General features: G+C 38.3%; 109 protein-coding genes and 1 tRNA gene (2 of these 110 only partly in view). 58 read left to right on the plus strand and 52 right to left on the minus strand.

The window, feature by feature from the left end:
- Both Q0874_RS02245 and Q0874_RS02250 read left to right on the plus strand, forming a co-directional pair.
- A protein-coding gene (locus Q0874_RS02245; RefSeq protein WP_299158836.1) for an OmpA family protein crosses the window boundary here: on the plus strand, positions 1-367 show its final stretch. Its footprint begins 977 nt before the window's first position; only the last 367 of its 1,344 coding nucleotides appear in the window; the start codon falls outside the window, past its left edge; it ends in the stop codon at positions 365-367.
- Positions 368-435: 68 nt separating this feature from the next.
- Positions 436-3,186 carry a PD-(D/E)XK nuclease family protein gene (locus Q0874_RS02250; protein WP_299158838.1) on the plus strand — a complete coding sequence of 917 codons (2,751 nt, stop codon included), beginning with the start codon at positions 436-438 and terminating at the stop codon, positions 3,184-3,186.
- A 3-nt stretch (positions 3,187-3,189) separates the two neighbouring features.
- Here Q0874_RS02250 and Q0874_RS02255 read toward each other — a convergent pair whose 3' ends face one another.
- The 3 genes from Q0874_RS02255 to Q0874_RS02265 form a co-directional block, all read right to left on the minus strand.
- Entirely contained in the window at positions 3,190-3,903 is a 714-nt protein-coding gene (locus Q0874_RS02255) for an SDR family oxidoreductase (RefSeq protein ID WP_299158841.1), read from the minus strand.
- Between the two features lie 107 nt (positions 3,904-4,010).
- Positions 4,011-4,084, minus strand: a tRNA-Ala gene (locus Q0874_RS02260).
- Positions 4,085-4,157: 73 nt separating this feature from the next.
- Positions 4,158-4,955, minus strand: a complete 798-nt coding sequence (locus Q0874_RS02265) for a universal stress protein (RefSeq protein ID WP_299158844.1) — start codon at positions 4,953-4,955, stop codon at positions 4,158-4,160.
- Between the two features lie 50 nt (positions 4,956-5,005).
- Between Q0874_RS02265 and Q0874_RS02270 the strand changes: the two genes are divergently transcribed.
- The 5 genes from Q0874_RS02270 (at position 5,006) to Q0874_RS02290 (ending at position 9,082) form a co-directional block, all read left to right on the plus strand.
- Complete coding sequence (locus Q0874_RS02270; RefSeq protein ID WP_299158846.1) at positions 5,006-5,506, plus strand: GNAT family N-acetyltransferase; 501 nt, start codon at positions 5,006-5,008, stop codon at positions 5,504-5,506.
- Positions 5,507-5,518: 12 nt separating this feature from the next.
- Positions 5,519-6,853: an MATE family efflux transporter gene (locus Q0874_RS02275; RefSeq protein WP_299158848.1), complete on the plus strand. Its 1,335-nt coding sequence runs from the start codon at positions 5,519-5,521 to the stop codon at positions 6,851-6,853.
- Between the two features lie 20 nt (positions 6,854-6,873).
- Complete coding sequence (locus Q0874_RS02280; protein ID WP_299158850.1) at positions 6,874-7,641, plus strand: enoyl-CoA hydratase/isomerase family protein; 768 nt, start codon at positions 6,874-6,876, stop codon at positions 7,639-7,641.
- Positions 7,642-7,842: 201 nt separating this feature from the next.
- Complete coding sequence (locus tag Q0874_RS02285; RefSeq protein WP_299158853.1) at positions 7,843-8,292, plus strand: 6-carboxytetrahydropterin synthase; 450 nt, start codon at positions 7,843-7,845, stop codon at positions 8,290-8,292.
- A 25-nt stretch (positions 8,293-8,317) separates the two neighbouring features.
- Entirely contained in the window at positions 8,318-9,082 is a 765-nt protein-coding gene (locus Q0874_RS02290; protein ID WP_299158856.1) for a UDP-2,3-diacylglucosamine diphosphatase, read from the plus strand.
- Positions 9,083-9,091: 9 nt separating this feature from the next.
- Here Q0874_RS02290 and recJ read toward each other — a convergent pair whose 3' ends face one another.
- Positions 9,092-10,780 (minus strand): single-stranded-DNA-specific exonuclease RecJ, encoded by a 1,689-nt coding sequence (recJ, locus tag Q0874_RS02295; protein WP_299158858.1) that lies wholly within the window; start codon positions 10,778-10,780, stop codon positions 9,092-9,094.
- Between the two features lie 112 nt (positions 10,781-10,892).
- Positions 10,893-11,321 (minus strand): OsmC family protein, encoded by a 429-nt coding sequence (locus tag Q0874_RS02300; RefSeq protein WP_299158861.1) that lies wholly within the window; start codon positions 11,319-11,321, stop codon positions 10,893-10,895.
- A gap of 39 nt (positions 11,322-11,360) precedes the next feature.
- Between Q0874_RS02300 and Q0874_RS02305 the strand changes: the two genes are divergently transcribed.
- Entirely contained in the window at positions 11,361-11,951 is a 591-nt protein-coding gene (locus Q0874_RS02305) for a carboxymuconolactone decarboxylase family protein (RefSeq protein WP_299158864.1), read from the plus strand.
- 59 nt (positions 11,952-12,010) lie between these two features.
- Here Q0874_RS02305 and rsmI read toward each other — a convergent pair whose 3' ends face one another.
- Both rsmI and Q0874_RS02315 read right to left on the minus strand, forming a co-directional pair.
- Positions 12,011-12,688, minus strand: a complete 678-nt coding sequence (gene rsmI, locus Q0874_RS02310) for a 16S rRNA (cytidine(1402)-2'-O)-methyltransferase (RefSeq protein ID WP_299158867.1) — start codon at positions 12,686-12,688, stop codon at positions 12,011-12,013.
- An 81-nt stretch (positions 12,689-12,769) separates the two neighbouring features.
- Positions 12,770-13,465: a hypothetical protein gene (locus Q0874_RS02315; protein ID WP_299158871.1), complete on the minus strand. Its 696-nt coding sequence runs from the start codon at positions 13,463-13,465 to the stop codon at positions 12,770-12,772.
- A 106-nt stretch (positions 13,466-13,571) separates the two neighbouring features.
- Here Q0874_RS02315 and Q0874_RS02320 point away from each other — a divergent pair, with 106 nt between their 5' ends.
- From Q0874_RS02320 to arfB, 7 genes are all read left to right on the plus strand, one after another.
- On the plus strand, positions 13,572-14,216 hold the full coding sequence (locus tag Q0874_RS02320; RefSeq protein WP_299158874.1) for a thymidine kinase: 645 nt from the start codon (positions 13,572-13,574) through the stop codon (positions 14,214-14,216).
- Complete coding sequence (gene alr / locus Q0874_RS02325; RefSeq protein WP_299158877.1) at positions 14,209-15,318, plus strand: alanine racemase; 1,110 nt, start codon at positions 14,209-14,211, stop codon at positions 15,316-15,318. The genes Q0874_RS02320 and alr overlap by 8 nt, the downstream gene beginning before the upstream one ends.
- A gap of 83 nt (positions 15,319-15,401) precedes the next feature.
- The gene (gene mscL, locus Q0874_RS02330; protein ID WP_299158879.1) at positions 15,402-15,803 is read left to right on the plus strand and encodes a large conductance mechanosensitive channel protein MscL; all 402 of its coding nucleotides are present in this window, start codon (positions 15,402-15,404) and stop codon (positions 15,801-15,803) included.
- 205 nt (positions 15,804-16,008) lie between these two features.
- A complete protein-coding gene (locus Q0874_RS02335) occupies positions 16,009-16,998 on the plus strand; it encodes an aspartate-semialdehyde dehydrogenase (RefSeq protein ID WP_299158881.1) in 990 nt (329 codons plus the stop codon).
- A gap of 89 nt (positions 16,999-17,087) precedes the next feature.
- On the plus strand, positions 17,088-19,244 hold the full coding sequence (locus Q0874_RS02340) for a prolyl oligopeptidase family serine peptidase (RefSeq protein ID WP_299158884.1): 2,157 nt from the start codon (positions 17,088-17,090) through the stop codon (positions 19,242-19,244).
- 74 nt (positions 19,245-19,318) lie between these two features.
- Positions 19,319-20,293, plus strand: a complete 975-nt coding sequence (locus Q0874_RS02345; protein ID WP_299158887.1) for an ABC transporter ATP-binding protein — start codon at positions 19,319-19,321, stop codon at positions 20,291-20,293.
- Positions 20,294-20,307: 14 nt separating this feature from the next.
- Entirely contained in the window at positions 20,308-20,712 is a 405-nt protein-coding gene (gene arfB, locus Q0874_RS02350) for an alternative ribosome rescue aminoacyl-tRNA hydrolase ArfB (RefSeq protein WP_299158889.1), read from the plus strand.
- A 5-nt stretch (positions 20,713-20,717) separates the two neighbouring features.
- Here arfB and Q0874_RS02355 read toward each other — a convergent pair whose 3' ends face one another.
- The 9 genes from Q0874_RS02355 to pdxA form a co-directional block, all read right to left on the minus strand.
- The gene (locus Q0874_RS02355) at positions 20,718-21,557 is read right to left on the minus strand and encodes a fumarylacetoacetate hydrolase family protein (RefSeq protein ID WP_299158891.1); all 840 of its coding nucleotides are present in this window, start codon (positions 21,555-21,557) and stop codon (positions 20,718-20,720) included.
- Positions 21,558-21,664: 107 nt separating this feature from the next.
- Entirely contained in the window at positions 21,665-22,126 is a 462-nt protein-coding gene (locus Q0874_RS02360) for a 3-oxoacyl-ACP synthase (protein WP_299158894.1), read from the minus strand.
- Between the two features lies 1 nt (position 22,127).
- Positions 22,128-23,240: an FAD-binding oxidoreductase gene (locus tag Q0874_RS02365; RefSeq protein ID WP_299158897.1), complete on the minus strand. Its 1,113-nt coding sequence runs from the start codon at positions 23,238-23,240 to the stop codon at positions 22,128-22,130.
- A gap of 40 nt (positions 23,241-23,280) precedes the next feature.
- Entirely contained in the window at positions 23,281-24,633 is a 1,353-nt protein-coding gene (gene accC, locus Q0874_RS02370; protein ID WP_299158899.1) for an acetyl-CoA carboxylase biotin carboxylase subunit, read from the minus strand.
- 79 nt (positions 24,634-24,712) lie between these two features.
- The gene (gene accB / locus Q0874_RS02375; RefSeq protein ID WP_299158902.1) at positions 24,713-25,210 is read right to left on the minus strand and encodes an acetyl-CoA carboxylase biotin carboxyl carrier protein; all 498 of its coding nucleotides are present in this window, start codon (positions 25,208-25,210) and stop codon (positions 24,713-24,715) included.
- 6 nt (positions 25,211-25,216) lie between these two features.
- The gene (locus tag Q0874_RS02380; protein ID WP_299158904.1) at positions 25,217-26,227 is read right to left on the minus strand and encodes a beta-ketoacyl-ACP synthase III; all 1,011 of its coding nucleotides are present in this window, start codon (positions 26,225-26,227) and stop codon (positions 25,217-25,219) included.
- Between the two features lie 170 nt (positions 26,228-26,397).
- On the minus strand, positions 26,398-26,595 hold the full coding sequence (gene rpmF / locus Q0874_RS02385) for a 50S ribosomal protein L32 (protein ID WP_299158906.1): 198 nt from the start codon (positions 26,593-26,595) through the stop codon (positions 26,398-26,400).
- Positions 26,596-26,603: 8 nt separating this feature from the next.
- Positions 26,604-27,134 (minus strand): DUF177 domain-containing protein, encoded by a 531-nt coding sequence (locus Q0874_RS02390; protein WP_299158908.1) that lies wholly within the window; start codon positions 27,132-27,134, stop codon positions 26,604-26,606.
- Between the two features lie 115 nt (positions 27,135-27,249).
- Positions 27,250-28,299, minus strand: a complete 1,050-nt coding sequence (gene pdxA / locus Q0874_RS02395; RefSeq protein ID WP_299160087.1) for a 4-hydroxythreonine-4-phosphate dehydrogenase PdxA — start codon at positions 28,297-28,299, stop codon at positions 27,250-27,252.
- A 58-nt stretch (positions 28,300-28,357) separates the two neighbouring features.
- On the opposite strand from pdxA, the gene Q0874_RS02400 reads away from it, so the two are divergent.
- On the plus strand, positions 28,358-28,948 hold the full coding sequence (locus Q0874_RS02400; protein WP_299158911.1) for a riboflavin synthase: 591 nt from the start codon (positions 28,358-28,360) through the stop codon (positions 28,946-28,948).
- A 52-nt stretch (positions 28,949-29,000) separates the two neighbouring features.
- Here the strand turns inward: Q0874_RS02400 and Q0874_RS02405 are convergent, their stop codons facing one another.
- Both Q0874_RS02405 and Q0874_RS02410 read right to left on the minus strand, forming a co-directional pair.
- Entirely contained in the window at positions 29,001-30,089 is a 1,089-nt protein-coding gene (locus tag Q0874_RS02405; RefSeq protein WP_299158913.1) for an acyltransferase family protein, read from the minus strand.
- A 4-nt stretch (positions 30,090-30,093) separates the two neighbouring features.
- Positions 30,094-31,905: a sodium:solute symporter family protein gene (locus Q0874_RS02410; protein ID WP_299158916.1), complete on the minus strand. Its 1,812-nt coding sequence runs from the start codon at positions 31,903-31,905 to the stop codon at positions 30,094-30,096.
- 92 nt (positions 31,906-31,997) lie between these two features.
- Here Q0874_RS02410 and Q0874_RS02415 point away from each other — a divergent pair, with 92 nt between their 5' ends.
- Positions 31,998-32,735, plus strand: a complete 738-nt coding sequence (locus Q0874_RS02415) for a sulfite exporter TauE/SafE family protein (protein ID WP_299158918.1) — start codon at positions 31,998-32,000, stop codon at positions 32,733-32,735.
- Here Q0874_RS02415 and Q0874_RS02420 read toward each other — a convergent pair.
- Positions 32,719-33,570 (minus strand): endonuclease/exonuclease/phosphatase family protein, encoded by an 852-nt coding sequence (locus Q0874_RS02420; protein ID WP_299158920.1) that lies wholly within the window; start codon positions 33,568-33,570, stop codon positions 32,719-32,721. The two genes, Q0874_RS02415 and Q0874_RS02420, sit on opposite strands and share 17 nt — an antisense overlap.
- Positions 33,571-33,917: 347 nt before the next feature.
- Between Q0874_RS02420 and Q0874_RS02425 the strand changes: the two genes are divergently transcribed.
- Complete coding sequence (locus Q0874_RS02425; RefSeq protein WP_299158922.1) at positions 33,918-34,250, plus strand: TerB family tellurite resistance protein; 333 nt, start codon at positions 33,918-33,920, stop codon at positions 34,248-34,250.
- Positions 34,251-34,385: 135 nt separating this feature from the next.
- On the opposite strand, the gene Q0874_RS02430 is transcribed toward Q0874_RS02425, so the two are convergent.
- Positions 34,386-34,889, minus strand: a complete 504-nt coding sequence (locus Q0874_RS02430; protein ID WP_299158925.1) for a hypothetical protein — start codon at positions 34,887-34,889, stop codon at positions 34,386-34,388.
- A 297-nt stretch (positions 34,890-35,186) separates the two neighbouring features.
- On the opposite strand from Q0874_RS02430, the gene Q0874_RS02435 reads away from it, so the two are divergent.
- Complete coding sequence (locus Q0874_RS02435) at positions 35,187-35,888, plus strand: DUF6090 family protein (protein WP_299158928.1); 702 nt, start codon at positions 35,187-35,189, stop codon at positions 35,886-35,888.
- Positions 35,889-35,967: 79 nt separating this feature from the next.
- Here the strand turns inward: Q0874_RS02435 and Q0874_RS02440 are convergent, their stop codons facing one another.
- Entirely contained in the window at positions 35,968-37,281 is a 1,314-nt protein-coding gene (locus Q0874_RS02440) for a DUF418 domain-containing protein (protein WP_299158930.1), read from the minus strand.
- Positions 37,282-37,424: 143 nt separating this feature from the next.
- Complete coding sequence (locus Q0874_RS02445) at positions 37,425-38,486, minus strand: hypothetical protein (protein WP_299158932.1); 1,062 nt, start codon at positions 38,484-38,486, stop codon at positions 37,425-37,427.
- 191 nt (positions 38,487-38,677) lie between these two features.
- Between Q0874_RS02445 and Q0874_RS02450 the strand changes: the two genes are divergently transcribed.
- Together Q0874_RS02450 and Q0874_RS02455 are read left to right on the plus strand one after the other, a co-directional pair.
- Positions 38,678-39,190, plus strand: a complete 513-nt coding sequence (locus tag Q0874_RS02450) for a hypothetical protein (RefSeq protein ID WP_299158935.1) — start codon at positions 38,678-38,680, stop codon at positions 39,188-39,190.
- A gap of 82 nt (positions 39,191-39,272) precedes the next feature.
- Positions 39,273-40,607, plus strand: a complete 1,335-nt coding sequence (locus tag Q0874_RS02455) for a Na+/H+ antiporter NhaC family protein (RefSeq protein WP_299158937.1) — start codon at positions 39,273-39,275, stop codon at positions 40,605-40,607.
- A gap of 31 nt (positions 40,608-40,638) precedes the next feature.
- Here the strand turns inward: Q0874_RS02455 and Q0874_RS02460 are convergent, their stop codons facing one another.
- From Q0874_RS02460 to Q0874_RS02490, 7 genes are all read right to left on the minus strand, one after another.
- Positions 40,639-42,795, minus strand: a complete 2,157-nt coding sequence (locus Q0874_RS02460) for a peptidase domain-containing ABC transporter (RefSeq protein ID WP_299158940.1) — start codon at positions 42,793-42,795, stop codon at positions 40,639-40,641.
- Between the two features lie 129 nt (positions 42,796-42,924).
- Positions 42,925-43,074 (minus strand): bacteriocin, encoded by a 150-nt coding sequence (locus tag Q0874_RS02465; RefSeq protein WP_299158941.1) that lies wholly within the window; start codon positions 43,072-43,074, stop codon positions 42,925-42,927.
- A 125-nt stretch (positions 43,075-43,199) separates the two neighbouring features.
- Positions 43,200-43,934: a CPBP family glutamic-type intramembrane protease gene (locus tag Q0874_RS02470; RefSeq protein ID WP_299158942.1), complete on the minus strand. Its 735-nt coding sequence runs from the start codon at positions 43,932-43,934 to the stop codon at positions 43,200-43,202.
- Positions 43,935-44,116: 182 nt separating this feature from the next.
- Positions 44,117-44,275 (minus strand): hypothetical protein, encoded by a 159-nt coding sequence (locus Q0874_RS02475; protein WP_299158944.1) that lies wholly within the window; start codon positions 44,273-44,275, stop codon positions 44,117-44,119.
- 42 nt (positions 44,276-44,317) lie between these two features.
- Positions 44,318-44,476: a hypothetical protein gene (locus tag Q0874_RS02480; RefSeq protein WP_299158946.1), complete on the minus strand. Its 159-nt coding sequence runs from the start codon at positions 44,474-44,476 to the stop codon at positions 44,318-44,320.
- Positions 44,477-44,497: 21 nt separating this feature from the next.
- Positions 44,498-44,650, minus strand: a complete 153-nt coding sequence (locus tag Q0874_RS02485) for a hypothetical protein (protein WP_299158947.1) — start codon at positions 44,648-44,650, stop codon at positions 44,498-44,500.
- 118 nt (positions 44,651-44,768) lie between these two features.
- Entirely contained in the window at positions 44,769-45,929 is a 1,161-nt protein-coding gene (locus tag Q0874_RS02490; protein ID WP_299158950.1) for an HlyD family efflux transporter periplasmic adaptor subunit, read from the minus strand.
- Between the two features lie 349 nt (positions 45,930-46,278).
- On the opposite strand from Q0874_RS02490, the gene Q0874_RS02495 reads away from it, so the two are divergent.
- The 9 genes from Q0874_RS02495 to Q0874_RS02535 all read left to right on the plus strand — a co-directional run bounded on the left by Q0874_RS02495 (position 46,279) and on the right by Q0874_RS02535 (position 56,343).
- The gene (locus Q0874_RS02495) at positions 46,279-47,949 is read left to right on the plus strand and encodes a mechanosensitive ion channel family protein (RefSeq protein WP_299158953.1); all 1,671 of its coding nucleotides are present in this window, start codon (positions 46,279-46,281) and stop codon (positions 47,947-47,949) included.
- 183 nt (positions 47,950-48,132) lie between these two features.
- Positions 48,133-49,089 carry a hypothetical protein gene (locus Q0874_RS02500; protein ID WP_299158956.1) on the plus strand — a complete coding sequence of 319 codons (957 nt, stop codon included), beginning with the start codon at positions 48,133-48,135 and terminating at the stop codon, positions 49,087-49,089.
- Positions 49,090-49,611: 522 nt separating this feature from the next.
- Positions 49,612-50,136 (plus strand): ester cyclase, encoded by a 525-nt coding sequence (locus Q0874_RS02505; protein ID WP_299158959.1) that lies wholly within the window; start codon positions 49,612-49,614, stop codon positions 50,134-50,136.
- A gap of 196 nt (positions 50,137-50,332) precedes the next feature.
- On the plus strand, positions 50,333-50,704 hold the full coding sequence (locus Q0874_RS02510) for a VOC family protein (protein WP_299158961.1): 372 nt from the start codon (positions 50,333-50,335) through the stop codon (positions 50,702-50,704).
- Positions 50,705-50,805: 101 nt separating this feature from the next.
- Complete coding sequence (locus Q0874_RS02515; RefSeq protein ID WP_299158964.1) at positions 50,806-51,855, plus strand: proline iminopeptidase-family hydrolase; 1,050 nt, start codon at positions 50,806-50,808, stop codon at positions 51,853-51,855.
- Between the two features lie 290 nt (positions 51,856-52,145).
- Positions 52,146-52,568, plus strand: a complete 423-nt coding sequence (locus Q0874_RS02520) for a VOC family protein (protein ID WP_299158967.1) — start codon at positions 52,146-52,148, stop codon at positions 52,566-52,568.
- Between the two features lies 1 nt (position 52,569).
- Entirely contained in the window at positions 52,570-54,804 is a 2,235-nt protein-coding gene (locus Q0874_RS02525) for a CehA/McbA family metallohydrolase (protein WP_299158970.1), read from the plus strand.
- Between the two features lie 63 nt (positions 54,805-54,867).
- The gene (locus Q0874_RS02530) at positions 54,868-55,251 is read left to right on the plus strand and encodes a group III truncated hemoglobin (protein WP_299158972.1); all 384 of its coding nucleotides are present in this window, start codon (positions 54,868-54,870) and stop codon (positions 55,249-55,251) included.
- Positions 55,252-55,347: 96 nt separating this feature from the next.
- Positions 55,348-56,343: a sterol desaturase family protein gene (locus tag Q0874_RS02535; protein ID WP_299158975.1), complete on the plus strand. Its 996-nt coding sequence runs from the start codon at positions 55,348-55,350 to the stop codon at positions 56,341-56,343.
- A gap of 94 nt (positions 56,344-56,437) precedes the next feature.
- On the opposite strand, the gene Q0874_RS02540 is transcribed toward Q0874_RS02535, so the two are convergent.
- Positions 56,438-57,406 carry an aldo/keto reductase gene (locus tag Q0874_RS02540; protein WP_299158978.1) on the minus strand — a complete coding sequence of 323 codons (969 nt, stop codon included), beginning with the start codon at positions 57,404-57,406 and terminating at the stop codon, positions 56,438-56,440.
- A gap of 233 nt (positions 57,407-57,639) precedes the next feature.
- Here Q0874_RS02540 and Q0874_RS02545 point away from each other — a divergent pair, with 233 nt between their 5' ends.
- From Q0874_RS02545 to Q0874_RS02575, 7 genes are all read left to right on the plus strand, one after another.
- A complete protein-coding gene (locus Q0874_RS02545; protein WP_299158981.1) occupies positions 57,640-58,353 on the plus strand; it encodes a DUF481 domain-containing protein in 714 nt (237 codons plus the stop codon).
- Between the two features lie 163 nt (positions 58,354-58,516).
- Positions 58,517-58,849, plus strand: a complete 333-nt coding sequence (locus Q0874_RS02550) for a YtxH domain-containing protein (protein ID WP_299158983.1) — start codon at positions 58,517-58,519, stop codon at positions 58,847-58,849.
- Positions 58,849-59,196, plus strand: coding sequence for a hypothetical protein (locus Q0874_RS02555; protein ID WP_299158984.1), 348 nt, complete (start codon positions 58,849-58,851; stop codon positions 59,194-59,196). The genes Q0874_RS02550 and Q0874_RS02555 overlap by 1 nt, the downstream gene beginning before the upstream one ends.
- Positions 59,197-59,406 carry a hypothetical protein gene (locus Q0874_RS02560; RefSeq protein WP_299158986.1) on the plus strand — a complete coding sequence of 70 codons (210 nt, stop codon included), beginning with the start codon at positions 59,197-59,199 and terminating at the stop codon, positions 59,404-59,406.
- A gap of 145 nt (positions 59,407-59,551) precedes the next feature.
- Positions 59,552-60,370: a DUF1080 domain-containing protein gene (locus Q0874_RS02565; RefSeq protein ID WP_299158988.1), complete on the plus strand. Its 819-nt coding sequence runs from the start codon at positions 59,552-59,554 to the stop codon at positions 60,368-60,370.
- Between the two features lie 63 nt (positions 60,371-60,433).
- Entirely contained in the window at positions 60,434-61,393 is a 960-nt protein-coding gene (locus Q0874_RS02570; protein ID WP_299158990.1) for a D-glycerate dehydrogenase, read from the plus strand.
- A gap of 91 nt (positions 61,394-61,484) precedes the next feature.
- A complete protein-coding gene (locus tag Q0874_RS02575) occupies positions 61,485-62,237 on the plus strand; it encodes an SDR family oxidoreductase (RefSeq protein ID WP_299158992.1) in 753 nt (250 codons plus the stop codon).
- A gap of 16 nt (positions 62,238-62,253) precedes the next feature.
- Here the strand turns inward: Q0874_RS02575 and Q0874_RS02580 are convergent, their stop codons facing one another.
- From Q0874_RS02580 to Q0874_RS02590, 3 genes are all read right to left on the minus strand, one after another.
- Positions 62,254-62,775 carry a cytochrome c gene (locus tag Q0874_RS02580; protein ID WP_299158994.1) on the minus strand — a complete coding sequence of 174 codons (522 nt, stop codon included), beginning with the start codon at positions 62,773-62,775 and terminating at the stop codon, positions 62,254-62,256.
- A 6-nt stretch (positions 62,776-62,781) separates the two neighbouring features.
- Positions 62,782-64,098: a PQQ-dependent sugar dehydrogenase gene (locus tag Q0874_RS02585; protein WP_299158997.1), complete on the minus strand. Its 1,317-nt coding sequence runs from the start codon at positions 64,096-64,098 to the stop codon at positions 62,782-62,784.
- A 105-nt stretch (positions 64,099-64,203) separates the two neighbouring features.
- Positions 64,204-65,313, minus strand: coding sequence for a Gfo/Idh/MocA family oxidoreductase (locus tag Q0874_RS02590; protein ID WP_299159000.1), 1,110 nt, complete (start codon positions 65,311-65,313; stop codon positions 64,204-64,206).
- A gap of 186 nt (positions 65,314-65,499) precedes the next feature.
- On the opposite strand from Q0874_RS02590, the gene Q0874_RS02595 reads away from it, so the two are divergent.
- A complete protein-coding gene (locus Q0874_RS02595) occupies positions 65,500-65,676 on the plus strand; it encodes a hypothetical protein (RefSeq protein WP_299159002.1) in 177 nt (58 codons plus the stop codon).
- Between the two features lie 148 nt (positions 65,677-65,824).
- Here the strand turns inward: Q0874_RS02595 and Q0874_RS02600 are convergent, their stop codons facing one another.
- Positions 65,825-66,586, minus strand: a complete 762-nt coding sequence (locus Q0874_RS02600; protein ID WP_299159004.1) for a hypothetical protein — start codon at positions 66,584-66,586, stop codon at positions 65,825-65,827.
- A gap of 406 nt (positions 66,587-66,992) precedes the next feature.
- Between Q0874_RS02600 and Q0874_RS02605 the strand changes: the two genes are divergently transcribed.
- Positions 66,993-67,703 carry a hypothetical protein gene (locus Q0874_RS02605; protein WP_299159006.1) on the plus strand — a complete coding sequence of 237 codons (711 nt, stop codon included), beginning with the start codon at positions 66,993-66,995 and terminating at the stop codon, positions 67,701-67,703.
- Positions 67,704-67,830: 127 nt separating this feature from the next.
- Positions 67,831-69,105 (plus strand): APC family permease, encoded by a 1,275-nt coding sequence (locus Q0874_RS02610; RefSeq protein ID WP_299160089.1) that lies wholly within the window; start codon positions 67,831-67,833, stop codon positions 69,103-69,105.
- Positions 69,106-69,112: 7 nt separating this feature from the next.
- Here the strand turns inward: Q0874_RS02610 and Q0874_RS02615 are convergent, their stop codons facing one another.
- Entirely contained in the window at positions 69,113-69,793 is a 681-nt protein-coding gene (locus tag Q0874_RS02615; protein ID WP_299159009.1) for a bifunctional 2-polyprenyl-6-hydroxyphenol methylase/3-demethylubiquinol 3-O-methyltransferase UbiG, read from the minus strand.
- 133 nt (positions 69,794-69,926) lie between these two features.
- Between Q0874_RS02615 and Q0874_RS02620 the strand changes: the two genes are divergently transcribed.
- From Q0874_RS02620 to Q0874_RS02645, 6 genes are all read left to right on the plus strand, one after another.
- Entirely contained in the window at positions 69,927-70,907 is a 981-nt protein-coding gene (locus tag Q0874_RS02620) for a sugar phosphate isomerase/epimerase (protein ID WP_299159011.1), read from the plus strand.
- 36 nt (positions 70,908-70,943) lie between these two features.
- Complete coding sequence (locus tag Q0874_RS02625) at positions 70,944-71,603, plus strand: DUF1080 domain-containing protein (RefSeq protein ID WP_299159013.1); 660 nt, start codon at positions 70,944-70,946, stop codon at positions 71,601-71,603.
- Positions 71,604-71,793: 190 nt separating this feature from the next.
- The gene (locus tag Q0874_RS02630) at positions 71,794-73,353 is read left to right on the plus strand and encodes an aryl-sulfate sulfotransferase (protein WP_299159015.1); all 1,560 of its coding nucleotides are present in this window, start codon (positions 71,794-71,796) and stop codon (positions 73,351-73,353) included.
- Positions 73,354-73,572: 219 nt separating this feature from the next.
- Positions 73,573-73,764, plus strand: a complete 192-nt coding sequence (locus Q0874_RS02635; protein WP_299159018.1) for a hypothetical protein — start codon at positions 73,573-73,575, stop codon at positions 73,762-73,764.
- A 79-nt stretch (positions 73,765-73,843) separates the two neighbouring features.
- Entirely contained in the window at positions 73,844-75,430 is a 1,587-nt protein-coding gene (locus tag Q0874_RS02640) for an aryl-sulfate sulfotransferase (protein ID WP_299159021.1), read from the plus strand.
- A gap of 263 nt (positions 75,431-75,693) precedes the next feature.
- A complete protein-coding gene (locus tag Q0874_RS02645; RefSeq protein WP_299159024.1) occupies positions 75,694-77,268 on the plus strand; it encodes an aryl-sulfate sulfotransferase in 1,575 nt (524 codons plus the stop codon).
- A 147-nt stretch (positions 77,269-77,415) separates the two neighbouring features.
- On the opposite strand, the gene Q0874_RS02650 is transcribed toward Q0874_RS02645, so the two are convergent.
- The 7 genes from Q0874_RS02650 to Q0874_RS02680 all read right to left on the minus strand — a co-directional run bounded on the left by Q0874_RS02650 (position 77,416) and on the right by Q0874_RS02680 (position 88,986).
- Positions 77,416-78,078 carry an ABC transporter ATP-binding protein gene (locus Q0874_RS02650; protein ID WP_299159027.1) on the minus strand — a complete coding sequence of 221 codons (663 nt, stop codon included), beginning with the start codon at positions 78,076-78,078 and terminating at the stop codon, positions 77,416-77,418.
- Between the two features lie 44 nt (positions 78,079-78,122).
- Positions 78,123-80,558, minus strand: coding sequence for an ABC transporter permease (locus Q0874_RS02655; RefSeq protein ID WP_299159030.1), 2,436 nt, complete (start codon positions 80,556-80,558; stop codon positions 78,123-78,125).
- A gap of 10 nt (positions 80,559-80,568) precedes the next feature.
- Positions 80,569-83,001 carry an FtsX-like permease family protein gene (locus Q0874_RS02660; protein WP_299159033.1) on the minus strand — a complete coding sequence of 811 codons (2,433 nt, stop codon included), beginning with the start codon at positions 82,999-83,001 and terminating at the stop codon, positions 80,569-80,571.
- A 70-nt stretch (positions 83,002-83,071) separates the two neighbouring features.
- Positions 83,072-85,471, minus strand: a complete 2,400-nt coding sequence (locus Q0874_RS02665) for an ABC transporter permease (RefSeq protein ID WP_299159035.1) — start codon at positions 85,469-85,471, stop codon at positions 83,072-83,074.
- A 46-nt stretch (positions 85,472-85,517) separates the two neighbouring features.
- Positions 85,518-86,213 (minus strand): ABC transporter ATP-binding protein, encoded by a 696-nt coding sequence (locus Q0874_RS02670; RefSeq protein ID WP_299159037.1) that lies wholly within the window; start codon positions 86,211-86,213, stop codon positions 85,518-85,520.
- A 157-nt stretch (positions 86,214-86,370) separates the two neighbouring features.
- On the minus strand, positions 86,371-87,621 hold the full coding sequence (locus Q0874_RS02675) for an efflux RND transporter periplasmic adaptor subunit (protein WP_299159041.1): 1,251 nt from the start codon (positions 87,619-87,621) through the stop codon (positions 86,371-86,373).
- Between the two features lie 6 nt (positions 87,622-87,627).
- Positions 87,628-88,986 (minus strand): TolC family protein, encoded by a 1,359-nt coding sequence (locus Q0874_RS02680; protein WP_299159044.1) that lies wholly within the window; start codon positions 88,984-88,986, stop codon positions 87,628-87,630.
- A 205-nt stretch (positions 88,987-89,191) separates the two neighbouring features.
- Between Q0874_RS02680 and Q0874_RS02685 the strand changes: the two genes are divergently transcribed.
- From Q0874_RS02685 to Q0874_RS02715, 7 genes are all read left to right on the plus strand, one after another.
- The gene (locus tag Q0874_RS02685) at positions 89,192-90,556 is read left to right on the plus strand and encodes a sigma-54 dependent transcriptional regulator (RefSeq protein WP_299159046.1); all 1,365 of its coding nucleotides are present in this window, start codon (positions 89,192-89,194) and stop codon (positions 90,554-90,556) included.
- A 29-nt stretch (positions 90,557-90,585) separates the two neighbouring features.
- A complete protein-coding gene (locus Q0874_RS02690; RefSeq protein ID WP_299159049.1) occupies positions 90,586-91,905 on the plus strand; it encodes an ATP-binding protein in 1,320 nt (439 codons plus the stop codon).
- A gap of 140 nt (positions 91,906-92,045) precedes the next feature.
- Complete coding sequence (locus Q0874_RS02695; protein WP_299159052.1) at positions 92,046-93,461, plus strand: transporter substrate-binding domain-containing protein; 1,416 nt, start codon at positions 92,046-92,048, stop codon at positions 93,459-93,461.
- Positions 93,462-93,470: 9 nt separating this feature from the next.
- Complete coding sequence (locus tag Q0874_RS02700) at positions 93,471-94,082, plus strand: alkaline phosphatase family protein (protein WP_299159055.1); 612 nt, start codon at positions 93,471-93,473, stop codon at positions 94,080-94,082.
- Positions 94,083-94,097: 15 nt separating this feature from the next.
- A complete protein-coding gene (locus tag Q0874_RS02705) occupies positions 94,098-95,150 on the plus strand; it encodes an alkaline phosphatase family protein (protein ID WP_299159058.1) in 1,053 nt (350 codons plus the stop codon).
- Between the two features lie 230 nt (positions 95,151-95,380).
- Positions 95,381-96,223, plus strand: coding sequence for a hypothetical protein (locus Q0874_RS02710; protein ID WP_299159061.1), 843 nt, complete (start codon positions 95,381-95,383; stop codon positions 96,221-96,223).
- Between the two features lie 115 nt (positions 96,224-96,338).
- On the plus strand, positions 96,339-97,394 hold the full coding sequence (locus Q0874_RS02715; RefSeq protein ID WP_299159063.1) for a hypothetical protein: 1,056 nt from the start codon (positions 96,339-96,341) through the stop codon (positions 97,392-97,394).
- 109 nt (positions 97,395-97,503) lie between these two features.
- On the opposite strand, the gene Q0874_RS02720 is transcribed toward Q0874_RS02715, so the two are convergent.
- The 6 genes from Q0874_RS02720 to Q0874_RS02745 all read right to left on the minus strand — a co-directional run bounded on the left by Q0874_RS02720 (position 97,504) and on the right by Q0874_RS02745 (position 103,417).
- A complete protein-coding gene (locus Q0874_RS02720) occupies positions 97,504-98,148 on the minus strand; it encodes a hypothetical protein (RefSeq protein WP_299159066.1) in 645 nt (214 codons plus the stop codon).
- 235 nt (positions 98,149-98,383) lie between these two features.
- Positions 98,384-100,252, minus strand: a complete 1,869-nt coding sequence (locus Q0874_RS02725; protein ID WP_299159069.1) for an adenylate/guanylate cyclase domain-containing protein — start codon at positions 100,250-100,252, stop codon at positions 98,384-98,386.
- A 24-nt stretch (positions 100,253-100,276) separates the two neighbouring features.
- Complete coding sequence (locus Q0874_RS02730; protein ID WP_299159071.1) at positions 100,277-100,768, minus strand: hypothetical protein; 492 nt, start codon at positions 100,766-100,768, stop codon at positions 100,277-100,279.
- Positions 100,769-101,058: 290 nt separating this feature from the next.
- Positions 101,059-101,892, minus strand: coding sequence for an MBL fold metallo-hydrolase (locus tag Q0874_RS02735; RefSeq protein ID WP_299159073.1), 834 nt, complete (start codon positions 101,890-101,892; stop codon positions 101,059-101,061).
- On the minus strand, positions 101,882-102,286 hold the full coding sequence (locus Q0874_RS02740; RefSeq protein WP_299159075.1) for a PAS domain-containing protein: 405 nt from the start codon (positions 102,284-102,286) through the stop codon (positions 101,882-101,884). Before Q0874_RS02740 ends, Q0874_RS02735 begins: the two co-directional genes overlap by 11 nt.
- Before the next feature lie 393 nt (positions 102,287-102,679).
- The gene (locus tag Q0874_RS02745) at positions 102,680-103,417 is read right to left on the minus strand and encodes a hypothetical protein (RefSeq protein ID WP_299159078.1); all 738 of its coding nucleotides are present in this window, start codon (positions 103,415-103,417) and stop codon (positions 102,680-102,682) included.
- A gap of 982 nt (positions 103,418-104,399) precedes the next feature.
- Between Q0874_RS02745 and Q0874_RS02750 the strand changes: the two genes are divergently transcribed.
- A complete protein-coding gene (locus Q0874_RS02750) occupies positions 104,400-106,631 on the plus strand; it encodes a M1 family metallopeptidase (RefSeq protein WP_299159080.1) in 2,232 nt (743 codons plus the stop codon).
- Positions 106,632-106,747: 116 nt separating this feature from the next.
- Here Q0874_RS02750 and Q0874_RS02755 read toward each other — a convergent pair whose 3' ends face one another.
- The 4 genes from Q0874_RS02755 to Q0874_RS02770 all read right to left on the minus strand — a co-directional run bounded on the left by Q0874_RS02755 (position 106,748) and on the right by Q0874_RS02770 (position 110,266).
- Entirely contained in the window at positions 106,748-107,077 is a 330-nt protein-coding gene (locus tag Q0874_RS02755; RefSeq protein ID WP_299159082.1) for a YegP family protein, read from the minus strand.
- Between the two features lie 173 nt (positions 107,078-107,250).
- On the minus strand, positions 107,251-109,089 hold the full coding sequence (locus Q0874_RS02760; RefSeq protein WP_299159084.1) for an adenylate/guanylate cyclase domain-containing protein: 1,839 nt from the start codon (positions 109,087-109,089) through the stop codon (positions 107,251-107,253).
- A 32-nt stretch (positions 109,090-109,121) separates the two neighbouring features.
- Entirely contained in the window at positions 109,122-109,574 is a 453-nt protein-coding gene (locus tag Q0874_RS02765; RefSeq protein ID WP_299159087.1) for a hypothetical protein, read from the minus strand.
- Positions 109,575-109,774: 200 nt separating this feature from the next.
- On the minus strand, positions 109,775-110,266 hold the full coding sequence (locus tag Q0874_RS02770) for a hypothetical protein (protein WP_299159089.1): 492 nt from the start codon (positions 110,264-110,266) through the stop codon (positions 109,775-109,777).
- A gap of 362 nt (positions 110,267-110,628) precedes the next feature.
- Between Q0874_RS02770 and Q0874_RS02775 the strand changes: the two genes are divergently transcribed.
- The 4 genes from Q0874_RS02775 to Q0874_RS02790 all read left to right on the plus strand — a co-directional run.
- Complete coding sequence (locus Q0874_RS02775; RefSeq protein ID WP_299159092.1) at positions 110,629-112,089, plus strand: YiiX/YebB-like N1pC/P60 family cysteine hydrolase; 1,461 nt, start codon at positions 110,629-110,631, stop codon at positions 112,087-112,089.
- Positions 112,090-112,359: 270 nt separating this feature from the next.
- On the plus strand, positions 112,360-114,051 hold the full coding sequence (locus tag Q0874_RS02780) for a GMC oxidoreductase (RefSeq protein WP_299159095.1): 1,692 nt from the start codon (positions 112,360-112,362) through the stop codon (positions 114,049-114,051).
- Positions 114,048-115,139 (plus strand): Gfo/Idh/MocA family oxidoreductase, encoded by a 1,092-nt coding sequence (locus Q0874_RS02785; protein ID WP_299159097.1) that lies wholly within the window; start codon positions 114,048-114,050, stop codon positions 115,137-115,139. The genes Q0874_RS02780 and Q0874_RS02785 overlap by 4 nt, the downstream gene beginning before the upstream one ends.
- On the plus strand, positions 115,127-115,343 hold the beginning of the coding sequence (locus Q0874_RS02790; RefSeq protein ID WP_299159100.1) for a gluconate 2-dehydrogenase subunit 3 family protein. Its footprint extends 314 nt past the window's final position; 217 of the gene's 531 nt are visible here — the first part of the coding sequence; its start codon is at positions 115,127-115,129; its stop codon lies off the right edge, out of view. Before Q0874_RS02785 ends, Q0874_RS02790 begins: the two co-directional genes overlap by 13 nt.

Raw genomic sequence — 115,343 nt, forward strand, 5'->3', positions numbered from 1 at the left:
AGTTACCGAAGCTGTTCGTAAAACATTAAACGATTATGCTAAGACTATTTTATTTGATACTGGTAAAGCATCTATAAAAGATCGCTCTGCAGAAGTCTTGAATAATATTGTAGCTATCTTAAATGAATATTCTTGGGCTAGGTTTACTATAGACGGACACACTGATAGTGTAGGAAGTGAAGCATTAAACCAAAAACTTTCTGAAGAAAGAGCCTATTCCGTTATGAATTACTTAATTGAAAACGGGGTTGCTTCCAGCAGATTAGAAGCTACAGGATATGGTGAATCCAAACCAATAGCTGACAACGGTACCGCTTCCGGAAGGAAAACGAATCGTAGAGTTGAAGTTAACTTGATTAGACAGTAAATAATTTATTAGAACTTAATATATTAGAAAAAGGCTCCGCAAATGCGGAGCTTTTTTTATTTTTAAAAATGCAAAGTTTTTTAAATCAGATTGCAGAAGAATTATGGGAAAAGAATGATTCTTTTGATAATCTTGTTTTTATCCTTCCTGGTAAACGTGCAGGAACTTTCCTTAAAAATAACATCTCCCAAGTTGTCCGTAAGACAATTTTTGCCCCGGAAATCTATAGCATTGAATCATTTATTGAAATGATTTCGGGTCTTTTCTATGCAACCAATACACAACAATTATTTGAATTATATAATGCCTATTTAAATATAGGGAGTGAAGAAAAGGAAAGTTTTTATTCCTTTTCAAAATGGGGTCAAATTCTATTGCAGGATTTCAATGAAATTGACAGGTACCTGGTGCCTCCTGATAAGCTTTTTTCATACTTATCAGTTATCCAGGAAATGAACCAATGGCATCTGAAACCCAATAAAACCAAATTAATAGAAGATTATCTCAGCTTTTGGAATAATCTTGAAGAATTACATACTGCCTTTAATAAAAATCTTTTAGAAAATGGTTCGGGCCATCAGGGATTGGTTTATAAAGAAGCATGTAATAACCTATCTGACTACATTAATACATCAAAAAATAAAAAGCACGTTTTTATTGGATTCAATGCTTTGAATACAGCAGAAGTATTTATTATTAAAGAATTTTTAAAAGAAGGTAACAGCGATATTTATTGGGATGTAGACAACTGTTTTCTGAAAGATAAAGTTCATGATGCGGGGTTTTTTATTCGTCAATACCAAAAGGAATGGGGCTATTTTAAAAACCACTCGCTAAAGGGATTAAGTGAATATTATAGCACCACAAAAAATATCCAAATTACCGGTGTGCCTAAAAATGTATCACAGGCAAAGTATGTTGGCGATTTGATATTACACCTGAATGAAAAGGACCCAAATCAAATTAAAAATACCGCTGTTATCCTGGGAGATGAAACACTACTGAATCCCATATTAAACTCGCTTCCGGCTGAAATAAATCAGGTAAATATCACCATGGGGTATCCCTTAGATAAAACCCCTGTTGCCGGCATGTTTACTCAACTCTTCGACCTTTATATCCAATTAGATTCACAGGGTTGGTTTTATAAAAACCTGCTATCATTTTTGGTTCATCCATATGTTCAGAAGATTCTTTCTTCAGAAGACAAAAATATAGTTAATGGCATAAAAGCGGAAGTAAATAAACGCAATTGGATTTATATAACTCCTTCTAAATTAAAATCAATCTTTCCTGAAACAACAGAAGGATTAATGCTCCTGTTTTCATACGAAAATGCAGAACCTTCCCATTTTCTAAACAATGTTATCGCACTTATTGAACTCTTAAAAAGCAAATTTCAACTACAGGAAAACCATTTGGAACTGGAATATTTATATCACTTTTATACTTTGTTTAATGAGCTAAAAATGCTTTCTGGCGAATATCCATTTTTAAATGACTTAAAGGCTTTACAGAGCATATTTAAGGAGTTGATATCTATAGAAAAAGTAAATTTTAGGGGCGAGCCTCTTGAAGGATTACAGATCATGGGGATGTTGGAAAGTAGAAATCTTGATTTTGAAACTGTAATAATTACATCGGTAAATGAAGGTATCCTTCCGGCAGGTAAGACCAATAACTCATTTATTCCTTTCGATATTAAAAGAGAATTTGGTTTACCTGCCTACAAAGAGAAAGATGCCGTCTATACCTATCATTTTTACAGATTGTTACAACGAGCCAAAAACATCTATCTTATCTACAATACTGAACCTGATGTTATTGAAGGAGGTGAAAAAAGCAGGTTTATTTCACAATTACTTACAGATGAACATCACATAGAAAACATAGTAACGAAAATTGCGGTTCCTCAGATAAATTCAATACTTAATACACCGGTTTCTATTGAAAAGGATACCGATATTATGAGTAAAATAAGCGCTGTTTTTAAAAAAGGACTTTCTCCCTCGTCACTGACAAACTATATTAAAAACCCTATTAATTTTTACAAGCAAAAGATTTTAAAATTAGAAGAAACTCTTGAAGTTGAGGAGACTATTGCTTCAAAAACCTTTGGGACTATTTTACACAAGGCTATGGAAATTTTATATGAGCCATTCCTTGGTGCTTATCTGACTGAAGGTAAGCTAAAGGAACAAAGACCTAAAATAAGAGGCGCAGTTAAACATGAACTTCTGAAAACTTATGCAGAAGAGGATATTTCAAGAGGAAAAAACCTTATTGCCTTTAATGTTATCGTCGCTTATATAGATGGTTTCATTTTAAAAGAAATAGAAAACATTAAACACCATACTATTAAAATAATAGCACTTGAAAAAGATCTGTCAGTTGATATAGATGTACCGGGGATAGATACTCCTGTTATATTAAAAGGAACATTAGACAGGATTGATGAAAAGGATGGCATACTAAGAATAATTGATTATAAGACCGGGAGTGTTCTTAGCTCTAATGTAGAAGTAGTTTTATGGGATGAAATCATCGAAAATTATGATCGTAGCAAAGCATTTCAGTTGCTCTGTTATTCTTTCATGTATCAAATTATTAATCCCATTGAAAAAATGAGTGCAGGAATTATTTCCTTCAAGAATTTGAGATCTGGCCCGTTTTATTTTTCAACAAAAAATAGCAGGAATACCTCAAAAAAGGATTTCAACATAACCAAAGATACCCTCGATCTATTTCAGGAACAGTTGGTTAAACTAATTCAGGAAATTGCAAATCCAGCAGTCCCATTTATTGCTAAAGAAGATTAGTCACTATTTTTTGTCTGGTCTGCTGGGTCTCACTTCTATTTTACTGGGTAGGGTTCTCGGATGCATTTTTAGCAGATCAACCACCAGCTCGCCTATATCCTCCGGTTGTATTTTCCAGGCATCTTTTTGGGAAGGTTCATTATTATTGAAATGAGTTGCTACTGAACCGGGCATAATGGTAGATACTTTAATATCATATTTACGGAGATCTAACATCGCCGCCTGGGTAAAACCAACAACACCAAACTTTGTTGCATTGTATCCAGCCGCAGTTGCGAAAAAATTGGTCCCGGCCAAACTGGCCAGAGTTATATAATATCCTTTTGAGTCTTTTAGGGCATCTACGGATGCCTTTAAAGTATGAAATACGCCGTTAAGATTAGTATCAATCATTTGATGCCAGTCGCTTTCAGATAATTCATCTACCGGAGCAAAACGCCCAAGTCCGGCATTGGCCAGAACTACATCAAGCTTTCCCCATTTTTGAATAATTTGAGCTACAGCCTTATGCTCATTGTCAAGTTTAGTGACATCACTAACAAGCGCCATAACATTTGGTCCAGCACCTAATTGCCGTAGAGCTGCATCCAAGCTTGATTTGTTTCTGCCGCTGATTGCAACCTTACACCCCGAGTCCAGTAACTTCTTCGCCACTCCAAGACCAATCCCTTTTGAACCGCCTGTTATATAGGCAACTTTACCTGTTATATCTATCATGTCAATTGAAATTTCTTTAGTTAATTATCCGCGCTCACTTAAACATTAAAAGACCTAGATAATAAAATAAAAAAACCCTCTTACAGTACTTTGAAGGAGGGTTTTTGTGGAGAATACCGGAGTCGAACCGGTGACCTCTTGCATGCCATGCAAGCGCTCTAGCCAGCTGAGCTAATCCCCCGTCTTTTAAGGAATGTCAAAGGAACTACTTTTTGAATAAGTTTCAAAATTCCTCCGAATAAATTTTATCTTCTCTAGTCCTTCTTAACACTTAATACAAGAACAGGAATACGTACTGAAAACTCAGATTTTAGAACCGCATTCTTCTCCCATAAATTTTTAAAAAATCCTCGTTTTCTTCTGAATACACAAAGCAAATCAGGATTTGTGGATTGAAAGTGTTCTAAAACTCCTAAATAAGTTGTGGCATGCTCCGTAACCGTTAATTGAGAACACAAATCCATAAGAGAAGTATTTATTTTAAGGTCTTCATCTGAATAACCCGGAGTCTTTACAAGGAGTAAATTTATTTTTGATTTAAATTTCTTCTTTATAATTTTTAATGGCTCAAGGATTCTCCGTTGGGTTAAAATTCCAGATTTAAATGCTGTTAGAATATTTTTAATAGGCTTAAAAATAGTACCTCTTGGTACAATTAAGGTTGGAATATCTGTTCTTTTAACAATTCTCCCTGTAGTATGTCCCAGATATAATTCCTCTTTAATATCATTGCACCTGGGGGCAATTATAATAAGATCTATCCCAAGTTCTTTGTCTATTTCCTTTAGTCCATCTATTAAATCCCCATTATAAGTGGCAATCTTCATATCTACGTTCCTGGAATCTACCTTTTCAATAACTTCCTTGACATGCTTCTTACTACTTTCTTCCACCTTCTCTGATATATTCTTCAACTCCCCTGCTCCAGACTTGGCCGAAAATACTTCCATGACATAAATACTTGAAGAAAATTGCGCAGCAAAGTCCACGGCATATTGTAAAGTCTCATGCGCATTAGGGGAAGTTCCTATGGGTACCAATATGTTCTTCATAAGGTTTGGTATTATTAATTTAAATTTACAACTTATTTGATGAATTATTCATGATTAGATGTGCAAAGATACTGGAAATCCCGGAAATTCTTGGGCTTACCAAAGCCTGCGCAAAACAAATGGAAAAAAGAGGGATATTTCAATGGAATGAAGAATACCCTTCCAGAGAAGCTTTTGAAAATGATATTTCCCGAAAGGAATTATTTGTTCTTAAATCTGAAAATACTCTTATAGGCTGCATAACTATTACCACATATATGGATGAGGAATATGTTCCTATTAAATGGCTAACACCAAATGAAAATAACGTATATATTCACAGGCTTGCCGTTGACCCCAAATTCCAGGGCAAAGGCTATGCCCAAATGTTAATGAATTTTGCTGAAAATTATGCGCTCGAAAATAAATATATATCTATCCGACTCGATACATTTAGTAAAAACAAAAGGAATCAAAAATTTTATGCACAAAGGGGATATCAAAAACTGGGAAATGTCTATTTTCCTAAACAAAGTGATTCTCCCTTTTATTGCTATGAGCTCGTATTGTAATCCATTATATTTTTGAAAACAGTTGTAAGTTTTAAAACCATAAATAGCTTAGCTATTCCTGCAACTATAGCCGGTATAGCGGAACCTGTACTATCTATAACGGATACTGCTATTGTTGGCAATATTCCAACATACGGCCTGGAATCACTCGCGGCAGTTGGTATCGTCGGTTCCTTTTTGTCCATGCTTATTTGGATCCTTGGGCAAACCCGAAGTGCCATATCTGCAATTATCTCTCAATATTTGGGTGCAGGCAAACTAGATGAGGTTAAGAATTTACCGGCGCAGGCCATTTTTTTTAACGTAACTCTTAGCGTATTGCTGCTGCTTTCTACCATATTTATTGTAGAGGAGATTTTTGAATTATTAAATGCCTCGGGGAAAATATTAGAATTTTGTATTACTTATTACTCCATTCGTGTTTGGGGGTTTCCATTAACACTTTTCGTATTTGCCGTTATGGGAATTTTCAGAGGACTGCAAAACACATATTGGCCCATGCTTATAGCTATTACAGGGGCCCTGTTAAACATCGTATTAGATTTTATTCTGGTTTATGGTATATCAGATATAATTCCTGCTTTAAACCTGGAAGGCGCGGCCTGGGCCAGTCTTATCTCCCAGGGGGTTATGGCGATAATGGCATTCGTCTTACTGCGATTAAAAACCAATATTAGCCTTATCCCAAGATTTCCAATACACAGAGAGTTGGGGCGCCTGGCGCTAATGAGTTTCAATCTTTTTATCCGTGCGATTGCACTTAATATTACGCTTATTCTTGCTGTGCGAGAAGCTGCAGCGCTGGGCGACAGATATATCGGAGCGCATACTATAGCCATAAATCTTTGGCTTTTTGCTGCCTTTTTTATAGATGGTTATGGTGCGGCGGGTAATATTATGGGGGGTAAATTACTTGGAGCTAAAGATTACAATACCTTGTGGAAATTAGCCAAAAAAATTGCTCTATATGGTGGAATGGTAAGTTTATTTTTAATGTTGAACGGTTTTATCTTCTACAGACCGCTGGGACGTCTTTTTTCAAATGACCCTATTGTACTGGAGACCTTCTACTCGGTTTTCTTTATCCTTATCCTGGGATTGCCAATGAATTCTATTGCCTTTGTTTTTGATGGTTTGTTTAAGGGCTTGGGTGAAATGAAATTTCTCAGAAATGTCCTGTTGACAGCCACTTTTTTAGGTTTTATTCCTTTGTTATTCTTAAGTAAAGTCTTCGGTTTTGGTCTGCAAGGAATTTGGATTGCACTTACCTTGTGGATGATAATTAGAGGTAGTGCCCTGGTATGGAAGTTCCGTAGAAAATTTCGTCCACTATTACAAAAGGTTTAATTTTACAAAAAACAATTCAAATGGGCACAAACAGACCCAACGGGAGTCTTTATACCAAAATTGAGAATAGGACTGCTACTATAGAATTTGGCCATCCCGCAAGTAATTCTTTTGTAAGAGAACTTTTAGATCGATTAACTGATGAGCTTAAAAAAATTTCTTCAAATGAGGCAGTTTCTGTTGTAGTATTAAGATCCGAAGGGGAAAGGGCTTTTTGTGCGGGTGCCTCCTTTGATGAATTGCTCGCCATATCCAACCCAGACGAAGGGACAACTTTTTTTAGCGGTTTTGCTAATGTTATCAATGCCATGCGAGAATGTACACAACCAATAATAGGAAGAGTACAGGGTAAAGCAGTAGGCGGCGGAGTTGGCCTCGTCGCTGCTTGCGACTATGTCTTTGCTTCTGAAGCTTCCGCTATAAGGCTTTCTGAACTTTCTATTGGGATAGCGCCGCTGGTGATTGAACCTGCGGTTCAACGTAAAATAGGAATCGCTGGTTTTACCGAATTGGCATTGTCACCTACCGAATGGAAAAATGCCTATTGGGCTCAGGAAAAAGGACTATATTCTAAGGTTTTTAATTCCATTAAAGAAATGGACAAAGAGTTGGAGTTTTTTATGGCATCTTTGGCATCCTATAATCCAGAAGCCTTAAGAGCTATAAAAAAGATTCTTTGGGAAGATACTACATCCTGGAGCGAATTATTGACCAAGCGAGCTGAGATTTCCGGTAAATTAGCCCTTTCACCAGCTAGCAAGAAGAAATTAAAAAGTCTTAAAAAATAATAGTATGAAAATTTTTGAATTCCTAAATGGGGATCTTCTCTTTCCAATGCTGGCTCTTTTGGTAGTAGCTATATATATTTTTAATAGAATTAGAAACAGGAGAAAATTTAAAAAATAAGCATCTCTCCCTCAATATTACCACACAAAATAGTCTGTGCTCCCCTGTAAAGATTTTATACATTTGTAGAAGATTTAAAACGAATGCATAAAATAAGGATTACCAAACAATTCACTTTTGAAACCGGCCATGCGCTTTATGGCTACGATGGTAAATGCAGAAATGTACATGGCCATAGTTATAAACTTTCGGTTACCGTAATAGGAATTCCAATTACGGATACATCCAATGTTAAACTTGGAATGGTCATTGATTTTGGTGACTTAAAAAAAATAGTAAAAGAAGAAATTGTTGAGCCTTTTGATCATGCTACGGTATTTAACAAAAATACGCCTCATATGGAATTGGCAAAAGAATTAAAAGACCGGGGGCATAAAGTAATCCTTGCAGATTACCAGCCCACAAGTGAAAATATGGTAATTGATTTCGCTAGCAAAATTAAAGCCCGCTTACCTAAAGAAATACAATTGCATTCAATTAAACTTCGCGAAACAGAAACTGCCTTTGCCGAATGGCATGCCGGTGATAACTAGGCTGCATTATGTATCTTTACACTAAATGAAAAGCATCTCTGTTCCAATAGGTAAAAAGGTATATTTTGCCAGCGATAACCATTTAGGTGCCCCAACATGGGAACAAAGTCTTCCCCGGGAAAAGAAATTTGTGGCATGGTTGGATGAAGTTAAGGAGGATGCTGCGGCTATTTTCCTGCTTGGAGATTTATTCGATTTCTGGTTTGAATATAAAACGGTTGTTCCTAAAGGATTTACACGAACCCTTGGTAAGCTTGCAGAAATTACAGACTCAGGCATTCCTATATTCTATTTTGTCGGGAATCATGATCTCTGGATGAATGGGTATTTCGAAAATGAACTCAACATTCCCGTTTATCATAAACCTCAACTATTCAAAATCAACAGCACTACATTTTTTATTGGTCATGGGGATGGATTGGGGCCTGGTGATAAAGGTTATAAGCGAATGAAGAAACTTTTCACAAATCGGTTAGCGCAATGGTGTTTCCGTTGGTTACACCCCGATCTGGGAGTTAAGTTAGCACAATATTTCTCCATAAATAACAAACTAATATCAGGGGAGGAGGACATTCACTTTTTGGGAGAAGACAAAGAATGGCTCGTGCAATATTCGATAAGAAAACTAAAAGAAACGCACTGCGATTACTTCGTGTTCGGGCACAGGCATTTACCTCTTGAAATAACATTAGGTGAAACATCTACCTACGTAAACCTGGGCGATTGGATTTCTTATTATACTTATGGGGTATTTGATGGCACCAAACTATCACTGGAAACTTTTGAATAGTAGATGCCTTTATCTTAAATCCTTGATTTTCAATTGTAAGTTAACCATGCCATTCCAGTGATTTTCTTCTAAAGAGAAAACGGCACTAAATGGTTTTCCATTCTGCACGACCGGAAGTTTATTTCCCAAATTAAATCCTATAGCCCCAACCGGACCAACACCATTTTGAGTTACCGCTAGTTTAAGATGCCTATTCTCCTCTCCAACCCCTTTTGCATAGCCGGTATCCCGGAGGTTTTCCGACATAAAAACAGGAGTCATATTACCCGGGCCAAAAGGGGCAAATTGTTGTATTATACGCAAGAGCTTAGGACTTATCTGATCTAAATCGAGTTTTGCATCAATGGTGATCTCCGGGGTCAAAAGATTTGGGTCTATCGTTTCAGCTACCACCTTTTCAAATTGCGTCTTAAATATTTCATACTGCTCTTCAACTAACGTTAGCCCTGCAGCGTATTTATGTCCCCCGAATTGCTCAATAGAATCAGAGCAAAGTTCTAAGGCATTATAAACGTCAAAACCCTTGACGGACCTGGCCGATGCCGCCAGTTTATCACCGCTTTTTGTGAACACTAATGTTGGCCTATAGTAAGTTTCAGTAAGTCTGGAAGCTACTATACCAATGACTCCTTTGTGCCAGTTGTCTTTATAAACAACGGAAGTAAATCTATCTTCTTCCTTATTCTGGAGAATCATGGTAAGGGCTTCCTCTGTTATCTCCCGGTCCAAACCTTTCCTGCTGGTGTTAAATTCTTCGATTTCTGAAGCATATTTAAGAGCCTGCTCCATATTTTGCTCTATTAATAGATTTACCGCATATTGACCATGTCTCATGCGTCCTGCCGCATTTATTCTGGGAGCAATTATAAAAACGACATCTGTAATGGTGAGTTTTTCCTTTTGGAGGTTTTTAATTATTGCCTTAAAACCAGTTCTTGGAGCTGAATTAATTACCTCTAACCCAAAATAAGCCAATACCCTGTTTTCTCCTGTTATGGGTACTATATCTGCCCCAATGGCCGTTGCTACCAGATCCAGGTATGGAATGAGTTTCTCAAAACTATCCTCTCTCTTAATGTTAAGTGCCTGTATAAGTTTAAAACCAATACCACATCCGCATAATTCATCATATGGATAGGTGCAATCATTTCTTTTAGGATCTAAAACGGCTACAGCATCTGGTATTTTCTTTCCAGGCCTGTGGTGGTCACAAATGATAAAATCAATCCCTTTTTCATTTGCATAAGATACCTTTTCTATTGCCTTTATACCGCAATCCAGTGCAATAATAAGTGTAAAATCATTGTCTTCTGCAAAGTCAATACCGGCATAAGATATCCCATAGCCTTCCGCGTATCTGTCAGGAATATAAGTGGCCACATTTGGATATTGGGTGAGTAAATATGATGACAGCAAAGCTACCGCCGTAGTTCCGTCTACATCATAGTCACCGTAAATAAGGATGTTTTCATTTGCCAGTATTGCATTTTCTATACGGATAACAGCAAGTTCCATATCCTTCATAAGAAATGGGTCATGGAGGTCAGAGAGTTGAGGCCTGAAGAACTTTTTGGCCTCTTCATAAGAAGTAACACCGCGCTGCAGCAATAATTGTGCAATCAGCAGATCTACTTTGAGTATTTCGGCCAAAGCTTTTATTTGCTCATCATCTTGTTTTGGTTTTAATGTCCAGCGCATTGTACCACGTTATAGGTGTATTGTAATATAAGACGAATTAGTGCATTTTAAATGCAGAAATAACTCTTTTAGTTCTTTTTAGATGAATCTGTGCTCCCCTCAAGAATGGGTGTCAATCTTTATGGAATATTGTTTTTATTTCAAGTTTTGCAAACTTCCTAAACATTTCCATTACCCCACAATACTTCTCAACTGAAAGATCTACAGCTCTTTGCAATTTTTTTTCTTCCAGATTGCCTCCCCAAAAGTGATATTCTACGGTAACGGCATCATAGTATTTTGGATGTTCATCCGTTAAATTAGCAATGGTCTCTATACTGAAGTTTTCCACATCAAGTTTCATCTTTTTAATAAGCATAGCTACATCAAGACCCGAACACCCTGCTAAAGCTGAAAGCATAAGAGCTTTGGGTTTAAGGCCATTGCCCTCTCCCCCAGCATCAGGACCAGCATCTATAGTAAAATTTAATCCGGATGGATTATTACTTTCAAAGGCCATCTTCCCTAACCATTTGGTGGTAATTTGATTTGTAGTGCTCATATTTTTTCGTTTCTTGTGGAGTACAAAAATACGACCGCTATGCCACTTGTACAACCTCTGGACCCAAACCATGATACTCAAACTAAAGAATTAGCAGAATTCTTCAATGAGACCCTTGGGTTTTGTCCAAATTCTGTCCTCACCATGCAACACAGACCGGCAATATCCAAGGCTTTTATTAACCTTAATAAGGCGGTTATGGCCAATGAAGGAAAGGTAACTTCTGCTCTTAAGCGAATGATTGCCTGGGTCAGCAGTAATGCAACTGGTTGTCGCTATTGCCAGGCACATGCAATAAGGGCTGCAGAGCGTTATGGTGCAGAACAAGAGCAATTGGATAATATTTGGGAGTACAGAACCCATCCTGCCTTTTCGGACGCTGAACGTGCTGCTCTTGACTTTTCTTTGGCCGCTTCTCAGATACCCAATGCCGTGGATAAAAACATCAAGAACAAATTATATAAGTACTGGAATGAAGGTGAAATTGTTGAAATGTTGGGCGTAATTTCTCTTTTTGGTTACCTAAACCGTTGGAACGATTCTATGGGAACAACTATTGAGGATGGAGCTGTAGAAAGTGGAGAACTCTATTTGGGTAAATATGGATGGGAAAAGGGGAAACATAAATAAATTGCTGTATTAAAACGAAAGTTGATAAGCTTTTCGTCCGGACTTCAGAATGAAAATAATTATTTTTTTCCTGCAACCACGATTACAAATTCTCCTTTTGGTGGTTTGCTTTCAAAATGCTCTAATACTTCTGAAGTAGTTCCTCTAATGGTTTCTTCATACATTTTAGTAAGTTCCCTGGAAACAGATATTCGTCGTTCCGGGCCAAAACAGATTACAAATTGTGATAACGTCTTTAGAAGCTTATGTGGGGATTCATAGAAAACCATAGTACGGGTTTCTTCTGCCAGATCATTTAATCTGGTTTGTCTTCCTTTTTTTATTGGCAGGAAGCCTTCAAACGCAAAGCGATCGTTAGGAAGTCCGCTATTTACAAGTGCAGGGACAAAAGCAGTTGCTCCCGGAAGGCATTCAATTTCTATTCCCTGTTCAACACAGGCCCGACTAAGTAAAAACCCCGGATCGGAAATAGCGGGAGTACCTGCGTCAGAAATTAGTGCAATTTGCTCTCCACTTTTAAGTTTTCGAACAATACCATCTACCGTTTTATGCTCATTATGCATATGATGGCTCTGCATTGGGGTATTTATGTTGTAGTGTTTTAAAAGTTTATTGCTTGTGCGGGTATCTTCAGCCAATATTAGGTTTACTTCCTTAAGAACTTTAATTGCTCTTAAGGTAATATCCTCCAAATTTCCAATAGGAGTCGGAACAATAAATAACTTGCCTGTCAGCACTGTTTTAAGATCTTACCTTCTTTTTGAAGAATTATGAGCAATATACATTTCTTATAATGGCAGTAAATCCGGTATTAGAAATTATGAGAATCTACGCTCTATAAGAGCAAGAAACCTGGTTTCATATTCTTCCTTTCCTGCCCATTGATTGTAATCTGGTTTAACCATATTATCAATGAAGGCCATAGAACGTTCATGAGAATCAATGGTGTTCAGTTGGGAAATTACCCTGTTGAAGTCTTCTGTACTATCATTAAAAAGATGTTTAACAAAAGCAAGCCTGTCATTTAAACCCACCGTTATTTCCTTATTTGTGAGTTTATCATTCAATGATTTTGGCTTAGAAACTTCTTTTATTTCCCGAGAAATATTTGCCGTGGTTTTGTTATTCTCAGCCTTAGCGGTTTCAGGTTTTGCAACAAATTCTGCAAATAGCCTGTCATTATCCTCACTGTTTGGCATTTCAGATACCATGCCTTTTATGGTATCAATACCCTGAGTAATAATATCTTCTTCGTGGGGATTATTTTCAGGAACCAGTTTACTTTCATTCATAACGGCATTCGCCATTTTTTCAAACCTGGATGCCAGAACATTTTTGGATACGTCTATTTCAATATCGTTGAGTTTTTCATCAATGAACCTAAGAACGGCCAATTTTTCGTATAGAGTTCTCGCAGCTTCATATAATTCCGGTATCTCCATCTCTGTAAGACCCCTGGAGGTAATTATATCTGTGGACATCTTAATTAATTCCTCTTTCAGTTTTCGCTTCATTTCTTTTTGTTTAGACTAAACAGTAAAGGTCTATCTTTTTTAATACTTTTATATTTCGTTTCACAAATAAGGGAATAAAGCCCTTACTTTGGTTTAAAATTACAAAATGTTTCTCGAAAACACTGTTAATCATAAGGAACAATTCGGTTGGATAGAGGTTATCTCTGGCTCAATGTTTTCCGGGAAAACGGAAGAACTGATTCGCAGGCTTAAAAGAGCTCAGTTTGCAAAGCAAAAGGTAGAAATTTTTAAGCCAATTGTAGACACCAGATATCATGAAGAGAAGGTAGTCTCTCATGATGAAAATGAAATTCGTTCCACGCCTGTGCCTGCGGCGGCAAATATCCGCCTTCTGGCAGACGACTGTGATGTGGTGGGAATAGATGAAGCACAGTTCTTTGATGATGAAATTGTGACTGTATGCAATGATCTGGCAAATATGGGAATACGTGTTGTTGTTGCCGGACTCGATATGGATTTTAAAGGCAATCCTTTCGGACCAATGCCTGCTTTAATGGCTACTGCGGAATACGTAACCAAAGTCCATGCTATTTGCACGCGTACCGGCAATCTTGCCAATTATAGTTTTAGAAAATCTAATAATGATAAATTGGTGCTGCTTGGCGAAACCGAAGAGTACGAACCTTTAAGTCGCGCGGCATTTTACAAAGCTATGCTCAAAGAAAAAATTAATGAAATGAAGGTAGATGCCGAGGAGATAAAACAAGGTAAAAAAGATACCAATGCCTAAAGCCAGAGAGACTACATTGGAATTGGATCTTGTTGCTTTAGAACATAATTACGATTATATAAGAACCAAAATACATACTTCAACCATGTTTCTGGCCGTGGTAAAGGCTTTTGGCTATGGTAGTGATTCTGTGATCATCGCAAAAAAACTGGAGAAACTAGGGGTAGATTATTTAGCGGTGGCTTATGCCCATGAAGGGAAGGTTTTAAGGGAGGCAGGGATTAAAACCCCTATACTTGTATTGCATGCACAGCCTTGTAATTATTCAATGGTTATAAAATATTGCCTGGAACCCAGCCTATATTCCCCCAGAGTACTCCGAGAATTCATTAAGGCTTCAAAGGTGCAAAAGCAAAAGGCTTATCCTGTCCACTTAAAATTCAACACAGGCCTTAACAGGCTTGGATTTTCGGAAAATGATATTGAATATATTGCCAATGTGCTTGAGGGCAGAGATGAATTGAAAATAAAATCAATTTTTTCTCATTTGGCCGCCTCCGAAGATAAGTCTGAAGAAGAATTCAGCAAAAATCAAATCAGATCCTTTGATAAGATTGCTAAGGAATTTACTTCCAAATTAAGAATTAGTCCATTTATGCATATTCTTAATACCTCCGGAATATTCAATTATCCTGAAGCACAATTCGACATGGTTAGAAGTGGTATTGGCCTTTATGGATATGGAAATGAAGCCAGGTATGATGATAAGTTGCGGCCTGTAGCAACATTAAAAACAACCATTTCCCAGATACACAATATAAAACCAAATGAAAGTGTAGGTTACAATAGGGCTTTTACGGCTGAGGAATACAAAAAAACCGCAACACTACCTCTTGGACATGCGGATGGGATTGGCAGACAATATGGTAATAGAAAAGCTTCAGTTATAGTGAATGGTAAGGAGGCGCCTATTATTGGAAATGTTTGTATGGATATGATCATGATAGATATAACGGGTATTGAATGCAAGGAAGGTGATGAAGTTGTTGTCTTTGGAAAAGGGCATTCCGCAGAGACTTTTGCAGCAGGAGCAAACACAATTTCCTATGAACTTCTTAGTGGTATTTCTCACAGAGTTAATAGGATAATTACAGGAACCTAATTAACTAATTAACATATTGTTACGAATGCTATTTTGAGTATCTTGTAATTGCATTTATTATCTAACCATTTAAAACAAATAACATGTTAAAAGAATTTAAGAGTTTTATTATGACCGGCAATGTAATTGATTTTGCAGTTGCTGTAATTATGGCCGGAGCCATGGGGCTTGTTATCAATGGATTTGTAACGGACATTATTATGCCAATTGTGGGTGAATTTGCAGGAGGTGTAGATTTTTCCAATTTAAAATATGTCCTCACAGAGGCTTCAGGAGCTGAAGGAGAAGCTGGCTATGTAGCAGAAAATGCTGTTCGCTGGGGAGCATGGGTAAATACTATTGTTAATTTACTTGTTGTAGGATTTGTAATGTTTATTATTGTTAAGGCTTATAACAAAACAAAAACACCACCTGCACCGGCTGCTCCCTCGGGTCCAAGTCAGGAAGAACTATTAACACAAATAAGAGATTTATTGAAAAAATAGTGAGAAATAAAACTTCCTTTCCGGGAGATACCGCTACATTACTAAACTAATTTAAAGGCCACCAATACGTTTTCGCAAACTGAATTGGTGGTTATTTTTTATATTTGTTCTATTTATAACAATATGTTATATTTTTATATATACAACAAAAAGTCTTGTTCATCAACATTGGTTGCAATACCTTTGGGTCCTAAATAATAAAAACATGAAGGTAGCTGTAGTTGGCGCAACCGGAATGGTTGGCGAAGTAATGCTAAAAGTACTTAAAGAACGGAGTTTTCCAATAACTGAACTATTATTGGTCGCCTCTGAGCGATCTGTAGGTAAAAAAATATCCTATAACGGGGAATCCATCAGCGTAATAGGCCTTGCGGATGCCGTTGCTGCTCGTCCGGATCTGGCTATTTTTTCGGCCGGAGGAGATACATCACTAAGGTGGGCGCCAAAATTTGCAGCAGCCGGCACCACGGTAATTGATAATTCGTCTGCATGGCGTATGGATCCTGAAAAAAAATTGGTCGTCCCGGAAATCAACGCAAATAAATTAACCAAAGAAGATAAAATAATTGCAAATCCCAATTGTTCTACCATTCAACTTGTTATGGTACTGGCGCCCTTGCATACCAGATATCAAATGAAGCGGGTCATAGTTTCAACCTATCAATCCGTTTCGGGAACAGGAGTAAAAGCTGTTAAACAGTTGGAGAATGAAATGGCCGGAATACAAGGTGAAATGGCCTATCCATATCCTATCAACAGGAATGCCCTGCCGCATTGTGACGTTTTTATGGAAAATGGGTATACCAAAGAAGAAATGAAATTGGCCCGGGAGCCACAGAAGATACTAGACGACCGCTCATTTTCAATTTCAGCAACCGCCGTGCGAATTCCTACTGCAGGAGGTCATTCTGAATCCGTTAACGTTGAATTTGAATCGGACTTTGAACTGAATGAGGTAAGAAAAATTCTAAGTAATACCCCGGGAGTTGTTGTGCAGGACAATCCGGATACCAACACTTATCCAATGCCTGTATATGCCCATGACAAAGACGATGTTTTTGTAGGACGTATACGAAGAGATGAAACGCAACGAAACACACTAAATATGTGGATAGTTGCCGATAATCTCAGAAAAGGTGCTGCAACCAATGCCATTCAAATAGCAGAATACCTGTTGCACAAAAAACTCATCTGACGGGGCTATTATAAAAACTGTTAAAACCTTTTGGTTCATTCGTACTAAAAGGTTTTTTTATGGTATTTTTGATCCTTAAAAAATCTATTATGAAAAATGTTGGGATTATTCTACTTCTTGTTTTAATTAATATTTCTTGCAAGAATTCAGAACAAAAAGATACCATTACCGTGAATTATCCGATGACTAAAAAAGTAGATACTGTTGACAACTATTTTGGAACTTCAGTTAGCGATCCATATCGCTGGTTAGAAGATGACCGGAGTACGGAAACGGAAACCTGGGTTAAAGAAGAAAACGCTGTCACTTTTGGCTATTTAGAAAAAATACCGTTCAGAAAAGATCTGAAGAACAGATTAGAACAACTATGGAACTATGAGAAAATAAGTTCCCCTTTCAAGGAGGGTGATTATACCTATTTTTATAAGAATGATGGTCTGCAAAACCAATATGTAGTGTATCGTCAAAAAGAGAATGAGGAAGCCGAAGTATTTTTAGATCCAAATAGTTTTTCGGAAGATGGAACTACTTCATTAATGGGGTTGAGTTTTACTAAAGATGGTTCTATGGCTGCTTACTCCATTTCCGAGGGAGGTAGTGACTGGAGGAAGGTAATTGTAATGGAAACCGAAGGTAAGACTATTGTTGAAGACACGCTCACTGATGTAAAATTTAGCGGCCTGTCCTGGTATGGTAATGAAGGGTTATATTATTCAAGTTACGATAAACCTGAAGGAAGTGAACTCTCTGCTAAGACAGACCAACATAAACTGTATTACCATAAGCTGGGTACTCCACAAAGTGCTGATGCATTAATTTTTGGAGGTATTCCTGAAGAAAAGCACAGGTATGTAAGCGGAAGTGTGACTGAGGATAATAATTATCTTCTTATTTCAGCTGCAAACTCTACTTCGGGTAATAAGCTTTATTTAAAAGATTTGAGAAAGCCGGATAGTAAGCTGATAAATATATTGGATCATGAAAATTCAGATACTGATGTCCTTGAAAATGTTGGCTCAAAGCTTTACCTAGTTACCAATTTAAATGCCCCTAATAAGAAGATCATAACTGTAGATGCTTCAGATCCAGGTCCGGAAAACTGGAAAGATTTCATTCCTGAAACAGAGAATGTTCTTAGTCCAAATACCGGCGGGGGTTACTTCTTTGCAGAATATATGATAGATGCCATATCTAAAGTTTTTCAGTATGATTATGAAGGGAAGCTTATACGTGAAATAGAGCTTCCTGGCATAGGCAGTGCAAGTGGTTTTGGTGGTAAAAAAGAAGAAAAAGAATTCTATTTTTCATTTACTAATTATTACACTCCTGCATCCTCTTATAAATACAATGTGGAAACAGGTAATTATGTCCTTTACTGGAAACCGGAAATTGATTTTAATCCGGATAATTATGAGTCTAAGCAGGTATTTTATGCCTCCAAAGATGGAACAGAGATCCCAATGATTATAACCTATAAAAAGGGACTAAAACTCAATTCCAAAAACCCCACTATTCTTTATGGATATGGCGGGTTCAATATAAGTCGTACCCCCTCTTTTAGTATTGTCAATGCTGTTTGGATGGAACAAGGAGGTGTTTATGCTGTACCCAATTTGCGAGGGGGTGGAGAATATGGAAAAAAATGGCATAATGCAGGTATAAAAACCAAAAAGCAAAATGTGTTTGACGATTTTATAGCCGCTGCGGAGTATCTTATAGAGAACAAATATACCTCATCAGAAAACCTGGCAATAAGAGGGGGTTCTAATGGCGGTCTTTTAGTAGGTGCTACTATGACCCAAAGACCCGAACTTATGAAAGTAGCGCTACCTGCTGTAGGTGTTCTGGATATGTTGCGTTATCATACTTTCACTTCAGGAGCAGGATGGCATTATGATTATGGAACTTCTGAGGATAGTGAAGAAATGTTTCAGTACCTGAAAGCTTATTCTCCCGTTCACAATGTAAAAGAAGGAGTAGAATATCCTGCCACCTTGATTACAACAGGAGACCATGATGACCGGGTTGTGCCGGCCCATAGCTTTAAATTTGCGGCCGAACTGCAGGAAAAGCAGTCAGGTCCTAACCCTACTCTTATTCGTATTGAAACTAACGCCGGCCATGGAGCAGGGACCCCTGTTAGTAAAACAATTGAACAATATGCCGATATTTTTGCATTTACCCTTTACAATATGAATTATAGGGAGTTGCCAAATAAGGCAGTGATAAAGGAATTTAAAGAGTAACTATAAATAATTCAGAACAAAATCCGTTTCTGTAGAAACGGATTTTTTATTAGAAGTCGTTTAAGATAATAATCATGTTAAAAATAACCGGTCTATCTTTTGCCTATGACAAGGATTCGGTACTGGATGATATTAACTTTTCTGTTGATAAAGGTGAACATCTGGGCATAATGGGTGAAAGTGGTTGTGGTAAAAGCACCTTATTACAACTGGTTTATGGATCTCTCCAGCCGGCCCAAGGAGATGTATATTGGGGAAGGAAACAAGTTAAGGGGCCTCTTTATAAACTTGTCCCAGGAGAGTCTTACATGAAGTATATGTCCCAGGGGTTCGACCTTATGGGAGCTACTACAGTATCTGAAAATATTTCTGAATATCTATCCGTGTTTTATCCCAAAGAACTAAAAGAACGTACTGAGGAGTTGCTTGAGATTATCGAAATGAAAAGGTTTGCAAAAACCAAAGTAAGGCATCTGAGCATCGGACAGCAACAGCGCGTTGCTCTGGCCAGGGCTCTGGCTCAGAAACCTGAGGTGCTGCTATTGGATGAACCATTCAGTCATATAGATAATTTCAGAAAAAACAGCTTAAGAAGAAATCTATTTAACTATCTGAAGGAAGAGGAGATAACCTGCTTAACGGCTACCCATGACCGCAATGATATATTGCCATTTGCAGACCGGGTACTTGTTCTTAAGGATAGACAGGTATTAGCTGAGGAACCCATATTGGAGATGTATAAGAACCCGGGAAATCTTTACATTGCTTCGCTTTTTGGTGAAGCTAATCTGGTTCCAATCAATATTATCAAATCATATGCAGATACCAAACGAAAAATTATTGTCTACGCCCATGAATTTAAAGTATCCCGAAATTCCGGTCTTCCTGTGTTTGTAAAAAAAACATATCCGATGGGAAGTCATTATCTGGTTGAAGGATATACAGAAGAGCAAATAATATACTTCCATTCAGAACGGGATATGGAAATTGAAACAAGAGTTTTTCTCAATATTTCTCTTGAAACAATTAACCAAAGGCTAAAACTCTAATCGCAATTTGCACGATGAACAAAGACTTGCTTTTACAGGAATTAAAGTTCAGAGCCGTCCGAAGCGGGGGTGCAGGTGGCCAGCATGTTAATAAAGTTTCTACAAAAGTGGAACTTTCCTTAAACCTTGGTAGTTCCAGGGCGTTTAATGAATCTGAAAAGGAACGCTTATATAAAAAACTCAATAAACGACTTACATCCGAAAACAAACTCCTGGTTCAATGTGACGAATCCCGGAGCCAACATAAGAATAGGGAAATTGCAGAAGACCGTATGCTGAAATTAATTGAGGAAGCACTTAAAGTTCCAAAAAAACGAAAAAAAACTTCTCCTTCTAAAGCTTCGGTAGAAAAACGATTAAAAACTAAAAGAGTAGTAGCAATGAAGAAAACGAGTCGACAAAAACCAGAAGATAATTGAATAAACTACTGGTCAACAGTATTTATTAAGGTGCCAATTCCATCAATTTCAATCTTAATTTCATCTCCTTTTTGCAAAGTAAAATCGGTTGAAGGAACTATCCCGGTTCCTGTCATTAACATGCTGCCGTTAGGGAAAGAATTTTCCGCATAGAGGTAACTCACCAAATCTTCAAACTTACGTTTAATTTGATCAATCCCTATCTCCCCGCTGAAAACCTGTTTGTTCTCTCTGCGTATTTCAAGCCTTATTTTCGTTGTTTTAGGAAGAGGTCCTTCAACAACTAAAATACAGGGGCCAATAGCAGCGGACCCATCGTAAGTCTTTGCCTGGGGCAAGTACAAAGGATTTTCTCCTTCAATACTTCTGGAACTCATATCATTCCCAATAGTGTATCCAATAATTTTACCGGTGGAGCTAATTACAAGTGTTAACTCGGGCTCTGGAACGTCCCAGGTAGAGTCTTTTCTTATTCGGACCTTTCCTCCGGAACCAATAGCTCTGTGCCCCATAGACTTAAAGAACAATTCCGGCCTTTCTGCCACATATACTCTGGCATAAAAATTACTCCCTCCTTTTTCTCTTGATTCTTCTTCACGTCCCAGTTTGCTATTGAAATAGGTGACGCCACTAGCCCAGATCTCCTGACTCTCAACCGGAGCAAGGAGGCCCTTTTTTAAATAAGCTTCCGGATCTGGTAAAGGCTCTATCCCGGATATCAAATGCTTAATCTTCGTAAAAAGGTTATTGTCATTAATAAATGAATCCCAATCTTCCCCTTCCAGAAGATAAAAGATTCCTTTATTTTCAATCAGAATCCCTTTATATACCTTATAAACTTTCATGTCAATATGGGTTATGTAATTATTTAAAAGTTACCGGTAGCACATAACAATTTATTGAAAAAAAATGTGAATCCGAGTAGTTTTAGGGAATTCCTTTATTAAAAACGTTACAGAACCTTTTTAATACAAATCTTTTTTTGATTAAAATCAAAACAATGGCCCCGGGATTTTCCCAATAAGTTTTTTCCAATAGGGCTAAGTGAAGAAACGCAATATATTAGGGTAGGGCCCTTTTTGAATGCTCCTGCCGAAATTGAAATGTAATACATGCCATCTGAAGTAATCACAAGACTGCCCTGACCAATATTTGCAGGGCTTGCCAGAGTAGTAATTCCAACTAAAGCCCGTCTCATCTTTTCCGCTTCATATAGCTGATGTCCCAGCTTCTCCCTTTCAAGTTGAATCATAGCCCTTCCTGTCTCATGCTTATCCCCGGCGCTACTTTTTGTCTCGGATTTTAGAGATTCGTTAATGTTATTTATATTATTTTGGATACGTCCAATCCTATCTTCTACAAATGATTCACAAAATCTGCGCAATTCATCCTTGATGGCTACTGAAATTTCCATATCAGGTTAAATCAGCTAAATTTTTTCCCACCAAACTACCTATAGCAATCCCCATACCCCCTAACCTCACTCCACATATTACGTTATCTGAAAGTTCCTTTACAATTGGTTTCTTTGTATTTCCTATCCCCATAATACCACTCCATCTACGTTCAATCTCAAAATCTGTGTCAGGTAATATGATTTCGCGCAACATACTATCCAATCGATTCTGAATCAGCTCTGTCTGTCCAAATTCTGATGTTTCTTCCGTTTTAAAATCCAGATTTCGCCCACCACCTAAAAGAACGCGATTTTCTATATTTCTGAAATAATAAAAACCTTCGTCCAGGTGAAAAGTTCCCTTAATCTCAAGATTTTTGATGGGTTTTGTAATCAATACTTGAGCCCTTGCAGGCTTAACTTCTTGATCTAAAAGCTCATTAGCAAATCCATTGGTTGCGATGATAAGTTTTTTTGTCTCAAATTCGAATTGATTGGTGTAAACCTTTACACTTCCGTGGCTGTCATCAAAGGAAGTAACGCCAATAGAATTTAAAATATTTACGCCGGAATGACGGACCAAGGACAGCAAAGAATCCATCATGGTTCCGGTATTTATTTGAGCTTCAAACTGACTGGAGATATATTGATTTACAATGTTATTAAATTTAAACGTGTTTCGATGGAGAAAATATGCATCCTCACCATAAACCGGCTTAAGTAGCTCATTGATGTTACTTAGAGCTTCAGAACAATCATTAAATAGTTTAGTGTTTTCCTTTAAAAAAAGTTCATGCCCTCCATGCTGCTGAAAATCCATTTTGGAATCCCCCAGAGTAGATCGTAATAATTGAATCCCTTCCCATCTGCTTCTGACCAGTTCCAGCACTTCTTCCTGAGAATGGGTTTTAAGGTCGCTAACAATTTCTGAGATACTTCCAAAACACGCAAATCCAGCATTTTTAGTGCTTGCGCCCTGGGGTAAAGTCCCTTTTTCAAGAATAAGGATTTTGGCTTTAGGGTGTTTTTTGCTCAAATAATATGCGCAATTTAGACCAACAATACCACTCCCAACAATAGTAAAATCGATGTTGGACAACCATGTCTTATATTCCCAATAACTAAGATTCATCGTGCTATAAAAAACTCCGACGATGGCCGGAGTTCATATTCTATACTTCTGGTTTAGGATCCATTTTAAAATCTTCCATGAATTTAGTGGTATAATTCCCCGCCAGGTAATCCGGATGGTCCATTAATTGCCTGTGAAACGGAATAGTTGTTGCAATACCTTCAATTACAAATTCGTCTAAGGCCCGTTTCATTTTATTAATTGCCTCTTCCCTGGTCTGGGCCGATGTAATAAGCTTGGCAATCATAGAATCATAATTAGGAGGAATGGTATACCCACTGTATACATGGGTATCCAGTCGAATCCCATGACCTCCCGGGGTGTGCAATGTGGTTATTTTACCCGGTGAAGGCCTGAAATCGTTATAAGGGTCTTCTGCGTTGATCCTGCATTCAATAGCGTGAAGTTTGGGAAAATAATTTTTACCTGAAATAGGCACTCCACCAGCTACCAGAATCTGTTCCCTAATAAGGTCATAATCCACTACCTGTTCTGTGATGGGATGTTCTACCTGAATACGTGTATTCATTTCCATAAAATAAAATTCGCGGTGCTTATCTACCAAAAATTCGACGGTGCCCGCACCTTCATATTTTATATATTCCGCTGCTTTTACCGCTGCGTTTCCCATAGCTTCCCTCAGGCTATCTGTCATAAAGGGGGAAGGAGTTTCTTCAGTAAGTTTCTGATGTCTTCGTTGAATTGAACAATCTCGTTCTGAAAGGTGACATGCATTCCCATATTGATCCCCGATAATTTGAATTTCAATATGCCTTGGTTCCTCAATAAGTTTTTCCATATACATGGCGCCATTTCCGAAAGCGGCCGTTGCCTCCTGAACAGCACTTTCAAAAGCCGCTTCAATATTCTCTTCCTTCCAAACCGCACGCATACCTTTTCCACCACCCCCAGCAGTAGCCTTTAGCATTACGGGGTACCCCATTTTCTTCGCTTCTTTTTTGGCATGCGCAACATCTTTCAGCAAACCTTCCGAGCCCGGAATTGTAGGCACACCTGCCATTCTCATGGTTGCTTTAGCCGTAGCCTTGTCGCCCATTTTATCTATTTGTTCTCCGGAAGCACCAATGAATTTAATTTCATGCTCTGCACAAATTCTGGAAAATTTTGAATTTTCCGATAAAAATCCATAACCGGGATGAATTGCATCTGCATTCGTAATTTCTGCTGCTGCAATTATATTGGGTATTTTCAAATAGGACTGGCTACTTGGTGCCGGGCCAATGCAAACCGCTTCATCTGCGAAACGCACATGCAAGCTCTCTTCATCTGCCTTGGAGTAAACAGCCACGGTTTTAATGCCCATTTCCTTGCAGGTCCGTATAATACGCAAGGCTATTTCACCTCGGTTTGCAATTAGTATTTTTTTAAACATAGCTTTTACTAAAGAATTCTCAAGAACCCGAATTCAAATACAAAAAAGTGTTTTTGATTACAAGTCCTTCTAAATAAACTTATGAGGGATCTACCAGGAACAAAGGTTGGTCAAATTCTACCGGAGAAGAATCCTCAACTAACATTTTTATGATTTTCCCTGAAACTTCAGATTCAATATCATTGAATAATTTCATTGCCTCAATTACACACAATACATCACCCTTCGCTATAGTATCGCCTACCTCAACAAATGCCGGTTTGTCCGGAGATGGTTTTCTGTAAAAAGTCCCAATAATTGGAGATTTGATAGTAATATACTTGGAATCTTCCTCTGATTCACCAACATCTGCTTTAGCTCCTGAAGTATCTCCGCCAGCAGTTGGTGGAGGAGTCATGGGAGGAGCCGCTGCTGTAGTGCTTACGGGTATTTGCTGTAAATAGGTAGTAGTTTCCGGAGCAGAAGTTAATGCTCCAGTTCTAATAGTGATCTTAATATCATCGGTTTCAAGTTTTACTTCACTAGCTCCCGATTTAGCTACAAATTTTATTAGACTTTGAATTTCTTTTATATCCATGGAATTCTATTTTGATTCGTTATTGCCATTATATGCCCATTTTAAATATATGGATCCCCAGGTAAATCCACCACCAAAGGCTGCAAATACCAGGTTATCTCCTTTTTTGAGTTTATTTTCGTAATCAGAAAGCAGTAGTGGTAATGTTGCCGAAGTTGTATTACCGTATTTTTCTATATTCATCATCACCTTTGAAGGTTCCAATTCCATTCTGTTTGCCGTAGCATCTATAATCCTTTTGTTCGCCTGATGCGGTATTAACCAATCTATATCATCATGTGTGAGATTATTACGTTCCATTATTTTGGCAGCCACATCGGCCATATTTGAAACAGCAAATTTAAAAACCGATTTCCCGTCCTGATAAACATAATGTTTTTTGTTTTTGACGGTTTCTTCAGAAGAAGGCATTAATGAGCCCCCTGCTTCAATCTTTAAAAACTCTCTTCCCGTACCATCAGATCTCAAATATTCGTCCTGCAATCCTAATCCCTCGTAATTGGCTTCAAAGAGAACCGCTCCGGCCCCATCACCAAAAATAATACAGGTGGTTCTTTCAGTATAATCAAGAATAGAAGACATTTTATCAGCTCCTATCAGAAGGACCTTCTTATACTTGCCAGATTCTATATAGCGTGCTGCTGTAGACATCCCAAATAGAAAGTTTGAACAGGCGGCCTGCATGTCAAAGGAAAAGGCATTTACGGCCCCAATTTGTGAAGCCACATAGGCTGATGTTGAAGCAACCGGCATATCAGGTGTTGCAGTTCCAACAATAACCAGATCAATTTCAGCAGGGTCCAAATTAGACTTACTAATTAAATTTTCGGCCGCTTTAATAGCCAGGTAAGAAGTCCCTTTATCCTTATCTTTAAGTATTCTTCTTTCTTTAATTCCTGTTCTGGTCGTAATCCATTCGTCTGTGGTATCCACCATGGTTTCCAACATTTTATTGGTTAACCTGAAGTCTGGTACGTAAGCCCCTACAGCTGTAATTGCTGCTGTTATTCTACCCATAATAAGTTTGGTTTTTATCAAGAAACCTTAAAAAATGGTCGAAAATTCGTGAAAAATAGTCATTTTTTAGGACTTTTTGCCTAAAAAGTCAATTTTTAAAGATTTTAGTCTACCCCATAAAAAAACTCCCAACAATTATAGGTGGGAGTTCAAAATTATAGCATGGTATGCTATACGGTTTCTTCTTCTGTCTTATCAATTAGAACCTGTCCGCGGTAATACAATTTACCTTCGTGCCAATGAGCTCTATGATAAAGGTGCATTTCTCCTGTTGTTGGATCCTTTGCAAGAGTAGGTGCTACAGCCTTGTAGTGAGTTCTTCTCTTATCTCTTCTTGTTCTGGATATTTTCCTTTTAGGATGTGCCATTTTGTAATCTATTTATCCGTTAATAATTTTTTTAATGCCTCCCATCTGGGATCTATTTTATTTTTGTCTTTCTTATTCTCTTTTGGTTGCAATTCTTCAAGCCTTTTAAGCGCTTCTGAATTTAATGTCCCGTCTAATACCCCAGGGTGTATCCGTTTGGAAGGTACTGACAATACTATCATTTCGTAAACGTATTGCGCAATATTCACCTGATATTCTCCGTGCGGGATAATGAGTATTTCATCATCTTCATCATTGTAAACCTCCCCAAACTTTACCAAAAGTTTTAAAGACGCTTCTATTTTTTGATCAAAAGGTTCATTGGTAAGGTCGCAATAGAGATTCACTGTACCCTTAGCCTTCATTTCAAGCTCAAGAACTGTGGACATTCTGTCTAATACAATGTGCAGTTTAATGGCTGCATCATTAAATTCATGGTAATCAAAAGATTCAAAGAACGTATTGTCTATTTGATATTCAAACTTGTGCTTTCCTTGTTTTAATCCTGCAAAAGGAATAATGTATTCCTTATTCTTCATCACGTTTTACACTAGTTTAAGGCGTGCAAAGATACTTTTTTTTTCTAAAACCCCAATTAAAAAGAAAATATATTTCCTTAGAATTCTGCTAAAAACTATTGGAGTTAAAACAATATCATGCTCGTTTGATTTTCTGTTTTTGCAATGGGTTTTTGATGAGTTTTTGAAACTCTTTCCTTTTCCTGAAAATATTTATTGCCATAAAAACTGCTTCCTTAAATGAACCGGGATCAGCTTCACCTTTACCCGCTATTTCGTATGCCGTGCCATGATCAGGAGATGTACGCACTTTTGACAGGCCTGCGGTAAAATTGACCCCCTTCCCAAAAGAGAGTGTTTTAAAGGGGATTAAACCCTGATCGTGATAAGCTGCAAGAATTGCATCAAAGCTCTTATATCCTTCAGATCCAAAAAAACTATCTGCTGCATAAGGGCCATATACCAAGTGCCCCTCATCTGATAATTCACGAATAGTTGGTTTTAATACTTCATCATCCTCCTTGCCAATGACACCATCGTCTCCACTATGTGGATTAATCCCTAAAAGGGCTATTTTTGGTTTTCGTATGCCAAAATCCATAGTTAAGGCTTTTTCCATGATCCGGACTTTATTACGTATAAGTTCAGGTGTAATGGCCGCAGGTGCATCTTTTACGGCCAGATGATCTGTTAGTAATCCTATCCTTAAGCTCTCAGTAACCATAAACATTAAACTTTCTCCTTCCAGTTCACTAGCCAGATAATCTGTATGTCCCGGGAAGTTAAAATCCTTGGATTGGATATTGTTTTTATTTATTGGCGCTGTAACAAGTAAATCTATTTCATTCTTTTTTAAGGCATTTACCGCTGCCCTAAGCGACTTTAAAGCATATGAGCCACTTTCTTCGGTAGCTTTTCCGTAGAGGATATTTGGAATCTCATTCCAGACATTTACCACATTAACTTTACCACTTATAGCTTTTGAAGCCTCTTTAATTCCATTGTAGTTAATATCGATTCCGAGGTCATTCTTCTGTTTAGATATGGTCTTGTTTGATGCAAAAATAATTGGAGTGCAAAAATCTGTCATTCTGGGATCCTCAAATGTTTTAAGCACAACTTCACATCCTATTCCATTTAAATCACCAATGGATATCCCTAACCTTATTTTTGCCTTTTCCTCCATGTTATCAAACTCTTTATTTCTACTTTTACAGAGCAAAACTACTTATTTTAAATGATACATGTTTACAGGAATAATTGAAACTTTAGGTAAAATACACAGATTGAGAAAAGAAGGGAGCAATCTTCACATAACGGTTAGTTCCCTTATTACCGACGAATTAAAAATAGACCAAAGTATTTCACACAATGGGGTATGCCTGACAGTGGTCCAAAAAGAAGGAGCTTATTACACAGTTACAGCTATTGATGAAACCCTGCAAAAGACAAACCTTTCAGAACTAAATGAAGGTCAGGTAGTTAACCTTGAAAGAGCTATGGTCATGGGGTCAAGACTAGACGGACACCTGGTTCAAGGCCATGTAGACCAAACGGCTGTTTGTAGAAAAATAACAAGAAATGATGGTAGTTGGATGTTTACTTTTGAGTACGATCCAAAGCTTAATAATATTACCATAGAAAAGGGGTCCATTACAGTAGATGGGGTTAGCTTAACAGTCGTTAATTCTGAAAAGAATGCCTTTAGCGTCGCAATTATACCATATACTTATGAGCATACGCGATTTAAAGAATATGAAATTGGTAGTTTGGTGAACCTGGAGTTTGATGTAATTGGCAAGTACGTAGCCCGGTATCTGGAATTACAATCCTGATTATTAAATGTTTTTAATATCTCCTATGCAAATTGGAGCTTTTCCGGCAACTTTAAACCTTAATAAAAATTTTACGCCTGTACATTACATATGCTAAGAGCATATAAAATGAAACTACCGTTAATCCATATAGGAGTGAGGATAACTCTACCTGCATAAAATCGTGAAGGTATATGTTCTGAAACAACCACTGATGAAGTGTTGTTTGCTCGTCAATTTTTATCGAATAAAATATTTTGGTTATAAAGCTTGATAAAAAATAAACCGTAATTGCGTTAGAGCCAGCGTACCGGAAAATGCTTCCAAATTTAAAGCCCTTAACATCGGTCAAATAGTAAATTAAGGCCAGAAATATATTCGCCCACCCAGCTGTAACTAGCACAAAACTACTACTCCATAGAGCCTTGTTAATAGGAAATAGAAGATCCCAAAGATGTCCTGCTACTACAAGAGCTGCTCCCAGAAGAACTAGTACTATTTCTTTTTTTGCCCGTTTAGACAAAAGTATCAACCCGGTAAATATGCCCATCAAAGAACTGGCTATAGAAGGAAGTGTGCTCAATAACCCTTCGGGATCATAATCTTCTTGGTACATATGGGTGCCAATTACATTGAGATCTATATAGTTAGCCCAGTTATTAGGTGCCCTGTCAAAAGTAGGCTCCATCCCATTAATTGGAATAAATCCCATCCATATCCAATACCCAAGTACTATTGTTATGCAAATTCCAAGAAGTACCTTCCAGTTAAAATTTATAAATAAAATTGCTGCAAAAAAGAATACTATCCCTATACGTTGCAAAACACCCGGAAACCGAATACTTTCAAAATCCTTAAAAAAAGGAAAGTGGATTGTAAATGCCCCCAGAAAAAGTCCTAACCCAATTAGTTTTAAAGCTCTTACCGTAATTTTCCTGTAGGTAGCCGAAGTTGCGGTTTTATTATTATACGCAAATGCTATGGAAGTTCCCACTATAAAAAGAAAGAATGGAAAAACCAGATCTGTAGGGGTATAACCATGCCACTTGGCATGCAAAAAAGGTGCATAAACATGAGACCAGGTTCCAGGTGTGTTTACCAAAATCATAAGGACTATGGTAAGGCCTCGAAAAATATCAACGGAAGTAATTCGTTCTTTCACAATGCTATAAAATATTTTCTTTCATCCGGTTCCACACCCGCGCCAATAAAATTCCAGAAACAATTGCTACTACGGTTAATATGGAGGCCAGTTTAATTTCCCCGTAAATCCAATACCCTGTGGCAAACATACAGGTATAAATAAGTACACAACCCAAAACCATTGCCGAAATTCCTTGCGGGACGCTCCATTTTTCATTGGGATCAGAAATTACGACCCCATCGGAGTTTGCATCCTTAATAACTTTCTCCCAGCCGGGGCCCCCCGGCTGTATTTTTTTATAGAAATCTCTTAGCACTGCTTTTGATTCCGGCTGAGTCATAAAAGTAGCCGCCAGCCAAATGATAGTAGTTGCCAAAACAACAAAAATATACTCAGACCAGTCCGGGAAAACGCCGGTATCTGCTGCAAATAAAAATGGGCCCACTGCGGTAAGTTTAAGAACAATAGATATTATTCCGGAAGCAAACATTGCAGTAATTTCACTCCAGGCATTAATGCGCCACCAAAACCACCTTAGAATAAATATTAATCCCGTGCCCGCACCAAAAACTAATAGCACTTCAAATAATTGAAGTGCATTTTGCAGCAGCAAAGCAAGAAGGGCACTAAGTATCATTAGGCCTACTGTTGACAATCGCCCTACTGCAACCAATCTTTTTTCTGAAGCCTTTGGATTGATCTGTTGTTTGTAAAAATCATAGACTATATAAGAAGATCCCCAGTTTAACTGAGTGGAAATCGTACTCATGTAGGCAGCAATTAAAGAAGCTAAAACCAATCCCAGAAGCCCGCTGGGTAATTTTGTAAGCATGGCAGAATACGCCAAATCATGTCCTAATTTATCATCAGCCACGTTTGGGAAAGCCTCATGAATACTCGCAATATCCGGATAAATCACCAATGAAGCCAAAGCTACAAGAATCCACGGCCATGGCCTTAAAGCGTAGTGCATAATATTAAAGAAAAAGGTAGCACCTATAGCATGGTTTTCATTCTTGGCAGCCAGCATTCTTTGCGCAATATAACCTCCGCCACCAGGTTCTGCTCCGGGGTACCATGAACTCCACCATTGTACTGCGAGGGGTATAATAAAGAGTGTAATTAAAGCCTGCTTATTGCTAAAATCCGGTAAAATAGAGAGTTTGTCTTTTACATTTTCGTTAGCCATAATTGCCTCAATCCCTCCTACTTCGGGTAAATTTACCAAATAATATGCCGCGCCAATTGCCCCTCCCATTGCTACAAAAAACAATAAGAAATCTGTATAAACAACACCCTTAAATCCACCTAAAGCGCTAAAAGTTACAGTAATTAATCCGGCGCTTATTACAGTCTGCCAGGGTTCCAGCCCAAGCATTATTCCTCCAATTTTAATGGCTGCCAGTGTTACCGCGGACATCGTGATTACATTAAAAATAACCCCGAGGTAAACAGCGCGAAACTTTCTTAAAAACCTTGCCGGCGAACCGCCATAACGTAATTCATAAAATTCGAGATCCGTATTTACATTAGATTTTCTCCATAGTTTGGCATAAACAAATACTGTTAGCAGACCGGTAATAAGAAAGGCCCACCAGACCCAATTTCCTGAAACCCCATTCGTCCTTACAATATCGGTCACCAGGTTTGGAGTATCTGTAGAAAAGGTGGTTGCTACCATAGAAAGGCCTAATAACCACCAGGGCATAGTCCTTCCTGATAAGAAAAATTCTGAGGTATTCTTCCCTGATTTTTTGGAAACAAGGATCCCGATAAGAAGAACAATTGAGAAAAATACAATTATAAACGAATAGTCTAAAGTGCTTAGTTCCATAGTTTGGTTTTGGTGGTGGTATAAAGATATTATTTTTTAGGATACATTTGCTTTTTGTTCTTTAAACCTAATAACCTCTTTAAACTCCACTTTTGGAAATCACAACCACCTCCTGGATATTGGCGTTTTTTGCTTCGGTAATCCTGGGGATTTCTAAAGCAGGACTTAAAGGTATCGCCATTATTATTGTTACCCTTATGGCGCTCGCCTTTGGAGCCAGAGAATCTACGGGTCTCATTGTACCTTTACTTTTGGTTGGTGATGTTTTTGCCGTAATTTATTACAACAGGCACGCACAATGGAAGTATATTTTACGCTTTCTACCCTGGATGATATCAGGTTTATTGATAGGGGTCCTGATTGGAAAAAACCTTCCCGAAAAGGCATTTAAAATTGGAATGTCGGGCATTATTCTGGCAAGTGTATTACTTATGTACTGGTGGGATTTACGAAAATCCAAATCTGTCCCCTCACATTGGGCTTTTGGTGGTTTTATGGGTGTAATGGCAGGTATTACCACTATGATTGGAAATTTGGCCGGGGCTTTTTCAAATATTTATTTTTTGGCTATGCGACTTCCTAAAAATGTGTTTATAGGTACTGCGGCATGGCTGTTTCTGATCGTAAACGCCATAAAACTCCCTTTTCACATTTTTGTCTGGAAAACTATTAGCTGGGAAACATTGGTGATAGATTTAAAACTAATCCCCGGAATCCTATTAGGGCTGTTTATTGGCGTACGGTTGGTTAAAATTATTCGTGAAAGTTTTTACAGGAAATTGATCCTGATTTTAACCGCCATTGGGGCAATCCTCATTCTGTTTCGGTAATAGCTAATTTTGCCAGAACAGGGAAATGATCTGAAGGATATCTCAAGTCTTTCGAATCGCTCAAAATGGCATATTTAAGAAGCTGAAAACCTGTTTTGGACAGGAAAATATAGTCGATTCTTCGTGTTATAGGTTCTGAAAAATTAAACCCATTAAATGTTCCTTCAGGCCCAAAAGCCTTATCCCCGGCAAGCAGATGGGTATCCTGCATAGCACTGGAGAGCAATAAGATACTCGGGTGATCCGGTTCCAGGTTAAGATCCCCTGTCAGTATTACCGGGAAATTCTCCGTGTTTAATTTTTGTATTCTTTCAATGATCTGGAATACACTTTCTTTTCTTGCTTCTTCTCCTATATGATCGAAATGCGTATTGAATACCCAGAAGTTTTGGCCTCCCCCTTTGGTTTTAAATAACCCGTAGGTACAAACCCGTTTTATGGCCGCATCCCATCCTTTTGATGGTATTTCAGGTGTTTCGGAAAGCCAGAAAGTGTTTTCTTCCAGTAATTCCAATTTCTCCGGATTGTAAAAAATTGCCGAAAACTCCCCATTTTTAAGTCCGTCCTCTCTACCTTTTCCAATATAGGTGTATCCGGGCATCCCATTCTTAATTTCCTCCAACTGATGCAGTAAGCCTTCCTGGATTCCAAAAACCTCAGGTTCATGAAAGTTGAGTTGACCAATTAAAAAATCCTTTCTATTATCCCAACGATTCAGGCTATCAGAAGCCACGTCCAGGCGAATATTATATGAGAGCACGGTAATATCCTGTGCATTCAAATTTAGCGCTGTCAGCAAAAATAACATCGGCACAAAAAGCTTTATTTGTTTCATAATTCAAATCGTTTGTTTTTAAACCGTACCTAACAATTCGGCATCTGTAATAAGCGTCTCAGCCCGCATATATGATCCATTTATCTTATCCTCAAGAGTATTCTGCTCGTTACAGTTTCGCAAAAGGGATATATAGCCCAGGCCAGTGTTTCAGGCCAAATGATTGCAAACTTATTTAACGTGCTTTACTATACGAGCTTTTATCAGATAAGTTACAAAACCTTTTTTAATTGTACTTCCTATCGGAAAGCAGTTAAAAAGGATACAAGAATGACTTTTTTTAATTACCTTGTATATCATAATCTATTAACGGAGAATCATCATATCAATTCTTATAAAAAGAAATAATGAAATTTAATTTAGCTGAAAAATTAGCCATAGTAAAAGCCATTGATGAGGTTATTCTGGTAGACGGAAAGGTTCAACAAAGTGAAATTGACTTCCTTACCCAATTAATGGATATTCTAAAATTTGACCGTGTTCTTATTGAAGAAGCCAGGAAGATTACGGCTAAGGAATGTATACAAGTCCTTAAGGCAATGCCTGAAAATAAAAAACACGCATTAGGAGTAATGTTGAGTGAGATGGCCAACGCCGATGGAGAGTTCAATGAGGATGAATACCGCTTAATTTTTAATCTTTTACTGGAAGCCGGTATTGATATTGAATCTGCACTTTAAATACCAGACTACTCAACGTTATTAACAAAACGAAACAAAAAATTTAAAATCCGACTTTTCGTAAAAAGTCGGATTTTCTATTAGGAAATATTCTCCTGCACATAAAGTAAAGTGGCTGGAAAATGAGATGTATTCCTAAAATTCTTTAGACAGATCTGCGGTATCATACCATTCTGCCTGATGGGTAATTTTGCCTTCTTCATTAAAAAAGTAGACAGCGTACCATTTTAGTCTTCCGTTTTTTCCGGTTTCTGCAAAATTAAACTTCCATAGCCCGTAAACTCTGACATCTCCATTAGGTTTTTGATTTTCATCCAGGCCGGCAAAAAACTGAGCATCGGTTAATTTTTTGTTGTCAAACGTCTTCATAAATCCTTTCATGGCCTCTTCCCAGACAGCTTTCGGCAGAGAGTCTCTACCCACACTGGGCGGTGACCAGATAAAATCTTCAGTAACATAAGATCCAAAGTTAAGGGAGTCATTGTTAGAAAATGCCTCCAAAAAAGCTTTAGTAGTTTCAACGTTCTTATGGAATTTTTCCATATTCGGATCTGGCATCGGTGCTTCAGGTTCTTTTACTTTTTCCTGACAACTACCCAGAAGTACAATAGCAGTAATTAAAAGAATAATTTTTTTCATGTTTTTATAAAGTGAATTAATGGTTAATAAATATACCTTAATACAAGGATATGTTGCCAGAATATAACTTTTAAGGGTATGATCCTAACAATGGAGGATGAAGTCAAGCTTTTTTTGTCCGAGCATGCTAATTTTTTTATCAAGAGAAAATTCATCGCCTTTAACATTAATTCATATCAGAATATTTGTGTTACTCATTATGATTTTACGGCTTAACAAAACTTTGGTTCCCCAAAATACTTTAGTAAATTCACAATGTTTGGCACTCAACTGATTAGATTAAAATTTAAAAGAAAAATGAAATTATTTAAAGGAATCAGGCAGCAATTCATTCAAGAAAGCAACGTAAAGAAATACCTGCTTTATGCCATTGGTGAAATTTTGCTTGTGATGATAGGAATTACCCTGGCATTTCAGTTAGATAATTGGAATGAAAACAGGGAGAAAAAAATTTCCGAAATAAGAACCTATGAAAATATCAGAGACCAAATTATTGGAGATAAAGAACTAATTCAGAATCAAATAGATTATAACAATAACTACATGGACCAATTTGAATATGCCAGAAAGATTATTATGGCTAACGATCGTACCCAAATGGATACCCTAGGGGTTATAGTTGGAAATCTTACAAATTATTCAGATTTTGACAGAGAAGGCAATATATATGAAACTTTGGTAAACAGCGGAGAAATACAATTATTGCGCAATCAAAGGATCGTCGATCGGATCCGGGTGTTGGAACAGCGCTATAATTATATTAACAGAATGGAGAGTATCCATTATGATGTAATGTTAGACCACGCTGCTCGAAGTATAACCTCTGTTATTAATTTTGCTTCTGCTGAAGTTATTAAACCCGAACTTATTTTTACCCATGAATTTCAAAACCTTATCTTTTTACTGGTACAGATTATGCAAGAAAAAGACAACACTTACCTTTCTGCAATAAATGAAATTGATGGAATACTTGCATTAATTGATGAGGAGCTTAAATAGAACTAAATGCCTAAAACAAAAAATTGAAGGGAAGTCTGATAAACTTCCCCTCTGCTTAGTTCGATAATGGAACTAAAAATTATTTTGAAATTTGTCTTTTAAAAGGTTGTATTTGTTTGTAGGTAAGTGACCTCCACATCCATTCTAAAGGCCCAAACCTATAGTATTTTAGCCATATTGGGCTAACTATCAACTGAAAGATCCAAATTGAAACCACCACATAATACAGCTCATAACGTTGTAATTTTCCAAACATGGAGAAGCCCACTCCTGTGAAAATTATTGCACAAATCACAGAGTGCATAATGTAGTTAGTAAGCGCCATGCGACCTACAGCAGCCAGTGAGTTTTTTAAAAAAACAATGATGTTTAATTTACAAAAAATCATGACCAGCCCAATGTGCCCAAAGGAAACCGCTATACGTCCTATGGCATATGTGCGTCCTGCCTTATGGAATGAGGGAACAGAGAAATTATCGTTCAAAATAAGCATGGTCTCATAGTAATTTACAGAAAGGCCAATTCCATAACCAACAACCATCATAATCAGGTAGGATTTATAGCTCAGCTCAGCAGTGATTACTCTTAGTTTGTACAAAGCAATGCCCAATAGCATCATGGCCAATATGTCCCAGGGATTATAATCGTAATTAAAAGTGCTTTGCATAAACCTGTTTACGGGGGCAAGAAACAAGACAATATCAAAATAACCCTTATGCATACTCTCTGTATCTTCCAGTACTTTCTCTTCAGGAGTTTTCATCTCGGTCACCAACGCTTCCCAGGCTTCTTTGCCTTCCTTTATGTCCTCAGGAATATCTGATTCATTCTCATAGGACTGTGCCATGGTATACTGTTCTAGATGTTTCATGTCTTTAGAATAACCATAACTTGCCAAAGCAACCCCAATAAGTGTAAGGATAGCTGCAGCCATAATCAATTTTTTAGGAGAAGTATTTCTAAATGGAAATAAAAACAGACCATAGAGGCCATAGGCAAATAAGATATCCCCAGTCCATAAAATTATATACCCGTGGATAACTCCAAAAATGAGCAACCATATGGTTCTTCGATAGTAAATATCTGCTACTTCAATACCGCCACCTTTATTAATCATTCTTGAGGTCATAAGTACCATCCCTACCCCAAAGAGCATAGAAAACATAGCCCTCATGGTGCCTTCAAAAAACATGTTGTTCATAACCCAGGCATAAAGGTTGTACCCTTCTGATCCTCCTTGTATAGTTGGATCCACATAAGCCCAAAAGACCAGGCCAAAACCCGTAATGTTCATTAATAATATTCCCAGAAGAGCAACGCCTCTTAGGACATCAAGAGATCTAATTCGTTCAGCACCGGTAACGGGGCCAAGTTGGTTGGTTGTTTCATTCATCTCAATTGGTTGGTTTAGTAAGCAAAAAAGACATCCCTAAAATCAAATTTAGAATGCCCTGTTTGTGATTATGGTTGTTAAGATAAACTTTATTCCCCAATCACCTTTAATTTAGAAAGAAGTTTTTACAGAGATGAAATTCCTTATTTAAGCCTGGTGCGGTTAACTATATTTCTTTCGAATTTTTTGTCATCTTCCAGGATTTCATAAAAATCCTCGATAAATTCTTTTGCTGTTCGAAATTGACCAGGATCTCGGAAATATATTTCCAAACTTTCTATAGTGGCAAAGAATTGTTCTTTATGATCCAGGTAAGTTTGGCGTACCTTTTGGAATAATGCTTCATCACGATTATACCCCTTGTAGGCACGCTGGGTAACTTCATCTATTTGAGTGGGTATATTCTGGATATTGGATACAGTAGCATAATGGGTGTTCACAAGTCCGGACATATCAAAATCATAAGGAATTGCAATTATTTTATCCTCTATAAACATAAGCCGTTGATTGTGTTGAATCCTAGCAGAATAGTCTGTATTTCCAATTAAATATTCGAAAAACGCATTTTCTACTGCAAAAGTAGGATCGTGCTGGAGTGGATGGATAACCCTTTTGATCTGCTTTCCATGTACACGTTCTGCTACATTATCAATATCTTCTATTAGGAACCCTTGTATTTGATGCTTTTTTATCCGTTGTCCTTTCTCTTCAAGGAATTCAAGCTCCAACAATCTGGTTTTGAAATGATAGGGCGAAATATCTTCATATAACTTGTACGCTAAATACTCTTTTATAACATAGTCATTGCCATTTCTCCCCTCCAAACAGGGCAGCACAACCTTAAGTTTTTTGTTTCCTTGAAAGATCGTTCCTTTTGTAGCAGATTTTTTTAGTTTAATTCGCAATGGAACGTAATAACAGTTGTCTCGTCTAAAATTACCCCGGGCTCTAAGCTTTATATTCATTGAATCCCATGCAGCTCCTTTATCATTGTACCATAACGTTGACATTATATAGGTGCTGTCATTAGTTTTCTCTCTTAAGTTTTTTGCAGAGAATCTTAATTTTACAGATAGCGCTTCCTGATTTTTAAAAAGCGCTGTAGTTTCTTTAAAACCCTCCTCCAGAATCGCTTGCTGGGAAAACATAACCTGGCCCAGGAACATATAATATGCAAGAATAAGAAGTACAGTCTGGCTTTTCATATTCAAAATTTCGGCCTTATTAAATATAATCATTTAAATTTCAATAGTATTTGGTTTTGCAGTTCCTTGGCTAGTTGTTTAAAATTCTAAATAGAAAATAACCGTATTCCCTCAATATTTTATCAGCAACTTCCATTACAAAAATTATAATTGTTAACTTTCTGGCTTAAATCAACCTAAAAATCAACATTATGAGAATTCTATTTTTTTATCTGTGCTTTGCTATCTTTTTAATAGGATGCAAAACTGAAGTTGACAATTCTGCCAACGAGGCTTTTGAAGCTAATTCAAAAACGGTATTGACTAATCTAGAGGGGTTTCAAAATGAAAATTTGGACTACTCAATGTATGCAAAAGAATTTTCCATGCTCGAAACTACCTTTGGAGCCGAAAAAGAATCCATCACCCTGGATGAAATGATAGCTAATGACATGCAAATGTGGGAAACTTTTGATTTTAAAATGCTAACAGATCCACCCATTTTATTACCTGGTGTTAATCAGGATACTAAAATGCCAGACGGTTCAGTTAGGCATTACAGTGCATGGGAAGTGACTCTTCCTGCAACAGATTCGACCGAAGCCAAAACCGGCGTTATTAATTTATATGAGTCTTTCGATTTTGACGCCGAGGGTAAAATCTTAACGCAACAGGTTTACGGAGATTTCACCGGATTGATGATGTACCTAAGCAGCAATAATTAATTTTATCTTGTTTTAAAAACTGAACAAGCCTTCATAAGACAATGAAGGCTTGTTTTTTTTAATCCTGAAACCTTCCAACTAAATGAAAAAGTTTCCGAATGCCCTTGTTATCATGATTGGGTTTATTTTGTTTTCTGCCGTATTAACCTATATTGTTCCTCAGGGTGAATACGAAAGAATCATTAATCCAGATACTAGTCAGACAAAGGTTATTCCCGGGTCTTATGAGCAAATAGAAGCTCCGTCAGTTTCTGTTTTTGATATCTTATTATCCATTCCTGAAGGGTTTATTGACAGAGCAGATTTAATTGCACTCATTTTATTAATTGGAGCCAGTTTTTTTGTTATTGAAAAAACCGGTGCCTTAAAAGATGGTATTGAATATCTGACCATGCTTTTAAACGGCAGGGAAGAAGTGGCTTTAATTGTAGTATCGCTGGCTTTTCTTGCCGGTGGAGCATTGAGCGGGCTTCAGGAAGAAATTATTGCCATGACCCCGGTGCTTTTATATCTGTCATCACGTATGGGCTACAATTCCTTTGTTGCAGTGGCTATAAGCTACGGCTCGGCTATTTTAGGCGCAGCGTTTAGCCCTATTAACCCTTTTGCGGTAGTTATTGCCCAAAAAGAGACGAATCTGGAATTTTTATCGGGCAGTGGTTTTCGTTTGGTGGTGATGGCGGTTGCGTTTTGTGTTTGGATGTTTATGGTAATCCGATATGCCAATAAAAATAAGGTGGTAAAAGAAGACGAACACCTATTTGTAAAAAAGAACCTCAACCTCAGAAGCGCCCTCATCCTGGGAATGGTGGCACTGGCCTTTGTGATATTAATTGTAGGCATCCTAAAGTACAATTGGGGTTTTAATGAAATGTCAGCCGAATTTTTTGTGATAGGCATACTGGTGGGTTTAATAGGAAAACTGGGCTTAAACGGAACGAGTGAAGCCTATATTGAAGGTTTTAAGGCTATGATCTTTGCCTCGATGATTGTGGGGCTATCCAGCAGTATTTCCATTATCCTTGAGCGGGGAATGATCATAGATACACTGATTTACGGACTGTTTACCCCTATGCAGTATTTGCCTACCAGCCTGTCTGCTATTTCCATGATGCTTTCGCAGTCATTGCTCCATTTGGTTGTTCCAAGTTATTCCGGACAAGCCGTTTTAACCATGCCTATTCTGGCGCCTTTATCAGACTTAATAGGGCTTTCAAGACAGGTTTGTGTGTTGGCCTATCAGTATGGCGCGGTGATGACAGATCTGATCATACCCACCAACGGAGGGCTTATGGCCGTTCTTGCAATTGCCGGTATCTCTTTTGATAAATGGTTTAAATTTGCTATTAAATTCGTCCTGGTAATTTTTGGCATCAGTGCAATTGCCCTGGTAGTTGCTATAGCTACTAATTTGTAAATCGAAATCATCGTTGTAACCAGCTAATAAATTATACGGCTACCGGCATTTGCTGTTTCCAAAGCCTGTAATAATATCCCTGCGAATGAAATAGAAAATTATGTGAGCCTTCCTCCAATACCTTGCCTTTATTCAATACTACTATTTTATCTGCCTGCAGTACCGTGCTGAGTCTATGTGCAATCAGAATTATAGTTTTGTCGGCTTCTCTGAGGCTTGCGACAGCTCTTTGGACATAGTTTTCTGAGCTGCTATCCAGGGAGGACGTCGCTTCATCGAGCACTAAAATTTCCGGTTCTTTGTATAGTGCCCTCGCAATAGCTATCCGTTGTTTTTGTCCGCCAGAGAGGGTAGCGCCATTCTCACCCAGATAGGTATTAAATCCGTCAGGTAGGTTTTCTATAAAATCCAGAATACCAATCCTCTTACAGATATGAGTAATCCTTTCCATTGCCGGGGCAAATTCACCGACAGCAATATTGTCTATCACATTACCCGCAAACAAATCAATTTTCTGGGGAACTACAGAAACAAGTTCCCTGAGGCTTGTATTATCGGTATATTTCAGATCAATTTCCCCTATGGAAATGGTTCCTTTTTGAATGGGATATAGGTTTTGCAACAAAGCTATAAGCGTAGATTTACCAGAGCCACTTTCTCCCACTATGGCCGTAATCTTACCCTTGGGAATAACCAAATTTAATTTTTTGAAGACCTCAACCCTCGTTCCATATCTGAAGGCTACATTTTTAAAAAGTATGTCCCCAAGATTTTCTTTTTTAATATGAATCTTATTTTTGGTATCCTCCCTTTCCAGATCCATAATCTCAAATAACCGGTCGGCTGCTATCAGCGCATTTTGTATTTCCCTGTTGGCCCCGATAAGGCTGGCCACAGGTCCGGTAAAATAGCCTACAATAGCATAAAAAGACATCAGTTCTCCCAGAGTAATATCTCGATTTAGGACAAAGTAGGAACCGCTCCATAAAAGTATGATGGTAAATAATTTTGATATTGAACTACTACTTACTGAAGAGAAAACCGAATTTAATGCAGAATTATACCCGGTTTTCAGTAAACTAATAAACTTGGTTTCGGTCTTGATATTGGCAAAGCTTTCCAGCCCAAATCGTTTTATGGTTCCAACGGCATTCAGGGATTCTACCAACTGACTTTCCAATTCTGCAGATTTTTCCATGATCTTTCGTTCTGTTTTTCTGTTCAGCCTGTTCACCGTAAAATATACTATGGCATACACAGGAATAACTGTAAACATGATTAGGGCCAGTTTCCAGTAGAACGAAAACATGAGGGCAAAAGAAAAAATAATAATAAGCACATTTACGGTAAGATTCAATGAAACCCCATTAATAAAGGCCCTGATTTTTACCGCATCATTGATACGGGATATGATCTCACCGACCCGCATTGTGTCAAAGAACTGCTGGGGTAGTTTAAAAAGATGTTTGTAATAACCCAGGATAAGACGCACATCAATCTGCTGACCCGATTTTATCAAAAAAACATCCTTAAATATCTCAATTAGGATCTGAAGTACAAGTAATACCATCATGATGACCCCTAATAAATTCAATAGCCTGGTGTTCCCGCCAACAAAAACAAAATCAGTTAACTTTTGAATATAAATAGACGTAGAAAATCCCAAAAGTGTATACACAACAGCTCCGGCAAATGCCTGTAAGAGAATCCATTTATGAGGTTTTAAGAGGAACCAGAAACGTCTGTAAACGGAGACTGTTTCATTGCCTTTTACAAAATTCTTTTCAGGTTGTATGAGCAACAAAACGCCTGTCCACTCTTTTCGAAATTCATCATGGGTCTTTTTTTGGAGCTTCCCATAGGAAGGATCCATGATGGTTATATACTTTTTAGTAACCTCATAGATTACCACATAATGATGCAATACTTCTTTTACTATAACATGTGCTATGGACGGCTTAGGTATTTTAAAAAGGCTCTCAAAATCTCCCCGCACCCCTTTGGCTTCAAATCCCAGTTTTTGGGCAGCTTCTAAAAGGCCTAGTATATTAGTGCCTTTTTTATCGGTGCCTGCATATTGCCTGATCCTGGCAATTGGGATCTGTAATTGGTAATGGGCCGCTATAGATACAAGGCAGGCCGCACCGCAATCTGTAATATCGTGTTGTTTGATAGTTATTCTGGCCATACCTGGAAATCGTTATGGAACAAGGTAGTGTGACCGGCTGCAGAAGGGTTGCAAATTGCATTTTAATTAAACCAAAAAAACGCCTCATTAAATGAGGCGTTTTCTAATTATTACTCTTCTAAAATTTTATTATAAAAAATAGTGCCTAAACTGATAATAGGCTACAATACTTAAAGTATCCATTAATTTTACACCTAAATCGTGTCCATTGTTATAATCTTTTTTAGTTCCTCCATTAATTTTTTGAAGATCCTTTGTGTTTAATTCTATAGTTGTCATTTTTTCTATTTGTTATAAATTAAGTAAGCATTAATAAATAAACCCTTCAGTGCGCATTGAGATGATTCATTTACGCTAATATCATAGCATTCCCCGCATAAACTTCGCACTTAACTATCAAATTATTAAAGGACTGATAAAACAGGCAAGATATTATTAATGCTATGAAACAGGCAAGAATAAATAAAGCCGTATTTAATTCTAATATAACCGTTTATCGTACCACCCAGTAACTGAGGAAAAGTTAGTAATGGGAAAAGCAGGAATTTATTAAAAGTTAATTCTGAAAGATCTAAATGAAGTAATGCAAAAACAATTATAGTCGTATAATAAATCCATCTAAAATTTGCATTCCAAAATTTTAAAAAATAGATGAAATATTTATTAGCATAAAAATAGGTGATCAACGCAAATAGAGCTGATATTAGAATTCTTTCCAGTACATACTTATCAATATCTAAATGGCTAATCCCAAAACCCAATTTAGAAGTAAGGACATATGTCAAAAGGAAAACGGATATTGTAATATATAATGGTTTAAAAACAAGTGACAATCTAAATATTGCTTCCTCCAGGAAAGGTCCGAATAGTAAGGCATATAGCATAAAATTTAGAGGTGATAGTTTATTTCTTATATCTACTACCGGAGGCTCGCCTAATTCTGCCCACGTAATTACTACAATAATCCATAGTAACAGAAAAAATAACTTGATCAAATAAAATATAAAGACAGATTTAAGGTTCTTTTTGACATCATAAGATCTGCTCAATTTGCTATCAGGATTCTTTAAGAAATTGACTATTGCTTTAATCTTTTGAACAATTACTTCTTTACCGGAGTTTTTATTTTGATTCTTCATAGAGTAAGGAGAATTTAATTATTTGACCTTTGAATTCACACCTTAGCTTTCATATTGAGATCTATACTTGAATTGACCCATTGGCATTGATCCTAAAAAACTTTTATAATGGGCAAGAAGACTGGAACGACAAAAAAGTCACCCCAAATATGAAGAGTGACTTTTTACTTCCTTTAAACGTATTAACCATTAATAAGACCAAAAGCCCATGAAACTACATCACCAAAGGTCTGAACACCATGTCGAATATGATCCCCAACGGCATGACCAAAACCATAGTCGCTTTTAGTGCCACCATTGATTCCTCTTAATTCGCGTAACTTTAAATATTCTATTTCCATATTTATTCCATTTTAAAAGTTATAATACTAAAATCTATTCATCTAATGTTGATCAACCCCATTAATCCCATCCCAAAATCCATGGGCAAAATCAAGACCTCTTCCGGCCATATCTCCCGCCATAAAAGCCAATATTTCATACCAGGCAGGTTTATAACCGCCTGCTATATTTTTCAATTCATTTTTATCTAAATTCCTCATTTTCTTTATGATTTTATTAAATTAAAACAATTCCGTTCCATTTTTAAATCCACTCCACCATGCGTTGGCAGTCTTGCCCACCGCTATGGAAACATTTATTATAAACCTTGGCGGCGGACCAATTAGCACTCCCCCTTCTGTGTTTCTCAATTCGTATAAAGTCAATTCTTCCATTTTTTTTAATTTTTAATTACACATTTAGTTATAAACCCTCCATTGCGCACCTGGATGATCTGATCTATGCTAAGATCATGACATACACCGCATAACGCCTGCATTCAGATTTAAAATTTTAGTGAGCGATAGAATTATTGGCCGGATTTAACCAATCGTCCATTTTATCGTACAGCAGTTCAAACAGGCTTCGCCTGCTCAACTTAAAATTCGCGTTCAGGGTCATCCCTTTTTTAAGGTTTCCCTTAAATCCGTTTTTTAGGAGAAGGTATTTCTGGTCCAGGCTGCAGCGCACCTTAAAAACAGATTGCTCTTCTAAAAATTCAATGTCTCTGCCTATCTCCATTACATGCCCCGTAGCCAGACCCCATTCATTGTAATTATAGGCATCTATCTGAAAGTTTGTGTGATCCTCTTCTTTGATGAGTCCAATGTCTGACGGACTCACATAACACTCCACCAGTAAAGAGGTGCTGGGAGATATTTGAGCCAGCACAGTTCCGGCGTTTACAAAATTACCGGCCTCCTGCTGCTGTACATTTAACAAGGTGCCACTGGCCGGGGCGGTGATGATGTACTGGCTTTTTTGTTCCACCAGTTGGTTATCATTAGCCTGCAACTCTTTCAGGGTATTGTTATACAGGGTTAAATCTGCCTGCCATGAATTTTGTTGCTGTTTCCTGTGCTGCACTATTTCAGATACAGCCAGGTCAAATTCAAATTTGTAATTATCATATTCTGCCCTTGCAATTACCCCTTTTTCATATAAAAGTTTGTACCGCTCAAAATCTCGTTTTATCTTTTGCAACCGAATCTTAAGTTCACTTAGTTTTTGATGGTATTGCAGGTAACTCTTTTGATATTTAGGTGAAGAGAGTTCTGTAAACCGGACAGTTTTTTGATTTAAAAGCAGCGTTAGGTCATTAATATAGGAAAGAGCTTCCTGGCTTTGAAAGGCAGAAAGGGTGAGTTTCTGGTCTATCCCCCGATTCTCCAGCACCAAAAGAGTGTCTCCCTTTGTTACCTTTTTATTATTGGCAAGGTCGCTATAAAGCACCTGGCCAGAGGTTATAAGGCTAAGCCCAAGGCGTTCCTTATTGGGTTTAATAATTCCCCTGGCGGTGGCAACCACATCTACTTTTAGAAAAGGAAGGGTCATAAAAAACCCCAACAGCAGTAAAAGCAGGAGCAGATATATGACCTTACTTTTTGTGCTGTGCTTAAACCGGTGTACCTCTGTGGTATTTTCCAGGATCTCTTTGGGAAAAACCTGCTTCATTTTTTTGTGCCGTTAAATTTAGTTCCTGAATAAGAAGCTGTTTGTAGCACAAAATAACCGTGTCCCCTGCAGCCTGCCTGCAAAGGGAATAAATGGACAAGAGGAGATAATGATTTGTTAATTTTTAGCAGCACATAGGTGTCCTTTAAACAAAAACATTTGACCCAACAATTAATTCATGGCCTGGACCATTGGTAATTATTAGTGGCAGCCTTGAATCTTATACTTTAAATTATTGGAATGAAAGTCCAACTAAATACCAGATAAACAGGATCATTAGCACCAAGTATTTATTTTTTCCTTATTTTCAATTCTAAGTTTCAATAACTTAACATGCCAATCTTTATTTATGTTGTTTAGAAAAATATTCCTGCTTCTTTTAGTATCAAACATTTGTTTAGGCGCACAGGACACTTTAAGCCTTCAAAAACCTGTTCAGATTCTTAAGAAAGCCCCGGTGGTTTTAAATAATGACACCCTGTTTTACTTTAAAAATGGCACAGAAACCTACCCCGTTGAAGTTAGGGCAAATGAGGCTTCATTAAGGTTAAAAAGGCTTACGGCAGCATATAACCCTTTGCTTGATAGCTTGTGGCTTAGGCAAAATAATGAATTGGTTGAAATAATGTTTAACAATGATTTGGCCCTAGTTACCACTTTACAAGATGCTGTAAGTGATAAAACTACCACGCTTCTTCTGGCTAAGGCCAGGCTAGAGCTTATAAATAAAGGTTTAAAGGGCACCGAAGACTTAACTACAAAAGAATGGGCAATTCGTATTGGGTATTTTGTGCTGTTACTGGTTGTCTTAATTCTATATATTAAACTTATTAATTGGGTTTTTAGGAAGATAAATTTAAGATTGTCTAAAATTGAGCAAAAATTTTTAAGAAAAAAGACCAATATTTTAAAATATTTTATACCCAAAGACACGGCCAATATTTTCGTGTTTATTTCAAATATCCTGCGTATTGCAGTGATTGCAATTACCCTTATTATTTATGCACCATTTATGTTTAGCTTTTTCCCCTGGGCAGAAAATGTAGTAAACCTGTTTTATGGCTATATCGCAAAACCTGTTAAATATGTCTTTTTTGGTTTTGTAGAATTTATTCCATCCTTATTTTTCATTTTGATTATTGCCTTTTTCGCAAGATATTTTGTCAGAATTATCAGCGAAATTGCCAATGATGTTGAAATAGAAAGGTTTAAAATTAAAAATTTCCATAAAGATTGGGCTAAGCCAACTGGGAAGATCCTCGCAATACTAATCTATGCCTTAGCCCTCATATTAATTTTTCCTTATTTACCAGGCTCGGGATCCGCTGCCTTTCAAGGCATCTCAATATTTATTGGGGCCCTTATTTCCTTTGGTTCCACATCGGCCATTGCCAATATTATCGCGGGAATTGTTATCACCTATATGCGCCCTTTTCAAATTGGTGATCGAATAAAAGTTGATCAGATTGTAGGGGATGTCATTGAAAAAACAATTTTAGTGACCCGTATCAGAACCACTAAAAAAGAGGAAGTAACTATTCCAAACGCGAAGATCTTATCCGGGACAATTGTTAATTACTCAAATGAAGACGATAAGGCAATAATACTGTATACTTCTGTAACCCTGGGCTATGATGTGCCATGGGAGACAGCGGAGGAATTATTGTTAGAGGCCGCCTTAAATACCCAGTTTATTATAAAGGAACCTAAGCCTTTTGTATTACAAACCAGTTTGGACGATTACTATGTATCTTATGAACTAAATGCCTACACCTCAGAACCTAAAAAAATGCCTTTTATTTATTCTGAAATGCATAAAAATATTTTAAATGCTTTTAACCAGGCCGGCGTTGAAATACTTTCACCAAGTTACGTTTCTGCGCGAGATGGAAGTTTAACTACAGTGGCAGGTAAGTTAACCGCCGAAGACAAATCCCCTCTAAATAAAATTGTGGATCATTTAACGGGTCAAAACCAAAATATTACCATAACCAAAGAGGGAAACGATAAAAAGGGTTAGATCGCTATAATTCATAGCGGCCTTTTTCTATTACTTCAAAATTCTTACATTTATTACACTTGATTTCGCTGTGGAATAATCCTGATGCCAGCGGTCTAATTCCCCCGCTGCTTCGCAGACGGCTTTATAACCAAGTTATGGCAAGGAACATTGACAATTGGAAACAACCAAACAAACAGTAATATGAAAAAATTACATCATCTGACAAGCGTTAAAATAATAGTTGGACTTATACTGCTATTTTTTATTTTCCAGGCCTGCAAAACCGAAAAGAAAGATGCCATCAAAGAAACGGATAAAGAGGAAGTAGTTGAAATTATTACAAATGCAATGGACTTTCAAAGCATCGATACCATCTCCTCGGGATGGAATACGTTCAAGTATATCAATAAATCTGAGGAAACACATTTTTTTTTATTGGAAAAATATCCGGTAAATAAATCGATAAATGATGGGAGAGTTGAAGTTTTCCCGGTGTTCCAAAATGGTATGGATTTAATTAATGAAGGAAAACCCGAAGAGGCCCTAAAAGAATTTGGCAATCTCCCGGAGTGGTATTCAGAAATTGTATTTTCAGGAGGTTCCGGCCTGGTTTCCCCCGGGGAAACGGGAATCACAACCTTAAACATGAAACCGGGCTATTATGTTATGGAATGTTATGTTAAAATGGAAAATGGAAAATTCCACTCTGTAATGGGCATGTCTAAACCTATTATTGTGACAAATTCTGAAAGTGGCAATTCTGAACCCAGTGAAAATTTCAGCATTTCCATATCAAGTGATCAGGGTATTACTTATGACGCTACAAAATTACCTCTAAAAGGAGTACGATCATTTGAAGTTACTTTTATAGACCAAATTACGCACGAAAATTTTGTTGGGCATGATATAAATTTGGTGAGATATGATGATAATGTTGATCTTAAGGACCTTGAAAGCTGGATGAATTGGGCAGATCCAAAAGGGCTTATAGCCCCTGCTCCACAAGGTATTACATTTTTGGGCGGAGTGAATGATATGCCGGCAGGCAGCACCGCATATTTTCGGGTAAATCTTAAACCAGGAAATTATGCGTTGATATCTGAGGTGCCTAATACCATAAGTAAAAACATGCTTAAAACATTCAAAATAACAGAATAGACCAAATCAAATGACTGAGATATTAACTTTAAGGTGGTTGAATTACTTGATGAATAAAATAAGTTCTGGATAACAAATTCTTGTCTTGAACCTGTGCTGATTTTTATACAAGACAGTTAGTTCACATTCAGTTGAACAAAACTATGTTAACACCAAATAATTGTATAAAAAATAACCAATGTAAATTATGAGTGGATCCGGACATGTTCAGGATATGAATAATCGGATAAAGCAAAACCGAGCACAACGTCCATCCAAACGACCAAAATTCAAAGAAAATAATCGTGAAAACATCTATCAGGTATCAAATAAAAAAATTAATCGACCGAATTTTAAAACCGCCCGGAAAAAGAACTGATTGAAATAATAAAACGTATTAGAGAGCGTGCCGAAAAAGAAAGGAAAAGGGCGTTCCTCATTTACAGGATTTTCTTCTTTACCGGACTGGCAGTGATTGTTGCGCTTTTAATTTGGGTGAATTAAAAATAGTCGAACCATTATAACCAATTTAGACGAATACCTATGAAAACAAAATACCTGTCTTTTATCGCTTTGATTTTATTAAATTTTGGTTGTAAAAACAGTTCTCAAAAATCAGTATCAAATTCAATTCAAATTGATGCAAATACAGAAAATACAATGGAACAAAAAAGCCTGATAGATTTTGGAAATGAATATGCCAGTGCCTGGAGTAGCCAAAAACCTGAAAGGGTTGCTGAATTTTTTGCTTCAGATGCCTCATTAACGGTTAATGATGGCGATCCGGCGGTAGGAACCGAAGCTATTACAAATGTTGCCAAAGGATTTATGGATGCTTTTCCCGATATGATTGTTGCTATGGATAGTTTAATAACCAAATCGAATAAAACAAGATTTTATTGGACGCTAACCGGAACAAATAATGTTCCGGGTGGAACCGGAAACAAAGTAAAAATTAGTGGCTATGAAGAGTGGACAATGAATAAAGAAGGTTTGGTCCAGGAGTCCAAAGGTCATTTTAATGAGGAAGAGTATAACCGACAATTAAATGGAGAAGTACCTGAATAAAAACCGGCTGCAACAATGGCTATAATTCATTGTGCTAGAACTACAAACTAAAAGAATTTCCCTATTTTAGATAGAATAAGCTGTATGATTTTGTGGGTTAGGTGATTACTGCCGGGCCATTAGCAATTATCACGTCTTAGAAAATAATATACTAATCAAATTCAAATAAATACAAGTAACATAAAAAGGGAACAACATGAAATTAGGAGCATTTTCCATCAGTCTTAGTGTTAAGGACATTAATGTGTCCAAAGAATTTTATGAAAATCTCGGTTTTAAGGTTTTCGCAGGCGAGATCGAGAAAAATTATCTGATAATGAAGAATGGAAAATCACTTATCGGACTATTTCAAGGGATGTTTGAAAACAATATTTTGACTTTTAATCCAGGATGGGATACGGAGGCCAATACACTTAAAAATTTTGATGACGTGAGAGAAATTCAAAGGGAATTAAAAGAAAAAGGAATTAAGTTGGAAAGTGAAGCCGATGAAAGCACAACCGGCCCCGGGAGTTTTGTTGTTATTGACCCTGATGGAAATACAATTCTTATCGACCAACATGTATAGCAAATTGATTGAATAATGAACAACTATGTATTGCACATAGCTAAGTACCTTGAACACTTCAAATGTGAAATTCACTAATAACTAACCTTAACCTGAAATCCATGAGAAATTTGAGCTTAATTATTTCCTTATTTCTAATCTTCCAAAGCTGTACCAATAAGCAAGAAGCACAAAAGACAAATGTTCAAACAAGCAGTTATTTAGATTATTCTGGTCGTGATGATAAATTAAGCGGAGGGGTAAAGATGATTCCGATTCAAACCACTGCAGGAGAATTTAAGGTTTGGACAAAAAGGGTTGGTAACAATCCAAAGATGAAAGTATTATTACTTCATGGTGGGCCGGGTTTTACACATGAATATTTAGAAGTTTTTGATTCTTACTTCCCGAATGCTGAAATTGAGTATTACTATTATGATCAGTTGGAATCTTTCTATAGCGACCAGCCTAATGATAGCAGTTTATGGAGTGTAGACAGATATGTGGATGAAGTAGAACAGGTGCGAAAGGCACTTGGTTTAAACTCAGACAATTTTTACCTCTACGGAAGTTCCTGGGGCGGCATCTTGTGCATGGAATACGCACTGAAATATCAACAAAACTTAAAAGGGTTAATTGTTTCTAACATGATGGCTTCTATTCCGGATTATATGACCTATGCCAATGAAGTCATCGGGCCACAACTTCCTGCAGCTATACTAAAAGAAATCAGAGATTTGGAGGAAAAAGGGGATTATAAAAATCCCAGATATTCAGAATTAATCTATGCTAATTTTTATCCTGAACATGTGTTGCGCATGCCTTTGGAAGAATGGCCAAATCCTGTAAATCGGGCATTTGCCCATGTAAATATGGATTTCTATGTTACCATGCAAGGCCCTAGTGAATTTGGGGTTGTAGGGGATGCAAAGTTGAAGAATTGGGATATTAAAGCAGAACTTTCAAAAATTTCGGTTCCTACCTTAACTATTGGTGGCGCCCATGACACGATGGATCCAAAGCACATGGAATGGATGGCTTCAGAAGTTCAGAATGGACAATATTTGCATTGCCCCAATGGGAGTCATTTAGCCATGTATGATGATGCAGAAAACTATTTTAAAGGTTTAATTGAATTTATTGTTAATGTAGACATGGAACAGGCGAAATAATTTGGGAGATAAACCAACCAAAGTAGCACTGGCAAATTTTATAATTTCCCCTAATGCAGATCTCGTATTTTATGTCTTATTAATTGGTCTGGTTGTTATTCTGGTATTATTATTCATTGTTTATCGGTATTTCTCACGCAAACGTAAATTAAGTTCAACTCATAAAATTGAATGAAAATACTCTTAAGGAAAATACAAAGTGTATAGCTTTACACATGGAACTAGAAGATTTTAGTGAAGCCTTGTATAAAGAAAGAAATAAATTAACCCTTTTTGTGTAACTTGATAAAATGAGCGGGAATGAAGAATTTAAGATTGGTTTTTTAGATCATGTGGCTATTCGTGTTAAAGATATGGATGTGTCTGCCGAATGGTATGAACGTGCGCTTGGGCTTAAAAAATACCAATTGAAAGAATGGGGGCCATTCCCCATTTTTATGTTGGCCAATAAATCTGGCCTTGCGCTATTCCCCGCAAATAAAACAGATAAACCAATAGATCAGACCTCCAAAAAAGTTAGCATAGATCACTTTGCTTTTAACGTTACTAACGAAAATTTTGAGAGGGCAAAAAGGAGATATACGGCAATGAATTTGGAATTTACCATCCAGCACCATCACAATTTTCTTTCTATGTATACCAAAGACCCGGAGGGGCATAACGTTGAGTTGACCACATTAATAGTGGATGAAAAATCATTTTATAAGCCCTAAGATGAAAACAGCCATAATTATCATTTCAATAGTATTTACATTTGTTTTTGAGCCTCTTACCTATGCCCATGATGGACATCCAGATCCTGTTCTTCAGGAAATAAATGACTATGTAATGGCCATACAGCTGTTGCGGATAAATGATTCTGCGGCGACCAATATTTTTAAAACCTGGCAAGAACTCAGGGCAGAATCCTGGGAGATACGCAATCTTACAGATGAGCAGAATTTGTTGATGAATTCTGATGCCGTAATGAAACAAATCAGTAAGACGAGGTCCAAACAAAAGCAGCTACTCAAAGAATGCCGGGTATACTTTGCTAATTTAATTGAACAAGAACCTGCAGTTAAATTTATTGTTGACCAATCTATAACTGCCATTTGGGACGCGCCTCCATTAGAAGTTCAGCAAGGGCACTTTAAAGTTTTATTGGTTGAAATTCAAAATAAAAGAAACTCCAAAGCAGAGCTCACCATGGAAAGCAATTCGAGTGATGATATCTTATTCTGGAACAAACAATTTACACTAGAAGCCAAAACTTCAAGATATACTTTTGTGGTACTGGCCCCGCTGCGTGAAAGCCAAATAACCAATACCCTCAACATTAGTGATGAACCTGGTAATAAAACAAATGTAATACTTAATGTAAAGGGTATTCCCATGTATGAAAAACCATTTGTGCTTATGCCCGACAGCATTCCTACCCACGTTGTTGTCCCGGATTATGTTAATGTCCCGGTTGATAAAGCCATAACCTTTTCTGAATCTGTCAAATTTTCAATTACTGATAAAGAAACCGGGAAGCCCCTCTCGGCAAGGATAGAAGTGAGTGACAAGGAGGGGAATCTTTACTGGACTCCCATTAAGGGGCCTTCATATGCCGTAAGCAGAAACATGGAATGGGGTTGGCATACAGCACTTTGGGAGTATCAGCCAGGGCCCTATTTCTATATGCAGGGCAACGCAGAACTTGGGGTAAGCCCGCAAGGCAAAAGAGCTAAGGTCTATCATGGGTATGAATACAGGCCGGCAGAGGTGGAAGTGCCCGGGCACGGGAAGGTAAATATCGGCCTGGAACGATGGATTAATATGCCTGAACTTGGCTGGTATTCCGGACAAACACACATACATACTACAGATATTGGTATTCCCGTTCAATTCAGCAAATTCTGGCCTTTGATTTCCCGCGCAGAAGATCTCCATGTCTCCTCCATTTTAACACTAAAAGGAGAATGGGATACACATGCTATTTACGCCAATGAATTCCCAATGGGCATAAGGAAGTCCTATAGTAACGCAGATCATATTATTACTTATGGAGAAGAGTTTCGTAACAATCCATATGGTCATCTTGCTTTCATAGGCCTTAATTCTTTAATACAGCCCATTAGTACGGGGGCTTTGGGTGAATTAGGCGGCCCGGACTATCCTCCTAATTCATATGTTTTAGAGGAAGCAGTGGCCCAGGGTGCTACTACCATTGCTGCTCATTTTGGTAATTTCACCGAAAATGTAGGTCAAATTAAAAGCAGTTGGCCCTCTACCGGATTTGAAATGCCTGTTGATATAGCCTTGGGAAACGTACATATAGCAGAGATTGCGGGTAATGGCGGCCAAATGAAAGTTTGGTATGACATCTTGAATTGTGGCTTTAAAATTGCGGCAACCGCCGGGCCAGACTGGGCAATTAAAGATACTCCACGAGTTTATGTCAATCTTGAAAATGAAGATTTCACACTGGCCAATTGGAGGAGGAACTTACAAAATGGTAAAAGCTTTATAACTACTGGCCCTATGTTATTTTTTACGGTTAACGGGGAACAGCCTGGAAGCACACTGAATGTTATAAAGGGCCCTGTTCAATTTCAAATAGATGCCAGGGCGCTCACACCTGAAGGGAAAATCCCCCTTGAAATAGTATATAATGGAGAGGTGATTCATACCACTACAGAGGTATCCAGCCAGATTACATTGGAGGATTCTGGCTGGATTGCTGCTCGCTGTAAAGGAGCGCACACAAATCCTGTATATATCAATTTTGAAGGAAGGCCAGCAGGCCATGCCGAGCCAGCTAAAAAATTTATCAAGATCATTGATCGATTGTCCGAATGGGTTAATACAAAAGCCCTGTTTTATGATGAACATCAAAAAAAAGAAGTTCTTGAGGTCATTGGTCAGGGAAGAGATGTTTACGAAAATATAATTAATAGGGCCGGGGAATTAAATAGAAGATAAAGATTGGTCTTGATATCTTAAATGATGATTATAATTTAAAATCTTATTTAGTTTAAGTAATAAATGAAAGACATTGAAAGCAGAAAGGATGTTGAGGATTTGGTAAATGAGTTTTACGCTAAGGTTCTTAAAGATGATAAAATTGGATTCTTTTTTAACGAAATAGCTCATATAGACTGGAAAAAACATTTTCCAATTATGTATGACTTCTGGGAAACCATATTATTCGATACCATGAAGTATAAAGGAAATCCCATGACCAAACATATTGTACTTAGTAAAAAGGAACCAATGACTTCAGAGCATTTCGAAAGGTGGCTATTGCTTTGGAATCAGACGGTTAATGAAAATTTTAAGGGAGAAAGAGCTTCTGAGGCAATAAAAAGGGCTAAGATGATAGCAGACCTAATGAAATATAAAACTGCTAATAGCAGTAATAATTATTAAGAATAACTACTCCATGGCATATGGAAAAGTTGATTTAAAAAAGTATCTTGAAATCGGGCTTCTTAAAATAATTTAACAAATGGCAAGATCGTTTTAATGGAGATTCTGGAAACACTTTACAACGAACTGATTGGTTTTCTAGGCATAACCCAGGTTCTGGAACTACTAAAAGCAGGCGATTACGAGGCCTTTAAAACCTATGATGGAATTGTTTCTCTTATAATTCCTATCATTCCATTGCTGGTAATCCTTGAGCTTATTTTAGGGCTTATCTATAAAAACCCTCAGGCCAAGGTGTATAAAGTCAACTTCCTTATTTACATCTTTAATAGGTTTGTGGGCAGATTTATTGCCATTGCTATGGTTGCCTTGTGTATTGGGCTTTTCCAACATCTGGCTCCCTTTCAAACCAGTTTTACCTGGTATTGGTTTATCTATGGTTACATAGTTTGGGAGTTTGGGCATTTTCTCTATCATTACTGGGGCCACAAAGTACGGCTGTTCTGGTGTCTTCATTCTACACATCATGCCCCGGAAAACATGAATCTTACGGTAACATATGCCCACTTCTTTTTAGAAGCCCCATACGCAGATACTATTCGTACAACTGTTTGTATTTTGCTGGGTGTACAGCCCGAACTCTTGTTCTTAATCATGTTTATAGACGGTACCTATGGGGCGTTTATTCATGTGGGCGAAAACCTGATAAAAGATGGCAGGCTTGGCTTTTTAAATAAGGTAATCCTAACACCTTCTCACCATAGGGTGCACCATGCCCGTAACCCACTTTATATGGATACTAATTTTTGCAATCTTCTGAATATCTGGGACCGGGTTTTTGGAACATACCAGGATGAAGATAGGGCCATTAAAGTTGAATACGGAATTACACGAAAGATAGATTCAGGAAATTTCCTTGATGTCTACTTTGGAGAAATTGTGGCCTTATTGAAAGATGTTTATAAGGCCCCAGGTCTAAAAAATAAATTATTATATGTGGTTATGCCTCCGGGATGGGATCATATGGGCGAACACAAAACTGCAAAAATTGTTCGTGAGAATTATCTCGTTTCACAGAAGGTAAAGAATTAATTAAATACAAAAATAACAGATGTCCCCACCTGCTTTTATAAACTAACTCAAACTACATAAATAAAAACGTATCCTTTTTAAGGCCGGCTCTATTTTATAAGTTATTTATCCGCCAGGCCAAAATCTCTTCTATACCTTCAATTTCAGCTTTTGTCAGGGATAATTCACCAGCTTTGGCAGTTTCTTCAATTTGCTGCGGGTTACGAGCGCCAACAATTGCCGAAGTCACCTCTTTGTTTCGCAAGACCCAGGCCAGGGAAAGCTGAGACAGTGAGATCTTCTTTTTATTCGCAATTTTCCTTAGTTGATCTATTGTCTGGAGATTGACACTCAGTTGGGGTTCCATAAAAAACGGATGCCGGCTGCGCCAATCAGATTCAGGGAGCCCGGCCGCTCTTTCTTTGGTAAATTTACCTGTTAGCAACCCCGCTTGCATCGGGCTATAGGCAATAATCCCAATCTGGTTGGAGCCACAATAAGCCATAATTTCCTCTTCAATTTCACGACGAAACATACTATAGGGCGGTTGCAGAGAGGTGATAGGATGTATGGCCTGCGCCCTTTTAAGTTGTTCCAGACTAAAATTGGATACTCCTCCATATCTTATTTTTCCTTCTTTGACAAGATCTGCCACAGTACCCCAACCTTCTTCAATCTCCTCATCCGGCTCAGGCCAGTGAATCTGGTATAGATCTATCACTTCGATGGCCAAACGTTTCAGGCTTGCTTCTACCTCCCGCCGTATGCTATCTGCTCTCAGTGATTTACCAATCTCCCGGCTGTCACCTTCCCAAACCCGTCCGCATTTGGTTGCAATGATTACTTCATTCCTGATTCCTTTAATTGCCCTGCCTACTACTTCTTCTGCATGCCCATGTCCGTAGATAGCCGCTGTATCTATCCAATTAATGCCCTGATCGAGTGCCGAGTGAATTGCCTTGACAGAAGCCATATCATCCTGAGGCCCCCAGCCAAATTTCCAGTCTCCGCCACCCATCGCCCAGGTTCCCAGGCCAATGGTTGTAAGATAAAGCTCGCTGTAACCTAATTTGCGTGTTTGCATAACCGTGATTTTGATACGTAATAAAGATACTTATCCCTTTTCATAAAACCATATGCAGTTTGCTATCTTCTTTTATGGTGATTTCAGTACATTCGTTTTATATTAATATCATGACAATTAAGTTGATTAAAAACTTCTAATTTTGGCTTCCCTATCATTATAATAATATGCAATTACATCACCTTTTTCTAATTTTTTCGTGTTTGGTAGTAAATTCCATTTATGCGCAAGTTGTGAATATAGAGTCCGCAAGAATGCAAACAGATTCTGTCAGGTTTGTTTTGAATAACGATTTTTCATTTAGGTATAACGATAATGACGGGAACTATATCTTTGAAGTGAGTGATGCAATATACACACAGTTAAAATCTAAGGATTTTCGTAAGTTATATTTTTTCCTGGGCAATTTAGGGCTTATCCGCTCCAAGGGGGAGGATTTTTCAAACAACTGGCTTTTGCATCTTAGATTTAATTACAGACTTACCCAGGTAATAAGAATTGAGACCTTTGTCCAAAGTCAGAGCAATAAATTATTAGACGTTAGCGGCAGACATCTAATAGCAGCAGGTTTGCGTTTTAAGGCAATTTCAACTGAACACATAAGGATGTATTTAGCAAATTCTTATATGTATGAAGTAGAGATCAGTGATCCTCTAAACCAAAAATTTTACAACCACAGGAATAATACATATATGTCACTCTCAATTGTACTGCCAAAAAGTAAAATAAATATTACCAACATACTCTATTATCAGCCTCTATATAGAGATTTTAGTAATTATAACATCTCGGAACAGTTCAAAATTGAGGTGCCACTTAGCGAAAAGATAAATGTGAATAGCTCATTCTATTATTTTTTTGACAGTCAGACGCCAATTAACCGGTCGCAATATACTTCGACTGTTTATATAGGAATAGGGGTTAATCTTGACAGTTCAAATAAATAAATTTTTTAGCTTCCTTTCCAAAAGAAGCGTCCATTCCTGATAATTCATAAGCGTTATGCACGTCATTAACTACATTATTTAAGTTATGCCTTATCAAGTTTAACATCCAATGTTGTATCTTTAATTGGTCATTGTTATCTTCAATGATTTTAAAATTTAAATTATGGATAATTCCGGAAATACCTTAATAGGACTTATTGCCGGCGCGGCAATAGGCGTAGCTTTAGGAGTTTTGTTTGCTCCTGATAAAGGAGAAGTTACAAGAAGAAAATTAGCTGAAGAAGCCGCCGCCGCAAAGGCAAACCTGTCTGAAACCGCGATGGATTTAAAAGACAGGGTTGTGGATACCCTGGCTTCGGAATCCGAAACATTGGAGAGCCGTATGGAAGGTCTCCTGTCAGATGTAAGTTACAAGGCGGATGATGTTATTACTGCTTTGGAGGAAAAATTGGCAGAATTAAAAGCTAAGAATAAAAAATTGCAGAAAACTACCTGATGAGTGTACTAGAATCCCTTAATGAAACTTCAAATAAAGCTGTTAACTTAGGTGAAGAGTATTTAACGAAGACACAGGAGTATTACGAACTTAAAGTTTTTCAGCAGCTTACTGCCACTGTCGTTATGTTTTGCAAAGCAGCCATATTGGGCAGCCTCGGCTTTTTGATACTTATTTTGTTGATTGTTGCCGGAACTTTAGCGTTGGGCAACCTAATAGGAAATATGGTTTATGCCTGTTTGATTAGCGCAGCAATTTTATGCGCAGTTGGAGCTGTTGTCTATGCCTTTAGAACTCGAATAGAAAACCTGATTGTTCGGGGAATGTCTAAACAATTTTTCAATTAAATGAAGCAGTATAATAATAGTAAAGAAATAAATCACGACCTAAAACGCCTTAGGCTGGAAAGGCAGATTGCATGGGAAGAAATAAAGGGCCTTAAAGGAGATTTTAAGGAAAGTATACAACCTTATAATTGGTTTGGACCGATCCTGTCTTCTGCAAAGCAATATGGCATACTTTATTTTATTCGTTTATTGTTTAAAAAGAAAAAATAAGGATAATTGTTATTTTAGATTAGCTGTGTTTAGGTTTAAATAGTAGTGTACGTCACTCCAAAGTATTTGACCTGACTGATTCCTTTGGTATACCCTTCACTATTTTATTATTAGATTTTAAAGACCAGCCCAAAATTGAATTATTATGAAGAGTTTTGTCTATGTGTTATTCCTTTGTTTTCTTTTTATAACTTCCTGTAAAGAGAAAAATTCTACCTCCCAAAAAGAAGAATCTGTGCCTGTTGAGCAAAAAACTACATTAAACAATTGGAAGCCTTTGTTTAACGGAACCGATTTAGATGGCTGGACAATGAAAATTACAGGACATCCTTTAGGAGAAAATTTTGGAAATACTTTTCGGGTTTCAGATGGTATTTTGAGTATTCGTTACGACGCTTATGGCGATGATTTCAACAATAGGTTTGGAGCTTTATATTTTAATGAGAAATTAGCAAACTACAGATTAAAAGTAGAATACCGATTTGTAGGAGAAACAGCTCCCGGGGCACCTGAATGGGGCTTTAGAGATAGTGGTGTTCAATTCCATTCTCAGTCCCCTGCATCTTTAAAAGAAGATCAGCCATTTCCTGTTTCCCTGGAATATAATCTACATGGTGGCAACGGAACAGATGAAAGGCCTGTTGGCCAAATTTGCGCAAATGGTATTTTTGTAGAGTTAAACGGGCAGCAAAATACAAGCTATTGTACACCTCCCTCAGTGAAAAGGACTTTTCACGGGGATCAATGGGTGACTTTGGAAATAGATGTAAAAGATGGTAAAATATCCCACTTTGCAAACGGGGAAGAAATCTTAAGCTATTCCAACCCAACCTATAACCCTGAGCATGAGGTAGCTAAAACACTTATTGTTAATGGTGACACTTCGGTAAAAGACGGCTATATTTCCTTACAATCTAACAGCCATCCTATAGATTTTAGGAAAATAGAGCTTTTAAAGTATTGAAGACACAACAACAAGTCAAAGCTAAAGAGGTAAGTCAAATCTAGTTTTCGCAATATTCGACCAATGAAAGTATTAGTCTCTCTGAATATTCCCCCTATTGGCATAGAAATGCTCCGCAATGAAGGGTTGGAAGTTACCGTTTGGACAGATGATAACCCGATGACCGATGAGCAACTTATGCTTGCGACACAAAAACATGACATTCTGCTTTCCACAAGTACATATAAAATAGACAGCGTCTTTTTAGAAAGCAATAAGCACCTGAAATTAATCTCGCAATTTGCAGCAGGTTATGACAATATCAACTTAAAGAAGGCCGCAGAATTGGATATACCAATAGCAAATACTCCCAATGCTATGGTTGATGCCACAGCCGATATTGCTTTTGCACTTATGCTGGCCGTGTCCAGAAAGATGTTCTTCATGCATAAAAAAATAATCGATAATGATTGGGGGCCGTTTCGGCCACAGGCAAACTTAGGAATGGAATTAAAAGAAAAAACTATTGGGATTTTTGGCATGGGCAGAATAGGAACCGAGTTTGCAAAACGCTGTGCCGGGGCATATGATATGAAAATACTTTACCATAATCGCAATCGAAATAAGGAAGCCGAAAAGAATTTAAAAGCCACTTATGTCTCTTTCGATGATCTATTGAAACAAAGTGATGTTCTTTCTGTTCATTGTGCACTTACAGCTGCTACTAAAAATAGATTTAATTATGATGCCTTTAGCAAAATGAACTCCAATTCTATCTTCATAAATACAGCCAGGGGTGGTATCCATAACGAAAAAGATCTTATTAAAGCTTTGCAGGACAGGAGCATTTGGGGAGCGGGCCTTGACGTAACTAATCCGGAACCAATGGCAGCAAACAATCCTTTATTACAGCTCGAAAATGTAGCGATAACACCACATATAGGATCTGCCACTATAGAAGCCCGAAATGAAATGTCGCGGCTTGCTGCTTTGAATATTATTCAATTAGCCAGGGGAGAACCCATCCGAAATCGGGTGGTATAATACCTTGATGGGGTTAACTATTTTACCTGAAGTAATTATAAGGTTGTGTCTTGAAGTAGCAGGAATAGTAAAATCTAATTTGTAATTAACGATGAATCAAAAATCAAAAATTGCCATAGTAACAGGTGCAGGGTCTGGTATTGGGAGAGCTGTAGCCATAGCCTTAAATAAGGATGGATGGACGGTAGTACTGGCGGGAAGGCAGGAAAAGAATCTCCTGGAAACAGCAGCTTCGTGTAATAAGTCGGATACCATGGTTGTGCCAACTGATGTTAAAAACCCGGAAAGTGTAAAAAATCTTTTTGCTCAAATTCTAAAGACTTATGGCCGTCTGGATTTACTTTTCAATAATGCAGGTGTAAGTGCGCCTGTAAAACCAATGGAAGAACTTACCATAGAAGAATGGAAGCATGTGATTGATACAAATTTAAATGGTGTCTTTTTCTGTACACAAGAAGCATTCAGAATTATGAAATCTCAGGATCCAATGGGAGGACGAATAATAAACAACGGTTCACTTTCCGCACATGTACCACGGCCGTACTCTGCACCCTATACGGCGAGTAAGCACGCGGTAACCGGCTTAACCAGATCTACTTCCCTGGATGGCCGGGTTTACAACATTGCGTGTGGACAAATTGATATCGGCAATTCTAAAAGTGAAATGACAAAAAAGATGGAAAAAGGAACGTTACAGGCTGATGGTTCATATAAAATAGAACCTACGATAAACCCAGAAGACGTAGGCCGTACTGTAGTTTATATGGCCGGTTTGCCTCTAAATACCAATGTCCCTTTTATCACAATTATGGCCAATAAAATGCCTTATATTGGCAGGGGTTAAAACCTTTACACCCGCGCTATTTTTTATTTACTGATCTAAAAGAAGTTACTTCTTCGACGGTAATTGGTTCTGCCTTGTTCCCAAAACTATTTCGTATGTAAGATGCCACATTGGCTATTTCTTTGTCCCCCAACATTCCATAACCCTGCATAACATTGGCATATTCAGATGTATTGTCTTTTAGATTCGCTTCAGATCCCTTAATAATAATCTCCAACAACCTGTTCTTGTCTCCCAGCACATTGTCTGTTTGGGTAAGGGGAGGGTTTAATCCGGAGACTCCTTTTCCATTGGCCTGATGACAGGTTAAGCACACTTGCCTGTATACCTTTCTGCCATCTGCCATATAGGGTGGCAGTGCAGCTTCAGGCGCCTTAGGAAGTGATTTTGAAACAGTTTGAATTTCAGTTTCAGAACCCGGCTTTTTTTCTTTTTTGGATGAATAACAGCTATTCAATAAAACAATTAACCCAAGTCCAAAAAGAAAAATTGCAACCGTGTGTTTACTTATATATGTACTTAAGTGACCTTTTCGCAATCTTATTTATTTTTTGTTGTATACGATTCTAAATAAAGTGCCTCCGGCATCATCTGATACATAAAGAGAACCGTCCGGGCCCTGGGCTAAACCGGTAGGTCTGTGATTAGCTTCGCTAGGGGAAGATACTTCTTCTATGCCGGCAAAGCCATCAGCAAAAATCTGCCACTCCCCACTGGGTTTTCCGTCATTAAAAGGTACAAAGGCAACCAAAAATCCTTTTTGCTTTTCAGGTGCCCTGTTCCATGAACCGTGGAAAGCAATAAAAGCGCCATTTTTATATTCCTCAGGAAACATATCTCCTGTATAAAAAAGCAAGGCGTTGGGAGCCATATGTGCAGGAAAAGTGGTTATAGGGTCTATAGCATTTTCGCCAGCTGTTTTTTTACCATCCCCACCGTATTCCGGGGATAAAATCTTCTTATTCTGAAATTGATCATAATAAATATAAGGCCAGCCCGCATCGTCGCCTTCATTTATGATATACATTGTCTCAGCAGGCAATTTAGCCGAAGTCTCTGTGTCATATAGATCAGGATAGAGGGTATTCAGCTGGTCTCTTCCATGTTGTGTGACCACTAATTTATTCAGTTGGTTATTCCAGTCGAGCCCTACCACATTTCTTAAGCCGGTTGCATATCGTTTTCCTTCCCCGTAAGACTGTTTAAATTTATCTGACCTGAATTGCCATATGCCTCCCGCCGAATCAAGAATGGCGCAAGGCATCACTCCGGGTGAACCCAAAGTTCTGTCTGTTTCCTGGCAGGCATTGGAATAAGCACCTATATTTACGTAAATATTTCCGTCCCCGTCCATAGTAAAGGATTTTGTAGCATGTGTTCTATAGGAAACCAATTTGGTCACCAGGGTATCTGGCGAATTAGTATCTGTTACTTCCCCCTCGGCATTCAGTTTATACCTAAAAATCTCCTCATCGGATGACGCATATAAATAGTTGTTATCCAGATAGATCCCGGTTCCTCCATAATCTGCAAACCCTTTTTTGGAATCAGCTATCCCATCACCATCCTGGTCTTCTAGATAAATTATACCTTCTCCATCTATTGGTTTTCTTAATTTCAGGTAAACGCCCCCATTAGAATTAACAGCAATATGCCGTGGGGCCCCTAAAGAATCTGCTACCTTCATTACCCCAAAACCATCGGGAACAATTATCCCTTCATTATCCGGACTTATTTTCAAAACAGGCTCCTTTACTGAATTTTCCTGCTTCTCTTTGCACCCAGAAAATAACAGGATTATAACAAAGAGAAAGAGCCATTTTGCTCTTAAATCAAATAATTTATGTGACGTTTTGGACATACTAATTGAATTTATGGTATAAAATTATGTTGCTTCCTTTTTTAAAGCGTGTGCAATTTACAAAAAACGTTTGTGGTGAGCTTTAGTTTTTTTTGGTAATCAGGTTCAGGTCAAATCTACCTTCTTTCCTGTTTTAACGGCATTGTAAATAGCATCAATAATTTTCATATCCTTCACCCCTTCTTCTCCATCAACCGGAATAAAAGGCTCTTTATTTTCTAAAATAATTCCCGCCATTTCATCCATCTGTACAGTTTGGTGGGTAATATGAGGATCAGTCAGTTCCCCTTTATGGGTTCGGGCTTTAATAGGTCCGTAACCTGTAGACGGTTGCATTTCGGCCCACCCGTCTATCCCGGCAAGGTAAAATCTATCCAGATGATTTACTGCATAGGTAGAAAGGCAAGAGGCCACAGCGCCTCCGGGGAATCCTAATTGAAACTGAATGGTTTCATCTATTCCCTCTTTGAATTTAACAGGATCGTTTTTAGTCTCCTGTGCTGTAACCCAAATGGGCTCTTCCCCTATCATGTAACGTGCCCCGTTAATGGAATAAATACCAATATCCATCATAGCTCCGCCTCCTGATAGTTTTTTATTCAACCGCCATTGGTTGGGATCGCCAATTATAAAACCAGATTGCCCCTGAAAGAAAATAATTTTTCCAAATTCCCCTGCTCTGCTCATCCGCACAATTTCAAGAGTTTTAGCTTCGAAATGCATGCGATATCCAATCAGTAATTTAACATTGGCGGCCTTACAGGCGTCTACCATTTCCTGCCCTTCCCGCGCATTAATACCCATTGGCTTTTCGCAAATCACATGTTTCCCGGCAAGGGCAACTCGTTTGGTAAATTCACAGTGCAGTCCGTTTGGCGTTATTATGTAAACTGCATCAATATCAGGATTGTCCTTTATCCGATCAAAATTTTCGTAATTGTAGCAATTTTTATCAGGAACATTATACTTTGCCTTCCATTTGGTGACTTTTGCAGGTGTCCCACTAATTAACCCGACAAGTTTAGCTCGCTTACAACTTTGCATTGCTTCCGCAACCCGGGTTCCATAACTCCCAAGGCCCATTATTGCAACCCGCAAAACCGGTCCGTCATAGAACGAGCCCGAGTTGGCAAAAAGATTGGTTGAATTGAATAAAATTGGTAGTCCGACCGCTGAGGCGGTTATTTTTTGTACAAATTCTCTGCGCGTGCCCATAATAATAATTTTTTCAAAGTATATAAACTTAAGAATTAATTCAATTAACTATCCGGCTAACTAAAAAATATCTAAGTTGTTAATAGTAGGCGTCTCGGGAATGCCAGGGAATAAAACCTGTTAAGAATTTGTTAATTGTTAATTTTTTTTCTTAAATTTAAAAAACCAACCAATATATCAATCCATATGAAAGCTTCAGAACGCTTATTTACAGTCAGAATTCTAACAGGGGCCCTGTCTATAATTTTAATTGCTTTAGTCGTAGTTTTATATAAAGAATATGTCCCGGATTTACTTATTAAGGCTGAACGTGTCTTAGCTGCATCCATGGGTGATTTGAATACAACTTTTGCTTCAAGGTAGTTTTGGATTTCCAATTATTATTTATTTATAATCCACTGCATTTCCTCATTAAATTTAAGCTATAAAAAAATCCGGATTTAAAAATCCGGATTTTTATGTTTGGTCCAATTCTCTTTAGAAAGAGATATATAAAAGATACTTTGAGGCCTTAGTTGCCCATAAATGACATTTCAGGGACAAGCTTATGCGTTTCCACAAGGTTTCCATAAATTTCGAAGGCTTTTGTGTAAAGATCTCTATCCGTCATATAAGCGTTAAACCCATATTTCTCATTGTAAGCATCTTCAAAATCAAAATCCTCTGACTTCCATTCGCCCATGGCTTTCATTGGATCGTCAAAAAATGTGATAATCCTGAATTCCCCTAACTGACCTCCCGAGCTAATTTTAAAAACAGCTATCTTTCTGGTAGAATTCTCTTTTATTATATCCATACGACGGGTCATATAGCGCCTAAAATCACTAGTGTTGGCCGTTTTAATAGTTATTATTTGTACATCCATATACTTGCTAGGTGTACCGCCTTCTTCCCAATTTGCGCTCCAGCCTTTAATCCGCCACCAAATTTTACCGCCTTCGGGGTTCTCCGCAAATTGGGTAACGTTTTTGGCCCAATATTCCAACTCTTTGGTGTTATCGGCATTATAGAGGTTATCTAATGTCCTTGCTACCTGAACCCTTTCGAACATACCCTGATCTGAACCCGTCATTATTTGATAGGTAACAATGGCATTTTCAGGGCTGTTATTGAACATTTGAGTCTTTTTAGCAGCGGCTTTTTTAAAGTCATCTGCCTGTCCGGTTTTCGCCTTCCAGCGCATGGTCCTGTAATACTCCCAATTCGGATTTGTTTGAGAAAAGCCGGGTAATGCCAGCAATAAAATAAATAGTAAGGTTAAAATACGTTTCATAATAAGTTAGTTTTTAGTTTATAAATAAGAAAGTTTATTAATGATATGGATAAGAAAGGGTTTATCCAATCAAGTTATGACCAAACTACCGTAATTCTGTCCGAATGGTATCAATTCATTATCTAAGATTTTAATAATGAAGAAATTATGGAAAGTAATCATACAGAATCCGAAGGTTCGTTATTCGGTTTACAGGGCCCAACGGTTCCGCAGTCTGTATCCCAAATTAGATCGCCCTACGGGTTAAAACAGAGATCTTTAATTACGGGCGGGGATAATCTCCCGAAAATGACAAACCATTTATAATAGAGGTACACTGTGGTTCCGGGTTATTGTTTTGCACTTTAATAGGCTCAAATCCATTTTTTTTACTACCTTTTTAGCAGTAACTAAAAACCAAAACAAAATGAAAAAATTAATTCTTACGTCACTTTTATTTGTGACCTTCTCTATTAGTGCCCAGGATTTTTATTGGACCTATTACAATTTTAGTGTGGAGCCTAAAAATGAAGCTGCTGTATTAAAACTGGTACAAGATTATTTTAAAGAGCACAAGCAGGATGGCGTTACCGTACGTTTCTTTGAAAACCACTTTAACGACAGCGGTAATAACTATACTCATTCCATTGGGTTTTCGGGTTCTTTGGATGCAATGGGAAATCAATATTCCGGCGCGCAGAGCGATTCCTGGGACCTCTTTCTGACAAGAGTAAACCAGCTCATCAAAGGATCCTTCAGTTCTTTTATGGGGCGCGGTATTTCTACCCACGGTCCGGCTACAGAAGGTAATGTTTGGCCTGTTCAAAATTATGTATACCTTCATGTGAAAGATCCCACTGCCTTTGTAGAAGCCAGGGAAAAATATTTTTCTTCGTTTAAATCAGATGTAAGACTAACTGTATTGGGAAGTATCTCTTCTGGTCGTTCTCCACATGGGGAAACTCATATGGTAATTCAGGGCTATAAGGATTTCAAATCTGCTATGGCAGGTATGGATGCCCTTCTTAGCCCGGATCAGGTTGAAGCCCGAAGGAAAGCCTGGAAAGAATTTGGTGAAAATAATGGTGGGGTTTCCGTAATACGCACAGGTACCAGAATCCTATTAGGTAAATGGTAATATCTTCTATTTAACATAAAACCCCTTATATTAAGGGGTTTTTTTGTATTCTTAATAACAGGAACCAATAATTGAGATTCGGAATTACCACATAAAGTTTTAAAACCTGGATAATATAAAGAATAAAATAGGCTGGAAAGTAGCCGCCGCCCTGGTGGTTGCAAATATGATTGGAACCGGTGTTTTTACAAGCCTGGGGTTTCAGCTTCAGGATGTGACCAATACATGGTCTATTCTATTCCTTTGGACATTGGGAGGCGTCATGGCAATTATTGGTGCCTTTTGCTACGCCGAGATTGGAAGTGCGATCAATAAATCTGGCGGGGAGTATATATTTCTTTCCAAATTGTTTAATCCCCTGCTGGGGTATCTTTCAGGCTGGATTTCACTGACTGTAGGATTCGCTGCCCCGGTAGCACTGGCCGCTATGGCCTTGGGGGCCTATTTGGGAAACGTCCTGCAGGTAAACAACACCCTTCTGGCCATATCGGTTATAGTGCTACTATCTGTTATACACTCATTCAGCCTTAATGTGAGCAGCAAATTTCAATCTTATGCGAGCTGGTTTAAGGTCTTGTTGATCCTTATTCTTATACTTATCGGGTTTTACTATCCCCAGGGTGATTCTGCACTTAACTTTTCCGATTCCTGGACGATAGAAATAGTAACCCCTTCATTTGCCATAGCTTTTGTATATGTGACTTATTCCTATACCGGCTGGAATGCTGCGGCATACATTATTGAAGAGATAGATAAGCCACGTAAAAACCTGCCCAGGGCACTTCTCCGTGGGACTCTTCTTGTTACTTTATTATATGTTTTCATGCAGTTTGTTTTCCTAAAGCACGGAACACTGCCTGATTTAAAGGGGCAACTGGATATTGGACATGTGTATGCTATTAATCTATTTGGCAACCAGGGCTCCAAAACCATTAATATTTTAATTTCTTTCTTTTTGATTTCGAGTATCAGTGCCATGATATGGGTAGGACCAAGAGTGTCTATGGCTATGAGCAAAGATTATAAGCTTTGGCGATTTTTAAAAAGGGAAAATAAAAACAAACTTCCGGTAGCAGCGGTTTGGCTGCAGGCACTATTAAGCATCACCTATGTCATTACTGGTACTTTTGAAAGTGTATTACTCTATTGTGGTTTTATTTTACAACTGAGTGCAGCTCTTACCGTTTCTGGTGTATTTATATTGCGTAAAAAGGAACATGCATCCACTGGCTTTAAAGCCCCGTTTTACCCTTTGTTCCCTGTTGCCTTTATTATATTTAGTCTTTGGATCCTGGGGTATCTGATAATAGACAAACCAATGGAAAGTATGGTAGGGCTTTTAATCCTGGCCATAGGTGTTATAACTTACTTTCTCAATAAAAAGATTGGCAGTTCTGCCTGACAGGTAATTATAATTTGGTGACCACCATATAAATTAATTTATTCTTTTCCATTCCATAATCGGCAACTCCTTCTTTTTCTTCATACAATAAGACTTCAAAGCCGCCTTCTTTTGTAAACATATCCCTAACTGAATTTTGCTGGCAGCCAAATTCAGGGCGCCCCATTTCTATCCCAGCCTCACGATGAAAAAACTCAAATATAAAAAGCCCACCAGGTTTCAGGGCCGTTTTTATCTTTTTGGTTATTCCCTCTATTTGAAGGCAACCGCCATATAACCAGGTGATCAGATCCCATTTTTCTGTTCCATAATCAAAAGTTTCAAAACTGGCTATTTCCGTTGTTAACTCAACATTTTCAACTTTGGCCTGGTTATCGGCATAGGCAACAGCCTTGTCTGCAAGATCAAAACCTGTGACATCCCAACCTTTCCTGGCCAGATATAACGCATTTCTTCCCTGCCCCATAGCAACACATAGTGCTTTTCCGGCTTGTACAGATTCAGTGGTCTGACTTAGCAGATTATTCGCTTCTTTATTAAAGGTATACGAAGGATTATTTACCAGGCTACGGTTCCATCGCTCACGGATACGTTCATTTCTTTCCTCTATACTTATAGTTGACTGCGCTAAAGCGGAAGTACAACAAAGAATTGCTAACAATAACAATAACATTTTATGTGCTTTCATAATTTATGTTTAGGTTTAAATTGGTTATCTTAATCCTCTTATTAATTACCTTATACCCAATATACTAATTTTATTGTAAGACCTTTATTAAGATAAAAAAATCGTATGGGATAAACGAATAACCACCTGAATAATGAAACATAAAATTTCCAGAAGAAAAGCGATAACTACGAGCCTTAAGGTTTCACTGGCGGCAATGGGCGGGTATGCATTTAAGACAAGTGCGCAGGATCAGCCTTACTTTAAAAACACTTCATTAAAGAAAAAACTACCTGTAAGAATTAGTCTAAATACCTCCACACTTTTACATTATAAACTAGATGTTGATGTACAAATTGATATGGTGGCAGACGCAGGATTTGAGGGAATTGAATTGTGGATGCGCGATGTAAAGGCCTATTTGGAGAAAGGCGGCAGCAGTGAATTCTTAAAAGAAAAGTTAGAAGCCCGTAACTTGATTTTGGAAAACATGATAGGCTTTTCAAAATGGATCAGTGATGACCCGGAAGAAAGAAAAAAAGCAATTGATCAACTAGGCGAAGAAATGAAAATTACCGCCAGTCTGGGTGGAAAATATATTGCAGCTACTGTGCAGGGAATCGAATACCTGGACAGAAACAAATACGATGATTATGCTGAAAGATATAATGCTATCCTTAAACTGGGAGAGGAAACCGGGGTAACTCCAATTATAGAACTTTGGGGCATGGGCGCCTTACACAAGGTAGCGGATTGTGCTCAAATAGTAATCTCCACAGGGCATCCTAAAGCAACAATGCTTTTAGATTTTTATCATATTTACCGTGGGGGGAATGATTGGGATACCATTGATATCCTGAATGGAAAAAAATTACCCGTTATTCATATTAATGATTACCCCTCAGGCCCTTCCTATGAATTGCTAAAGGATTCAGACCGGGTATTGCCAGGAGAAGGTGTTTGCCCTTTTAACGAGGTAATCCCCAAACTATATAATGCCGGATTCAGGGGTGGTTTTTCTGTAGAGCTTTTTAATAAGGACTATTGGGAGACCATGGATGCCGAGACCATTCTGAAAAACAGCTATGAAAAAACGTGTGCAGTTGTTGAAAAGGCGCTTGCAAATACTATTTAAAAGTCCTGATAATAAACAAACATTTAAATTTAAATCATGATAAAACTTAGTTTAAAATATGCGATTATCCTCCTTCTTAGTCTTGGAAGTATAAATCCAATGTTGGGGCAGGAAACAAAAAGTGACTATGGCAATGACTGGATTTCCTTATTTAATGGCAAAGACCTTGAGGGTTGGAAAGCAGGTGTGAACGCTTCGACTTTTTCGGTAGAAGATGGCACCATTAAAGTAGCCGGGGAAAGATCGCACTTATTCTATGTCGGCAATGTGGAAAACCATAATTTTAAGAATTTTGAATTTAAGGCAAAGGTGATGACCAAGCCAGGTGCCAACTCAGGTATTTATATCCATACCAGATATCAGGAAGACGGGTGGCCTGCCTATGGCTATGAAGTGCAGGTAAATAATTCACAGAGCGACTGGAAGCGTACAGGCAGTTTGTACAATATTGTCGATGTTAAGGAAAATTATGCCGCAGATAATGAATGGTATACAGAATATGTAAAAGTAGAAGACAAGCGTATTATTGTCAAAATAAATGACATAGTAGTTGTTGATTATACAGAACCCGAAAACCCACTGCGGGAAGGAGACGGGGTGTACAGGGTGCTAAAAGAAGGTACCTTTGCACTCCAGGGTCATGACCCGGGGAGTGTTGTTTTTTATAAGGATATTATGGTTAGGCCTTTACCGTGATTCTCCAAAAACTGGTAAATTTCTATACCTGAATAGTGGGTCCAATGGAAGTATGAGCCTTATTTTTCAAAGGTTCTTGTTTATCCCCAGTAGGGGAATATTTAAAATTGGCTGATAAATTACCTCATATCTTCTGAAAATTAATAATTATAATCTATTTTTAGTTGTTAATCAACCACGACAAAAACCAATGAAAAAAATTCTTCTCTATCTCAGTGCCATGATCCTTTTGGCACTGCTTTTTAATTGCGGCGATAAGCCAACAACTGATGAAACAGCTGGTAAAAAGGACCGCAATATGTTTGGGCATTATATTCCACGGGGTTTAACCAAAACAACTGAAGGACTTAGTCCCGGTTATATCATGTTTGCTGTTCCCAATTCTGCCTCTACCTATTTGATCAACAGAAAAGGGGAAGTAGTGCATGAATGGAAAGGTAATTATGCCTTTCATAGTCCATACCTAATGGATGATGGTTCTCTTGTAACGGGTGCACAGGATCCCGATTATCCTGTCTTTGGTTTTGGAGGGCCTTACGGGCGGATACAAAAAATAACCTGGGATGGAAAAATGTTATGGGATTATGAATATGCAGATACTACACAAATAGTACATCATGATATAGCGGTCTTACCCAACGGGAATATTCTTGCAATTGCTTATGAAACTTCATCATTTGACTATGCCCTAGCATTGGGCAGGAAACCAGAATTTATTCCAAGATCCGGCCCATGGATGGAAAAAATCATTGAAATAGAACCACAGGCCAACAACAGGGGCAAAATTGTCTGGGAGTGGCGCATTGAAGATCATCTGATTCAGGATTATGACGAAACCAAAGCCAATTATGGCAATGTGTCAGAACATCCTGAATTGATGGATTTTAACCTGGGAGATTCTATTCCGCCGGCCATAACGCAGGACAGCCTGGATGTTTTAAAAGCCATGGGCAGGGGAGGCAGGAATCTCACCATTGATAATCCTCGTTCAGATATTTACCATATTAATGCCATAAACTATAATCCAGAATTGGACCAGATAGTGTTTAGCTCTCCCAGGTTGAGTGAAATTTATATCATTGACCACAGTGTCACCGCGGAAGAAGCTGCGGGTCACCAAGGTGGAAAAAGTGGGAAAGGAGGGGATTTTTTATACCGTTGGGGAAATCCCGAAAATTATGGTCATGGCGATTCTACTAATCGGAAACTTTTTGGGCAGCATGATGTAAGATGGATAGAAAAAGGCAAGCCAGGTGAGGGACATCTTACGGTTTATAACAATGATGTTCCCATGGGGCCTGACAGTCTGGACTATTCGGCTATATATGAAATTAAACCCCCTTTAACAAAAGATGGCAACTATCAAATGATGGCTAACAATGGTTTTGGCCCTGAGAAACAATTTTGGAACTACGTAGCAAAGGATACCATCTCATTTTATGGAAGCTTTATTTCCGGGGCACATCGTATGGAAAATGGTAATACGTTTATTAATGAAGGGCCCAAAGGCCGTTTATTTGAAGTGACTCCTGACGGAGAAATTGTCTGGGAATATTTAGTCCCCTATAGAGGTACCATTCACAAACCTAATGGGGAACCAACAAATATGATGCCTGGGACCTATAGTACGTTCCGGGCCACTTTTATCCCGGCAGATCATCCGGCTTTACAGGGAAAGGATTTAAAACCACTGGATCCTCAACCCGAGCCATTTGTAATGCCACCTCCTAAAGAGGAAAAGAAGGCTTGATTTTGACAGTGCGTAACACAGGCTGAATTTAATAGGAATTGATTTTTACAAATTAAGGATATGGATGGTATTGATATAGTAATGGTCATTGCCATAATCCTTTTCGCAAGACTTGGGATACGGTTACTAGGGGGTTATCATAAAATGAAAAAAAACAATAAAAAGGATTCCAACAAAGAGGATTCCTAAAAATCAGTTAACTAAATAAAAACAATTAACATGGGGATATTTTGGGATTTACTGCAACAGGAAGAACTGGATAAACAACAGGCACAGGCAGACAGTGTTGAAGACCGGGTTGCTAATTTAGAGGCCGAACTGGAGAACACAAAGACACTCCTTAGAAAAACCCTGGAAGCACTTGAGACCCATCTCAATCAGGATATTGACGGAGATGGCATTGCCGGATAACCAGCGGCATTACTATTCCAATTGTTTTTAAACTTAAAATATTTACGCCTAATTTAAACTATTAATCAACCAACTTTATATGAAAAAAAAACTGTTTTACTTTAGCACCATTATCCTAATGGTGCTCCTTTTTAATTGTAGTGATAACAAACACTCTGATGAACCCGCTCCGAAAAAGGGCCGCGATATTTTTGGGAACTATATTCCCCGTGGATTGACCAAAACAACTGAGGGCCTTAGTCCGGGCTATGTTATGTTTTCAGTGCCTAATTCACCTTACACCTATCTTGTTAACAGAAAAGGGGAAGTGGTGCACGAATGGAAAGGAACATATGGAGCTTTCAATGCATATCTGATGGAAGATGGTACCATATTTCAGGGTGAGGATGACCCTGATTATCCGGTCTTTGGATTTGGCGGACCCTATGGCCGGATCCAAAAAATTAGTTGGGATGGTAAAATATTGTGGGATTTTGAACATGCCACGGAAGAAGAGATAATACATCACGATTTTGCAGTCTTGCCTAATGGGAACATTCTTGCAATTGTCTATGAAACTACATCATTTGATGAGGCAATTGCCAATGGAAGAAAACCTGAAATGATACCACCTCAGGGACCCTGGTTGGAAAAAATTGTGGAAATTGAACCTCAGGAACCCCGGGGAGGTAAAATTATCTGGGAGTGGTATCTGGAAGATCACTTGATTCAGGACTTTGACGAAAGCAAGCCCAATTACGGCAATCCGGCCGAACATCCGGAATTGTTGGATTTCAATTTAGGAATGCCTATTCCTCCTCCAATAACACAGGATAGCCTGGATGTAATGAAAGCAATGGGTATGGCCGAAAGAAATCAGACTACAGATAATTTGGGTTCAGATATTTTCCATTTCAATGCCATAAATTATAATCCGGAACTGGATCAGATTGTATTCAGTTCTCCCATTTTAAGTGAAGTTTTCATCATAGACCACAGCACAACAACTGAGGAGGCGGCTGGTCATGAAGGTGGAAAATACGGAAAGGGAGGTGATTTTCTTTACCGCTGGGGTAACCCCGAAAATTATCATAGGGGTGATTCTACTAACCGGCAATTATTTGGACAACACGATGTTAGATGGATAGAACCAGGTAAACCAGGTGCAGGAAACCTGACAGTGTTCAACAACCATCCTCCGGGGGATTTCGACTTTTTTAAAATGGGTGTGACTGACTCCCTGAATTATTCCATGGTGACTGAGATCACACCTCCTTTAAATGAAAATGGGGAGTATGTGTTAAATGCAGATGCATCCTTTGGTCCGGAAAAACCCACCTGGTTTTACAAGGCCCCGGATACCTTTTCATTTTACAGTCCTTTTATTTCCGGAGCTCATAGAATGCATAATGGAAATACATTTGTCAACGAAGGGGCCAGGGGACGGTTCTTTGAAGTGACTCCGGAAAATGAGATTGTCTGGGAATACCTGAATCCTTACAGGGGGGAAATTCGCAAACCGAATGGGGAACCCAATAATCCTATGTTTATGCCTTTTAGTGAATTCCGTGCCACCTTTGTGCCGGCAGAGCACCCTGCTTTACAGGGAAAAGAGCTAAAACCTTTGGATCCACAACCTGAGCCTTTTGTAATGCCTCCCCCAGCTAAAGAAGAAAAAAAAGCATAATTTGACAGTGTGTAAAACTGTGAGAGTACAGAAGGGGTTTCCCCTTTTAAAAATAAGGATACGGATGGCATTGATCTCATTAGAGGCATTGCCATTCCTTTTATTACACGACCGGAGTCTTGTTAAAGAGTCGAACAAGAAAATCTTCTATAGTAAGATATCCAAGGGGTTAGCGTTGCTATTTAAATCTATCGATTTTAAAATGTTATCGCTTAAAATATGAAATATTCACTATAAATTTAATCCATTAATTAACCAGCCAAATGATGAAAAAATTACTTTCCCTGTGCGCCATTATCCTGATGGGGCTACTTTATAATTGTGGAGAACACAAACTGCATAATGAAGCAATAACTAAAAAAGGCCGGGACATGTTTGGGTATTATATTCCCAGGGGGTTAACTAAAACGACCGATGGCCTTATCCCCGGTTATGTCATGTTTTCTGTGCCTAATTCGCCTTACACTTATCTTGTCAACAGAAAAGGGGAAGTGGTGCATCAATGGAAGGGAAATTATGGAGCATTCAATGCATATCTAATGGATGACGGTTCTATTTTATTGGCTGCAGAGGATCCGGATTTTCCAGTCTTCGGTTTTGGCGGCCCTTATGGCCGGATTCAAAAAATTAGCTGGGATGGAAAGATGTTGTGGGATTTTGAATATGCTGATACTACGCAAATAGTACATCATGATTTTGCAGTTATGCCCAATGGCAATGTTCTGGCTATAGCATACGAAACATCTTCTTATGACTATGCACTGGCTCGTGGTAGAAAACCAGAACTCATTCCAAGGTCGGGGCCATGGATGGAAAAAATTATAGAAATAGAACCCCAAGGTACCAGGGGAGGTAAAATTGTATGGGAATGGCGCATAGAGGATCACCTGATCCAGGATTATGATGAAGCCAAAGCAAATTATGGCAATGTCTCCGAGCATCCCGAATTATTCAATTTCAATTTAGGTGATTCAATTCCTGCTCGTATAACCCAGGACAGTCTTGATATTTTAAAAGCCATGGGAAGGGGCGGGAGAAACCTTACTCTTGATAATCCACATTCAGATATTTTTCATATTAACGCAATTAATTATAATGCCGAATTAGATCAAATCGCTTTTAGCTCACCGGAGTTAAGCGAAGTATTTATAATTGACCACAGTGTATCTACTGAAGAAGCTTCAGGTCATGAGGGCGGAAACAGTGGAAAAGGCGGAGATATACTATTCCGTTGGGGAAATCCCGAAAATTATCATATGGGCGATTCAACAGACCGGCAGTTATTTGGACAACATGATGTGCGATGGATAGAGCCCGGAAAGCCGGGTGCAGGTAATTTGACGTTATTCAACAATCATCCTCCCGGGGATTTTGACTTTGAGGAAAGGAATTCTGATTCTCTAAATTATTCTATGGTATTCGAGATTACCACGCCAATAGATGAAAATGGACAATATGTAATAACTGAAGATCAATCTTATGGCCCTGAACAACCCACCTGGTTTTATATGGCCGCAGATACGCTATCGTTTTATAGCAGTTATATTTCCGGTGCTCATAGGATGGAGAATGGCAATACATTTATCAACGAAGGGGCTAAGGGACGCTTTTTTGAAGTAACACCTGAAAAAGAAATTGTCTGGGAATACCTGAATCCCTATAGGGGTGAGATTCGTAAAAACAACGGTGAACCAAAAAATCCAATGCCTGAACCTTATTTTGAATTTCGCGCAACGTTTATTCCGGCGGATCATCCCGCTTTGCAGGGTAAAGAATTATTACCAATAGACCCTCAACCTGAACCATTTGTTCTGCCTCCTCCAAAAGAGGAGAAATAAGCCTGATTCAGGCTTATTTCGTGAAGGTAAATGAATTCCTCTAACCTTAAAAGTCAAAGAGGAAGACTGAATTATTGATCCGGAACAACTACTGCCAATATGCCAAAACATCCCTGTGGTGCATACCGTTCCGCGGAAGCAATTAAATTAAACCCTTCTGCCGTCCAGCAGATTGATGATTCTGGAGCCATAGGCGGCATTGCTTTCTGAATGTGTCACCTGAATGATGGTCACCCCTTCATTATTCAGTTGTTTAAAAAGCTCCATTATCTCCTCGCTCTGTTTTGAATTGAGGTTGCCTGTAGGTTCATCGGCCAATAGTAGTTTTGGATTGGAAATCAAAGCCCTGGCAACACCCACCAATTGCTGCTGCCCACCGCTAAGTTGAACGGGGAAAAGGTCTTTTTTACCCACAATATTAAAGCGGTCCAGCATATCTGCCACCATTGCTTTCCTTTCCGGAGATTTATATTTCTTGTATAAAAGGGGCATTTCCAGATTCTCCTGTACGGTTAGATCATCCAGCAAATGATACGATTGGAAGACAAAGCCAATATATTCCTTATACATCTGAGCACGATGTTTTTCTTTAAGGGTATGAACAGATTCTTCCAGAAAATGGTATTCTCCCTCATCAAAACTATCCAGCATACCAATAACATTCAATAAGGTAGATTTACCGGAACCCGAAGGGCCCATTACAGAGATAAATTCACCTTGTTCCACTTCAAGATTGATGTCTTTTAACAAAAAGATACGCTGACCTCCCGAATTAACCCATTTATAAATATTGTTCAGTTGTAATAACATGCTTAATCTCTATTTTTTTGATCCTATACAAACAGGAACTGGATTTATTCAGTTCTCAAACTCTTTACAGGGTTAGCCATCGCAGCTTTAATACTTTGGTAACTTACAGTAATAATTGCAATGGTTACCGCAAGAAGAGTCGCCAAAACAAAAACCCACCATCCAATTTCAATGCGATAGGAGAAATCTTCTAACCATTTATTCATGACAAACCATCCTATAGGCAGTGAGATAAGTATGGCAACGGCCACCAACTTGAGAAAGTCCGATGAAAGACCAAAGGTAATTTGACCAACACTGGCTCCCAACACCTTACGTATTCCTATTTCTTTGGTGCGTTTCTGAGCATTAAAGGCTGCCAGGCCAAACAGGCCTAAACAGGCAATTAATATAGATAATATCGTAAATACCATAAATATTTTACCTAATCTCTGTTCGGCCTGATAGGTAGTGTTGAAAGATTCATCCATGAAACCATAACTAAAAGGTTGTCCCGGTGCGACTTCGTTCCATATACGTTCGATATTTGTGATGGTATTTGAAAAATCCCCGGCTTTTAGTCGAATGGCCATATTTCCCGTAGAATTATTCAGGAAAAGACCCAGGGCGCCGATATTTTCCCGTAACGATTCATAATGAAAGTTTTTGACTACACCGATAACGGTATAGAATTCTGGTCTTTCCTGCTCAATGTCCTGGGAAAGTCGCATCCCTAAAGCCTCTTCGGGGCGAACACCCAAAACGGCCAAAGTGGCTTCGTTTATTATTACTGCCGTTGAGTCCGTAGTAAATTGCCGGTCAAAATTTCGGCCGGTGACCAGCTGCATGTCCAGAGTCGCCATGTAATTATGATCAACATCCCAGGTCTGTAACTGAAGAGCGTTTTCCTGGTTCATGGCACCCTCTTTAAAGTAAGAACCATTGGAACGCGAAGATGGGGTTGGCAAAAAATTACTTAGCGTCGCATTTTCTACCTGACTCAATTTAAGTACTTCTTCTTTAAAGGATTGAACTTGGTTTCCTGCCGCATAAGTGTCATCAATAAGAACAACCTGATCTTTGGTATAACCGAGATCTTTACTTTGAATGAATTTCAATTGTTGAAAAACGACCAAAGTGCTTATGATCAAAAAAACGGAAATGGCAAATTGGAAAACAACCAGGGAGTTCCGAATATTTCTTCCTCCAACGCTGTTTTCTCCAGCTCCTTTGAGTACGGTAACCGGCATAAAACGTGACATAAAAAATGCCGGGTAACTTCCGGAAAAAAGCCCCAATACAATTGTCGAAGACAGTAAAATAACCCAGAATAGTGGATTTGAATAAGGTATGGAAACCAACTTTCCTGAAAGTTCATTAAAAAAGGGAAGTGCAACTATGGCTACGATAAGGGCCGCTATGAGTGAAATAAAGGAAATCAGCCCTGATTCCGTTAAAAATTGCCGAATCAAATCCAGTTTATTCGAACCCAAGGTTTTACGGATACCCACTTCTTTTGCTCTTTTCAGCGATTGGGCCGTGGAAAGATTCATAAAATTCACACTGGCCAGTACCATAAGAAACAGGCCGATAAACGAAAGGATATAGACATTTTGAATACTGCTGTTGGCACTCATTTCAGATTGACGATTGGTGGAATTTAAATGAATGTCGGTCAATCCGATAGTATGATAGCGTACATAGTTCCCTGCCGCTTTAAATGATTCCTCGGTTATTCCGGGAAAATAATCCTGTGCCCACGGAAGCAGGTATTTTGTGAACATGCCTTGCAAGGGTACTTGAAACTCCTCGATATTGGCACCGGGTATCAATTTAATAAATGTATAGTAGTTGGAATTACCCCAATTGTTCTCGTGTGAGTCAGCATATCCTGCCATCGCCATAAAAACAGTATGATTCCGGAGAAAAGAGTTTTTAGGCAAATCATCAATAACCCCTGTAACAGTATAGATATCAGTATTGTTCAACAACAAGTTTTGGCCTACTGCATCCCGTATTCCAAAATGCTTCTCTGCTGCGGTCCTGGTCAGCACAAGCGTATTCGGTTGGGTTAATGCGGTCCTGGAATCGCCTGCAAGTAATTCAATACCAAACATATCGAAGAACGTAGAGTCCACAAAAGTGACATTGAGTTCCTTGACATTCAATTCTGTGTCGCTTTTTTTGAGGAGCATACTCCCCCTATCCCGAAACCTAACAGTCTTTTCCACCTGAGGGAAATCACTTTGCATAGCCCCCGCCATAGGTGCGGCAACCTCAGTCCCTTTAATTTCCGCACCCCCAAATTTTACATCCGAGTCAATTCGGTAAATTAGGTCTGCATCGGCAAACATCTTATCAAAAGTTAGCTCATCATAGATGTATAAGGCAATTAATAAACCGCCAGCCATTCCTATGGCAAGGCCGAAAGTGTTTAAAAATGTAAAAAAAGGTTGCTTTTTAAGAGCTCTCCAGGCAATTTTTATATGGTTTTTTAACATGATTTTTGTTTTATTCTGTTCGTAAACTCTTCACCGGGTTAGCAATAGCGGCCTTAATACTTTGGTAACTCACCGTAAGAATAGCAATAGCGACTGCCAATAAAGTGGCCAAAGCAAAAACCCACCAACCTATTTCAATCCGATAGGAGAAGTCCTCTAACCATTTATTCATGGCAAACCATCCGATGGGCAGGGAAATAAGGATGGCCACCAGGACCAACTTAAGGAAGTCAGACGAAAGTCTGTATGTAATCTGGCTCACACTGGCTCCCATTACTTTTCTAATGCCTATTTCCTTTGTGCGTTTTTGGGCATTAAATGCCGCCAGGCCAAACAACCCAAGACAGGCAATTAAAATGGAAAGTATTGTGAAAATGATGAAAATATGACCTAAGCGCTGTTCGGACTTATAGGTGTTATTAAAAGAATCTTCCATAAAATAATAATCAAAAGGCTGTCCCGGAGCGACCTTATTCCAAATCCCTTCAATGCTTTTTATTGCATTGGTAAAACTTCCTTTTTCTAATTTAATGGCCAAGGAATATGCAAAATCTCCCAAATGCATGCTCAAAGATTCAATTTCGTCTCTAAAGGGAGAGAAATGGAAATCCTTTACAACTCCAATGATTTTATAATACTTAGGGTTCTCAGATTCCATATCTGGTGTGTAACTTAACCCTAGTGCTTTTTCAGGTGTTACCCCCATTACGGCTACTGCAGATTCATTTACAATGATGCTAGTTGAGTCATTTTTAAATTTCTTATCAAAATCCCTCCCGGCAATAATTTTAAAATCCATTGTGGAGATATAGTCATAATCTACGCCCCACCTCTGCATACTCACGGCGTTTTCCTGATCTGTTGCTCCCTCAAGTGGGGCAAAAACACTGTCAGACCTACTTGAAGGAGTTGGGAAAAAACTACTCAGGGTTGCGTTAATAACAAAACCCAGCTTTTTTACTTCTTCTTTAAATGATGCTACTTGCCCACCAATCGTATACACATCATCGACGATAAGTACCTGATCCTTTGAGAATCCCAGATCCTTGTTTTGAATATATTCCAATTGCTGATAAACCACCAAAGTGCTGATAACCAAAAAAACGGAAATCGCAAACTGAAATATAACCAACGCATTCCGCACATTGCTTCCTCCCAGACTGCCACTATCTCCTTTAAGTACTTTTACCGGAATAAATTTCGACATAAAAAACGCCGGATAACTGCCTGATAAAAGTCCTAAAACACTTGCTGAAGCCAAAAGAATCAACCAAAATAATGGATTGGTATAGGGCATGGAAATATCTTTATCTGCCAGCTCATTAAAAAAAGGCAATGCAATTACTGCAAATATCAATGCCAACAAAAGAGAGCCAAACGAAACTAAAACTGATTCTACCAGGAACTGACGGATAAGTTCTCCTTTATTGGAGCCCAATGTTTTTCGAATTCCTACTTCTTTAGCTCTTTTAAGAGAATGTGCCGTTGACAAATTCATAAAATTGACACAAGCCAGGACGATGATGAATACGGCAATAAAAGAAAGGATATAAATACTTTGAATATCATTATTTGCACTTATTTCGGCTACTCTGTCAGAATTTAAGTGAATATCCGTTAAAGGTATAGTGCTGTATATTAGGTGATTGCCTGCTGCCTTAAATTGTTCTTCTGTGATACCGGGCATGAATTGCTGTACCCCCGGAATCACATATTTGCCTAAAAAGGCCCGTAATGGAGCTTGTAAATCCTCGATATTTGCAGAAGGAATAAGCTTAATATATGTTTGGTAGTTATTACTTCCCCAATTAACTATTCGTGAATCTTCATAACCGGCCATTGCCATAAAGACCGTGTGTTCTCTTAGAAAAGAATTATCGGGCAAGTCGTCAATTACACCTGTTACTGTATAAGTTTCCTCGTTGTTCAATAAAAGATTCTGACCCAGGGCCTCATTGATTCCAAAATGTTTTTCCGCCGCTGTTTTGGTCAGGACCAACGTATTGGGCAATTTAAGTGCCGTTTTTAAATCTCCTACCAAAAGATCAATACCAAACATTTCGAAAAAAGTGGAATCCACATAAGTAGCCTGCTGCTCTTTTATATTTACTTCTGTATCAACTTTTCTAACTAAGGCACTACCCCTTGTTCTAAATCGTGTGGTTAATTCCACTTCCGAGAAATCATTATCAATTGTTTCTGCTATTGGTGCAGGAGTTACTGCAAATTTGCGATCCTCCCCACCTAATTTAATATCCGCATTAACTCTATGTATGCGATCTGCATCGGCAAACATTTTATCATAACTTAGTTCATCATAGATATATAGTGAAATAAGCAGTGCCCCGGCAATACCGATGGCCAGTCCAAAGGTGTTTAGAAATGTAAAGAAGGGTTGTTTTCTCAAACTTCTCCAGGCTATTTTAATGTGATTCTTTAACATGATTATCCGATTTTAAATTGATTACCGATAGTTCCTTCTCCGCAGTATTACGAAGGAGAAGCAATCGGGTTTATTCCATACGTAAACTTCTAATTGGGTTTGCTTTTGCAGCTTTTATGGCCTGAAAACTTACGGTCAATAAAGTAACCAGGACCGAACATATAATGGCCAATGCAAAAACCCACCACGACAGATCTACTCGGTATTCATAGCCTTCCAACCAACTTGTCATAAAATAATGGGTAATAGGAACCGCAATAACACATGATAAAACAACCAATACCACAAAATCTTTGGAAAGCATTTTCCAGACATTATAAACAGTAGCCCCCAGGACCTTGCGCACCCCAATTTCCTTTGTGCGCTGTTCTGCAACAAATGAGGTTAATCCAAACAACCCTAAACAACTAATAAGAATTGCCAAACCTGTAAATACGCTTGCCAAACTGGCTATGCGTTCTTCAGATTGGAATTTTTCAGCATATTGTTCGTCAACAAAATCATATTGAAAAGGAATATCAGGGAAGTGCTCTATAAAAACATTTTCAATTAGTTTCAGGTTTTCACTGACACTTTTTTTAGGGTTAAGTCGCAGAATGTAATAACTCGATGCTCCCTCATTATCAAAGGCGTATACTCCCTGTTTTACGGGATCATATGGCGACTGGGCAATCATATCTTCCACCACGCCTATAATTTGTCTGGGTTCTCCCGGATCCTCTATATTACTATCCTTCAGGTATAAACCAACCGGGTTGATAAGACCCATATATTTAACGGCGGTTTGGTTAATTAGCACTGCATTTGAATCTGAAGCAAACTCTTTGGAAAAATCCCTGCCTGCTACTATTTTTAAATTGAGTGATCTGGCATATTCGTAGGAAACCTGTGTCCAGGCAAAATCTTCCTGAAATCCTTCTGGTTTACCCTCCCAGGTATAACCACTATAATTAGACCAAATTTGGGTCGTAGGACTGCTTGCGGACGACATTTCAACAATAGCATCTGAATCCAAAAATTCGTTTCTCATTAATTCATATTTGCCTTCAAAATCCTGACTCATAGTAGGGATTTGGATCAATCCGTTTTTATCATAACCAACAGGCCTGTTCTTGGTGTACCGTATCTGCTGCATAACTATAACTGTACCTATAATAAATGCCACAGAAACTGTAAACTGGAGCACCACCAGGATTTTTCGTGGTACAGCTGCAAATCTGCCAGCGCGGAAGGTTCCTTTTAAAACTTCTACCGGTTTAAAAGAGGACAGGTAAGCTGCAGGGTAACTACCTGCCAAAAGCGCGGTAAATACAATAAACAAAATAGAACTAGCCCAAAACAAGGTGCTTGTCCATGGAAAGACAATTTCCTTTCTCGCCAGGTCATTAAATCCTCCGAGACTTATTAAGACGAATATAATAGCGAATACAAATGCCAAACCTACCACTAAGAAAGATTCGGATAAAAATTGATAAACCAACTGGCTTCTTTGAGACCCAATAGATTTACGTATTCCTACTTCCTTGGCCCGTTTTTCTGATCTTGCGGTACTAAGATTCATAAAGTTGATGCAAGCCAAAAGCAATACAAAGGCACCAATTATTCCAAATAGCCAGACATATCGAATTCTGCCACCCACCTGTTTGCCATTTGCAAAATTGGAACGCAAATGCCAGTCGTTCATCGGGAAAAGAAATAATTGGGGATTGAATTCTTCTGAATTAGCTGAAATATCCTTTTTTATATTCTTTATGGTTGCAGTTACTCTTTCCATGCTGATATTATCCGCGATTTGTACAAAAAGCTGAAAAGAATTATTGTCCCAATTATCAAATGAATTTTTTATCCATTCAGAAGTAGTTATATAATGTTTCCAAGGGGCTATAAATTCTAAATCATTAAACGAATTATTAAAAGGAATATCCTCATAGATACCAGATACCATCATGTCATATTCGCTATTAACTTCAACAACCTTACCTATTGGATCTTCAGAACCGAAGAGCGCATTGGCGGTTGAAGCCGAGAGCATTATTGAGTTAATCTCCCGTAACCCGGCCTTTTCTCCTTTTAAGATTTTTAAATTTAGCATTTGGGGTGCAGCTTCCTGCATGAAACTGCCTGTTCTGGAAATACTGGTCTCCTTGTATTTCAGATATTGAGAATTATTCCAGGATGACATAACAATATGCCTGAAATTATCCATATGGCCTTCGCGTATAGCCATTTCCAGTGGTCTGGGAATCCATGGTCCGGTATCGGTATTTCCGTTAAGAGTCTGTGACTGAAATACCAGGGCAATCTGGTCGTGATTTTTAAAATAGTTGTTAAAGGTTAGCTCATCTATTACCCAAAGTGCAATTATTATCGTTACGGCCATACCCAGGGCAAGTCCGCCAATATTAATTGCGGAATAAGCTTTGTTTTTTAGAAGATTTCTCCAGGCAATCTTAAAATAATTCTTTAACATGATTTGTGATTAATTGATGAATAAACTCGGGCAAAAAGGAATAAAACTATATCAAGGCGCCAACGGCCCTGTTCTTACTTTCAGTAACAATCTGACCATCAAAAAGATTTACGATGCGATGTGCAAAGTGGGAATCATGGTCTGAATGCGTTACCATAACAATGGTAGTACCTTCCTGATTGAGTTCTGTAAGCAGGTTCATTACTTCCAGGCCATTCTTGGAGTCGAGATTACCTGTTGGTTCATCGGCCAAAATAAGTTTTGGATTAGTTACAACTGCTCTTGAAATTGCTACCCTTTGTTGTTGCCCACCCGATAATTGTTGTGGAAAATGTTTTGCCCTATGGGCAATTTTCATTCGTTCCAACACTGCCATAACCTTTTCGCGCCGTTCACTTTTACTCATCTTAAGATAAATAAGGGGTAACTCCACATTCTCAAAAACCGTTAACTCATCAATAAGGTTAAAGCTCTGAAATACGAATCCAAGATTCCCTTTGCGCAATTGTGTGCGTTGTCTTTCCTTTAGGCCGGCAACTTCGTGGCCGGCAAACTGATACCTGCCTTCCGTTGGGTTGTCTAACATGCCTACAATATTCAGCAAGGTGGATTTTCCGCAACCTGAAGGTCCCATAATTGCCACGAATTCACCTTCTTCTACATTAAGGTTTACATTGTTTAAAGCAAGGGTTTCTACTTCTTCGGTTCTAAAACTCTTTTTTAAATTTTGGATCTGTATCATTTTTTGATTGTTTTTCATTTTCTAATAAACATTGGATTATAATTCTATACTATTCTGAACCAATTAAAATTTCATTTGATATTGTTTTGAACAGGAAGTCTTTTTTTAAAAGACTTCGGCAGAGTTCATATGTTACATTTATTCTCAATCTGATAAATTATTTTAGTACTACACGTTCTGCATCCCCAAAATTGTCATAATTACTGGTTATTACACTTTCACCATTTTGCAATCCCTCCAGGACTTCATAGTACCTTGAATTCTGCTTTCCTATGCGTATATCCCTTTTGATAGCTTCTCCCCCATCAGGATTCACTACAAAAATCCATTGTCCTCCGGTGCTTTGAAAAAAGCTGCCTTTGGGCAGGAGCAGTGCTTCTGAGGATTCTCCCAGTTGTAACTTTATGTTATAGCTCTGGCCTGTTCTTATTGTTTCTGGCTTCTCCCCGCTGAAAACAAGGTCTACCTTAAATTTTCCATTTCGTACTTCGGGATATACTTTTCGCAATCTCAATGGGTATTCATTTCCATTCCGCTCCAGAAGTGCTGTTAAATCCCTTATGACCCGGTCTATGTAATGTTCATCTATGGTAGCCTCAATTTTATAATCGGTTAGTACATTAATCTGCCCAATACGTTCGCCCTGGGCAATGCTTTGACCTATTTCTGCGTCGAGAAACCCTAATTGACCATCGGCGGGGGCACGCACATTTAATTGGTCTATACGCTCATATACCATAGACAAAGTTTTTTGCATACGTGCCAAATCAGTGTCCAGCCCGGATAAAGAAGTTATTCGCAATTCATCATCCTGCTGAGTTTGTAATTTGATAATATCAAACTGCCTTATGGAAAGCTCGTAATTTTCCTTAGAAGTAAGGTATTCCTCCTTTGATATCAATTCATCCTTATACAAAGCCTCATTCTGTTCAAAATTTCTCTTTAAGCGACGTAACTCATATTCTGCCGTGGCCAAAGATTTTTTTCCTTCCACCTGTCTTGAGTCGAAGGCCAGTTTTGTAGAACGCAGGTCATTTTGTTTTAAAGCCAGATTACTTTCGCTGGCTAATATTTGTTCATACAATCCCCTGTTTTCCAACTTTAAAATAATATCTCCCTTTTTTACCATAGCGCCTTCCTCAATCAACTTTTCAGTCACACGACCTCCCTCATAGGCATCCATATAAATAGTTGCAATTGGCGCCACGTTACCATTAATAGTGATATAGTCGTCAAATTTGCCCTGCGTCACCTCAGCTATGGATAATTTTTCCTTATCGGTTCTAAAGGTGGATACCTGATTACTGAATATCAATTTCCATCCGGTAAAAAGCAATAGCAGGCCTAACGCAATATACCCGTAGTGTTTGGGCCGCAATCCTTTTTTCTTCTCCAGTTTTATGTCCATCTTATTCTAATTATTTTGATTGATATTAAATACAGGTAACCCATTATAGAAATCCAAAGTGCTTTTGTTTAAATAAAAGCGAAGTAAAACCTGCAAATTTTCATTCTGGGCGGTGGCAAAAAGATTCTTTGCCTGTGTAAGATCAAGAACGCTAACCAGTCCTCTTTCATATCTTTTCTGAGCAATTGTAAATGCTAATTCCTGTGCCTGTACTTTTTTTGCGCTTTGAGCGATCTCCACTTGCAGCGAATTATAATCCTGTATGAGTTCTTGAATTGTGAGGTACAACTGCTGTTCCTGAAGGTCCAGATTGTTGTCGGCCCTGAGCAATTCTATTTTTTGTTGTTTTACTTTGGAACGGGCAGACCACCCATTGAGTATGGGAATATTAAGTGAGAATCCAATATATTTTGATGCATTATTTTTAAGTTGTTCCCTGTATGGAATCACAATTCCGGCATCATTCACAAATGTCTCAAAATAGCCTGTGCCGTACCCAGCAGCTAAAGACAACCTTGGATAATAGAGCCCCCTTGCGGCGGATAACTGTTTCTTCGCAGCTGCAGCCCTTAGTTGTTGTGCCTTAATTATGGGGATGAAACTCATGGCGTTGTTAAAAATAGAATCTTGTTGGACTATCGTCACTCCCCGTTCTGTTAATTGCTTATCCCTGATAAATGGTTCAAGAAGAATAGAAGATTTCCCAATAAAATTCATTTCTTGTATTAGTTGTAGTTGTGCTTTTTGAAAATTATTCTGGCTTTGTGTAAGGGCCAGTTCATCTGTCAATAAAAGTGATTCTGCCTCGTATAAATCTGCGCCTGCCTTTAACCCCAACTCCACTTGTCTTTTGACCAGATCAAAATTATTTTGTGAGATTTGTAGCTGCTCTTGTGATATGACCAATAAGCCCTCAAAGAATTTGATGTCGTAATAGGCCTTCATCACCCTGAATGCCAATAAGAATTTTTGCTGTTCTACATCTTCGAGGGACGCGCCATAAATCAATTTTGATGCCCTGATGGTATTTATTTTCTGAAAACCCTGAAATAAATCTATAGTTGCAGTAAGGGAATAGTTGTTGGCAAAAAAATCAGAATTAACAAAAATGTTGCTGTTAGGATCCGCGGCACGGCCAAAACTTTGAAAATAATCTGTGTAGCCATTAACAGACGGTAACAAGTTCCGGATAGACTGTTTATAGGTCTCTTCATCTGAAAGCTCTGTATACTCAAAATCGTTAAGGGATAGGTTATGCTCAATGGCATAAGAAACACATTCATCCAAAGACCATGCTTCCTGAGCAAAAGCTGAAAATGAAAAAGCAGATAAAAATAAAACTAGTATGTTAAACTTAAAGTTCATATAGTATTGGTATGCCAAACTTATAGCTACAGTTGTGCCATAAATGTATTGTATTGATCTTCAATATTTTAAAAGTTATTCCCTAGTAAACACATTTATAAGGCGTAAAATATTTGTACAGTATTTGTCAAATTTTTGGACATTATCTATTTCGTTTAAATTCGATGCCGTAGCTTTAGCTTATCGATTTAAAAAATTACAATCTGTGCTGGACGGAAAAATTTTGGTTATAGATGATAACAAAAGTGTTTTGAGTGCTTTGGAAATCTTATTGCAGTTTGAGTTCAAAACTGTGGACAGCATATCCAACCCAAACCAAATTTCAACATATCCCAAGCTAAAGGATTATGATATAATTCTCCTGGACATGAACTTCTCTGCCGGGGTAAATAGTGGCAATGAAGGTTTGTATTGGCTAAAGGAAGTCAAGAAAATGGCACCTGCTATTTCAGTGATTATGATGACGGCTTATGGCGCTGTAGATTTAGCCGTAAAAGCCCTTAAAGAGGGGGCTGTCGATTTTATCCTTAAACCCTGGAACAATGACAGGTTAATAACCACTTTAAAATCGGCCTATTCTTTACGTAAATCCCAGAAAGAAGTCAAAGAGCTTAAAGAAAAGGAGAGTAACTTAAAACAGGTCATCAATCAAAATAAAAATTATATCATTGGCAATTCCACTGCCCTGAACTTTGTTTTGAATTTGGCGCGCAAAGTAGCCAAAACGGATGTAAACATATTAATCACCGGGGAAAATGGGACCGGTAAAGAATTAATTGCGCGCGAATTACATCGCATTTCTGCAAGGAAAAATGAGGTTTTTATTGCAGTGGATATGGGTTCTATTTCCGAATCACTCTTTGAGAGTGAACTCTTTGGCCATATAAAAGGTTCTTTTACAGATGCCAAAGAAGATAGAGTAGGTAAATTTGAAGCTGCTAATGGAGGTACACTTTTTTTAGATGAAATTGGAAATTTATCGCTGCAAACACAAGCCAAACTTTTATCGGCTATTCAAAACAAGATTGTTGTTCGGGTAGGATCCAATAAACCTGTTTCTGTAGACATTAGATTGATATGCGCCACCAACTGCGACCTGGATAAAATGGTTGCCGACGGTCTCTTTAGAGAAGATTTATTATACCGGATTAATACTATCCGTATGGAAATCCCTCCGTTGAGGGAAAGGGACAATGATGTTTTAATCCTGGCCGATTTTTACCTTAAAAGATTTGCGGCCAAATATGGCAAACAGGGGTTACGAATAAACCAGGCTGCCTATGATAATTTTTTATCACACAGCTGGCCTGGCAATATTCGTGAGCTGGTACATGCCGTAGAAAGAGCGGTAATTTTAGCTGATGGAAATGTTCTAAAGCCCGCTGATTTTCTGCTGAATGAAAAGAACGTAATATCTTTTGAAACAGGGCCGGACACTTTGGAAGAAATGGAACGGCTGATGATCAACAAGGCACTGAATCAAAACAATGGAAATTATAGTGCGGCAGCAGAACAGCTGGGAATATCACGGCAAACTCTGTATAACAAGCTAAAAAAAAGTAATACGTAATGGTAAGCAGGAATATTTATTTACAGTTGGTGTTAAGAATCTGCTTATTATGCTTTACCGCATTACTTGTAGCCTTTCTGTTTTTTTCAGATTACATCATACTATCTGTTTTAATACTCTTGCTCCTGGTAGCTCAGACAGTTTCCTTGATTAATTATACAAACCATACCAATCGCAAAATTGCTTATTTTTTTGATGCCATAAAAAATGAGGATTTCACCTTGCGATTTCCTGAAAAGTTGAGTTTAAAGTCATTGGAAGAACTAAACCACAGCCTTAACATGCTGAATACCATGATACAGGATATTCATATTAAAAAGCAAATACAGGAACAGTATTATCAGGAAATTATCAGACAGTCAGACATTGGCATTATGACTATAAATAAAAAAGGACATATCCTTTTTGCCAACAAGAAAATCGAGGAACTTTTATCCTACAGGCCACTAAACCATATTAAACAATTAAACCAGGTAGATCCCGATCTTTATGAGCTGTTTTCCAAATTAATGCCTTTTGAGCGTAAACTGGTGCAATTAAGTAATGAAAGGGAGAAAAAACAACTGGCCTTAAAATCTACTGCTCTGGCATTAAATAAGGAAGAGCTTCTTTTGGTTGTGGCGCAGGATATACATCAGGAACTTGATGAAAAAGAAACAGATTCCTGGGTACGCTTAATCAGAGTACTTACCCATGAGATCATGAATACCATTACCCCTATCACTTCAATATCCGAGTCTATCCTGAAATACTATAAGTCTGAAAATGAGCCCATAAGTCTGCAAGATTTTAATAAAGATCATATTAAAAACACTGTCAGGGGACTTGAAGTCATCAAAGAGCAGGGAGGCGACTTAATGCTATTTGTGGAATCTTATAGAAGTTTTCTCAATTTACCGCCGCCGGACAAAACTCTCGTGCCGGCCCAAAAAATAATGAATAAAGTGAAAGTCTTGCTGGAACAGGAAAGTAAAAATGGCCGCATAACCATAGAGACTATTATAAATCCGGAGGAGATAGAACTCTTTATTGATGAAAAACAAATTTCACAAGTGTTGGTTAATTTGGGTAAAAACGCGGCACAGTCTCTTGGGGAACAAGAAAACGGACTTATTAAAATAACAACAGCGACCAATTCAAAAGGAGTAAAATACATAGAAGTGTGGGATAATGGCCCCGGCATATCCCCTGAATTAATAGATGAAATATTTGTTCCTTTCTTTACTACTAAAAAATCAGGGACTGGCATTGGGCTGAGCCTATCCAGACAAATTATGCATTTACATGGAGGCAACTTAATAGTGCATTCTGTGCAGCCTGAATATACCTCTTTTGTCTTATCTTTTTGACTGTTGTTATTTCTGCATATTAGCACTTTTCCGAGCATAGAAATCTCCTCCAAAGTATGAATCTGTATGAGCTGAAAATCTTCAAAAGTACCCTAATCAAATTCTTTTATATATTTAGGGGTTTCAGAGATAAAACCGTTATGAACAAAAGAGTAGGAATTCTTATTATCTGTTGCCTTTATTTGAGTGCCTGCCAAATGAAAAAAACCGACTTAAGTGAGGCTTCGGTAATCAGGGATTTTGATGAAATTGTGGCTGACGGAAAACTAAAAGTCCTGATTGCCTATAGTGCTACAAGTTACTTTTTGTATAGAGGTCAGACCATGGGGTATGAATACGAATTACTCAAGCGACTTGCCAAAAAATTAAACCTGGAATTGGAAATACAAGTGTCCAGGAATCTCGATGAGATGTTGGATGAACTTCAACATGGCAACATAGACCTTGTAGCTCACGGACTGGCAGTTACTCAGGAAAGAAAGGAGCAAGTTGCTTTCATAGATTATTTGTACCTAACCAAACAAGTGCTGGTGCAAAGAAAACCGGATAACTGGCGTAAACTAACTCTTGATAAAATTAAGGAATCCATGATTCAGGATCCCATTGAGCTAATTGGTGACACGGTTAGTGTAAGAAAGAATTCCTCCTATTTAAAACGCCTTTTGAATTTATCAAAGGAAATTGGAGGCGATATAGTTATAGATACCTTAGAGGGCACAATTTCTACCGATGAAATCATTAAACAAGTGGTAGATAAAAAAATAAAGTATACCGTAGCAGACGGGAATCTGGCAAAGATTAATGCCTCTCACAACCCAATTTTAGATGTGAGCGTGCCGGTAAGCTTTTCTCAACGCATTGCCTGGGCCGTGAGGGCAGATTCTCCTAAATTATTGGAGAAAATTAACAGCTGGATAGAGGAAGAGAAGAAGGGCTCAGACTATTATGTGATTTACAACAAGTATTTTGAAAATGAAAGGAACTTTAAACACAGGGCGAAAAGTGAATTTTACAGTTTAAATAAAAATCAGATCAGCGCATACGATGAGCTAATAAAAGAACATGCGAAAGAACTGGGATGGGATTGGCGGCTGTTGGCTTCATTGGTATATCAGGAATCCCAGTTTCAACCTAATGACTCTTCCTGGGCAGGTGCTAGAGGCTTAATGCAGATGATGCCGGCCACGGCTGAGGAGCTTGGGGTTAAGAACCTGGGGGATCCCGGGGAAAGTTTACGCGGGGGGACCGCCTATCTGGGACAGCTTTACGGTAATTTTGAGATGATAGCGGATTCGGTACAAAGGATAAAATTTACAATGGCTTCCTATAATTGCGGATATCAACATGTAAAAGATGCTCAAAACCTTGCGGAATTGGATGGCCTCGACAAGTACACCTGGGATGATAATGTAGATAAAATGATCCTGGCACTTAGTAATCCTCAACGCTACAACCATGAGGCGGTTCAGTATGGATATGTTCGCGGCACAGAACCGTATGATTATGTAATGCAGATATTTAACAGATATAACCGTTATGCCTCTTTGGTAGATTAAAATGATATTATGAAACAGATTTATCTTCTATGCGTTTTGCTGATTATCGCACATAGTTCCTCTTTGTCAGCTCAGCAAAAACCAAAACTTATTTTACAAATAACAGTAGATCAACTTAGGGCCGACCTGCCAATGAAGGTCTATGACCGTCTGCCGGCAGGTGGTTTTAAATACCTTTATGAGCAAGGCATTGTATATGAAAATGCCTATCACCGGCACGCCAATACAGAAACTGTCGTAGGGCATACCACACTGGCTACCGGGGCGGATCCTTCTGCCCATGGAATGATCGGCAATATCTGGTTCGATACTGAGAGCAAGCAAACGGTATATAATGTTCAGGACATCAACCATCCACTATTGGGTGAAGGGAGTGGGGTTGATAAAAAAACGGAAATAGATCCTACTCAGGCCGCCGCCACTACAGATGGGAGGTCGCCGGCGGCTATCCTGGGAACAACATTTAGCGATGAACTAGCCATGTTTACCAACGGAAAGGCCAAAATATTTGGCGTGTCAATAAAGGACCGTGGAGCTATTACACTTGCCGGTCATGCAGGAAAAGCATTTTGGTTCAGCAAGGCGAAGGGCGAATTTGTAACCAGCACGTATTACTATTAAGACTATCCCAACTGGGTGAAAAAATGGAATGCCCAGAAGAAAATTAATTCCTATCTTAATACCAGCTGGGAACTTATGCACGATAGGGCTACCTATACCTATGGTGAAGAAGATGATATGCCCTGGGAAACAAAATTTCCGGGCTACGGCGTGGTATTTCCACATCCTTTCGGAGAGATGAGTAAGTATTTCACCACCTTCCTCACCTTAAGCCCTGTAGGTGATGAACTGACGCTCGATTTTGCCAAAACCCTGATAGAGGCTGAAAATATAGGTTCTGATTCCATTACAGATTATCTGTCCATTAGTTTTTCTTCAACGGACTATGTGGGGCATGTCTTTGGTCCTTCCAGTCTTGAGGGTGAAGATAACCTCTTCAGGTTAGACAGAACCCTCGCAAGTCTGCTAACATTTGTTGATGAGAAAGTAGGGTTGAAAAACACCCTTATCGTACTTTCTGCAGACCATGGAGGGGTAGATGCCCCGGGGTATATGAAAAAATTTGGGATCGATGCCGGATATTTTGATATTGATGCCGTAGACACCCTTTCCATCAAAAAGGTGTTGCAGGAGGAATTTCAGGTTACCGATAAACTAGTCTCCGGTTATTTCCACCCTTATGTGTATCTAGATAAACAGGCTATTGCAAAAAACAATCTGGATATTGATGCCGTGTCAAGAGTACTGGCCGCAGAATTGAGGAAAGAAAAAGGCATTGCCGATGCCATTGCCTCTGTAGATCTCTTAGAAGGGAATTTATCCAAGACGCCATTAAATACTTCTGTCTTGCGAAATTATAATCCCAAGCGGTCCGGGGAGATCTATCTGGTGTTTGAACCCTATTGGTTTATAAATGATTTTGACGGGCTGACTGTGGCCACAACGCATGGTTCGCCATGGAAATACGATCAGCACGTACCAGTAATTTTTGTTGGCAGCGGGTTGGAAGCTGCTAAAATCTATCGCAGGGTGGAAACGGTAGACGTAGCAACTACCTTGTCTCATTATTTGAGTATTAAGGTCCCTTCCGGAGCCTCCGGCACACCCTTAAAGGAAGTGTTAAAGTGATTTCAATTCTCCTAATGGCTTTATTGACTATTGAATTGAACATTTTCAGTAAAAAAACTATTTAGAAAAACATAAGGAAATAGGCCTTTCCTATTATGGAGAATATCGGTATATTCATGCTTAACTGATATAAATCATATAATAGTTCAAGTTCCCGGGTGATCTTTATTAATTAATCAAATCCAATGATTACCTCCTTTATTAAATCTTACATTTTTAAAATTCAGCATATGAAATCAGCACGCATTATTCCTGCCTTATTCGTTTTGGTTTTCCTGATAGGGTTTTTACAATACGCTCAGGAAACAAGTCCAGCACCTGCCGCTAATGATTTAGATGACCTTTCTCAACAGGCGGCTAACCCAGTTGCGGATCTAATGAGTTTTCCTTTTCAGAACAACCTCAATATAAACAACGGCCCTTTTAACCGTAATATTAATGTGTTGAATATTCAACCGGTGATCCCATTTAGCCTAAAAAACGGGAATATCATTACACGAACAATATTTCCTATTGTAAGTATCCCTGATTTTGGGAGTGAAACGGGTACTTTTACTTCCGGTTTAAGTGATATTGTTTTTACCGCTTTTTATTCTCCAAAAAGCGAGACTATCTGGGGCATTGGTCCGGTCCTTGAAATACCTACGGGAGGTAGCATGCGAGGTACTGAAAAATGGAGTGTAGGGCCTTCCCTGGTTGCTTTGATACAACCCGGAGATTGGACCTTTGGGGCATTGATGAACAATGTCTGGTCTTTTGCAGGGGCATCAGATCGGGAAAAAGTTAATCGTATGCTGCTAAATTTATTTATTGTTCGTCAGCTAGGTAATGGCTGGTATATCAATAGTGCTCCAATCATCACAGCCAATTGGGAGGCCAATTCCGGAGATCAGTGGGTGGTTCCTTTTGGAGCCGGAGGTGGTAAATTGTTTTTTCTTGGCGGAAAACTCCCCATAAATATTCAGACACAGCTCTATTATAACGTGGTCAAACCCGACTTTGGCCCGGAATGGCAGTGGCGTTTTCAGCTGCAAATACTTCTGCCAAAAACGATTTTTGCTGGAAAAGGTTAAAGCAAATATCTTTATATCACTCATTGAATTAAAATATTTTACCGGGATTAATAGGTCAAAAAAATATTGTAAATCTTAATAAATTGAATGCGGTAATCAAAAATTTGAAATAAACATGAAACCTGTTTCTAGTCGATATTTATATCTTTCATTATTCATATTTTTGCTGATCTCTTGTAAATCTGTCGGTCCTAAATACATACCGGCAGATCAGTTTAATTTTAATACCTCTATCAGCCAGGCCTCCAACGAACAGTTGTTAATGAACCTCGTTCGGTTACGTTATAGTGAGCCCCCTGTATTCTTAAAAGTGAGCTCCGTGATCAATCAGTACACTCGTGCAGGTGGGGTGGGCGTCCAGGGAGGATTAAATAATGCCCTTCCAACAGGAGCTAACAGCGCCGTAGTCAATGGCAATCTAGCCTGGTCCAATACTCCCACAATTACCTATATTCCGGTAAGCGGCAGAGAGTTTTCAGCCAACTTACTCGTACCTATTCCACCGGCCTCTTTGCTAAATATGATCCAATCAGGCTGGCCCATAGACCTTGTACTTCACATAGCGACCTTTTCAATCAATGGGTTGCGGGATGATATTGCCAGGCCGTCTGCCAGAAGAGATGCGGATCCTGAATTTATTCAATTATTGGATCTTTGGAAAATACTAAGTACAGCTGGTGTTATTGGCACTGCGAAAGATGAGCGAACCAAGTTGATTTTCAGAAATGATTATCCTCCGGAATACCAAGATGATGTAGCCCGTTTTAAAACTATATTAAAACTAGACCCCAAGCTTTCAGAGTATTTTATATCTTATGGCTCTATACAAGGGTCTTCTGACGAAATTACGGCTTTGACCGGATCTATTTGGGAGATTATGCTCAACCTTGCCTGGCAATTCGAGGTCCCTCCAGAGCATGTTGCCTCGGGCCGCACAGATATGACCTATCATTCTACGAACATGGAGGCACGACCCCCACTTCAAATTTTATACTCAAAAGAAAAACCGGAAAGAGAATTTATCTCCGTGTATCAACATGAGTATTGGTTTTATATAGATCCTGATGACCGAAATACTAAAAGAAACTTTTCCTTTCTTCAATTACTGCTCAATCTGGCAGAAAGTACAACAGATTCAAAAGCACCTATAGTCACTGTCCCTACCAATTAAACTAAAATCTTATTCTTAATCGTAAGAACAAGACCAATATATGTAACCCGCTTCGTAAGAAGTCCTCTTATATTCGAAATTTGTATGCGCTATTGGGTTGCTCTATATTCTATTCTTCATAATGATACAAATCGGCCAATTTGTATATCAAAAAATTAATTATGTCCTCATCACTTTCCCCATTGAGGTACATTCCAAAAGCGGAACCTGCTTGTTCCTCTTTAAAAAATTCCAAATCATCTGAGCCATACTCACTAAAAGCATTCCAGGACTTAAGGCCTTCAAGAATCTCCCTGTGGGCAATATACCTTCTCTTTGCAAGCTCCAGCCTATTTCGGAAGCTCTTATTATTGCGATTACCAATTTCTTCCTTTTGAGCGTTTAATTTTAGATATTCTTGGTGAATACGATAATCTGCTTCTTCTGCTTCTGTTATTATCTTATAATAAGCCCGGGAAATTAAGGAATTATACTTTTCCTCAAAAGAAGCGTACGTAATGGCTTCTGTAAAATTTTCCCCTTCAAGAATTCCCGGATCTTCGGTGCTGGAATAATACTCCTTCGGGTCATTAGCCACCAAAAACTCATCCTTTTTTAAAGATCTGTTCCAGGCCTCAGATTTTATGGTCTCCCTCCATATCTTCCGGTATTCTCGCTTAAAATTGGTCTGTGATGTCGAGCAACTTTCGGCCAAAAAAACTAAAAGAAGAAAACTAAATACCGGAACAACTATATGAACTCCTGCTTTTCTCATTATAAGGAAAATCTTATGTATGCAAGAGCAGATTTTTGAGCGTAGATGATAAAGAAAAGGGGAAGGCTAAAAACCTTTGGCAATATAAGAAAGAATTACCATCTCTCATATTAAAATTAAGCCAAGAAGGCACATAAAGTGGATTACTTACCCAATGCCTCAAATGATCCCTGCATTTCACAAAATATGTGACCCGGGCAAGCTGCCACAATTCTAATAAGGTTACTTATTTTTGTCAGGCTGTTTGGAGTTTTGGCTCAATGACATAATACATTTTCATCATTCCCTTGTTTTTAACTTTCATTTTGCCCCTGTATTCGCATTCAAAATCATCCTTTATCAGTTCATAGGTGTTTTCAGAGATGTTTATCATGCCTGTCTCTGAATTTGTTTCCATTCGGGCAGCAACATTTACAGTATCTCCCCAAATATCATAGGCAAATTTTTGGGTGCCCACTACTCCTGCTATGACAGGGCCAGTATTAATCCCAATGCGGATCTCATAAGGCATGATATTGTCTTGATTTTTAATTTTGACTTCTTCGGTGATTTTAACAATTTCAAAAGCAGCATGTACCATTCTGATCGCATGATCTTCTTTATTCAAATGAATCCCTCCGGTACACATGTACGCATCTCCCATGGTTTTGATTTTTTCCAATCCATGCTTCTCCATAACTTCATCAAACCTGGAAAAATAGTAATCTACGCTTTTAACTAATCTTTCCGGGCTTAAGTCAGCCGAGGAACGGGTAAAATCCTTAAAGTCTGTAAACAAGACCGTAACCGATTCAAATTTTTTGGCCTCCACATGCCCTGTTTCTTTTAATTCCTGTGCCGTTTCTTTAGGAAGGATATTGAGCAACAAGGTATCAGACCTGTTCTTTTCCTCCTCAATAATGGTATTGGTTTCTTTTATAAAACTATAGCGCCTGTAGAGAAAGAAAAGAAGCACAAAGATGAAAATCAGGGCAAAGATTGTTGCATAAATAATAATCTTTTGTCTTTTGTCTTTCAGCATTTGGATTTCCGCTTCTTTTTCTAATAGATCTACTTCCGTTTGTTTTTGGTCAACTTCGAAATCTGCACGTAAATTAGCCATTTCACGAACTTTTTCAATATTACTTACACTGTCCCTATATTTGATATAGTTCTGGTAATATTTAAGGGCTTCTGAGGCATTTCCTCTCTTCTCATGTAGTTCTGAAAGCTTTAGATAGGCATCCCCTATCTGTTCCTTGAGTCCATGTTGTTTTGCCAGGTCCAAACTTTTTTGGGCAAAACCAAAGGCCGAAGGCCAATCACCTTTATCCGCATAGATGTCAGACATAAAGGTAAGATATACGCTAATAGGATAATTATCGCCTAGTTCTTCCAACATTACTGTGGCCTGGTTTATGTTTTTTTCGGCCAATTCATTTTCTCCTTTTAAGGCATAAGCCAGTCCCACATTACCTAGGTTGTATGCAATTCCGAGCTTATAGTCCAGGGCTCTATAAATTTCTCCGGATTCCTTGAAAAATAGCAAAGCTGAGTCGGGCTTGACCAATTTCAGGTTATAGAGATCTCCTAAATTTTCTAGCACCGTTGCAAAGTTGATAGAATCATTTTCTGCTTTAAGAATAGGAATAGCGTTCTGATAGTTGAGGATTGCGTTCTGATCATCACCCCTACGTGCATACAATATGCCAATATTTAAGTATAAAATTCCCAAATCCCCTTTATTTTCCTCTTTATCGGCAATTTTGACACCTGCTAAGAAACTTTCCAACGCATGACTGTGATCCCCTTTAAGCCTAAAGGCACTTCCCCTTTCCTGATATGCCTCAATGATACGTTTAGTAGAGTCTGTAGCTTTAGCTCTACGCAGAAGTTCATCACCGTATTGCAGTTTCTTTTCTGGATTGGAATGAAATTCGGCAAGATCAGACAACATTTGTAATCGGTCCTTTTCCGCAAAACGTCCTGAATGGTATATCAATTCGAGGCTATCAGCAATCACCTGATTCTGCCCATAAATGGAAGAGGCTAAAAAACAAAAAATGCCCAGTGTTAAGCAGGTTTTATTTTTGAATAATCTTATTCTAAAAAAACGGGTTGACATCAGACTTGGCAAACAGTTAATAATTTATTTTTTTTTATGCCCCTGGACCTCAGGATCAATTATAAATGTGTCTTCCTTGTTTGATACGGTAAACTTCAAAATGTATTTTTCTTTTATATATGCTTCTTCTCTTCCAGGCCCTAATGTAACTTTTCCTCTAACCAATTCGTCACTACCCTTTATATTAACAAGTCCATCCTTTCCCTTTATAGCTTTAAACGGCTTTCGTTCAATAATTCTTTTACCTTCTTCATGTTCTATGGAGGTGATCTTGACAATATGATCCGGATTACTAATAGACTGTCCCTGCCAGATTATCAGGTCTCCCTTTCTCACATGAGTTGTAAAGTCTTCATTTGAAATGCCTGTGGGTTGTCCAAAATTGGCATTTGTAGCGATATTACCCTGTTCAATATTTGTGGTGTCCACATAAAGCGTAACTACATGCATTTGGTTTTTACAAGCCATAAGGCTCATAACTGCCAGTACAATCAAAATTTGATTCGTTGTTTTCATAATAGAGTTCTTTTATTGATTAATTAAGTGAAAATTATTCAGTATTCTGATCAGATCTCAAAGTACCTGAATTGCGGGAACTATCGTTATTACTTTTCCAACTTCAAGGGTCTTACTTCCCAAGGATCAAAAATGTATCCTTAATATAATGAATTTATGCAACTTAGTAAAATGATCCTGGATGAACAGGCCGGTTTATTGTCCGAAAGTAGTATTTTTCTTATCCAAAGAACTTCTGATTTTCATACAATTAGATTTAATAATTCTTTCAAAAGTTAGGCGGCGTCCTATCAAACTTCTATCTCATGCCCCTGAACAGCAAGTTCTATAGGGAAATCATAGGTATGGGTGCTCATAAACTTTTTAAATATGTTGGATCTGTCTTTATCCGTTTGTGCAGGATCATGATGGAACATTACCAAACGTTTGGCATTGGCTCTCGCAGAGAGTTCCGCGGCAATTTCCATTGAGCAATGCCCCCAACCCACTTTGTCCTCATACTCCTCCGGACTATATTGGGAATCGTGTACGAGTAAATCTGTATTATTGCACAGATCAAATCCGGAGATCCAATTATCTTCCTTAAATAAATGTGGGTTGCTCAATATGGGTTCATGATCGGGAATATAGGTAACCGATTTGGAGCCAACTTCAATTCTATAACCAACGGTTGGACCGGGATGACAAACAAATTTAGAAGTGATTAAAAACTTCCCAAGCTTAAATGGTTTGTTTGGCAATTCGTGTATGATTAATTTACTGGGGATATCCCTTAGCATCACAGGGAAAAGAGGAGGAGACAAAAATCTGTTCAACCTATCTTTTAAAGTATAGGAACTACCGCCGGGTCCCCAAATATGAATCTCTTTATTAGGATCAAAAAGAGGTTTGAAAAAACCCAAACCCTGAATATGATCCATATGTAAGTGAGTTAGCAGGATATCTATTCGGTCTGAGTTATTATACTTGTCAAAGGCTATATTCAAAATCCCCGTACCTGCATCCAGTATTAGCCTTTCGTTCTCCCCTATGATTTCTATACAGGGGGTATTGCCTCCAAGCTTTCGTGTTTCTTTGGAGGAAGTGGGATATGCCCCGCGGGTTCCATGCAATTTAACTTTCATAGCTTGAAACATTATCCCAAAAAATAGCTAAAGCTCCTGAAAACTCTTTAGATCTTCCAATGATTGGGATGGAAGTAACGGAGATTTTAAAGGATTTACCTTCCATGTTTGTAATCCAGAAGGTCTTATGGGCTGGTTCGTGTGAGTTTATGGTTTGTACAAGTGGCAGGTCAGCCGCTGGAATAGCATTACCTTTTTCGTCATGGGCAGAAAACGCATTACCCCAGTCTCCAACTCTCATTTCCCCTGTATCCTGAAAACGCTTTCCCAGGATTTTTTCGGCGGGTTCGTTGTAAAAAATAAGGGTCCCTTCAGGGTCTACTATAAAAACAGGGACGGTAAGACAATCTGCCAACTGCCTGCTTAAAATAATTTCAATTTCATGTGCTGACATAGGCAGACAATTTTTACTGGAGAACTCTTTTAAATATATAAAAAATAAATCGGTTTCATTCTATTAAGCCCGCCAGAATGCGCTGTTATTAATAGCGCCGTTGCTCGGGAGAAAGATCTTATTACAAGATAGTAATTTCTAGTCTTTATCACTAAGTAAAAACCTTAGAAAGTCTATGGTTACTATGTAAAGTGACTTATTGTTAATTGAATATTTTATAATGGAAACGGGACAAAAGAGAAATGATTGCAGTTAAAATCAGGGTTTAATTCCCGAACCTAAATTACCATGGGAGTTGATTAAAAATCGAATATTAAAGAGCTTCTTAGAACAGGAATGTATAAAAGCCCTGGACTATATCCAGGGCTTTTTACATTTTTTACTCTTCTATTTCTAATTAGATCCTGCTACACTCAACTCAGGTAAAAGAGAATGAAATTCCATCCCTTTAAAATTGGTGGCGTCGAGCCAGTTTTCCCAAAACTCATCCCAGGCATCATCCCCGTACATTTCATTATATTTTTCTACAAAGGCTCTGTCTTTATCCAGGGAAGCCCAATTGTTATGCATCCATAGAATTCCCCAATCCCGGCCATCTCCAGCATTGGCCTGATTCGTAAATACATGAAGTCCAATGTCGTAATTCAATTCTTTATAGGCTTTTATAATCGTCCCAAATAGGTGGCGGGCGTTGTTCCCTTTATTTTCATTAATCTCAAACCAGCGGATTTGCATCACTTTAGCCGACTGCCCTTCCGGTGCATAAGTCATCCCTTCAGCAAGCTTCCAGTACTCCCATTCTCCCATATCGGAATGTGGTTCTACATTAGCTGTCCAATCTGCAGAATGCGCATCAGACATAGGGGTGTCATTATCGGTCCAGGTCATTGGCCCCATTACCCAAACAAGGCTGCCTGCCCTTGGCCCGGAGTCAATTGACCAAACGTTGACCTGCTGAGCGCCCTCGGTATGGTATTTTTTGTTGTGTGCTTTCAAGCCATCATTAAGTTGTTTGGTATGTCCCGATTTTGGAGTGAGACGGATAGTAGCATACATCACATAAGCAGTATCATCCTGAGCACTTAGTTGGCAAGTGATCAATAAAATAAGTAATAAAGTTAATTTTTTCATTAGTAATGGTTTTAAATTGATTATTGATCCTAAATGTATATATATTTTAAGGCGATAAATCCATTTAAGGACGAACATGTATATTTAATGTCCGAACAACCCTATTTTTTTAACAAAACAAATGGTGGACTTAGGAAATTTCGGTTTTGATCTAAGCTTTGCAAGCTAAGCTCCCTTTATCCTTGATTAATAATTTGCTGCCTTAGAAGAAACAAAAAGAATTCCCTGATACTAACTTGCCATTTAAATACTTTAAATATGCTATTTGAAAGATTGTTTTAGTGGTCAATGAGATCAAAATAAGACTTCAATCAGTTGCCTACATATAAAAAAATGTCTATTATTAACTAATTAAACCAAGGAATAATGGATTATAAAAAAACAATTTTACATCTTGTAATTAGCCTGCTATTATCACCAATAATAGTTTACATTGTATTAATGACAGCCAAATTAGCCGGGGCCACTTATGAAATGACTCATGGTGAAACATTTATAATTTGGCTACTTATGGCAATTTTGATTAATCTGTCTTTTACTAAAAAGACATAGACCAGAGACCTCGATAGGAGACAATTTGAACAAGGGAATATACCTGTCAATTGCAGGAACAAAAGATAAAATTCTTTTGCCAGCTGCAATATGGGCTGTTTAATATGCTTTTTATCCTGGTCTAATTTTTCATTGTTAAGGAAAACCGAAGCTTATCCTACCCTTGCTGCTTTTTCATTCCAAATAAATCTTCAACCACTCTTTTCCAGAAAATCTTGGTTTAATACTCCTGTGCTATAATCCTCTTTAAATGTCTCAAATAATTCCCCATAAATTTTCTTAGAAATGTCAATATTAAAAACAGCTGCGGTTGCATAATTCTTCTGTCTTTTAAATCTTATATGTATCTTCGAGACACCAAAAATATAAAGCTTATAACAGCGCTGCCTCCGACAGAAGATTATACACCTTTAACAAATTTAATATGGCAATGACAAAGAACATAATATTGCTTTTTTCTCTTATCCTTTTTCATAATTTATCATATGGTCAAAACCAAAAATGGCAGGGAAAATTTGAACCCATAGATAATATGATCTCACCTCCTAACACCTACAGGACGGCAAGTGGGGCGCCGGGAAGAGATTATTGGCAGCAACGTGCCGATTATAAAATAAAGGCGGCTTTAGATGAATCAAATAACACAATCACGGGAGAAGAAACTATTACTTACTATAACAATTCCCCTGATGATTTAAGGTATCTATGGATTCAGTTAGAACAGAATGTAAACAAAAAAGGAAATGAAGATTTTGGTTCCTTTTTTAATAATATAAAAGACTCTATAACTGCACGCCAGATGCAGTTACTTACCAGAGCTATTGATTTTCCTGCCGGGTATACTATTAAATATATAAAAGATATTAATGGGAATTCCATGAAATCAATGGTTAATAATACCATGATGAAAGTATTGCTTAAAGAGCCTCTGAAATCAGGCTCATCTTTAAGTTTTTCTATTGCCTGGTCCTACCCTATTACAGACCGAAGCATGTTTTTTTTATCCAGGGAAGGTTATGAATATTTCCCTGAAGATGATAATACAGTTTACCTTATTGCCCATTGGTTTCCCAGAATGGCAGTTTACAACGATACCGAAGGCTGGCAAAATCAACAATTTCAAAGACTTGGGGAATTTGCTCTAGAATTTGGAGATTATAGTGTTGAAATAACTGTCCCCGAAGATCATATAATTGCATCAACAGGTATCTTACTAAATAGTGATGATGTGCTCACCAAGACACAACAAAATAGATTGAAAGAAGCACGTGGGTCTTTTGATAATCCCGTAATGATTGTCACTAAAGATGAGGCTGAAAATAATGAGCAAACAAAATCCACCAAACTGAAAACCTGGAAATTTAGCGCTACAAACGTTCGCGACTTTGCTTTTGCTTCATCACGTAAATTCCTTTGGGATGCACAAGCTGTAAAACTGCCTAGTAATACAGTTATGGCGATGTCTTTTTACCCTAAAGAAGGGCTGCCTGTATGGCAGGAAGAATCTACAAAAGCAATAAAAAATGCACTCGAAGTGTATTCTGATGCTACCTTTGATTATCCTTATCCTGTGGCTATTTCAGTGAACACCTCCAATATAGGTATGGAATTCCCCATGATTAGTTTTAATGGCGGAAGACCTAAAAATGGCCGGATCAGTAATGCTGCGAAACAGGGGATGATTGGTACAATTGTTCATGAAGTGGGTCATAATTGGTTTCCCATGATTGTGAGTTCAGATGAGCGTAAATGGATGTGGATGGACGAAGGTTTAAACACGTTCCTTCATCAAAGAACTATTGCAGAAAGATACCCCGGATTTAGCAGTACAACACCTAAAACCATTGTACCCTTTATGAGTGGTGATAAAAATATTCTGCGCCCTATCATGACAACCTCTGATAACGAATTACTAACTCAGTTCGGAAACAACTTTTATATGAAACCTACGGTTGGTCTGCAGATGCTGAGGAACTCAATTGTTGGACGCGAGCTATTTGACCAGGCGTTTAAGGAATATGCCAATCGATGGAAATACAAACACCCAAATCCGGCAGATTTATTTAGAACGCTGGAAGATGCAAGTGCAGTAGATCTGGATTGGTTTTTCAGAGGTTGGTTTTTTACAACTGATAATGTTGATATGGAACTCACTGATGTCAAATGGTATAAAGTAAATGAAGAGGAGTTTACTAATAAGGACCAGAAAAAGACCATTAAATTAAAGATTGAGGGTGAAAACTCCGGTGAAAAAGCAAAAGATTTTTCCAGCGGTCCCGAAGCAATAACCATGACCTCAACTCCCGATGCAAGCTATGGCGGATTTTTATCAAGAATGGATGAGCCCGAACTTCGCAAACAACTTTCCGGTAAAAATATTTATGAAATTAGTATTAAAAATGTTGGTGGCCTGGTTATGCCTGTAACCATAGAATGGATATATACTGATGGCACTAATGAGATTGATACATTGCCTGCAGAAGTTTGGCGCAGTAACGAATATGAGATTAAAAAGACTTTTATAAAAGAAAAAGAAGTTTCAAAAGTGACTTTAGACCCAAATTTTGAGTTTGCAGATACGGATATGAAAAATAATTCCTTTCCTAAAGCAGATACTCCTTCAGAATTTGATGAGTTTAAAGCGAAGAAGACTACTAATTAGAATAAACGTTTATAGAAATAAATAGACCCATATACAAGGAGTATAAAGCAAAAAGACAGCCAATATGGCTGTCTTTTTGCATTCTAATCACATTTAGGTGTGATTAAACAGAATTTTTAAGAATTATCTGCAACCGTAGCTTTAGGCGCATTTTTTTTAACCGATGCAATCCCGCTAGCCATAGAGGAAGCAGAGGCATACATCTGACTGGCGCCTATAACCTGCCCATTAGACGCTTTTAAATTAAAATATGGGCGGCCGTCCTTTGCCTTATTCCTCTCGAACATGGCGTCATTTTGTGAGTTTTTCCTAACGGATTCTATCCCGTTATCACATGCCGCTTTAGAATTGTAGGCTTCACTGGTGAGAATTACCTGTCCGTTTGATGCTTTAAGATTGAATCTTAGCTTTCCGGCTTTGTCTTTTTTAATTTCAAATTTTCCCATTGGTATATTTTTAAATACTGTTCGTAAAATTAAAGAAAAAATTGCATATTCCTTTATTATTTTAATACCTCATACAATTATACCCTCCCTGATTGTGAATAACTTGGCATTAAAAATCGATGCTTTTTTTATTCCAGATTGTTGTCCAAAATAGTGTCCTGAAAAATTAGAAATTAGGCAGGATTTTTACTGCGAAGCCCATTCACAAAATACATTTTCATTTTGCCCCGGTTCTTTACTGGAATTTCGCCCCTGTACTCACAGTTAAATTCATCTTTTACCAGTTCGAAAGTGTATTCGCTGATATTGATCTTCCCTGTTTCGGAATTCGTTTCCATGCGGGAGGCCACATTCACGGTATCTCCCCAGATATCATAGGAAAACTTTTTACTGCCAACTACCCCGGCTACTACCGGGCCCGTATTGATCCCTATCCGAATATTAAAGGAGAGTTCATCTTCTGTTTTGCCGGACTTCGCATCTTCTACGAATTCTAAGATCTCAAAGGCAGCCTTCACCATTTTTATGGCATGATCCTCAATGGGAAAGGGCAATCCACCCGCACACATATAGGAGTCTCCAATAGTTTTAATTTTTTCCAGGTCGTATTTTTCAATAATGTCGTCAAAGGCGGTAAAATAATCCCCAAGTCTTTTGACCAGTACTTCAGGATTTGTATTTTCCGAATGCGCAGTGAACGCCTCAAAATCTGTAAACAATACGGTAACAGATTCAAATTTGTTTGCTTTAACCACCCCTGATTCTTTTAATTCTAAGGCAGTTTCTTCCGGCAAAATATTAAGTAAAAGTCTATCGGATCGGTCCTTTTCTTTTTCGATTATAGCCTTGGTTCTTTTTATATATATATTGCGTCTGAACAACCCGGCTGCTATCAGGAAAATAAGAAATAAAGCCGTTCCGGTTGAGATTGTCAGTATCTTTTGTGTACGTTTCTGTTGATTCGCTAAATCCAGTTCTATCTGTTTTTGAGCAACTTCCATCTCCGCCATTTGCTGAACTGAGGTGATGTTTTGAACACTATCCCTGAAGGCAATATAATTTCGATAATATTTCAGAGCAGCGGAAGTATAACCGGTTCTTTCATACAACTCCGAAAGCTTTAAGTAGGCACCGCCCATTTCTGCTTTCAGTCCATATTGTTTGGCCAGGTTTAAAGAACGTAATGAGTAGGTAAATGCAGCATCCCAATCGTTCTTATCGGCATAAATATCAGACATATAGGTAAGGTATGTTGTAATAGGTCTGTAGTATCCTAATTCTTCAAGGATGGCGATTGCTTCACTGATGTTTTCCTCTGCCCGGGTTTCCTCTCCTTGTTGAGCATAGGCCAGGCCTTTGTTGCCAAGATTGTAAGCCAAATAGTCTTTTCTTTGAAGAGCTTTAAAGATGGTTCCCGATTTGTTGAATAAAACAAGGGCAGAATCTGGCTGGGCCCATTCCAAATAAGAATCTCCCAGGTTTTCTACTGCGACGGCCAAATTAATTCTTGCGTCCAGGTCTTCGAATATTTTAATTGCATTGTTATAGTATTTTTTTACATTCTGTTTATTCCCCATTCCGGAATAAACTCCAGCTATTGCCGTATACACTCTACCCAGTTCACTTTTTTCTCCACGCTCATTGCTTATGTCAACCGCCTTAAAATAACTTTCAAGGGCCTTGCTCAGATCGCCCTTTATCTCCAGGGAATTCCCTCTTTGTAGATAACCCTCATAGATAAAATTACTGGAATCCATACGTATGGCCTCTTTTAAAAGTAAATCATTGTATTTTAAAGCTTCATCAGGGTTCGGACTTGAAGAAGCAATAGCCCTTAACAATTCCAGATGCTCTGAAGGATCATACTTGCCGGACTCATAAATTTTAATAAGACTGTCGGATATTACTTCGCGATTTTGACTTAAACACGGCGTTAGGGCAAGCAGAAGTATCCCAAGCAAATAAATTCCCCTGATAACAAACACATATCTCTTTTTAACGTAAGGCTTCATAAGATAAGAATTGGGTTTATCAACAACCGTTTCTATTCTCCGATTTGGATTTTTGGATCAATGGTATACATCCGGCTATTGGAACCTGCACTAAATTGAATTTGATATTTGTAAGGGGCCTTGCCGCCGCGTATTACAGTAGCCTGAACAAGCTTATCCCCTTTTATGGTATCTGAAGTAAAAATTCTTGGGCCACTGATATATTTAATAGCGGTAATCTTAACCGGGATATTGGGCTCTGTGGATGATACCCCTTTCCATACAATATTATCCCCTACCTGAGCTAAAATAGTAAAGGTCTCAGGAGAACTGTTATTTAATACCGTTGTATTCTTGCCCGCCTTAAAGAAGCAGGCCTTTCCCGGGTTTGGATTCTTTGTGTCTACATTAAGGGTAATTTCATGTGCCGCCTGTGCATTCAAACCATCTGCAGCCAAAACCATGGCCAAAATAAAGACAAGCCTGCTAATTTTATTCCGTTTCATTTACTTTGATTATAACTCTCAAACAAAAAAAGAGGTTATTCAATACTTATCCTATTTATTTAAAGAGATTATACCAGAAATATACTATATATATCTAAAATTACCTCTATTCCCAAAAACGAAAACCCGGGTTAACCCGGGTTTTCGTTAGTTGAAAAGTATTCACTTTTAGCCCTCAATGGCTAACTTAATTCTCTGTCTTATTCTTTTACAACTTTAATTTTTGGGTCAAATTGATACGTTTCCCCAGCTACCGTAAACTCAATGGCATAACTGTATTCCATGCCCCTAGCGTTACCATTAACTTTTTGTTTCACTTTCTTTTTTGATCCATTTTCATTCCTACCTTGCCCTCTATTCGTGTTAAATATATTTTGGCTATTGCCCACCGCTCTAAATTCTATCATCTCAATATCTACCTCTTCCCCTGAAGTAGTAACCCCTTCCCATTCCACATAATCATCGGGTTTAACAAGTATGGTAAAATCTTTTGCTGGTTCACTAACCTCAACAATTGTAACATTTCCATCAGCAACATTAAAAAAACATGCAGCAGCAGGGTCTTCCTGAGTCAATTCTGCAGCATCTACCGTTAATATAATTATGTGATTAGCGCCCTGGCCATAGAGGTTAGTGCCAAAACAAATTAATAAAAGGGCTATTCCTGCTAAATTTCTGTTGAATAGTTTCATGATTGGTTTTTTTGTTAATTAGTTATCTTATCCTATTGTATTTGGATCTCATTTTTCTATCGTCAAGGTAAGTAATAATTTCAAATATAAAAGTAGGTTTTTACCTACATAAAATAACTGCCGCCTCACACCACTTTGGTTAAGTTACTTTGCATACATGAATTCATTTCCCCTCCTTAAGAAATTCAAAAAGCAATTTGTTAATTCCTTGAAGCAAGTTGATGAACAACTAATTGCAATGTGCCTATATCCTATTAAAATGGGATTAAGTTAAAGAGTAAGACAAGATTGAAAAGGTTAGTATAGGAATGACTTATATTTACGCGATGGATAACCATCCAACCCAAAGTGTTTAAAAAAACATGAAGAAATTTATTACATTTTTACTAATCATTGCGGGGCTATATCTCTTACTTCTTATCCCCATGCCTGAAAATAAAAGTAAACCTCAAAAGGCATCAGAAATTCCTTTTATTTGGGATCAGGATGCGCTTTGGGAGAATTTGGAAATTGCCTTTCTCCGGGCAAAAGCAATTTCATCTGAAGAATTGGATTCTATCGTACAGGATATGGCTTTTGAAAATGATAGTATCCTAAACGCCTATGAAAATAAAACCATAAAACCTGAAGATGGATTTTACGCATTGATAGAGCGCAGGTTTTTCCAGATTGCTCCGCTGATTGCGGCACAGGAAAACAAATCTGATTGGCACGTCCGGTTTTATAATAGGGTAAGAAAAAAGATAAAATTAGATTCCCGTTTTTGGGATATGAACAGCGCCAGCGCCCGCAATACCTCTTACCGCATTCTATATGGTATGAGAGCTGCAGTGGAGGAGATTTTATTGCAATCCAGTGATGATCAGTTTGTATCCACAACCTTTGTTTCCGACGAACCTTCTGCTACTCCCTCTGTAGATATCCTGGGAATAGAAGTGCATAGTGGTGATTTGCTCGTCAGCCGGGGGGGAGCAGAGGTTTCAGCTTTTATTTCGAGGGGAAATGATTTTCCAGGAAATTTTTCACACGTGGCCATTATTCATATAAATGAGGAGACCAATGAGCCATATTTAGTGGAAGCTCATATTGAAAAAGGTGTGGCCATAGCAACACTGGATGAGTATTTAAATGATAAAAAACTGAGGTTTATGGTTATGAGGCCCAGGATTGATTTGGAACAAATGATCGCAAATCCTATGCTCCCCCATGAAGCATCCTTATATATTTTTAATGAATCTCAAACCAGGCATATACCTTATGACTTTAAAATGGATTATTATGATTCTTCGGCCATGTTCTGTTCAGAAGTTGGATCATATGCCTATAAACAGTTTGGGATAAATTTATGGGAGTCTGAGTCTACCATCTCGTCAAATGGGATCATTGAATGGCTGAACAATTTTGGGGTGGAAAATTTCGTAACCCAAATGCCCTCTGATCTTGAATACGATCCAATGCTAAGCGTTGTAGCCGAATGGAGGGATAAGGAAATTCTTTTTCAGGATCATGTAGACAATGCTGTTATGGATGCTTTGATAAGCCGTGCCAATGAAGGTGAGAAACTCGATTACAATCTTTGGATGCTGCCCGTGGCAAGAGTTATTAAGGGGTATTCATTATTTCTTAATAGCATCGGAAAAGAAGGTATTATCCCGGAAGGCATGGGGGCTGTTACAGCACTAAAAAATACTGATTTTGTAGACCGGTTTAAGGAATGTAAATCAATTACAGAATTAAAAATAAACGCTTTTAAAGAGGAAAATGAGTATTTACCTCCATACTGGCAACTGGTAAGAATTGCCGAAGAGAGTATAACAAATTAGGTTCTCCTTAAAAAGAACAATCCTATTTACAGCCTGCCACCCCCCAGGGGTCGGTGCTGCCTATGTTAACCAACTCATTTGTAAGCACTATACCGGATATGAAATTTGTTATACCCTATCTCAAAAACTTCTTTGTCTTAGTTTCAAGTAATTAATACCGTTAGATCTGATAGCTTGTAAAGGAATACTACCTTTTTGCCTTTATCCGGTCAATTTGTTTTTAAAGTGACCCATCTATTGGTTATATTTAAGAGATTGAATCATCCTAAAATGAATACAAACTTCGACGCTATCGTCATTGGATCCGGCATTTCTGGTGGATGGGCCGCTAAGGTATTGTGTGAACAAGGCCTTAAAACCTGTATCGTGGAACGGGGTAGAAATGTGGAGCACACTAAAGATTATCCTACTGCTCTTTTGCAACCTTGGGAGTTTCCCCATGCCGGGTGGATGCCAAAGGCATTCAGAGATGAAAACCCCCTGATCACCAAAGCGGCAGGTTTTGGAGAGGACACTGCCCACTTTTTTATTAAAGATAAAGATCAGCCCTACGTACAAAAAAAGCCTTTCGATTGGATACGGGGATTTCAGGTAGGTGGAAAATCCTTAACGTGGGGCAGAGCTTGCCAGCGATGGAGCCAATCCGAATTCGAATCCCCTTCCAAATATAATTACGGCATTCAGTGGCCGGTAGATTACGCAGAAATGGCTCCCTGGTATCATTTAGTGGAAGATTTTATCGGCGTATGTGGAAATAAAGATGGGTTAGAATCCATGCCCGACGGGGAGTTTCTGCCCCCTTTCGAAATGAATTGTGTAGAACAGCACATGAGCACCGCCTTAGCCGACCGATATCCGGACAGGCATCTGGTACATGGAAGATGGGCGCACCTGACCGAACCTAAAGAACATCATTTAGAATTAGGCAGAGGAAAATGTCAGGCGAGAAATCTTTGCATGAGAGGTTGTCCTTTTGGCGCTTATTTTAGCAGTAATTCCAGCACCATCCCCTCGGCACAACGAACCGGCAACCTTAGCATTCTTTCCAATGCTGTTGTGATTAAAATCATTTATGACGACCAACAAAAAAAGGCTACCGGAATTGAATATATAGATACGGCTGCCGGATCACGACAGGAGATAAAAGCCAGCATAATTTTTGTAAACGCCTCGGCCCTAAACTCTAATCTTATTTTATTGAACTCTACTTCTGATCGTTTTCCGAATGGTTTGGGAAATGATCATGATGTACTAGGTCATTATGTAGGGTTTCATAATTACCGGGGATATACCTCTGGTAAGTTTGAAGGCTTTAAAGACACTTATGTTTATGGCAGGAACCCTTCGGAACTTATTTTAGCAAATTTCAGAAATGTATCTAAGCATGATATGCCTTTTGTTGGAGGATATACCATTTTCAGTGGCGCCTATAGGTCACGAAATGAAGAGGCTCCGGGAGATGGCCCTGGAATTGGGGCAGCATATAAAGAAGGTCTTCGTCTTCCGGGAGACTGGCGGGCATATATGTATATGCAGGGCGAGACCATACCAAAAGCATCGAACCGCGTTTATTTGTCTGACACAGAAAAAGATCCCTGGGGAATTCCACAGCTTGTAATGGATGTGAATTATGATGATAACGACGAATTGATGGTTCAGGACTTTTTAAAGGAAAGTAAAGCTATGCTGGAGGTCATGGGGTGTTCAGATATTGAACAAAACGATTCAAAACAAGCTCCGGGTCTGGACATTCACGAAATGGGCGGGTGTAGAATGGGTGAAGATCCAAAAACTTCTATGCTCAATAAATATAACCAGCTGCATCTGTGTCAGAATGTATTTGTCACCGATGGAGCGTGTATGACAAGCACCGGAAACCAAAGTCCTTCCCTACTTTATATGGCATTTACAGCAAGAGCTGCGACCTACGCTGCCGAACAATTTAAAGCGCAAAGTATATGAAAAGTACGCAACAAAATCAGGTGGGCGTTGGGATCATAGGATCTCAATTTATCTCTACCATTCATGCTGAAGCACTGAAAACGGTTGCTGATGCAGTTGTTTTGGCCGTGATTTCGCCAAACGAGGAGCATGTAAAAACGTTTGCGGAACATCACAAGATCCCGAATTGGTTTACGGATATCGATGCCTTCCTGGCCATGGACGAAATAGATATGGTGATCCTGGGAGTTCCCAACCATTTGCATTGCGAATTAGCCGTTAAAATAGCCCAGGCAAAAAAGCATGTAGTGGTAGAAAAGCCCCTATGTTTGAGCCTGGAGGAAGCAGACATCATGATTGAAACCTGCAAAAAAAATAAGGTTAAATTAATGTATGCAGAAGAACTCTGTTTTGCTCCAAAATATGTTCGCCTAAAATCACTGTTAGATGAAGGAGCTTTGGGGTATCCGGTATTTTTTAAACAGTCTGAAAAACACGACGGACCTCATGCGGCTCATTTTTATGATGTTGAAAAATCCGGGGGTGGTGTGATGATGGATATGGGATGTCATGCCATTCAATTCTTTAGATGGTTAAATCCTGAGGCTTCCATTGTTTCGGTTTATGCACATATGCAAACCGCTGTCCATAAGGATAAGACTATTGGAGATGACAACAGCGTACTCATATTAGAGTTTGAAAATGGGGTAACTGCAATAGCAGAAGAAAGCTGGATTAAAAAAGGAGGGATGGATGATAAAGCTGAAATACATGGTAGTGAAGGGGTTGCATACGCAGATGTCCTTCAGGGAAATTCTATCCTGACCTATAGTGAAAAAGGGATAGGTTATGCTGTGGAAAAAGCAGGAAACACCAAAGGCTGGAGTTTCACTATGTATGAAGAACTATGGAACTATGGGTTTCCACAGGAGATGGCGCATTTTGTAGACTGTGTAAAAAATGATCGTACTCCCTTAGTTACCGGGGAAGATGGCAAGGCAGTATTAGAAGTCCTTTTTGCGGCCTATGCTTCCGCAGGAGAAGGAAAAAAAATCATGATGCCTTTTAAGACGAATGCCAAAAAACCCTATTTATTATGGAAAAAATAAATCGCAGAAATGCCATGGGGATATTAGCCCGGTGGTCCGCCGGAAGTTTTATACCCTTTTCCTGGATTTTGGAAGGTTGTACATATGGTAGCTCTCTATCATTATTTAACAAAGAATATCAATCTCTTCTGGGTGCCATTGTCGAAATTATTTTACCTGAAACAGATGAATCTCCGGGAGCCAAAGAGGCGAATGTTCAATATT

The sequence above is a fragment of the uncultured Eudoraea sp. genome (genome assembly GCF_947490415.1).
Taxonomy (GTDB): Bacteria; Bacteroidota; Bacteroidia; order Flavobacteriales; family Flavobacteriaceae; genus Eudoraea.

Bases quoted from the DNA above. Each gene is read 5' to 3' on its own strand.
- Q0874_RS02250 (WP_299158838.1), top strand. From the start codon at position 436: ATGCAAAGTTTTTTAAATCAGATTGCAGAAGAATTATGGGAAAAGAAT.
- Q0874_RS02255 (WP_299158841.1), bottom strand. From the start codon at position 3,903: ATGATAGATATAACAGGTAAAGTTGCCTATATAACAGGCGGTTCAAAA.
- Q0874_RS02265 (WP_299158844.1), bottom strand. From the start codon at position 4,955: ATGAAGAACATATTGGTACCCATAGGAACTTCCCCTAATGCGCATGAG.
- Q0874_RS02270 (WP_299158846.1), top strand. From the start codon at position 5,006: ATGATTAGATGTGCAAAGATACTGGAAATCCCGGAAATTCTTGGGCTT.
- Q0874_RS02280 (WP_299158850.1), top strand. From the start codon at position 6,874: ATGGGCACAAACAGACCCAACGGGAGTCTTTATACCAAAATTGAGAAT.
- Q0874_RS02285 (WP_299158853.1), top strand. From the start codon at position 7,843: ATGCATAAAATAAGGATTACCAAACAATTCACTTTTGAAACCGGCCAT.
- Q0874_RS02290 (WP_299158856.1), top strand. From the start codon at position 8,318: ATGAAAAGCATCTCTGTTCCAATAGGTAAAAAGGTATATTTTGCCAGC.
- recJ (WP_299158858.1), bottom strand. From the start codon at position 10,780: ATGCGCTGGACATTAAAACCAAAACAAGATGATGAGCAAATAAAAGCT.
- Q0874_RS02300 (WP_299158861.1), bottom strand. From the start codon at position 11,321: ATGAGCACTACAAATCAAATTACCACCAAATGGTTAGGGAAGATGGCC.
- Q0874_RS02305 (WP_299158864.1), top strand. From the start codon at position 11,361: ATGCCACTTGTACAACCTCTGGACCCAAACCATGATACTCAAACTAAA.
- Q0874_RS02315 (WP_299158871.1), bottom strand. From the start codon at position 13,465: ATGAAGCGAAAACTGAAAGAGGAATTAATTAAGATGTCCACAGATATA.
- Q0874_RS02320 (WP_299158874.1), top strand. From the start codon at position 13,572: ATGTTTCTCGAAAACACTGTTAATCATAAGGAACAATTCGGTTGGATA.
- alr (WP_299158877.1), top strand. From the start codon at position 14,209: ATGCCTAAAGCCAGAGAGACTACATTGGAATTGGATCTTGTTGCTTTA.
- mscL (WP_299158879.1), top strand. From the start codon at position 15,402: ATGTTAAAAGAATTTAAGAGTTTTATTATGACCGGCAATGTAATTGAT.
- Q0874_RS02335 (WP_299158881.1), top strand. From the start codon at position 16,009: ATGAAGGTAGCTGTAGTTGGCGCAACCGGAATGGTTGGCGAAGTAATG.
- Q0874_RS02340 (WP_299158884.1), top strand. From the start codon at position 17,088: ATGAAAAATGTTGGGATTATTCTACTTCTTGTTTTAATTAATATTTCT.
- Q0874_RS02345 (WP_299158887.1), top strand. From the start codon at position 19,319: ATGTTAAAAATAACCGGTCTATCTTTTGCCTATGACAAGGATTCGGTA.
- arfB (WP_299158889.1), top strand. From the start codon at position 20,308: ATGAACAAAGACTTGCTTTTACAGGAATTAAAGTTCAGAGCCGTCCGA.
- Q0874_RS02355 (WP_299158891.1), bottom strand. From the start codon at position 21,557: ATGAAAGTTTATAAGGTATATAAAGGGATTCTGATTGAAAATAAAGGA.
- Q0874_RS02360 (WP_299158894.1), bottom strand. From the start codon at position 22,126: ATGGAAATTTCAGTAGCCATCAAGGATGAATTGCGCAGATTTTGTGAA.
- Q0874_RS02365 (WP_299158897.1), bottom strand. From the start codon at position 23,240: ATGAATCTTAGTTATTGGGAATATAAGACATGGTTGTCCAACATCGAT.
- accC (WP_299158899.1), bottom strand. From the start codon at position 24,633: ATGTTTAAAAAAATACTAATTGCAAACCGAGGTGAAATAGCCTTGCGT.
- accB (WP_299158902.1), bottom strand. From the start codon at position 25,210: ATGGATATAAAAGAAATTCAAAGTCTAATAAAATTTGTAGCTAAATCG.
- Q0874_RS02380 (WP_299158904.1), bottom strand. From the start codon at position 26,227: ATGGGTAGAATAACAGCAGCAATTACAGCTGTAGGGGCTTACGTACCA.
- rpmF (WP_299158906.1), bottom strand. From the start codon at position 26,595: ATGGCACATCCTAAAAGGAAAATATCCAGAACAAGAAGAGATAAGAGA.
- Q0874_RS02390 (WP_299158908.1), bottom strand. From the start codon at position 27,134: ATGAAGAATAAGGAATACATTATTCCTTTTGCAGGATTAAAACAAGGA.
- pdxA (WP_299160087.1), bottom strand. From the start codon at position 28,299: ATGGAGGAAAAGGCAAAAATAAGGTTAGGGATATCCATTGGTGATTTA.
- Q0874_RS02400 (WP_299158911.1), top strand. From the start codon at position 28,358: ATGTTTACAGGAATAATTGAAACTTTAGGTAAAATACACAGATTGAGA.
- Q0874_RS02410 (WP_299158916.1), bottom strand. From the start codon at position 31,905: ATGGAACTAAGCACTTTAGACTATTCGTTTATAATTGTATTTTTCTCA.
- Q0874_RS02420 (WP_299158920.1), bottom strand. From the start codon at position 33,570: ATGAAACAAATAAAGCTTTTTGTGCCGATGTTATTTTTGCTGACAGCG.
- Q0874_RS02425 (WP_299158922.1), top strand. From the start codon at position 33,918: ATGAAATTTAATTTAGCTGAAAAATTAGCCATAGTAAAAGCCATTGAT.
- Q0874_RS02430 (WP_299158925.1), bottom strand. From the start codon at position 34,889: ATGAAAAAAATTATTCTTTTAATTACTGCTATTGTACTTCTGGGTAGT.
- Q0874_RS02435 (WP_299158928.1), top strand. From the start codon at position 35,187: ATGAAATTATTTAAAGGAATCAGGCAGCAATTCATTCAAGAAAGCAAC.
- Q0874_RS02440 (WP_299158930.1), bottom strand. From the start codon at position 37,281: ATGAATGAAACAACCAACCAACTTGGCCCCGTTACCGGTGCTGAACGA.
- Q0874_RS02445 (WP_299158932.1), bottom strand. From the start codon at position 38,486: ATGAAAAGCCAGACTGTACTTCTTATTCTTGCATATTATATGTTCCTG.
- Q0874_RS02450 (WP_299158935.1), top strand. From the start codon at position 38,678: ATGAGAATTCTATTTTTTTATCTGTGCTTTGCTATCTTTTTAATAGGA.
- Q0874_RS02455 (WP_299158937.1), top strand. From the start codon at position 39,273: ATGAAAAAGTTTCCGAATGCCCTTGTTATCATGATTGGGTTTATTTTG.
- Q0874_RS02460 (WP_299158940.1), bottom strand. From the start codon at position 42,795: ATGGCCAGAATAACTATCAAACAACACGATATTACAGATTGCGGTGCG.
- Q0874_RS02465 (WP_299158941.1), bottom strand. From the start codon at position 43,074: ATGACAACTATAGAATTAAACACAAAGGATCTTCAAAAAATTAATGGA.
- Q0874_RS02470 (WP_299158942.1), bottom strand. From the start codon at position 43,934: ATGAAGAATCAAAATAAAAACTCCGGTAAAGAAGTAATTGTTCAAAAG.
- Q0874_RS02475 (WP_299158944.1), bottom strand. From the start codon at position 44,275: ATGGAAATAGAATATTTAAAGTTACGCGAATTAAGAGGAATCAATGGT.
- Q0874_RS02480 (WP_299158946.1), bottom strand. From the start codon at position 44,476: ATGAGGAATTTAGATAAAAATGAATTGAAAAATATAGCAGGCGGTTAT.
- Q0874_RS02485 (WP_299158947.1), bottom strand. From the start codon at position 44,650: ATGGAAGAATTGACTTTATACGAATTGAGAAACACAGAAGGGGGAGTG.
- Q0874_RS02490 (WP_299158950.1), bottom strand. From the start codon at position 45,929: ATGAAGCAGGTTTTTCCCAAAGAGATCCTGGAAAATACCACAGAGGTA.
- Q0874_RS02495 (WP_299158953.1), top strand. From the start codon at position 46,279: ATGTTGTTTAGAAAAATATTCCTGCTTCTTTTAGTATCAAACATTTGT.
- Q0874_RS02500 (WP_299158956.1), top strand. From the start codon at position 48,133: ATGAAAAAATTACATCATCTGACAAGCGTTAAAATAATAGTTGGACTT.
- Q0874_RS02505 (WP_299158959.1), top strand. From the start codon at position 49,612: ATGAAAACAAAATACCTGTCTTTTATCGCTTTGATTTTATTAAATTTT.
- Q0874_RS02510 (WP_299158961.1), top strand. From the start codon at position 50,333: ATGAAATTAGGAGCATTTTCCATCAGTCTTAGTGTTAAGGACATTAAT.
- Q0874_RS02515 (WP_299158964.1), top strand. From the start codon at position 50,806: ATGAGAAATTTGAGCTTAATTATTTCCTTATTTCTAATCTTCCAAAGC.
- Q0874_RS02520 (WP_299158967.1), top strand. From the start codon at position 52,146: ATGAGCGGGAATGAAGAATTTAAGATTGGTTTTTTAGATCATGTGGCT.
- Q0874_RS02525 (WP_299158970.1), top strand. From the start codon at position 52,570: ATGAAAACAGCCATAATTATCATTTCAATAGTATTTACATTTGTTTTT.
- Q0874_RS02530 (WP_299158972.1), top strand. From the start codon at position 54,868: ATGAAAGACATTGAAAGCAGAAAGGATGTTGAGGATTTGGTAAATGAG.
- Q0874_RS02535 (WP_299158975.1), top strand. From the start codon at position 55,348: ATGGAGATTCTGGAAACACTTTACAACGAACTGATTGGTTTTCTAGGC.
- Q0874_RS02540 (WP_299158978.1), bottom strand. From the start codon at position 57,406: ATGCAAACACGCAAATTAGGTTACAGCGAGCTTTATCTTACAACCATT.
- Q0874_RS02550 (WP_299158983.1), top strand. From the start codon at position 58,517: ATGGATAATTCCGGAAATACCTTAATAGGACTTATTGCCGGCGCGGCA.
- Q0874_RS02555 (WP_299158984.1), top strand. From the start codon at position 58,849: ATGAGTGTACTAGAATCCCTTAATGAAACTTCAAATAAAGCTGTTAAC.
- Q0874_RS02560 (WP_299158986.1), top strand. From the start codon at position 59,197: ATGAAGCAGTATAATAATAGTAAAGAAATAAATCACGACCTAAAACGC.
- Q0874_RS02565 (WP_299158988.1), top strand. From the start codon at position 59,552: ATGAAGAGTTTTGTCTATGTGTTATTCCTTTGTTTTCTTTTTATAACT.
- Q0874_RS02570 (WP_299158990.1), top strand. From the start codon at position 60,434: ATGAAAGTATTAGTCTCTCTGAATATTCCCCCTATTGGCATAGAAATG.
- Q0874_RS02575 (WP_299158992.1), top strand. From the start codon at position 61,485: ATGAATCAAAAATCAAAAATTGCCATAGTAACAGGTGCAGGGTCTGGT.
- Q0874_RS02585 (WP_299158997.1), bottom strand. From the start codon at position 64,098: ATGTCCAAAACGTCACATAAATTATTTGATTTAAGAGCAAAATGGCTC.
- Q0874_RS02590 (WP_299159000.1), bottom strand. From the start codon at position 65,313: ATGGGCACGCGCAGAGAATTTGTACAAAAAATAACCGCCTCAGCGGTC.
- Q0874_RS02595 (WP_299159002.1), top strand. From the start codon at position 65,500: ATGAAAGCTTCAGAACGCTTATTTACAGTCAGAATTCTAACAGGGGCC.
- Q0874_RS02600 (WP_299159004.1), bottom strand. From the start codon at position 66,586: ATGAAACGTATTTTAACCTTACTATTTATTTTATTGCTGGCATTACCC.
- Q0874_RS02605 (WP_299159006.1), top strand. From the start codon at position 66,993: ATGAAAAAATTAATTCTTACGTCACTTTTATTTGTGACCTTCTCTATT.
- Q0874_RS02615 (WP_299159009.1), bottom strand. From the start codon at position 69,793: ATGAAAGCACATAAAATGTTATTGTTATTGTTAGCAATTCTTTGTTGT.
- Q0874_RS02620 (WP_299159011.1), top strand. From the start codon at position 69,927: ATGAAACATAAAATTTCCAGAAGAAAAGCGATAACTACGAGCCTTAAG.
- Q0874_RS02625 (WP_299159013.1), top strand. From the start codon at position 70,944: ATGATAAAACTTAGTTTAAAATATGCGATTATCCTCCTTCTTAGTCTT.
- Q0874_RS02630 (WP_299159015.1), top strand. From the start codon at position 71,794: ATGAAAAAAATTCTTCTCTATCTCAGTGCCATGATCCTTTTGGCACTG.
- Q0874_RS02635 (WP_299159018.1), top strand. From the start codon at position 73,573: ATGGGGATATTTTGGGATTTACTGCAACAGGAAGAACTGGATAAACAA.
- Q0874_RS02640 (WP_299159021.1), top strand. From the start codon at position 73,844: ATGAAAAAAAAACTGTTTTACTTTAGCACCATTATCCTAATGGTGCTC.
- Q0874_RS02645 (WP_299159024.1), top strand. From the start codon at position 75,694: ATGATGAAAAAATTACTTTCCCTGTGCGCCATTATCCTGATGGGGCTA.
- Q0874_RS02650 (WP_299159027.1), bottom strand. From the start codon at position 78,078: ATGTTATTACAACTGAACAATATTTATAAATGGGTTAATTCGGGAGGT.
- Q0874_RS02655 (WP_299159030.1), bottom strand. From the start codon at position 80,558: ATGTTAAAAAACCATATAAAAATTGCCTGGAGAGCTCTTAAAAAGCAA.
- Q0874_RS02660 (WP_299159033.1), bottom strand. From the start codon at position 83,001: ATGTTAAAGAATCACATTAAAATAGCCTGGAGAAGTTTGAGAAAACAA.
- Q0874_RS02665 (WP_299159035.1), bottom strand. From the start codon at position 85,471: ATGTTAAAGAATTATTTTAAGATTGCCTGGAGAAATCTTCTAAAAAAC.
- Q0874_RS02670 (WP_299159037.1), bottom strand. From the start codon at position 86,213: ATGATACAGATCCAAAATTTAAAAAAGAGTTTTAGAACCGAAGAAGTA.
- Q0874_RS02675 (WP_299159041.1), bottom strand. From the start codon at position 87,621: ATGGACATAAAACTGGAGAAGAAAAAAGGATTGCGGCCCAAACACTAC.
- Q0874_RS02680 (WP_299159044.1), bottom strand. From the start codon at position 88,986: ATGAACTTTAAGTTTAACATACTAGTTTTATTTTTATCTGCTTTTTCA.
- Q0874_RS02695 (WP_299159052.1), top strand. From the start codon at position 92,046: ATGAACAAAAGAGTAGGAATTCTTATTATCTGTTGCCTTTATTTGAGT.
- Q0874_RS02700 (WP_299159055.1), top strand. From the start codon at position 93,471: ATGAAACAGATTTATCTTCTATGCGTTTTGCTGATTATCGCACATAGT.
- Q0874_RS02710 (WP_299159061.1), top strand. From the start codon at position 95,381: ATGAAATCAGCACGCATTATTCCTGCCTTATTCGTTTTGGTTTTCCTG.
- Q0874_RS02715 (WP_299159063.1), top strand. From the start codon at position 96,339: ATGAAACCTGTTTCTAGTCGATATTTATATCTTTCATTATTCATATTT.
- Q0874_RS02720 (WP_299159066.1), bottom strand. From the start codon at position 98,148: ATGAGAAAAGCAGGAGTTCATATAGTTGTTCCGGTATTTAGTTTTCTT.
- Q0874_RS02725 (WP_299159069.1), bottom strand. From the start codon at position 100,252: ATGTCAACCCGTTTTTTTAGAATAAGATTATTCAAAAATAAAACCTGC.
- Q0874_RS02730 (WP_299159071.1), bottom strand. From the start codon at position 100,768: ATGAAAACAACGAATCAAATTTTGATTGTACTGGCAGTTATGAGCCTT.
- Q0874_RS02735 (WP_299159073.1), bottom strand. From the start codon at position 101,892: ATGAAAGTTAAATTGCATGGAACCCGCGGGGCATATCCCACTTCCTCC.
- Q0874_RS02740 (WP_299159075.1), bottom strand. From the start codon at position 102,286: ATGTCAGCACATGAAATTGAAATTATTTTAAGCAGGCAGTTGGCAGAT.
- Q0874_RS02745 (WP_299159078.1), bottom strand. From the start codon at position 103,417: ATGAAAAAATTAACTTTATTACTTATTTTATTGATCACTTGCCAACTA.
- Q0874_RS02750 (WP_299159080.1), top strand. From the start codon at position 104,400: ATGACAAAGAACATAATATTGCTTTTTTCTCTTATCCTTTTTCATAAT.
- Q0874_RS02755 (WP_299159082.1), bottom strand. From the start codon at position 107,077: ATGGGAAAATTTGAAATTAAAAAAGACAAAGCCGGAAAGCTAAGATTC.
- Q0874_RS02760 (WP_299159084.1), bottom strand. From the start codon at position 109,089: ATGAAGCCTTACGTTAAAAAGAGATATGTGTTTGTTATCAGGGGAATT.
- Q0874_RS02765 (WP_299159087.1), bottom strand. From the start codon at position 109,574: ATGAAACGGAATAAAATTAGCAGGCTTGTCTTTATTTTGGCCATGGTT.
- Q0874_RS02770 (WP_299159089.1), bottom strand. From the start codon at position 110,266: ATGAAACTATTCAACAGAAATTTAGCAGGAATAGCCCTTTTATTAATT.
- Q0874_RS02775 (WP_299159092.1), top strand. From the start codon at position 110,629: ATGAAGAAATTTATTACATTTTTACTAATCATTGCGGGGCTATATCTC.
- Q0874_RS02780 (WP_299159095.1), top strand. From the start codon at position 112,360: ATGAATACAAACTTCGACGCTATCGTCATTGGATCCGGCATTTCTGGT.
- Q0874_RS02785 (WP_299159097.1), top strand. From the start codon at position 114,048: ATGAAAAGTACGCAACAAAATCAGGTGGGCGTTGGGATCATAGGATCT.